The organism is Gordonia sp. (in: high G+C Gram-positive bacteria), from assembly GCF_052106715.1.
Taxonomy (GTDB): Bacteria; Actinomycetota; Actinomycetes; order Mycobacteriales; family Mycobacteriaceae; genus Gordonia.
Window position 1 is genome coordinate 57,303 of the sequence record NZ_JBQEDL010000004.1, and the last position, 106,134, is coordinate 163,436.

Annotated in this window: 101 protein-coding genes, 2 tRNA genes and 2 pseudogenes (1 of these 105 cut by a window edge); 59 read left to right on the top strand and 46 right to left on the bottom strand. The window is 66.0% G+C overall.

Going from position 1 to position 106,134, the window contains the following annotated elements; all coding sequences use genetic code 11:
* Positions 1-291, top strand: the 3' end of a protein-coding gene (locus ACTIMF_RS03240; protein WP_442348839.1) for a quinone oxidoreductase family protein. It extends 651 nt beyond the left edge of the window; only the last 291 of its 942 coding nucleotides appear in the window; its start codon lies off the left edge, out of view; it ends in the stop codon at positions 289-291.
* A gap of 7 nt (positions 292-298) precedes the next feature.
* On the opposite strand, the gene ACTIMF_RS03245 is transcribed toward ACTIMF_RS03240, so the two are convergent.
* The gene (locus ACTIMF_RS03245; RefSeq protein ID WP_442348840.1) at positions 299-1,201 is read right to left on the bottom strand and encodes a diacylglycerol/lipid kinase family protein; all 903 of its coding nucleotides are present in this window, start codon (positions 1,199-1,201) and stop codon (positions 299-301) included.
* Positions 1,198-2,799 (bottom strand): FAD-binding oxidoreductase, encoded by a 1,602-nt coding sequence (locus ACTIMF_RS03250; RefSeq protein ID WP_442348841.1) that lies wholly within the window; start codon positions 2,797-2,799, stop codon positions 1,198-1,200. The genes ACTIMF_RS03245 and ACTIMF_RS03250 overlap by 4 nt, the downstream gene beginning before the upstream one ends.
* Before the next feature lie 40 nt (positions 2,800-2,839).
* Between ACTIMF_RS03250 and ACTIMF_RS03255 the strand changes: the two genes are divergently transcribed.
* A complete protein-coding gene (locus ACTIMF_RS03255; protein WP_442348842.1) occupies positions 2,840-3,457 on the top strand; it encodes a TetR/AcrR family transcriptional regulator in 618 nt (205 codons plus the stop codon).
* Positions 3,454-5,043, top strand: a complete 1,590-nt coding sequence (locus tag ACTIMF_RS03260) for a glycerol-3-phosphate dehydrogenase/oxidase (protein WP_442348843.1) — start codon at positions 3,454-3,456, stop codon at positions 5,041-5,043. Before ACTIMF_RS03255 ends, ACTIMF_RS03260 begins: the two co-directional genes overlap by 4 nt.
* A gap of 9 nt (positions 5,044-5,052) precedes the next feature.
* Here ACTIMF_RS03260 and dinB read toward each other — a convergent pair whose 3' ends face one another.
* Positions 5,053-6,285 carry a DNA polymerase IV gene (gene dinB / locus ACTIMF_RS03265; protein WP_442348844.1) on the bottom strand — a complete coding sequence of 411 codons (1,233 nt, stop codon included), beginning with the start codon at positions 6,283-6,285 and terminating at the stop codon, positions 5,053-5,055.
* A 240-nt stretch (positions 6,286-6,525) separates the two neighbouring features.
* Between dinB and ACTIMF_RS03270 the strand changes: the two genes are divergently transcribed.
* Genes ACTIMF_RS03270 through ACTIMF_RS03290 form a run of 5 tightly spaced genes read left to right on the top strand, consistent with a single transcriptional unit; the run spans position 6,526 to position 10,286 of the window.
* The gene (locus ACTIMF_RS03270) at positions 6,526-6,741 is read left to right on the top strand and encodes a hypothetical protein (RefSeq protein WP_442348845.1); all 216 of its coding nucleotides are present in this window, start codon (positions 6,526-6,528) and stop codon (positions 6,739-6,741) included.
* The gene (locus tag ACTIMF_RS03275; protein ID WP_442348846.1) at positions 6,738-7,661 is read left to right on the top strand and encodes an ABC transporter ATP-binding protein; all 924 of its coding nucleotides are present in this window, start codon (positions 6,738-6,740) and stop codon (positions 7,659-7,661) included. Before ACTIMF_RS03270 ends, ACTIMF_RS03275 begins: the two co-directional genes overlap by 4 nt.
* Entirely contained in the window at positions 7,658-8,470 is an 813-nt protein-coding gene (locus ACTIMF_RS03280; RefSeq protein WP_442348847.1) for an ABC transporter permease, read from the top strand. The genes ACTIMF_RS03275 and ACTIMF_RS03280 overlap by 4 nt, the downstream gene beginning before the upstream one ends.
* A complete protein-coding gene (locus tag ACTIMF_RS03285; RefSeq protein WP_442348848.1) occupies positions 8,467-9,669 on the top strand; it encodes a sensor histidine kinase in 1,203 nt (400 codons plus the stop codon). The genes ACTIMF_RS03280 and ACTIMF_RS03285 overlap by 4 nt, the downstream gene beginning before the upstream one ends.
* Entirely contained in the window at positions 9,666-10,286 is a 621-nt protein-coding gene (locus ACTIMF_RS03290; RefSeq protein ID WP_442348849.1) for a response regulator, read from the top strand. The genes ACTIMF_RS03285 and ACTIMF_RS03290 overlap by 4 nt, the downstream gene beginning before the upstream one ends.
* A gap of 1 nt (position 10,287) precedes the next feature.
* On the opposite strand, the gene ACTIMF_RS03295 is transcribed toward ACTIMF_RS03290, so the two are convergent.
* Positions 10,288-10,923: a class I SAM-dependent methyltransferase gene (locus ACTIMF_RS03295; protein WP_442348850.1), complete on the bottom strand. Its 636-nt coding sequence runs from the start codon at positions 10,921-10,923 to the stop codon at positions 10,288-10,290.
* Positions 10,924-11,028: 105 nt separating this feature from the next.
* Between ACTIMF_RS03295 and ACTIMF_RS03300 the strand changes: the two genes are divergently transcribed.
* Positions 11,029-11,823 carry an LLM class F420-dependent oxidoreductase gene (locus ACTIMF_RS03300; protein WP_442348851.1) on the top strand — a complete coding sequence of 265 codons (795 nt, stop codon included), beginning with the start codon at positions 11,029-11,031 and terminating at the stop codon, positions 11,821-11,823.
* Positions 11,824-11,844: 21 nt separating this feature from the next.
* Here the strand turns inward: ACTIMF_RS03300 and ACTIMF_RS03305 are convergent, their stop codons facing one another.
* Together ACTIMF_RS03305 and ACTIMF_RS03310 are read right to left on the bottom strand one after the other, a co-directional pair.
* Complete coding sequence (locus tag ACTIMF_RS03305) at positions 11,845-12,312, bottom strand: hypothetical protein (RefSeq protein WP_442348852.1); 468 nt, start codon at positions 12,310-12,312, stop codon at positions 11,845-11,847.
* Positions 12,309-12,944: an RNA polymerase sigma factor gene (locus tag ACTIMF_RS03310; protein WP_442348853.1), complete on the bottom strand. Its 636-nt coding sequence runs from the start codon at positions 12,942-12,944 to the stop codon at positions 12,309-12,311. The genes ACTIMF_RS03305 and ACTIMF_RS03310 overlap by 4 nt, the downstream gene beginning before the upstream one ends.
* A gap of 116 nt (positions 12,945-13,060) precedes the next feature.
* Between ACTIMF_RS03310 and ACTIMF_RS03315 the strand changes: the two genes are divergently transcribed.
* Genes ACTIMF_RS03315 through ACTIMF_RS03340 form a run of 6 tightly spaced genes read left to right on the top strand, consistent with a single transcriptional unit; the run spans position 13,061 to position 15,723 of the window.
* The gene (locus tag ACTIMF_RS03315; RefSeq protein WP_442348854.1) at positions 13,061-13,579 is read left to right on the top strand and encodes an Asp23/Gls24 family envelope stress response protein; all 519 of its coding nucleotides are present in this window, start codon (positions 13,061-13,063) and stop codon (positions 13,577-13,579) included.
* On the top strand, positions 13,579-13,896 hold the full coding sequence (locus tag ACTIMF_RS03320; RefSeq protein WP_442348855.1) for a hypothetical protein: 318 nt from the start codon (positions 13,579-13,581) through the stop codon (positions 13,894-13,896). The genes ACTIMF_RS03315 and ACTIMF_RS03320 overlap by 1 nt, the downstream gene beginning before the upstream one ends.
* Positions 13,896-14,075, top strand: coding sequence for a DUF2273 domain-containing protein (locus tag ACTIMF_RS03325; RefSeq protein WP_442348856.1), 180 nt, complete (start codon positions 13,896-13,898; stop codon positions 14,073-14,075). The genes ACTIMF_RS03320 and ACTIMF_RS03325 overlap by 1 nt, the downstream gene beginning before the upstream one ends.
* Complete coding sequence (locus ACTIMF_RS03330; RefSeq protein WP_442348857.1) at positions 14,068-14,577, top strand: Asp23/Gls24 family envelope stress response protein; 510 nt, start codon at positions 14,068-14,070, stop codon at positions 14,575-14,577. The genes ACTIMF_RS03325 and ACTIMF_RS03330 overlap by 8 nt, the downstream gene beginning before the upstream one ends.
* The gene (locus ACTIMF_RS03335) at positions 14,561-15,169 is read left to right on the top strand and encodes a DUF6286 domain-containing protein (protein WP_442348858.1); all 609 of its coding nucleotides are present in this window, start codon (positions 14,561-14,563) and stop codon (positions 15,167-15,169) included. Before ACTIMF_RS03330 ends, ACTIMF_RS03335 begins: the two co-directional genes overlap by 17 nt.
* Positions 15,166-15,723 carry a hypothetical protein gene (locus ACTIMF_RS03340; protein WP_442348859.1) on the top strand — a complete coding sequence of 186 codons (558 nt, stop codon included), beginning with the start codon at positions 15,166-15,168 and terminating at the stop codon, positions 15,721-15,723. Before ACTIMF_RS03335 ends, ACTIMF_RS03340 begins: the two co-directional genes overlap by 4 nt.
* Positions 15,724-15,739: 16 nt before the next feature.
* On the opposite strand, the gene ACTIMF_RS03345 is transcribed toward ACTIMF_RS03340, so the two are convergent.
* Positions 15,740-17,152 (bottom strand): phytoene desaturase family protein, encoded by a 1,413-nt coding sequence (locus ACTIMF_RS03345; protein ID WP_442348860.1) that lies wholly within the window; start codon positions 17,150-17,152, stop codon positions 15,740-15,742.
* Between the two features lie 58 nt (positions 17,153-17,210).
* Between ACTIMF_RS03345 and ACTIMF_RS03350 the strand changes: the two genes are divergently transcribed.
* The 4 genes from ACTIMF_RS03350 (at position 17,211) to ACTIMF_RS03365 (ending at position 21,396) form a co-directional block, all read left to right on the top strand.
* Entirely contained in the window at positions 17,211-18,875 is a 1,665-nt protein-coding gene (locus tag ACTIMF_RS03350) for a TPM domain-containing protein (RefSeq protein ID WP_442348861.1), read from the top strand.
* Positions 18,876-18,965: 90 nt separating this feature from the next.
* Positions 18,966-19,403, top strand: a complete 438-nt coding sequence (locus tag ACTIMF_RS03355; protein WP_442348862.1) for a MarR family winged helix-turn-helix transcriptional regulator — start codon at positions 18,966-18,968, stop codon at positions 19,401-19,403.
* A complete protein-coding gene (locus tag ACTIMF_RS03360; RefSeq protein WP_442348863.1) occupies positions 19,403-20,671 on the top strand; it encodes an MFS transporter in 1,269 nt (422 codons plus the stop codon). Before ACTIMF_RS03355 ends, ACTIMF_RS03360 begins: the two co-directional genes overlap by 1 nt.
* Before the next feature lie 47 nt (positions 20,672-20,718).
* Positions 20,719-21,396, top strand: a complete 678-nt coding sequence (locus ACTIMF_RS03365; RefSeq protein WP_442348864.1) for an SDR family oxidoreductase — start codon at positions 20,719-20,721, stop codon at positions 21,394-21,396.
* Positions 21,397-21,418: 22 nt separating this feature from the next.
* Here ACTIMF_RS03365 and ACTIMF_RS03370 read toward each other — a convergent pair whose 3' ends face one another.
* Together ACTIMF_RS03370 and ACTIMF_RS03375 are read right to left on the bottom strand one after the other, a co-directional pair.
* Positions 21,419-21,811 (bottom strand): nuclear transport factor 2 family protein, encoded by a 393-nt coding sequence (locus tag ACTIMF_RS03370; RefSeq protein WP_442348865.1) that lies wholly within the window; start codon positions 21,809-21,811, stop codon positions 21,419-21,421.
* Between the two features lie 80 nt (positions 21,812-21,891).
* Complete coding sequence (locus tag ACTIMF_RS03375; RefSeq protein WP_442348866.1) at positions 21,892-23,079, bottom strand: acyl-CoA dehydrogenase family protein; 1,188 nt, start codon at positions 23,077-23,079, stop codon at positions 21,892-21,894.
* Positions 23,080-23,172: 93 nt separating this feature from the next.
* On the opposite strand from ACTIMF_RS03375, the gene ACTIMF_RS03380 reads away from it, so the two are divergent.
* Entirely contained in the window at positions 23,173-24,234 is a 1,062-nt protein-coding gene (locus ACTIMF_RS03380) for a DUF2804 family protein (protein ID WP_442348867.1), read from the top strand.
* 3 nt (positions 24,235-24,237) lie between these two features.
* On the opposite strand, the gene leuS is transcribed toward ACTIMF_RS03380, so the two are convergent.
* A complete protein-coding gene (gene leuS, locus ACTIMF_RS03385; RefSeq protein WP_442348868.1) occupies positions 24,238-27,141 on the bottom strand; it encodes a leucine--tRNA ligase in 2,904 nt (967 codons plus the stop codon).
* 209 nt (positions 27,142-27,350) lie between these two features.
* Here leuS and ACTIMF_RS03390 point away from each other — a divergent pair, with 209 nt between their 5' ends.
* Both ACTIMF_RS03390 and ACTIMF_RS03395 read left to right on the top strand, forming a co-directional pair.
* Positions 27,351-27,884, top strand: a complete 534-nt coding sequence (locus ACTIMF_RS03390) for an SdpI family protein (RefSeq protein ID WP_442348869.1) — start codon at positions 27,351-27,353, stop codon at positions 27,882-27,884.
* A 3-nt stretch (positions 27,885-27,887) separates the two neighbouring features.
* Positions 27,888-28,883, top strand: a complete 996-nt coding sequence (locus ACTIMF_RS03395; RefSeq protein WP_442348870.1) for a bile acid:sodium symporter family protein — start codon at positions 27,888-27,890, stop codon at positions 28,881-28,883.
* Here ACTIMF_RS03395 and ACTIMF_RS03400 read toward each other — a convergent pair.
* Together ACTIMF_RS03400 and ACTIMF_RS03405 are read right to left on the bottom strand one after the other, a co-directional pair.
* Complete coding sequence (locus tag ACTIMF_RS03400) at positions 28,859-29,488, bottom strand: DedA family protein (protein WP_442348871.1); 630 nt, start codon at positions 29,486-29,488, stop codon at positions 28,859-28,861. The genes ACTIMF_RS03395 and ACTIMF_RS03400 overlap by 25 nt on opposite strands.
* A gap of 22 nt (positions 29,489-29,510) precedes the next feature.
* Complete coding sequence (locus tag ACTIMF_RS03405) at positions 29,511-30,104, bottom strand: YqgE/AlgH family protein (RefSeq protein ID WP_442348872.1); 594 nt, start codon at positions 30,102-30,104, stop codon at positions 29,511-29,513.
* A gap of 115 nt (positions 30,105-30,219) precedes the next feature.
* On the opposite strand from ACTIMF_RS03405, the gene ACTIMF_RS03410 reads away from it, so the two are divergent.
* A complete protein-coding gene (locus ACTIMF_RS03410) occupies positions 30,220-31,518 on the top strand; it encodes an MFS transporter (protein ID WP_442348873.1) in 1,299 nt (432 codons plus the stop codon).
* 20 nt (positions 31,519-31,538) lie between these two features.
* Here the strand turns inward: ACTIMF_RS03410 and ACTIMF_RS03415 are convergent, their stop codons facing one another.
* The 3 genes from ACTIMF_RS03415 to ACTIMF_RS03425 all read right to left on the bottom strand — a co-directional run bounded on the left by ACTIMF_RS03415 (position 31,539) and on the right by ACTIMF_RS03425 (position 34,664).
* Positions 31,539-31,952 (bottom strand): hypothetical protein, encoded by a 414-nt coding sequence (locus ACTIMF_RS03415; protein WP_442348874.1) that lies wholly within the window; start codon positions 31,950-31,952, stop codon positions 31,539-31,541.
* Positions 31,953-32,021: 69 nt separating this feature from the next.
* Positions 32,022-33,113 carry an aminotransferase class V-fold PLP-dependent enzyme gene (locus ACTIMF_RS03420; protein ID WP_442348875.1) on the bottom strand — a complete coding sequence of 364 codons (1,092 nt, stop codon included), beginning with the start codon at positions 33,111-33,113 and terminating at the stop codon, positions 32,022-32,024.
* A gap of 72 nt (positions 33,114-33,185) precedes the next feature.
* Positions 33,186-34,664 carry a CCA tRNA nucleotidyltransferase gene (locus ACTIMF_RS03425; protein WP_442348876.1) on the bottom strand — a complete coding sequence of 493 codons (1,479 nt, stop codon included), beginning with the start codon at positions 34,662-34,664 and terminating at the stop codon, positions 33,186-33,188.
* Positions 34,665-34,752: 88 nt separating this feature from the next.
* On the opposite strand from ACTIMF_RS03425, the gene ACTIMF_RS03430 reads away from it, so the two are divergent.
* From ACTIMF_RS03430 to ACTIMF_RS03450, 5 genes are all read left to right on the top strand, one after another.
* Positions 34,753-35,766, top strand: coding sequence for an NUDIX hydrolase (locus ACTIMF_RS03430; RefSeq protein WP_442348877.1), 1,014 nt, complete (start codon positions 34,753-34,755; stop codon positions 35,764-35,766).
* Complete coding sequence (locus tag ACTIMF_RS03435) at positions 35,756-38,347, top strand: DUF6049 family protein (RefSeq protein WP_442348878.1); 2,592 nt, start codon at positions 35,756-35,758, stop codon at positions 38,345-38,347. The genes ACTIMF_RS03430 and ACTIMF_RS03435 overlap by 11 nt, the downstream gene beginning before the upstream one ends.
* The gene (locus tag ACTIMF_RS03440; protein ID WP_442348879.1) at positions 38,344-41,913 is read left to right on the top strand and encodes a murein biosynthesis integral membrane protein MurJ; all 3,570 of its coding nucleotides are present in this window, start codon (positions 38,344-38,346) and stop codon (positions 41,911-41,913) included. The genes ACTIMF_RS03435 and ACTIMF_RS03440 overlap by 4 nt, the downstream gene beginning before the upstream one ends.
* Entirely contained in the window at positions 41,913-42,536 is a 624-nt protein-coding gene (locus ACTIMF_RS03445; RefSeq protein WP_442348880.1) for a DNA-3-methyladenine glycosylase I, read from the top strand. Before ACTIMF_RS03440 ends, ACTIMF_RS03445 begins: the two co-directional genes overlap by 1 nt.
* Positions 42,537-42,805: 269 nt before the next feature.
* Entirely contained in the window at positions 42,806-44,152 is a 1,347-nt protein-coding gene (locus ACTIMF_RS03450) for a condensation domain-containing protein (RefSeq protein ID WP_442348881.1), read from the top strand.
* A 127-nt stretch (positions 44,153-44,279) separates the two neighbouring features.
* On the opposite strand, the gene ACTIMF_RS03455 is transcribed toward ACTIMF_RS03450, so the two are convergent.
* Positions 44,280-44,594 carry a hypothetical protein gene (locus ACTIMF_RS03455; protein WP_442348882.1) on the bottom strand — a complete coding sequence of 105 codons (315 nt, stop codon included), beginning with the start codon at positions 44,592-44,594 and terminating at the stop codon, positions 44,280-44,282.
* A gap of 57 nt (positions 44,595-44,651) precedes the next feature.
* Between ACTIMF_RS03455 and ACTIMF_RS03460 the strand changes: the two genes are divergently transcribed.
* Positions 44,652-45,338 carry a TetR/AcrR family transcriptional regulator gene (locus ACTIMF_RS03460; protein ID WP_442348883.1) on the top strand — a complete coding sequence of 229 codons (687 nt, stop codon included), beginning with the start codon at positions 44,652-44,654 and terminating at the stop codon, positions 45,336-45,338.
* Positions 45,339-45,366: 28 nt separating this feature from the next.
* Here the strand turns inward: ACTIMF_RS03460 and ACTIMF_RS03465 are convergent, their stop codons facing one another.
* The 3 genes from ACTIMF_RS03465 to ACTIMF_RS03475 all read right to left on the bottom strand — a co-directional run bounded on the left by ACTIMF_RS03465 (position 45,367) and on the right by ACTIMF_RS03475 (position 47,714).
* On the bottom strand, positions 45,367-45,876 hold the full coding sequence (locus ACTIMF_RS03465) for an SRPBCC family protein (protein WP_442348884.1): 510 nt from the start codon (positions 45,874-45,876) through the stop codon (positions 45,367-45,369).
* 70 nt (positions 45,877-45,946) lie between these two features.
* Positions 45,947-46,312, bottom strand: coding sequence for an ArsR/SmtB family transcription factor (locus tag ACTIMF_RS03470; RefSeq protein WP_442348885.1), 366 nt, complete (start codon positions 46,310-46,312; stop codon positions 45,947-45,949).
* A 94-nt stretch (positions 46,313-46,406) separates the two neighbouring features.
* A complete protein-coding gene (locus tag ACTIMF_RS03475; RefSeq protein ID WP_442348886.1) occupies positions 46,407-47,714 on the bottom strand; it encodes an MFS transporter in 1,308 nt (435 codons plus the stop codon).
* Between the two features lie 343 nt (positions 47,715-48,057).
* Between ACTIMF_RS03475 and sigM the strand changes: the two genes are divergently transcribed.
* From sigM to ACTIMF_RS03500, 5 genes are all read left to right on the top strand, one after another.
* Entirely contained in the window at positions 48,058-48,618 is a 561-nt protein-coding gene (gene sigM, locus ACTIMF_RS03480) for an RNA polymerase sigma factor SigM (RefSeq protein ID WP_442348887.1), read from the top strand.
* Positions 48,619-48,765: 147 nt separating this feature from the next.
* Positions 48,766-49,059 carry an anti-sigma factor family protein gene (locus tag ACTIMF_RS03485; RefSeq protein ID WP_442348888.1) on the top strand — a complete coding sequence of 98 codons (294 nt, stop codon included), beginning with the start codon at positions 48,766-48,768 and terminating at the stop codon, positions 49,057-49,059.
* 120 nt (positions 49,060-49,179) lie between these two features.
* Complete coding sequence (trxB, locus tag ACTIMF_RS03490) at positions 49,180-50,121, top strand: thioredoxin-disulfide reductase (RefSeq protein ID WP_442348889.1); 942 nt, start codon at positions 49,180-49,182, stop codon at positions 50,119-50,121.
* 36 nt (positions 50,122-50,157) lie between these two features.
* The gene (gene trxA, locus ACTIMF_RS03495; RefSeq protein WP_442348890.1) at positions 50,158-50,487 is read left to right on the top strand and encodes a thioredoxin; all 330 of its coding nucleotides are present in this window, start codon (positions 50,158-50,160) and stop codon (positions 50,485-50,487) included.
* 151 nt (positions 50,488-50,638) lie between these two features.
* On the top strand, positions 50,639-51,784 hold the full coding sequence (locus ACTIMF_RS03500) for an N-acetylmuramoyl-L-alanine amidase (protein ID WP_442348891.1): 1,146 nt from the start codon (positions 50,639-50,641) through the stop codon (positions 51,782-51,784).
* 175 nt (positions 51,785-51,959) lie between these two features.
* Here the strand turns inward: ACTIMF_RS03500 and ACTIMF_RS03505 are convergent, their stop codons facing one another.
* The 9 genes and pseudogenes from ACTIMF_RS03505 to rpmH all read right to left on the bottom strand — a co-directional run bounded on the left by ACTIMF_RS03505 (position 51,960) and on the right by rpmH (position 58,666).
* Positions 51,960-52,712 carry a hypothetical protein gene (locus ACTIMF_RS03505; RefSeq protein WP_442348892.1) on the bottom strand — a complete coding sequence of 251 codons (753 nt, stop codon included), beginning with the start codon at positions 52,710-52,712 and terminating at the stop codon, positions 51,960-51,962.
* Positions 52,713-52,818: 106 nt separating this feature from the next.
* On the bottom strand, positions 52,819-53,955 hold the full coding sequence (locus tag ACTIMF_RS03510) for a ParB/RepB/Spo0J family partition protein (protein WP_442348893.1): 1,137 nt from the start codon (positions 53,953-53,955) through the stop codon (positions 52,819-52,821).
* Positions 53,955-54,740 (bottom strand): ParA family protein, encoded by a 786-nt coding sequence (locus ACTIMF_RS03515; RefSeq protein ID WP_442348894.1) that lies wholly within the window; start codon positions 54,738-54,740, stop codon positions 53,955-53,957. The genes ACTIMF_RS03510 and ACTIMF_RS03515 overlap by 1 nt, the downstream gene beginning before the upstream one ends.
* Before the next feature lie 220 nt (positions 54,741-54,960).
* The gene (rsmG, locus tag ACTIMF_RS03520; RefSeq protein ID WP_442348895.1) at positions 54,961-55,677 is read right to left on the bottom strand and encodes a 16S rRNA (guanine(527)-N(7))-methyltransferase RsmG; all 717 of its coding nucleotides are present in this window, start codon (positions 55,675-55,677) and stop codon (positions 54,961-54,963) included.
* Positions 55,678-55,866: 189 nt separating this feature from the next.
* A pseudogene (locus tag ACTIMF_RS03525) lies at positions 55,867-56,403 on the bottom strand (Jag family protein); the annotation flags it as partial.
* Positions 56,404-56,455: 52 nt separating this feature from the next.
* On the bottom strand, positions 56,456-57,712 hold the full coding sequence (gene yidC, locus ACTIMF_RS03530) for a membrane protein insertase YidC (protein ID WP_442348896.1): 1,257 nt from the start codon (positions 57,710-57,712) through the stop codon (positions 56,456-56,458).
* Between the two features lie 3 nt (positions 57,713-57,715).
* Positions 57,716-58,048 carry a membrane protein insertion efficiency factor YidD gene (yidD, locus tag ACTIMF_RS03535; protein WP_442348897.1) on the bottom strand — a complete coding sequence of 111 codons (333 nt, stop codon included), beginning with the start codon at positions 58,046-58,048 and terminating at the stop codon, positions 57,716-57,718.
* Positions 58,045-58,494 (bottom strand): ribonuclease P protein component, encoded by a 450-nt coding sequence (gene rnpA, locus ACTIMF_RS03540; RefSeq protein WP_442348898.1) that lies wholly within the window; start codon positions 58,492-58,494, stop codon positions 58,045-58,047. The genes yidD and rnpA overlap by 4 nt, the downstream gene beginning before the upstream one ends.
* A 28-nt stretch (positions 58,495-58,522) precedes the next feature.
* Positions 58,523-58,666 (bottom strand): 50S ribosomal protein L34, encoded by a 144-nt coding sequence (rpmH, locus tag ACTIMF_RS03545; RefSeq protein WP_006337454.1) that lies wholly within the window; start codon positions 58,664-58,666, stop codon positions 58,523-58,525.
* A gap of 303 nt (positions 58,667-58,969) precedes the next feature.
* On the opposite strand from rpmH, the gene dnaA reads away from it, so the two are divergent.
* The 11 genes from dnaA (at position 58,970) to ACTIMF_RS03600 (ending at position 71,710) form a co-directional block, all read left to right on the top strand.
* Positions 58,970-60,496: a chromosomal replication initiator protein DnaA gene (gene dnaA / locus ACTIMF_RS03550; protein WP_442348899.1), complete on the top strand. Its 1,527-nt coding sequence runs from the start codon at positions 58,970-58,972 to the stop codon at positions 60,494-60,496.
* 531 nt (positions 60,497-61,027) lie between these two features.
* Positions 61,028-62,230, top strand: coding sequence for a DNA polymerase III subunit beta (gene dnaN, locus ACTIMF_RS03555; RefSeq protein ID WP_442348900.1), 1,203 nt, complete (start codon positions 61,028-61,030; stop codon positions 62,228-62,230).
* A gap of 13 nt (positions 62,231-62,243) precedes the next feature.
* On the top strand, positions 62,244-63,527 hold the full coding sequence (recF, locus tag ACTIMF_RS03560; RefSeq protein ID WP_442348901.1) for a DNA replication/repair protein RecF: 1,284 nt from the start codon (positions 62,244-62,246) through the stop codon (positions 63,525-63,527).
* Positions 63,520-64,068, top strand: coding sequence for a DUF721 family protein (locus ACTIMF_RS03565; protein ID WP_442348902.1), 549 nt, complete (start codon positions 63,520-63,522; stop codon positions 64,066-64,068). Before recF ends, ACTIMF_RS03565 begins: the two co-directional genes overlap by 8 nt.
* A 199-nt stretch (positions 64,069-64,267) precedes the next feature.
* Positions 64,268-66,316 carry a DNA topoisomerase (ATP-hydrolyzing) subunit B gene (gyrB, locus tag ACTIMF_RS03570; RefSeq protein ID WP_442348903.1) on the top strand — a complete coding sequence of 683 codons (2,049 nt, stop codon included), beginning with the start codon at positions 64,268-64,270 and terminating at the stop codon, positions 66,314-66,316.
* A gap of 86 nt (positions 66,317-66,402) precedes the next feature.
* Entirely contained in the window at positions 66,403-68,904 is a 2,502-nt protein-coding gene (gyrA, locus tag ACTIMF_RS03575) for a DNA gyrase subunit A (RefSeq protein WP_442348904.1), read from the top strand.
* 53 nt (positions 68,905-68,957) lie between these two features.
* Complete coding sequence (locus tag ACTIMF_RS03580) at positions 68,958-70,085, top strand: DUF3566 domain-containing protein (RefSeq protein WP_442348905.1); 1,128 nt, start codon at positions 68,958-68,960, stop codon at positions 70,083-70,085.
* Between the two features lie 190 nt (positions 70,086-70,275).
* A tRNA-Ile gene (locus ACTIMF_RS03585) sits at positions 70,276-70,349 on the top strand.
* Positions 70,350-70,381: 32 nt separating this feature from the next.
* Positions 70,382-70,454: transfer RNA gene (locus tag ACTIMF_RS03590), tRNA-Ala, on the top strand.
* A 294-nt stretch (positions 70,455-70,748) separates the two neighbouring features.
* A complete protein-coding gene (locus ACTIMF_RS03595; RefSeq protein ID WP_442348906.1) occupies positions 70,749-71,135 on the top strand; it encodes a TA system antitoxin ParD family protein in 387 nt (128 codons plus the stop codon).
* Complete coding sequence (locus ACTIMF_RS03600; RefSeq protein WP_442348907.1) at positions 71,132-71,710, top strand: AAA family ATPase; 579 nt, start codon at positions 71,132-71,134, stop codon at positions 71,708-71,710. Before ACTIMF_RS03595 ends, ACTIMF_RS03600 begins: the two co-directional genes overlap by 4 nt.
* A gap of 214 nt (positions 71,711-71,924) precedes the next feature.
* Here the strand turns inward: ACTIMF_RS03600 and ACTIMF_RS03605 are convergent, their stop codons facing one another.
* Positions 71,925-72,491, bottom strand: a complete 567-nt coding sequence (locus ACTIMF_RS03605) for a TetR/AcrR family transcriptional regulator (protein WP_442348908.1) — start codon at positions 72,489-72,491, stop codon at positions 71,925-71,927.
* Positions 72,492-72,582: 91 nt separating this feature from the next.
* On the opposite strand from ACTIMF_RS03605, the gene ACTIMF_RS03610 reads away from it, so the two are divergent.
* On the top strand, positions 72,583-73,671 hold the full coding sequence (locus ACTIMF_RS03610; RefSeq protein ID WP_442348909.1) for a saccharopine dehydrogenase NADP-binding domain-containing protein: 1,089 nt from the start codon (positions 72,583-72,585) through the stop codon (positions 73,669-73,671).
* Between the two features lie 178 nt (positions 73,672-73,849).
* Here the strand turns inward: ACTIMF_RS03610 and ACTIMF_RS03615 are convergent, their stop codons facing one another.
* Positions 73,850-74,602: a TetR/AcrR family transcriptional regulator gene (locus ACTIMF_RS03615; RefSeq protein WP_442348910.1), complete on the bottom strand. Its 753-nt coding sequence runs from the start codon at positions 74,600-74,602 to the stop codon at positions 73,850-73,852.
* Positions 74,603-74,664: 62 nt separating this feature from the next.
* Here ACTIMF_RS03615 and ACTIMF_RS03620 point away from each other — a divergent pair, with 62 nt between their 5' ends.
* Positions 74,665-75,984 carry a DUF418 domain-containing protein gene (locus tag ACTIMF_RS03620; protein ID WP_442348911.1) on the top strand — a complete coding sequence of 440 codons (1,320 nt, stop codon included), beginning with the start codon at positions 74,665-74,667 and terminating at the stop codon, positions 75,982-75,984.
* A 36-nt stretch (positions 75,985-76,020) separates the two neighbouring features.
* On the opposite strand, the pseudogene ACTIMF_RS03625 reads toward ACTIMF_RS03620, so the two are convergent.
* Positions 76,021-77,115, bottom strand: a pseudogene (locus ACTIMF_RS03625) (MFS transporter); the annotation flags it as partial.
* Positions 77,116-77,250: 135 nt separating this feature from the next.
* Here ACTIMF_RS03625 and ACTIMF_RS03630 point away from each other — a divergent pair.
* A complete protein-coding gene (locus ACTIMF_RS03630; RefSeq protein WP_442348912.1) occupies positions 77,251-77,799 on the top strand; it encodes a helix-turn-helix domain-containing protein in 549 nt (182 codons plus the stop codon).
* A gap of 56 nt (positions 77,800-77,855) precedes the next feature.
* On the opposite strand, the gene ACTIMF_RS03635 is transcribed toward ACTIMF_RS03630, so the two are convergent.
* Genes ACTIMF_RS03635 through ACTIMF_RS03645 form a run of 3 tightly spaced genes read right to left on the bottom strand, consistent with a single transcriptional unit; the run spans position 77,856 to position 80,893 of the window.
* On the bottom strand, positions 77,856-79,067 hold the full coding sequence (locus ACTIMF_RS03635; RefSeq protein WP_442348913.1) for a DUF4185 domain-containing protein: 1,212 nt from the start codon (positions 79,065-79,067) through the stop codon (positions 77,856-77,858).
* 54 nt (positions 79,068-79,121) lie between these two features.
* Entirely contained in the window at positions 79,122-80,375 is a 1,254-nt protein-coding gene (locus ACTIMF_RS03640) for an amidohydrolase (protein WP_442348914.1), read from the bottom strand.
* A 38-nt stretch (positions 80,376-80,413) separates the two neighbouring features.
* Positions 80,414-80,893, bottom strand: coding sequence for a DinB family protein (locus ACTIMF_RS03645; RefSeq protein ID WP_442348915.1), 480 nt, complete (start codon positions 80,891-80,893; stop codon positions 80,414-80,416).
* Positions 80,894-81,134: 241 nt separating this feature from the next.
* On the opposite strand from ACTIMF_RS03645, the gene ACTIMF_RS03650 reads away from it, so the two are divergent.
* The 6 genes from ACTIMF_RS03650 to ACTIMF_RS03675 all read left to right on the top strand — a co-directional run bounded on the left by ACTIMF_RS03650 (position 81,135) and on the right by ACTIMF_RS03675 (position 87,080).
* The gene (locus ACTIMF_RS03650) at positions 81,135-82,049 is read left to right on the top strand and encodes a polyphosphate polymerase domain-containing protein (RefSeq protein WP_442348916.1); all 915 of its coding nucleotides are present in this window, start codon (positions 81,135-81,137) and stop codon (positions 82,047-82,049) included.
* Between the two features lie 57 nt (positions 82,050-82,106).
* Complete coding sequence (locus ACTIMF_RS03655; RefSeq protein ID WP_442348917.1) at positions 82,107-82,784, top strand: DUF4956 domain-containing protein; 678 nt, start codon at positions 82,107-82,109, stop codon at positions 82,782-82,784.
* Positions 82,784-84,364 (top strand): CotH kinase family protein, encoded by a 1,581-nt coding sequence (locus tag ACTIMF_RS03660; RefSeq protein WP_442348918.1) that lies wholly within the window; start codon positions 82,784-82,786, stop codon positions 84,362-84,364. Before ACTIMF_RS03655 ends, ACTIMF_RS03660 begins: the two co-directional genes overlap by 1 nt.
* Before the next feature lie 47 nt (positions 84,365-84,411).
* A complete protein-coding gene (locus tag ACTIMF_RS03665; RefSeq protein WP_442348919.1) occupies positions 84,412-84,618 on the top strand; it encodes a hypothetical protein in 207 nt (68 codons plus the stop codon).
* A gap of 292 nt (positions 84,619-84,910) precedes the next feature.
* Entirely contained in the window at positions 84,911-85,951 is a 1,041-nt protein-coding gene (locus ACTIMF_RS03670; protein ID WP_442348920.1) for an NAD(P)-dependent alcohol dehydrogenase, read from the top strand.
* A 109-nt stretch (positions 85,952-86,060) separates the two neighbouring features.
* Positions 86,061-87,080 (top strand): ABC transporter substrate-binding protein, encoded by a 1,020-nt coding sequence (locus tag ACTIMF_RS03675; RefSeq protein ID WP_442348921.1) that lies wholly within the window; start codon positions 86,061-86,063, stop codon positions 87,078-87,080.
* Positions 87,081-87,083: 3 nt separating this feature from the next.
* On the opposite strand, the gene ACTIMF_RS03680 is transcribed toward ACTIMF_RS03675, so the two are convergent.
* The gene (locus ACTIMF_RS03680) at positions 87,084-89,969 is read right to left on the bottom strand and encodes an FAD-binding and (Fe-S)-binding domain-containing protein (protein ID WP_442348922.1); all 2,886 of its coding nucleotides are present in this window, start codon (positions 89,967-89,969) and stop codon (positions 87,084-87,086) included.
* Between the two features lie 272 nt (positions 89,970-90,241).
* On the opposite strand from ACTIMF_RS03680, the gene ACTIMF_RS03685 reads away from it, so the two are divergent.
* Both ACTIMF_RS03685 and ACTIMF_RS03690 read left to right on the top strand, forming a co-directional pair.
* Complete coding sequence (locus ACTIMF_RS03685; protein ID WP_442348923.1) at positions 90,242-92,296, top strand: PhoX family protein; 2,055 nt, start codon at positions 90,242-90,244, stop codon at positions 92,294-92,296.
* A 99-nt stretch (positions 92,297-92,395) separates the two neighbouring features.
* The gene (locus ACTIMF_RS03690; RefSeq protein WP_442348924.1) at positions 92,396-93,517 is read left to right on the top strand and encodes an alpha/beta hydrolase family protein; all 1,122 of its coding nucleotides are present in this window, start codon (positions 92,396-92,398) and stop codon (positions 93,515-93,517) included.
* Between the two features lie 33 nt (positions 93,518-93,550).
* Here ACTIMF_RS03690 and ACTIMF_RS03695 read toward each other — a convergent pair whose 3' ends face one another.
* Both ACTIMF_RS03695 and ACTIMF_RS03700 read right to left on the bottom strand, forming a co-directional pair.
* Positions 93,551-93,859: a DUF4190 domain-containing protein gene (locus ACTIMF_RS03695; protein WP_442348925.1), complete on the bottom strand. Its 309-nt coding sequence runs from the start codon at positions 93,857-93,859 to the stop codon at positions 93,551-93,553.
* Positions 93,860-94,422: 563 nt separating this feature from the next.
* Positions 94,423-94,593: a hypothetical protein gene (locus ACTIMF_RS03700; protein ID WP_442348926.1), complete on the bottom strand. Its 171-nt coding sequence runs from the start codon at positions 94,591-94,593 to the stop codon at positions 94,423-94,425.
* A 127-nt stretch (positions 94,594-94,720) separates the two neighbouring features.
* Between ACTIMF_RS03700 and ACTIMF_RS03705 the strand changes: the two genes are divergently transcribed.
* Entirely contained in the window at positions 94,721-95,251 is a 531-nt protein-coding gene (locus ACTIMF_RS03705) for a peptidylprolyl isomerase (RefSeq protein WP_442348927.1), read from the top strand.
* A gap of 118 nt (positions 95,252-95,369) precedes the next feature.
* On the top strand, positions 95,370-96,134 hold the full coding sequence (locus tag ACTIMF_RS03710) for a rhomboid family intramembrane serine protease (RefSeq protein WP_442348928.1): 765 nt from the start codon (positions 95,370-95,372) through the stop codon (positions 96,132-96,134).
* Between the two features lie 5 nt (positions 96,135-96,139).
* Here the strand turns inward: ACTIMF_RS03710 and ACTIMF_RS03715 are convergent, their stop codons facing one another.
* Together ACTIMF_RS03715 and crgA are read right to left on the bottom strand one after the other, a co-directional pair.
* Positions 96,140-96,571, bottom strand: coding sequence for a PH domain-containing protein (locus ACTIMF_RS03715; RefSeq protein ID WP_442348929.1), 432 nt, complete (start codon positions 96,569-96,571; stop codon positions 96,140-96,142).
* 76 nt (positions 96,572-96,647) lie between these two features.
* Complete coding sequence (gene crgA, locus ACTIMF_RS03720; protein WP_183369274.1) at positions 96,648-96,938, bottom strand: cell division protein CrgA; 291 nt, start codon at positions 96,936-96,938, stop codon at positions 96,648-96,650.
* A 55-nt stretch (positions 96,939-96,993) separates the two neighbouring features.
* Here crgA and ACTIMF_RS03725 point away from each other — a divergent pair, with 55 nt between their 5' ends.
* Entirely contained in the window at positions 96,994-97,638 is a 645-nt protein-coding gene (locus tag ACTIMF_RS03725) for an aminodeoxychorismate/anthranilate synthase component II (RefSeq protein WP_442348930.1), read from the top strand.
* 187 nt (positions 97,639-97,825) lie between these two features.
* On the opposite strand, the gene pknB is transcribed toward ACTIMF_RS03725, so the two are convergent.
* From pknB to ACTIMF_RS03760, 7 genes are all read right to left on the bottom strand, one after another.
* Positions 97,826-99,751, bottom strand: a complete 1,926-nt coding sequence (pknB, locus tag ACTIMF_RS03730) for a Stk1 family PASTA domain-containing Ser/Thr kinase (RefSeq protein WP_442348931.1) — start codon at positions 99,749-99,751, stop codon at positions 97,826-97,828.
* A gap of 11 nt (positions 99,752-99,762) precedes the next feature.
* Entirely contained in the window at positions 99,763-101,085 is a 1,323-nt protein-coding gene (locus ACTIMF_RS03735) for a serine/threonine-protein kinase (RefSeq protein ID WP_442348932.1), read from the bottom strand.
* Positions 101,082-102,584, bottom strand: a complete 1,503-nt coding sequence (locus ACTIMF_RS03740) for a peptidoglycan D,D-transpeptidase FtsI family protein (protein ID WP_442348933.1) — start codon at positions 102,582-102,584, stop codon at positions 101,082-101,084. Before ACTIMF_RS03740 ends, ACTIMF_RS03735 begins: the two co-directional genes overlap by 4 nt.
* A complete protein-coding gene (locus ACTIMF_RS03745) occupies positions 102,584-104,008 on the bottom strand; it encodes an FtsW/RodA/SpoVE family cell cycle protein (RefSeq protein ID WP_442348934.1) in 1,425 nt (474 codons plus the stop codon). Before ACTIMF_RS03745 ends, ACTIMF_RS03740 begins: the two co-directional genes overlap by 1 nt.
* Positions 104,005-105,429, bottom strand: coding sequence for a protein phosphatase 2C domain-containing protein (locus ACTIMF_RS03750; protein WP_442348935.1), 1,425 nt, complete (start codon positions 105,427-105,429; stop codon positions 104,005-104,007). Before ACTIMF_RS03750 ends, ACTIMF_RS03745 begins: the two co-directional genes overlap by 4 nt.
* Positions 105,426-105,890 (bottom strand): FHA domain-containing protein FhaB/FipA, encoded by a 465-nt coding sequence (locus ACTIMF_RS03755; protein WP_442348936.1) that lies wholly within the window; start codon positions 105,888-105,890, stop codon positions 105,426-105,428. Before ACTIMF_RS03755 ends, ACTIMF_RS03750 begins: the two co-directional genes overlap by 4 nt.
* 111 nt (positions 105,891-106,001) lie before the next feature.
* Positions 106,002-106,134 (bottom strand): FHA domain-containing protein (locus tag ACTIMF_RS03760; protein WP_442348938.1); only part of this gene is annotated, 133 nt, incomplete at its 5' end.

The following is a 106,134-nucleotide window of genomic DNA, read 5'->3' on the forward strand; positions in this document are numbered from 1 at the left end:
GCCGTGCAGGCGTCGTTGGCGCTCGTGCCGGATCGGTCTCGGATCATCACCGCGGCAACGAAGGCCGCGGCTCAGGAGAACGGGTTCGTCGCGGTCGCAGGTCTGGACCCGCAGAGCACCGCATTCCGGAACGCCATGCGATCCGAACTCATCGACCTCGTCGCGACAAAAGAACTCACCGTCCCGATAGCGCACACGTTTCCCCTTGCCGACGCCGTCGACGCGCTGCGCCTGGTCGCCAGCGGACAGGCGGGCGGGAAAGTGGTCCTCAGAGTGCAGGACTCGCACTGACCCGGCCTCAGGGCACGACGACCGGCAGCGCCGCCGGGCGGATTCGCACGCTCACAGGTGGCTGGCACAGGTAGTCGCCGTCGGCGTGAACCGGCACACCGCGTCCGAACGTCACGTCGACCCGCGACGACGCGCGCAGGATCTCCACCTCCTGCCGGGCGACGTGCGCGCCGGTCTTGGCCTGCTTCATCAGACTCGCCAAGCGGTACTTGGACCGTTCGCCGTGCAGGAGCATGATCGCGATCTCGCCGCTGTCGACCGAGGCCGACGGGACCATGCGGAGTCCGTGCCCGTAGTCGCCCGAGTTCGCGATCACCAGCAGGTGCGCACGCGCATCGCGTCGCTCGCCGTCGACTGTGAGGGTCACGTCGACCGGTTTCCACCCGCTCGCAGCCAGCACGGGTGCGACGCGGTACGCGATCGGCCCCATCCACCGAAGGCGGTTGATCAGTTCGGTGGCCACCGAATCGAGTCCCGCGTAGACGTTGCCGACCGCGACCGAGACTCCGCCGTCGGGGCGAGCCACCTCGAATACGTCGACCGACCGGGTCGCTCCGCCGGCGAGCGCAGCAGCGATCCCGACCGGGTCGAGCGGAAGCCCCAGGTGGCGGACGAGGTCGTTGCCTCGGCCCGCCGCAGCGATGCCGAGCGGGGCGGCCGCCACGGCGAGCACGCCCTCGGCCACGTCGCGCACGTGACCGTCTCCTCCGACGGCGACGGTCAGCGCACCGCTTCGAGCCGATTGTGCACCGAGCTGCGTGGCATGCTCAGACGACTGCGATTCGACGACCGTCACGTCTACGACGTCGAGCCGAGCCAGTTCCTCGGCAACCGCAGTCCACTGGCGTACGGCGTCTCCGCCACCGGAGACCGGGTTCACGACCGCCGTGATCGCTCGCGCAGAACTCACGGCAGCAGGATGCCCGGGTTGAGGACGCCATTCGGATCCAGGGCGTCCTTCACCGCGCGCAACGCTCGCACCTGCACGTCCCCGATCTCCTCGAGGTAGGTCCGCTGGTGGTCGGTACCGACCGCGTGGTGGTGGGTGATCGACGCGCCCGCCGCCCGGATAGCGGTGTTCGCCGCAGACTTCGCCGTTGCCCACTGGGTCTGCGGATCGTCCAGGGCGTTCGAGATGACCGTGAAGTACAGGGACGCACCCGTGGGATAGACGTGCGAGATATGGCACATGACGACCGCGGGCGTGCCTTGATCGCCGAGCGCTCCGGTCACCGCGGCAGTGACGTCGGCCTTGAGCCGCTCGAGGTTCGACCAGAACGTCACCGTCTCGAGCGTCTCGACGAGTGCACCCGCGTCGAGCAACGGATCCCGCATGTACGGGCCGCGGAACCGGCCTTCGCGCCAGTGCTCGCCCGGCTCGGTGCCGAGCGCGGTGCCGCCGAGTTCTGCCAGACGCGTACTCACGTACGTGTCGCGACACTCGACATCGGCCTCGTCGCCTTCGAATCCAACGATCATGAGGCAGCCGCCCACCGGCCCGGACTCAGCGGCCGCGCCTGCAGCGGACGGGTTCGCCAGGTTGAGGCCGGTCTCGGCCTCATCGGACAGGCGGAGGACTGTCGGCTTGACGGCCGACTGCGCGAGCGCGCGCATGGCGGCCGCACCCGACGAGAAGTCGGAGAAGTGCCAACCGTAGAACCGCCGCACCGTCGGCACCGGATGCACGTGGACGCGAACCGTCGTGACGACGCCGAACGCACCTTCGCTGCCCAGGAACAACTGCCGAAGGTCCGGACCGGCAGCCGACTTGGGCGCCGTGCCGATCTCGGAGATGCCGGTCGGCGTGGCGACAGTCAGTCCGACGACCATGTCGTCGAAGCGCCCGTAGCCGATCGACGACTGTCCGGCCGACCTGGTGACCGCGCAGCCGCCGATCGTCGCGCCTTCGTACGACTGCGGGAAGTGGCCGAGCTCGAACCCGCGCTCGCCGAGGAGCCGCTCGGCTTCCGGCAGCCGGGTACCGGCCGCGAACGTGGCGATCCGCGAGACCTCGTCGAGCTCCAGCAATCCAGTCAACTGCCGTAGATCGAGACTGATGACCGATCGCGCGCGGTCCGCGGCCAGGCCGCCGGTCACCGCGGTGCCACCCGCGTACGGACTCAACCCGATCCCGCGGTCGTCGCATACGGCGAGCACCGCAGCGACCTGGCCCGCGTCGGTCGGTTGGACGACCGCGTCGGGAGCGTCGCTGCCGTCGCCCGCACGGAACTTGAGCAGATCCGGCGTCGAGTAGCCGCGCAGGTGCTTGGTGCGTGCGGCGTCCGAGGTGTCGACCCGTGCACCGGTCGCTGTGATCGCGTCCAGGGTGTCGGAGTCGATCCGCACCTCGGGAACCGTCACCTCGCCAGGTGCCGGCGCCTGCTCCTCGATGCCGATCATCGTCAGTGCCTTGAGCACCGAGTCGGACAGCTTCATCTGATCATTCGGGTTCCCCCACCGGCCAGGGGTGAAGTCGACGACGTCGACGGCGGTCTCGCGCTGGGTCATGGACGACCTTCCGTAGGACTTTGCTGATACAGTCTTACACATGATGTCGCAGCGACTCAACGGGGTCGATCCCCCGGTACGGCGATCGGCGGCGAACGCCATCAGCGAGGACACGATTCTCGATGCCGCGACCGCGCTGATGACCACCATCGGTATCCGACGGACCACGATGGCCGACGTCGCACGCAGCGCAGGCGTCTCCCGCGCGACGCTGTACCGGCGCTACCCGAACGTCGAATCGTTGGCCGCGCAGGTCACCACCCGCGAGTTCACGCTTATCGCGGAGCGGATGCCGACCACCGACGAGCCAGCGAGCAGACAGGCGATGGTCTTGACGTTGGTTCATCTGGTGCGCGAAGTCCGCGCCCATCCCCTCCTGCGACGGATCGTCGAACTCGATCCGGAGTTCCTGACGCCGTATCTGCTGCATCGCACAGGGCGGACGTCTCGCAGTCAACTCGAGATGATCGAGACGATGATCGGCCGAGGCCAATCGATCGAACAGATCCGGGACGGCGATCCGCACCGTCTCGCGACAACCGTTCTCCAGATGGCGTGGTCGTTCGCACTGACCGGACCCGTGTTCACCGAACCCGGGAAGTACGACGAACTCGACGACGAATTGGCCGATCTTCTGGAAAGGTACCTCCGCCCATGACCGTGCACCCCTCCGAGATCCTGTCCTCGCACCCCGCGATCGCCCCCTCATCACTGTTGTCACCCGCCCGGCGCGCCGACGGGCTGGCCCGTCTCGCCGCGAACCCGCAGGCAGACCTCGTGGTGATCGGCGGCGGCGTGACCGGCGCGGGCGTCGCGCTCGACGCCGTGTCGCGCGGACTGTCCACGGTGTTGATCGAGAGCCGGGACCTCGCATTCGGCACCAGCCGCTGGTCGTCCAAGCTCGTGCACGGGGGGCTCCGATACTTGGCCTCCGCAGCCGTGGGGATCGCCTACGAGAGTGCCGTGGAGCGCGACGCGCTAATCGGACACATCGCGCCGCACCTGGTGCGCCCCTTGCCGCAAGTGGTTCCACTCCTCGACGACGTGTCGTTCGCCGACGCCGCCCTCACGCGCGCCGGCTTCCTGGCCGGCGACGCATTGCGAATCGCCGCCCGTACACCGTCGACCACACTCGCCCGGTCGAGCCGGATACCGGCCGCCGAGGTCGAAGCACTCGCTCCGACGGTCCGGCGGGACGGCCTGCGCGGCGGGCTCCTCAACTGGGACGGTCAACTCAACGACGACGCGCGCCTGGTCACCGGCATCGCCCGTACCGCGGCGTCGCTCGGTGCCACGGTCACGACCCACGCTCGCGCCGACCAAGTGACCGGGACCTCGGTGAGGGTCACCGACGAACTGACTGGCCAGGCCTTCGAGATCGGGGCCACGTCGGTCGTCAACGCCACCGGCGTCTGGTCGGCACAGGTGGACCCGTCGATCGCACTTCGGCCCAGCCGGGGCACCCACCTGGTGATGAGCCAGGACAGCTTCCGCGGCCTCCGCGCAGGTCTCACCGTCGCCGTTCCCGGACACTTCGGTCGTTACGTGTTCGCCCTTCCTCAACCCGATGGCCGCGTCTACGTCGGACTCACCGATGAGGAGGCTCCCGGTGAGATCCCGGACGTTCCCCGCGCCGAGGAGTCGGAGGTCGACTTCCTGCTGGACACCGTGAATCTCGCGCTCGGTACTCCGCTGACCCGCGACGATGTCCTGGAGACGTTCTCCGGTCTGCGCCCTCTTCTCGATTCCGGTGCCGGAACGACCTCGGATGTGTCCCGCAAGCACGCGGTCCTGACCCGCGCCGACGGCCTGATCACCGTGGTCGGCGGCAAGCTCACCACGTACCGACGCATGGCGCAGGACGCCGTCGACGCCGCAGTCGCGACCACCGGCCTTCAGGCCCGGCCGTGCCGCACGCGAACACTCGGACTGGTCGGCGCACCCACGTCGAGCGCACCGGCATCCGAACTCGCGAAAGTATCGGCGCCGCAACGCTTGGTCGCCAAGTACGGAACTGAGGCCCCTGCCGTTCTCGCACTCGGCGAGGCGGATGCCGACCTTGCCGAGCCGGTCGCCGACGGCACGTCCATCACCGGGGCCGAAATGGCGTTCGGCGTCCTCGCGGAAGGCGCCGTCACCCTCGACGACGTTCTCGAACGACGCACTCGGCTGTCCTTGACCCCGCTCGTTGCCGAAGCCGCCCATGCCGCGGCCAACCGTGCTCTCGCCTTCGGTGAGGCGTGACCGCCTGAATCAGTCCGGCAGCATCGGCGCGTCCGGTCCGTGGTCCCTGTGTAGTAATGCGCCGCGGGTAAGGGCGTCGCGACCGAACTTTCCCCGTAGAGAGTCGACTGCGAGGTCGAGGTCGGCAGAGTGGTGAATCTCGACTCCGCTCGATCCGCGGCTATCAAACGGGATCGCGAGCTGGACCGCCCCGTGATCCTCGAGATTGGTCAACGACAGTCCGATCAGGGTGCATCCGCGGTCGCGGACCATCGGCATCGCCTCGTCGAGGAGTCCGCGCGCCACCGCGAGCACCACGTCGGTCGAGTCGGTCGGCTCCCGTAGCGACCTCGACCGCGTGACCTGATCGAAGTCGTGGAACCGCAGGCGGAGGACGACGGTACGGGTCAGCCTGTCCGCTCCACGCAGCCGCGCACTGAGCCGGTCGACGATGGCCAGCAGGGTCGCCTCGATGTCGGACTCCGACTTGATCCTCCTGCCGAGTGCACGTTGTGCGCCGATCGAACTGCGACGTCGGCGAGTCTCGACACGCCGCGGATCACGCGCCATCGACAGCGCGAACAGGTGTCGGCCGCTGCCACTCCCGAGGAGCGAACGCATCCCGCGCTCGCCGAACTGCGCGATCTGCCCGACCGTGCTGATGCCGGCGTCGCGGAGTCGGGCCTCGGTCTTCTCGCCGACACCCCACAGGCGGCGGACCGGCAACGGGTGCAGGAAGGCGAGTTCGCCGCCCGCGGGCACCTCGAGCAGCCCGTCGGGCTTGCCCACGGCACTGGCGACCTTGGCCAGGAATTTGCTTCGCGCGACCCCGACGGTGATCGGCAGGCCGACGTCGGTCCGTACCCGTTCGCGGAGTCGGGCGGCGATCTCAACCGGTGTCCCGCTGATCTTTCGCATCCCGCCGACGTCGAGGAACGCCTCGTCGACCGAGATGCCTTCGACGAGTGGCGTCACGTCTCCGAAGACGTCGAATACGGCACGGGAGGCCTCCACGTACGCGTCGAACCGAGGCGGCATGGTGATCGCCGTCGGGCACAGTGCGCGCGCCTCGTGACCTGGCATCGGCGACCGGACTCCCGCCGCCTTGGCCTCGTAGCTGGCCGCGAGGACCACGCCGGACCCGACGAGCACCGGTCGGCCGCGCAGCGCAGGATGGTCGCGCTGCTCCACCGAAGCGTAGAACGAGTCGAGATCGGCGTGCAGGATCGACGCCTCCATGCGCTCGACCTGCTCGATCCTCATGCGCCGATCATGGCATCGCCCTACGACAGTCCTGTCCCGTTCTCCGCTCGCCCGTTCTCCACATCCCGTTCCCCACATCCCGTCATGACATCTGTCATCGCCGACCCGTGCGAAACCCACACGGACCAATGACTCGTCGCACTACCGACGCTCGGCTCACCCGACGACGCTGGAAGCATGAAAACGACAGAGAACGCACCCAGTCCCCACCGACCCGCTCCCGGATTCCGGGAGGCGTCCATGAACGACCTGTTCGTCGACTGCTGCCGTCTGGGACCCGCACCCACCCGGTCGCGAGAAGCCTTCGTCATCGCGGTCACCGTGGTCCTGCTCGCAATCATCTTCGCCATCGTCCAGGCGTCATGGATCTTCGTCGCCACGGCCTCCACGATCATCGCCGTCTACCTCGCAGGCCGATGGGCGTTCGGCGAGCGCAACCGCTGGAATGTCCGATGAGCGCCGCCATCTGGGCCCAGGACCTGCATCGTTGGTACGGGCACGGCGACGACGCGTACCACGCGGTTCGCGGTGTCGACCTCGACATCAAGCACGGCGAGGTGTTCGCACTGCTCGGGACGAACGGCGCGGGAAAGACATCGACCCTCGATCTACTCGAAGGCCTGGCCGCACCCGACGGCGGGACCGTCGAGGTGTTCGGACTCGACCCGATACGGGACCGCAGGCGAGTCCGTCCCGACCTCGGGATCATGCTGCAATCCGGTGGGCTCCCCGCCGAGCTCACTGTCACCGAGACCCTCGAGATGTGGCGCGGAACGTGCACCCACCCGACGACCGCCGACGACGTCCTGGCCAAAGTCCAACTCACTGATCGCGCCGACGTCCGCGTCGGCTCCCTGTCCGGCGGGGAGAAGCGACGCGTCGACCTCGCGTGCGCCCTGCTCGGACAGCCCCGCCTGCTGTTCCTGGACGAACCGACCACCGGACTCGACCCCGAGAACCGGCGCGCCACCTGGCAACTGCTCGAGGACTTGAAGGCGGCCGGAGTCACCATGGTCCTGACCACCCATTACCTCGATGAGGCCGAAGCACTCGCCGACCGGATCGCAATCATGCACGCCGGGGCCGTCGCCCGCGCCGGAACGCTCCGCGACATCGTCGACGGCCACCCGTCGACCATCGCGTTCGACCACCCGGGCGTCCCACTGCCCCCACTCGCGGACCTGCGCGCCGACGGCGGACGAGTCTCGCTGACCACCCACCGGCTACAAGACGACCTACTCTCCCTCCTGGCGTGGGCCGACCGTGAGCGGATCACCCTGCCCGGACTCACCGCCCGAGCCGCATCACTCGAATCGGTGTTCCTCGACCTCGCGGGCGAACCGGCTGACAACGACAAGATCGGAGCCATCGCATGACCACTGCAACACCCGCCTCCCGCCACAGCCCCCTGACATCGCTCTCGCGCGCCGAGTTCCTGCAGTTCCGTCGCAACAAGACCCTCATCGTCATGGGGGTGATCTTCCCGGTGCTCCTGCCGGTCGCGACGTACCTCCTCGTTCGTAACGGGAACGACGGACACGTCGACCGGGACGCCGTCGCCGCGACCCTCGACATGTTCGCGCTGTTCGCCCTCATGTTCGTGCAGTACTACACCGTGCTCTCGATGGTCACGACGCGTCGCGGCGAAGGGGTGCTGAAACGCCTTCGCACCGGCGAAGCCGCCGACTGGCAGATCCTCGCGGCGCCCAACGTACCCGGTGTCGCCGTTACAACTGTGTCCTCACTGTTGGTCTGCGCCATCGTCTACGCGACCGGCGCACCCGGGCCGATCAATGTGCTCGCGATGGCTATCGGACTCGTCGGCGGGGCCGTCGTCTTCGGTCTCCTCGCCCTCGCCACCAGCGGTTTCACCAAGAACGCCGAAGCTGCGCAGATCACCTCACTCCCCGTCATGGCACTCGCGATGGTCGGCATGGGAAACATCCGCTCGACGCTCCCCGACCGAGCCGCCGACTTGCTCGGCTGGACGCCCTACGCCGCCGTCTCCGACCTCATGCACCTGGGTTCGGCAGGCAAGTCCGCCACGGCGGGCGCCGACGCCCCCGCCCTCGATTTCGCGGGTACCTTCACCGAGATCGGTCGCCCAGTTGCGACACTGGTCATATGGACCGCAATCGCGATCGCCCTCGTCTACAAAGGATTCCGCTGGGACGACCGCGGATGACCACTGCTCGCCAATCCCCGCTCGACCGGTCAAAATCCCCCCTCGCTCCGCTCGACCGGTCAAAATCCCCCCTCGCTCCGCTCGACCGGTGGCAGCGCCTGTCCGAGCCGGCGAAGTACCGGGCCTACACCCGATGGACACTGGAGGGCACGGCGATCGTCGTGGGACTGACCGGGATGATCGCCGGACATCGATACCCGAGCGTCGTCGTCGCCACCGCCATCGCCACAGTGTCGGCACTCCTCGCATTCGAATCGCGACCGGAATTGACCACGCGAACGGGTGTGGTCGCCAACCGCCGACTCGCAATCGCCTCCGTCGTCGGGTTCGCGGCGGCGTGGGGATGCAGTCTGTTCGTAGCCACCGACATCGAGACCGAGACCGGACTCGGCGTCGCGTGGGTGGTCGTCGGCTTCGTGTCGTTGTCGGTATTCGCGTTCTCGCGGTGGCGGTGGCTCCTCGCGACCGTGAGTGTCGCGGTGACGGTGGCGGCATTCGGCGCACCGGGCGACTACGTCCCGCTGGGCGTCACCCTGCTCGCGGCGGCCGTCGTCTGCATCGCCATCACCCGCCTCTCGCTGTGGGCGCTGCGCATCGTCGACGGCCTCGACAAGGCTCGCGAGACGCAGGCACAACTCCACGTGGCCGAAGAACGTCTCCGCTTCTCCCGCGATCTGCATGACGTGGTCGGTCGCGGATTCTCCACGATCGCAGTCAAAAGCGAACTCGCGTCGCGTCTGTCCCGCGCGGGGGCCGCGGAGCGAGCCGCTGACGAGATGGACGAAGTGAAAGCGCTCGCTGTCGCCTCGATGGAAGAGATGCGCTCCCTCGTCCGCGGCTACCGCGGAATCAACCTGACCGTCGAGATCGCGGGTGCCCGGGCACTCCTAGACTCCGCAGGCTGCCTACTGACGATTCAGGGCGACAGCGACGCCGTCCCCGAGAAGCTCCATGAGACCGCGGCCTGGGTCGTCCGCGAGGGCACCACGAACATCGTGCGCCACTCGTCCGCGACAGCCGCCACCCTCACTTTGGGACAATCGGGTATGAGCCTGACCAACGACGGCGTGACCTCCACTGAAGGCGAGTACTCCGGTCTCCGCGGCCTCACCGAACGACTCGACCGCGTCGGCGGTCTCCTGACCACCCATACCGACGACGACCAATTCACTCTTGAGATCCGTTGGGAGACGGCGTGATTCCAGTTCTGATGGCCGACGACGAGACGCTGATCCGGTCGGCGATGGCCACGATGCTCGGCATCGAAGACGATCTGGAGGTCCTCGCCGATGTCGGGACCGGCGAGGAACTGGTCGACCTGTGGCGCAGCAGGGTCGACGGAGGGCTCCCGACCGCCGTCGCCGTCCTCGACCTGCAACTGCCGGGCATCGACGGGATCGAGACCGCACAGCAGATCCTGGCACTCTCCCCCGGCGCCGGCTGTCTGATCGTGACCAGCCACGGCCGACCGGGATATCTCAAACGCGCGCTGTCGACCGGGGTGCGCGGATTCCTGCCCAAAACGGCGTCCGCGACGACTCTCGCCACCGTCATCCGCTCGGTCCACGACGGCGGACGCTACGTCGACCCGGAACTCGCCGCCGAGGCGATCAGCACCGGCGACTCGGTGCTGACGCCACGCGAGGCCGACGTCCTCGAGTTCGCGATCGACGGCGCATCGATCGAGGAGATCGCCGACCGCGCCCACCTGTCGGCGGGCACCACCCGTAACTACCTGTCGTCGGCGATGGCGAAACTGGCGGTCGGCAACCGGTACGAGGCCGCCGTCAAAGCGCGTGAGCTGGGCTGGATCTGACTCAGCGGAGTCGGCGGGCCCGCAACACGTCATCGTCGACGTGCACGCCGTTCCCGGCGGCAACTCCGCGCGGGCGGACCTCGTTCACTTCGATCGTCCAGTCGTCGCCGAGCCGAGCTGCGACGTCGGACGGGAAGAAGTAGTCGGACGGGTCGAAACCGTGCTCCCTCATCCCCTGCGCCGCGTGCACGACGAGCAGAAACTGTCCGCCGGGTTCGACCGAGTCGAGCAGGACGTCGAGCAGTCGTTCCTGCCTGCGAGCGATGTGGAAGTAGATGGCCGACACCAAACCGAACGGCGCATCCGGGATCGGATCAGACGTGACGTCGAGCCGATGCCAGCCGATCGAACTGTCTGGGTCCGCGGCCCGAGCGCGCTCGACGGCCACCTGCGAGATATCGACGGCGGTCACCGACCACCCCTTGGCCGCTAGCCAGCGCGCGTCAGCGCCCTCGCCGCTGCCGACGTCCAGCACCGTACCCGGCTCGAGCGCCTCGACCTCGGCGACCAGTGCGGGATTCACATTCGTCGTCCAGATTCGGTCGGATTCCGAATACCGTTCGTCCCACTCCTGGGCGGTCTCCGGGTGCCTGCCGGCACCGCCCGATCCATGCGTGTGTTCGTGTTCCGTGGTCATGGTGACCACAGTGCCATCGTCATGCGCGATTGTCATCGTCAGTTGCGCATTCGGCAAGAACGGGAGAGCGTGCGCGGGTGGGCGCTGGGGTACAGAATGGGCGACATGACATCACGCGTTCGCATCGGCGTCCAGATCCAGCCCCAACACTCTCCCGACTACGCGCTCATCAGAGACGCGGTCCGTCGCGCCGAGGACATCGGCGTCGACATCGCATTCAACTGGGATCACTTCTACCCGCTGTACGGAGACCCTGACGGCGCCCACTTCGAATGCTGGACGATGCTCGGCGCCTGGGCCGAACAAACCGAGCGGATCGAGATCGGGCCATTGGTAACCTGCAACAGCTACCGAAACCCGGAGTTGCTGGCCGACATGGCCCGCACTGTCGACCACATCTCGGGCGGCCGCGTCATCCTCGGCATCGGGAGCGGCTGGTTCGAACGCGATTACACCGAGTACGGCTACGAGTTCGGGACCAAGGGATCCCGCCTGGATGCTCTCGGCGAGGCACTGCCCCGCATTGAGTCCCGGCTTGACAAGCTGAACCCGCAGCCGACCCGCAAGATCCCGGTCCTGATCGGTGGCGGCGGCGAACGAAAGACGTTGCGCCACGTCGCGACTCACGCCGACATCTGGCATTCGTTCGTCGACGTCGAAACCTACCGCCACAAGTCGGCGATCCTCGCCGAGCACTGCGCCGCCGTCGGCCGCGATCCGTCGAGCATCGAGCGCTCCGCCGAACTCAAGGGCCGTGACGACGTCGACGGCATGCTCCGGTTCGCCGACGACATCACCGCCGAAGGCGTGCGGCTCCTGACGTACGCGGTGAATGGCCCGGACTACGACCTGTCGACCGTGGAGCGCCTCGTCGCGTGGCGGGACGCGCGCAAAGGCTGACCGCTCACCGCCACGGCGGGGTCAGTCCAGCCATTCGCGCGTGTACAAGTCCTGCCAACGCACCGCGATATTGGTGCGTGCGGCAGCACTCGACCGCACGCCGATGGTCGACGTCAGAACGTCCTCGACGATGTCTCTGACCTCGTCGGACTGGGCGAGAAGGCTGTCGGTGTACCGCGCGATCAGGCCGATGCGGATGCCGTCGACCACATCGTCTGGACCGTCGACGGACGCGAACACGACCAAGCGGCCCAGCGCCCGCCGGATCCGAACCGCCATCAGTTCCTTGACGATCCGGTCGCTCACCGACACACCGCGTGCATCGGCGGCGAGCATCCGCGCCGGTCGCCGGATACGACTGAGCCCGGACGAGATCGACGAGATCAGTCGTTCCACGTCGCTGTCCGGCTCGCGGTCGTCCCGGATCGCGTCCACCAGCCACGCGTCGGTGGGGTCGTCGGTCATCTCGCCGTAACGTACGTCGTTCATGATCGACCTCCTTTCCCGGTCGTAGCCGGTCCTTCGTCGTGCCTCGTTCCGGGTTGCCATGGGGCGAGCCTCGTGACCAGGAACTTCCTCGCTCGCTGCAGATGTCCGCGCACCGACCCGGTGCTGATGCGCAAGACCTGCGAGATCTCGACGAGGGTCAGCCCTTCGACTTCCTTGAGCCACCACGCAGCCCTCGACGTGTGCGGCAAGTTTCCCAGCTCGACCCGTAATGCGTCCATCAATGCCGAGTGTTCAGCGGTGGCAGCAGGTAACGGCCCCTGGGCGACGAGTTCGGTGAACCGCTCGCCGTCGGTCGGCAGGTCGCGTCGTCGACGGTAGTAGTCGACCGACTTCCGGTGTGCGACCGCAAACATCCACGTCCGGAACGAGCTTCGGAACGCGAAGTCGGGCAGACCCTTCCACGCGTCGAGGAGCGTCTCCTGGGCCAGGTCCTCGGCTGTCGACGGCTCGTCGACCATCCGCCGCATATAGCGCAGCAAGATCGGCGACATCCGCCTGACCAGCACCTCGAATGCTTCGGCGTCGCCGACTGCGGCCGCACCTGCGAGCTCGTCGTCGGTCAAGTCCTCGAGGTTCAGGATGTCGTTGTGACCGGAATCACGTACATTCATGCGTGCAACTTCTTCGCGTCGATGCGACTGACTTTACACACGGGTCGCGTGATCCGGCTCCGGCCGGACGAGGGGTCGCGACCGGTGTGCAAAGAGAATATGACAAAGGAGTTCGTGTGTCCGAGAACAACGCCACCACCACAGCAACGCAAGAGAAGAAGGCAGCTTCGGAGGACAAGACCGTCGCTCCGTCGACGCGGGCGGCGGAGCAGGCAGCGGGCCGCGAGGTCGCGCGTCGCGACACCGGCGCCGATCGTGGCCGCACCTCGATCGCCGACATCGTCGTCGCGAAGATCGCGGGCATTGCAGCTCGCGAGATCGACGGCGTCTACGACGTCGGCGGGACCACCGAGCGCATGGTCGGCAAGGTCCGTGAAGTGATTCCGGGAACCTCCGTGAGCGCTACCCAGGGAATCAACGTCGAGGTCGGTGAGCGTCAGGCCGCCGTCGACGTGTCCATCGTCGCCGATTACGGCGTGGCGATCCATCAGCTCGCCGCGGCCATCCGCCGCAACGTGATCGCTGCGATCGAGCAGATGACCGGCCTGGAGGTCACCGAGGTCAACGTGACCGTGCACGACGTGAGCTTCGGCGAGGAGGACGAGCAGTCGGAGAGTGCGCGGAGGGTCGAGTGATGACAGCCGATAGCGGCCCGGCTGACGCGGTCGAGTTCGACTCCGTCGCAGAGCAGATCGCTGACGCGGTCCTCGCTCTGCCCGGGGTCGTCGACCTGCACAGCGGGCTGTTCGGCGAAGTCGCGACCTATTTGCCCGGCCGACGGGTATCGGGCATCGCAGTCCGCGATGAGGACGGGGAGGTCCACATCATCGCTGATCTGGCTTACGACCTGCAGGAAGTGGCCGCAAAGGTGCGCGATACCGCGGAGTCGATCACCGGACTGCCGTTCTCGGTGGTCGTCGAAGACATCGAACAGACTCGGAGGGCCGGCTGATGAATAAAGCCGTTATCGGATTGTTCGCAGGACTGCTCCTCGCCTTGGCGGCGCTCGTCGGAGGGTTCTGGGGGCTGGTGCTTGGACTCGTCTTCGGTCTGATCGGAGTGATCGTCGGCCTGCAGCTCGACGGCACTCTCGATCTCGGCGCGGTGGTCAGGAGCCGCGGCCGTGGTTGATGAGACTCTCGTCGAGGACCGCGCCGTGGAGGGCGACGCGGCCTCGGCGAGTACCCGCCCGGCAGGAGCGCTCGTCATCGCCGACCGAGTGGTCCGCAGGATCGCCGAGCGTGCGGCCCTCAACGTCGCAGGCGTCGTCCGTCAGCAGGGGACCGTCGGTGCCGTCCTGGGATCCTCGGCCACCGACCTCCTCGGGATCAGCACCGACCTTCCGCACGCCAACGTCGACGCCGCCGGCACCGCCCGTCGCCTGTCGCTCACCGTCGCACTCGAGTGGCCCAGTGCCGTGACCCGCGTCTGCCAGCAGATCCGCGAATCCGTCGCGAACGAGCTCGAGCAGTACGTCGGCGACCGCCCACTTCGAGTGGATATCACTGTGCGCCAGTTTATTCCGCGCGATGAGGTGACCCGTAGGAAGCAGGGTCTCATCGACCTGCCGAGTGTCACCGCAGAGCCAGAGAGCGCCACAGCATCGGAGGACACCCATGACCTCGACAAGTGAGGCCCCGACTACGGGGGCCCCGACTCCCGACCACCGGGCCGGTACGGCCGACACGGCGGATGGCAAGGTGTTCGCGCCGTCCGGACGGCCGGGCGCGGCCATCCTCGGCGCCGTCATCGGCATCGCACTCTTGGTCTTGTGCGGCGTCGCCATCCGCGATCTCATCTTGGAGGCCGGGTGGATCGACGGCGACCCGTGGCTCGGGCAGGCCGCCCACTGGTCCAGCGAGACGCCGTGGGCCGGCTGGATGTGGGCCGCCGCGATTGCGTGCATCGTGATCGGACTCGTGCTGCTAGCGGCGGCGCTCAAGCCGCGTCGCGCAACCCACATCCGACTCACCGACCACGACGTCCTGTGGACGCGTCGCGTCGATGTCGCCCGCCGATGCAGTGCTGCCGCCCAGGCAGTCGCGGGCGTCGACCACGCCACGACCGTCGTCACCCGCCGCAAGGCGAAGTGCACGGTCATCGCTCGAGACACCGCCGACCGAGACCGAATCCGTGAAGTCGTCGACGGGGTCGTCAGCGACGTCGAGTCGCCTAAACGAGCCGTCGTCCGCTTCTCCAATCGCACTGGTGGTGGTCGTCGATGAACCGTTTACCAGCCGCAGTGCACCGGTTCACGACCGGGCTGATCGGACTCATCCTGCTGGTCGTAGGGCTCGCAGCACTCGCATGGAATCTCGAAGTACAACCGTTCGTCGACTGGATGGAACGTATCGACACCGGTGCCGTCGGACGCTTCGCCGACGGCGGATGGTGGACGGTCGTCCTGGCCGGAATCGTGCTGCTCACTCTGTTGTGGGCCATTCCGCTCGTCGTCTCCTCGATCCGGCCCGGAAAGAGCGACGACGTCGAACTCGACGGTTCAGGCGAGACGGGAACGATGACCGTCGCGCCGAAGCTGATCGCCGCAGCCGTCGCCGACGAACTGTCCGGCGACACGATGTTCACCTCGGTGTCAGCACGCGCTCTGAACGATCGAGCACGCAGCATCATCCGCCTCGAGGTGACCGCACGCCCGGACCACTCGTATCCGGAGATCGCAGAGAAGGTCGGTGTCGTGGCCGACCACATTCGCGAGGCGGTCGAGGGTTCGGACGTCCACGTGCAGGCGTTCGTCCATCTGGAACCCCGGAAGCGTTGAGGACGTAAACGCTGAATCAACCGCGGGCCAACAGCGCGCGGGCAGCGCGGTAGCCGGACATTCCGTGCACGCCGCCGCCCGGGGCTGTCGCCGACGAGCACAGGTAGACGCCGGGAACTCCGGTGACCTGCGGCGTCGGCGACAGCACCGGGCGCGCCACGAGTTGCGCCAGACTGGCTGCGCCGCAGTTGATGTCGCCGCCGACATAGTTGGCGTCGTGCCGTTCGAGATCTGTCGCGGTACTCACTCGGACGCCGATGATCGTGTCTCGGAACCCCGGTGCGGCCCTTTCGATCTCGGCGACGATCCGATCGGACACGTCGACGGCGCACTTCGCGGGGACATGACAGTACGCCCACGCCAGATGTGTCCCGGACGGCGCCCGTGACGGGTCGACTGCGGTCGGCTCGCCGCCGAGAACCCACGGTCGCTCCGGCAGCGACCCCGCGGCGACGGCAGCCTCCGTACGCCTGATCTGAGCGACGTCGTCGGCGAGATGGAATGTCGCGGTCCGGGCCATCAGCTCTGGCCGCGCAATCCACGGAATCGGGTCGGTGAGCATGAAGTCGACCTTGCACGTTCCACCGCCATAGGCGAACCGCCGCAGAGCGCGGGCGTAACGGTTGCCGAGCCGATCGGCGAACAGCCGAGCGACCAGGTCTGGCGAGGTGTCGAACAACAGGTCACAATCCGTCGGGAGCTGGGCCAGACCGGTGACCTCGCACCCGGTCTCGATCCGTCCACCCGCAGTGCGAACCACCGAGGCCAGAGCGTCGATGATTGCCTGGGAACCGCCCTGCGCCACCGGCCATCCCGTCGTGGCGAGCATCCCGAGCATCAGCCCGGCAGCCGCGGACCCGGCAGCCGTCAGCGGCCGTTCGGCGTGCGCGGCGATCCCCGCGAACACGGTCGCGGCACGCTCGGTGGTGAACGCCCGCGCCACGACGTCGGTCGGCAACGTGGCCGCCGCACCGAATCCAGCCGTCCTCAGCACTCGGCGCCGCGGAATCGTCGGCATCGCGAGTATCTGTTCGACGAGCGTCCTCGGATCGCTCACCTCGACCAGGGCCCGCCATCTTCTCGCGTCAACCCCGAGCTCTGTTGCAGTGCGCTCTGATTCGCGGTGAACACCGATCGTGCCGGACGCCGCGACATGCGCGAGCGAGACATCGGGGACCACCCAGTTCAGCCCGTGGTCGGTCAACCGCAGATCTGTGAACGCCGGTGACGCATAGCCGATCGGGTGTACCGCGGAGCAGAGGTCCGTGCGAACGCCCGACCCGAACCACTCGTCGGTGCGTGCACCTCCCCCGATTGTGTCGGCAGCCTCCAACACGAGCACGCGCCGACCTGCGCGCGCCAACACGGCCGCCGCGGTCAGTCCGTTCGGTCCGGAACCGACGATCACTGCATCGAACTCGTCACGCACTCTTCACTCCTCTCCCAGCCTGCCTGCCCACGTCGTACCCAGACGATAGATTGGTTCCATGTCGTCTGCTTCTGCCCGACGGGGTCTGGCTCTCGTGCCGGCTCTCGCCGCTCTGCTGCTCGCCTCGACGATGCTGTGCGCACCCGCACACGCGGAGGCGCCGTTCCGCCTCCCCACCCAGGTGGTCGATCCAGCGGGCGCACTCGACCAAACGCAGAGCGCTCGCGTGTGGCAGGCGGCGTACGACGTAGACGGTGCGCATGACATCCAGTACTGGGTGGTGTACGTCAAGAACTTCGGCGGTCTCACGCCCGAGGACTGGGTGGCCAAGACCGTCGCGCAGAGCGACTTCGGAGCGCACGACGTGGTCCTCGCGGTCGCCACCGAGCCGCGCGAGTACATTCTGCAGGCACCCGTCGAGGTAGAGGGCCTCACTGCAGAAGAGACCGATCAGATCATTTCCGACGACCTCGCGCCCGCGGTGCAAGACGGTCGATTCGCCGACGCCGCAGTCGCTGTCGGCAACGATCTTGCCGACGTCGGCGGCGAGCCGGAGACGTCACGGACGTGGTGGATCGTTCTGACGGTCGTCGTGCTCGTGCTGCTCGCGGCATGCGCAGCTCTGTTGCTGTTTCGCAAGCGTCGGACAGCCGCCGACCGGCCGGACGCGTTCACCGCTGACGAACTCAGCCAGAAACCCGTCGAAGAACTCGATCCGTGGTCCCGTGAAGTGCTGACAGCTACCGACCGTGCGATCCGGACCAGCGGCGACGAGGCGATTCGTGCGCGCGATGAGTACAGTACCGCTGCCGATCCCTTCATCTCGGCCGTCGCCGATGCGCGCGCGGCGATCGCAGCGTCGTACATTCTGCGTCAACGGCTCGACGACGACCAGGTGCCCGATGCCGCCGAGCAGCGCCGCATCCTGGTGGAGATCATCACGACCTGTTCGAATGCCGACGCGATGCTCGACAACCGGAGCGCGGCACTCGACAGACTGCGCGACCTCAGCGTCGACGGCGAGCGACGCATGGATGCGTTGTCGGCTGCGATCTCCGAGGCGAGCGACCGGCTCCCGGACATCGAATCGAGCCTCGCCGAACTGGTGTCGACACCCGATGAGGTCGCCGGGAACACCGCGCTCGCACGGGATCTGCTCGAATTCGCCCGCGAATGCACCGACCAGGGACGCGACGCCGCTGCCGCCGATCAGCGGGGTTCGGTCATCGGCGCGGTGCGTTCCGCCGAAGGTGCACTCGACCAGGCCAACAGGCTTCTCGACGCCGCCGAGGACGCCGACGACACCCCCCGATCGACCGAACTCGCGGATGTGGTCGACCTGGTCAAGTCCGCGTCTACGTTCGTGCAGACACGTCGCGGGGTCGTCGGTTCGGTCGCGTTCACGCGGCTGTCCGAGGCACGCCGTCTCGCCGACATCGCCGCCGATCTCACGGAGACCGACCCGGACGCGTCCGCGGGCACTGCGGCGCGGGCCGCCGACCTCGCCCGTCAATCGCTGGAGTCGGCGGCCGCCGATGTCGCGGACTGGTGGAACTATCAGGACGCACCAGGCGATCTCGCTCCCGTGCTCGCAGGTGTCCTCGTCGACAGCGTCCTGACCGGGTCGGTGCACGACGGCGGTTACAGCCACGACGGTCGCAGTCCCGCATCGTTCGGCGGTTCATCGAGCGCGGGCCGCATCGGTGTCGGCGAACGCGTCTGACCTCCGCGCCCCCTGCGCGATACCCGATGTCTCGCATCTCATAGGCCCTGGGCTTTTATTTAGGTTTACTAAGTATTAGAGTCACTAACTGTGACTGATAGCAACCCTTCGGAACTGGCGAGCGAACTGCGCCATACGGTGACCCGCCTGTACCTCGCACTCCGGCGGAACAGCCCGGTCACCGAACTCACCGCAGCCCAGTCATCAGCATTGGTGACGCTCCTCGACCACGGCCCCATGCGCATGGGCGCTCTCGCCGACCGCGAAGGCGTTCGGATGCCTACGGCGACAAATCTCGTGGACGTACTGACGCGCGACGGCCTAGTGACTCGCGCACCCGACCCGAACGATCGACGCGCCGTCGTCATCGCACTCACCGACGAAGGACGCACCACGGTCGACCGCGTGCGGTCCCGACGCGACGACGTGCTGACTGCTGCGCTCGATCAACTGTCCGACGAACAACAGGCCGCGATCGCGGCCGCCGCCCCGGCCCTACGGGACCTTCGCGCACGATTGGAGAAGTGATGGCAGAGAACGAACACTCACTCACCGAGGCCTTCAAAGGCCAGCCTCGCACGGTGTGGGTCACCGCATTCGCCGCGGTGATCGCATTCATGGGCATCGGCCTGGTGGACCCGATCCTCAACTCGATCGCCGAAGCCCTGGATGCACCGCACGAGAAGTTGACTCTGCTGTTCGGCGTCTACATGGGCGTCCAGGTGGTCGCGATGCTGCTCACCGGTTGGGCCGCCTACCGATTCGGTCCAAAGCGGACCTTGAGCGCAGGTCTGGTCTGCATCGTGATCGCGGCCGGGGTCTCCTCGTTCGCAAGCAACATCGACCAGTTGATCGCACTGCGTGTCGTCTGGGGCCTCGGCAACGCGCTGTTCATCGCGACCGCGCTCGCGTTCATCGTCGGGCAGGCCCGCGGCAGCCAACACGGCGCGATCCTGCTCTACGAAGCAGCTCTCGGTGCGGGTCTGGCCGTCGGACCGTTGCTCGGCGCCGTCTTAGGCGAATGGAGTTGGCGCGCACCGTTCGCCGGCACCGCCGTACTGATGCTGATCGGCGCAGTTCTGTGCGCGATCCTGTTGCCTGCTGACGGACCGTCGTCTCAGCGTCAGCCGGTCAACCTGCTTGATCCGATCAAGGCATTGCGCAACAGAACTCTGCTGATCAACTCGATCGGCTCGGCGTTCTACACCGGCGCTCTGTTCACCGTGATCGCGTGGGCTCCCCTGGCGATGGGTCTTCGTCCGATCTATGCGGGGATGATCTTCTTCGGCTGGGGCCTGTTGACCGCGTTGGCGGGTGTGTTCATCGCGCCCGGCGTCGCCCGAGCGATCGGCGACCGCGGCGGCGTCATCGCCGCCATCAGCGGATACGCCGTCGTCATGGCCCTCGCCGCAATCGGTGTTTTGACCGACCAGGTGTGGTTGATCGGCCTCGCCGTCGTCGTGTCCGGTGTGCCTTCCGGCGTGCTGAACACGCTGTTCACCGGTGTCGCGATGTCGGCGACCGACTCCTCCACGCCCCGGTCCGTCGCATCGGCCGGCTACAGTTTCCTGCGCTGGATGGGCGCCGCCGTGTCCGCGATTCTCGTCGCCTACCTCGCTGAATGGTTCGGCGGCTCGGCGCCGTTCTGGTTCGCCGCGGGCTACTGCGGGATCGCCGTGCTCGCCATCGTCGGATCGAACATGATCGGAACACACGGAGACGGATCGAGCGAGGTCGTCCAGAACAAGCACACCGTCGCCGACGACGCCGCGTTGATCGGCGCGGAAGAGTTCTGAGCCGCAGAACTCTGAGCGCCACAACGGTGACCAGTACAGTCGGCTCCATGCCGACTGCACTGATCACCGGAGCCAGCCGCGGCGTGGGCGCACAGATCGCTCGCGCACTCTCACCCACGCACGACCTTCTCTTGGGCGGGCGGGGAAGCCCCGAACTCGACTCCCTGGCAACAGAATTAGACGGTGCGGCGACGTTCGGAGTCGATCTCACGGACTACGAGTCGGTGAAAGCATCCGTTGAGGCGATCAGTTCACTGGATCTGCTCGTGCACAGCGCCGGAGTCGCGAGCAGCTTGGAGCAGGTCGCCGATACACCGGTCGACGAGTGGCGCTACCTCCTCGAGGTGAACCTGATCGCCGCGGCCGAACTGACCCGGTTGCTCCTGCCCGCTCTCCGGGACGCGGGCGGTCACGTCGTCTTCATCAATTCCGGTGCGGGCATGCGCGTCAACCCGGGGTGGACGCCGTACGCCGCGAGCAAGTTCGGGTTGCACGCCCTCGCCGACGGGTTGCGCGGCGAGGAGCCGTCCATCCGTGTCACATCGATCTTCCCCGGGCGCATCGACACGGACATGCAGCGCGATATCGTCGCCCGCGAAGGCGACGACTACGACCCCGCGAGATTCCTCCGACCGGAGACGGTGGCCACCGCAGTCGCGCATGCCGTCGCCACACCGCCGGATGCGCATCCGACCGACGTCGTGCTGCGACCGACCGGCCGCTGACCTGCTCCGGCCTGACGCGGCGTCAGATCTGTTCGAGGTCCGACGGGTTCCACACCGCACGCATCGACGTGACCTTGCCGTTCTCGTCGAAGACCATGATGTCGACCGGGGTGATCTTGAACTTGGCCTCGTCAGTTCCGGTGACGAGCGTGAATTCGAAGACCGCGGTGTCGCCCGCGACCCTCGTCCAGGCCACCGTCGCGTCACGGTGCGGCATGCCGGTGATGATTCCGTAGAACTCGACCAGTTCGTCGCGTGTCGTGCGCAGGGGAGCGCCGATGGGGTCCTCGACGGTGGCGCCGTCGGCGTAGAGGTCGGCGATCTCCTCGGCGGTGCCCGAGTTGAGTGCGTCGATGTAGGCCGTCACGACGGCGTTGATCTTCTCGGACAAATCGATCTGCTGGTCAGTAGTCATAGCCACTCCCTGAATTGAAACGTGTTCTAGTTTCACGCTAGCAGGGATGACGGGTACGCGATAGCGAAAGCGAGATCAGCTCACCGGAGGTCGGCGCTGCTCTTGCCGAGTACGCGACGCGCGATGATCAGCTGCTGGATCTGCTGAGTTCCCTCGAAGATGTCGAGGATCTTGGAGTCGCGCGCCCACTTCTCGAGCAGCTGCGTCTCCGAGAACCCCTCGGTAGCTCCGATCTCGACGGCCTTGTTCGTCACGTCGGTGACGGTGCGGCCGGCTTTCGCCTTCGACATCGACGCCTCGGTGGAGTTCGGCTGCTTGTTGTCGGCCATCCACGCGGCGCGCAACGTCAGCATCCAGGACGCCTCCCAGTCGGACTCGAGACGGATGAAGTCGGCGACAGCGGCATGCTGCGCAGCTACCGGGCGGTCGTAATCGATCTCATGACCTGCTTCTTCGAGGATGCGACGCACTTCCTCGAGGGCCGCGCGGCCGAGTCCGACGGCCATCGCGGCCACGACGGGTCGGGTGTTGTCGAACGTCTGCATGACGCCGCCGAAACCCTTTTTGACGTTGATCTCCGGCGATCCGAGCAGGTTGTCGGCCCGCACCCGGGCGTTCTCGAAGCGAACCACGGCGGTGTCGGACGACTTGATGCCGAGCTTGTGCTCCAGGCGCGCGACGGTGACTCCGTCGGTCGACATCGGGACGACGAAGCTCTTGATGGCAGCGCGGCCGACGCTCTTGTCGAGAGTCGCCCAGACCACGACGTGGTCGGCGCGCGACCCGGCGGTCACGAAGATCTTCTCGCCGTTGATGACGTAGTCGTCGCCGTCGAGCACTGCGGTGGTCGAGACCGCCGCGGAGTCGGAGCCGAAATCGGGCTCGGTGATCGCCATCGCGGCCCATACGTCGGCGAAGCGCTCGAGCTGCTCGTCGTTGGCGACAGCGGCGATCGCCGCGTTGCCGAGCCCCTGATAGGGGATCGACAGCATGAGGCCGACGTCGCCCCAGCTCAGTTCGCGTGCATTGAGCACCGACCGAAGGTTCGCGCCGTTGACGGTGCCGTGATCGGCTCCTTCGGTGTCGGCGGACTTGTCGCCGCCGCGCGCCTGCTTGGCGATCTTGCCGAGCTCATCGAGTTCGGTGGGGTATTCGTGCTCGGCCTTGTCGTACTTTCGCGAGACAGGGCGGAAGATGTGCTCGGCTGCGAGACGGGCGCGCTCGACCGTGGAGTTCAGCTTCTCCGGGAGCTCAAGATTGATGGCCATGCAACGACCTTACTACTGAGTAAGGTCGTTGCCAACCGTGTCGTCCGACCTGGATACGTCGTTCAGCGACTTCAGGTTGTCACAATGGTCACCATGACGTCCGCGCCGTTTCCGCCCGATGCCACTCCGTCGCCGCCCGCACTGGTGATCGGCGGCCAGTATCAGTTCGGCACGTACGACGGCCCCATTCGGATCGTCAATCCACTCGACGCGGCGGGGGACGGCCTGCTCGCCGCGCCGCGTCGCGTCGTCCGCGATCTCGGGCTCAAGGAATGGGAGGCCTTCCAGCTCGGCGACGACACCCACTTCGTGCTCGGAGCCGTCTACAACGCGAAGTCCCTCGGGCTGCTCCAAGTGCTCGTGGTCGACAAGCATGCGGCAACGATCCGCAGGTTCGAGACGAGGCTTCCGGCGCCGATGCTCTCGGTCGCACGCGGACTGAACGCGACAACCTCGCACGGCGAGTTCTCGGGCCTGAGGATCGCAATCGGAAACGAGATACCGGACGGCATCGTGACCGTGGACGCCACCCGCGATCGCCACGGCGACGACCCATCGCTGGCGCTCCACGTGACCGGCGAATGCGGATCAGACGATGCGGCGCATCTGGTGATCGTGCATCCCTTCGCCGACAACGACGCGCTCTACTCGCACAAGGCGATGATGCCGATGCACGGCTCGCTCGTCCTCGGTGAGGATCGCCTCGGCTTCGACGACGACCGCGCCTTTCTCATCCTCGACGATCACCACGGCGACTATCCGCGACCCATGCGGTACGACTGGATCACCGCCGCGCACCGGAGTCGGGACGGCGTCGTCGAAGGCTTCAATCTCACCGACAACCAGATCCGCGACCCGGCACTCTACAACGAGAACGCCGTCTGGATCGGCACCGAACTACACCGACTTCCGCCCGTCACGTTCACCCGGCCCGATGGCCCCTGGGGCCAGTGGCATGTCCGCGACGAGCACGGCGCCGTCGACGTGACGTTCACCCCGACGGTCCACTCGACGATGCACGTCGGACCCGGCAAGGTCCTCGCCGAGTACTACGCGCCGTACGGCTGGTTCGAAGGCGTCATCCACGCCGAGCACGCGACCCTGCCCGTCGACGGACTGTTCGGCGTCGGGGAGCAAAAGCGGATCACCGTGTAGGCGCTACGGGACGACGTTCACCATGCGGCCGGGCACGTAGATGACCTTGCGCGGCTCACCGTCGAGCAGGGCTGTGATCTTCTCCTCGGCCAACGCTGCCGCGACGACGGTCGCCTCGTCGGCATCGGCCGCTACCGTGATTCGGCTGCGGACCTTGCCCTTGACCTGCACGGGGATCTCGATCGCGTCGTCGACGAGGTACTGCTCGTCCACGTCGGGGAACGGACCGTGGGCCAGCGAGTCCTCGTGGCCGAGGCGGCTCCACAGTTCCTCCGCGAGGTGCGGGGCCAGGGGAGCCAGCATCAGGACCACCCGCTCGACGGCACCTGCCGGCGCACCCTCCGGATACGACTTGGTCAGGTGATTCGTGAGCTCGATGAGTTTCGCGACCGCCGTATTGGTGCGCAGGTTCGCGTAGTCGTCTCGCACGCCCGCCGCCGTCTTGTGGACGACCTTCAACGTGTCGACACTCGGCTCGGCGTCGGTCACGCGGATCGTGCCGGACTCCTCGTCGACCACCAGGCGCCACACGCGCTGCAGGAACCGCTGCGCACCGACGACGTCCTTGGTGGCCCACGGACGCGACTGGTCGAGCGGTCCCATCGACATCTCGTAGACGCGAAGGGTGTCGGCGCCGTAGTCGCGACAGATGTCGTCGGGGGTGACAGAGTTCTTGAGCGACTTGCCCATCTTGCCGTACTCCTGCGACACCTGCTCCTCGGCGGATGCGCCGTCTCGCTGGTAGAAGAACTTCCCGTCGCGCTCGACGACGTCGTCTGCGGGCACGTAGACACCGCGCGAGTCGGTGTAGGCGAACGCCTGGATCATGCCCTGGTTGAAGAGGCGACGATACGGCTCGACGCTGCTCACGTAGCCGAGGTCGAACAGGACTTTGTGCCAGAAACGCGAGTACAGCAGGTGCAGGACGGCGTGCTCCATGCCGCCGATGTACAGGTCGAGGCCGCCCGGATCGTTCGCACCGTGCAGCTTGGGACGCGGCCCCATCCAGTAGGCCTCGTTCTCGGGCGCGCACAGGGTCTCGTCGTTGGTCGGGTCGATGTACCGCAACTGGTACCACGAGCTGCCCGCCCACTGCGGCATCACGTTGGTGTCGCGGGTGTAGGTCTGAACTCCGTCGCCGAGGTCGAGCTCGACCGACACCCAGTCCGTCGCCTTGGCGAGTGGGGGAGACGGCTCGCTCGAGGCGTCGTCCGGCTCGAACGCGACCGGCGCGTAATCGGCGACGTCCGGCAGCTCAACCGGCAGCATCGACTCGGGGAGAGCGTGGGGGGCTCCGTCGGCGTCGTACACGATCGGGAACGGCTCACCCCAGTAGCGCTGACGGGCGAAGAGCCAGTCACGCAGCTTGTACTGGATGGTGCCGGTGCCAGTGCCCTCGGCTTCGAGCCGCTGGATCATCGCGGCCTTGGCGTCGGCGACGCTCATCCCGTTCAGGAAATCGGAGTTCACGAGCGGTCCGTCGCCGGTGTAAGCGGCTTCGGTTATCCCCTCGTCGGAGCCGATCACCTCGAGCAGGGGCAGCCCGAACGCGGTGGCGAACTCGTAGTCGCGGGAGTCGTGCGCCGGTACCGCCATGATGGCTCCCGTGCCGTACCCGATGAGGACGTAGTCGGCGATGAAGATCGGGATCTGCGCACCGTTGACCGGGTTCCTCGCATACGCGCCGGTGAAGACACCGGTCTTCTCCTTGTTCTCCTGACGCTCCAGATCGCTCTTAGCGGCGATCGACGCGCGGTAGTCGGCGACGGCGGTCTTCGGGTCGGCGGCGCCGCCGGTCCACCGCGGATCGACGTCGTGCGGCCATACGTCGGCAACGATCTCGTCGACCAAGTCGTGTTCGGGAGCCAGCACCATGTAGCTCGCACCGAACAAGGTGTCCGGGCGGGTGGTGAAGACCTCGATCGGCGCTTGTGCCGCCGTCGAGAACGTGACCTGGGCACCCCGTGAGCGGCCGATCCAGTTGCGCTGCATGGTCTTGACCTTCTCCGGCCAGTCGAGCAGATCGAGGTCGTCGATGAGGCGATCGGAATAGGCGGTGATCCGCATCATCCACTGCCGCAGGTTCTTTCGGAAGACCGGGAAGTTGCCGCGCTCCGAACGGCCGTCCGCCGTCACCTCCTCGTTCGCGAGGACCGTGCCCAGACCGGGGCACCAGTTGACCAGCGAGTTGCTCAGATAGACGAGGCGGTAGCCGTCGAGCACCTCGTTGCGTTCGGCGGCCGACAACGCGGACCACGTGCGTCCGTCATCGAGAGTCCGTGCGCCGGAGTCGAATTCGTCGACGAGCTCGCCGATGCGGCGAGCCTTGCCCTGATCGGCATCGAACCACGCGCTATAGATCTGCAGGAAGATCCACTGCGTCCAGCGGTAGAACTCGACGTCGGTCGTTGCGACGCGGCGGCGCTCGTCGTGACCGAGCCCGAGCCGACGGATCTGCGCGAGATACCGCTCGATGTTCGCGTCGGTCGTGGTGCGCGGATGGGTGCCCGTCTGGACGGCGTACTGCTCGGCGGGAAGGCCGAACGAGTCGAAACCCATCGTGTGCAGGACGTTCTTGCCGCTCATCCGCTGAAAGCGAGCGAAGACGTCCGTGCCGATGAACCCGAGCGGATGCCCGACGTGCAGCCCCGATCCCGACGGATACGGGAACATGTCCTGCACGAACAGCTTGTCGTCGGCGTCGGGCTGCGGTCCGTCGAAGTCGCTGAAGTCGCCGGCGAGCGGGCCGACCGGGTTCGGTGCGTGGAAGGTCCCGTCGACGGTCCAACGCTCCTGCCAGCGCGACTCGATCTCACCGGCCGTGGCTGCGGTGTACCGATGTCCGGGACCGGACTCGGCGGGACCGTTCGACGAACGAGCGGAGGGCGAAGAATCAGCGGAAGTCACGTAACCAGGGTAAACGGGGCCGTGGTCGGGGACGAAACGCAGGTTCGATCACTAAGCCGCTCACCTCGACGGCGTTCGCTCCCCGCTAGAGGGGATCGAACGCCGACTGGGGGAGCAGACGTGGGCCAGCGGACCAAACAAGGGCGACCTACGCCACTAGCGCCCAGACGATTCCGCACCCGTCGTCGCTCCGTCGTACAGTGAGACCCGTGCAGATCCTGTCCGTCGTCTCCGCCGTTCTAACCCTCATACTCGCCGTGTTCTGGGCGGGTGTGGGAGTCAGCGGACTGACCGGCCGTCTGAAGCGCAACCGCTGGGTCGGCGTACGTTCGGACGAGACGATGCGATCGGCCGAAGCGTTCGCGCTCGGCAACAAGGTGGCCGCACCCGGATTCCTCGCGGCGGCCCTCGTCCTGCTGATCGGGGGAGGGCTGGCGTTCGGCGGTGACCTCGGCTTCCTGTTCGGCTTCGGTGCGATGATCATCGGTTTCGCGATCGCCGCCGTCGCCGCGGGTGTCGGCGTCCGGGTCGCGGCGACGGTGCCCGAACCGGAAGAGGAGACCGGCGGCTGCTCCGCCGACTGCTGCTCCGGCGGAGCCGACGAGCAGAGCGCCACCGCGTGCGAGACCGACGATCCCGCAGCCGACTGCGGAGCCGCCAGCTGCGGATCGTGCGCACTGCAGGGCATGTGCACCACTGAGCACGCCGCCGACGCAGACCAGCCGTTCCACGCCGCCCGCTGACGTATGCGCAAGCTCCTCGAGAAGTCGCCCATCGACGGGTTCATCGCGTCGATCTTCCTCGCGGTCGTCGTCGCCGCCGTCTTCCCCGCGTCCGGGACGTTCGCCGACGTCATGGACTGGGTGGTCACCGCGCTGATCGCGCTGCTGTTCTTCCTGTACGGGACCCGGCTCTCGCCCCGCGAAGCGCTCGACGGCCTCACGCACTGGCGGCTGCACACGACGATCCTCGCGTTCACGTTCCTGTTGTTCCCGCTCATCGGCCTTGCGCTGCACCCGCTGCTATCGCCGTTGATCGGCTCGGACCTCGCCGACGGCTTCCTCTACATGACTCTGGTCCCGTCTACGGTGCAGTCATCGATCGCGTTCACTTCTATCGCCCGCGGCAACGTGCCCGGCGCCATCGTCAGTGCGTCCGCGTCTAACCTCCTCGGCGTCGTTCTGACCCCGGCGCTCGTCGTCCTGCTCATGAGCTCGGACGAAGGCGTGCACATCAGCGGCGAGTCGATCCTCGAGATCGTCTTGAAGATTCTGGTGCCGTTCATCGTTGGCCAGCTCGCGCGCCCCCTCGTCGGCCCGTTCCTCACGCGGTACGCCGAACCGACCAAGTACGTCGACCGCGGATCCATCGTCATGGTGGTCTACGTCGCGTTCAGCGAAGGTGTCCAGTCCGGGCTCTGGAGCCACGTCGACACCCTCGACGTCGTCCTCGTGATCATCGTGTCGACGCTGCTCGTCGCGGTGATGCTCGCCATCACCTGGTTCGTCCCGAAACGCCTCGGATTCAACCGTGAGGACATGATCGCCGCCCAGTTCTGCGGCACCAAGAAGAGCCTGGCGACCGGGCTACCGCTCGCGAGCGTCATGTTCACCGGGTCGGTCGTCGGCTTCATGGTGCTTCCGCTGATGATCTTCCACCAGATCCAACTCATCATCTGTGCGTGGCTCGCGAACCGCTACCACCGACAGGCTGAGTCTCAGGACGACGCTGTCCCCGCGTGACGGCCTGCCTGCCACCGTCTGAAGATCAAGAACGCCACCGACAACCCGCCGACACAGATCGCGACGATCAAAGCCATCTCGGCGCCCAACGTCTCACCGACCGCGAAGGAGACGAGCAGAATCGTCGCCGACCAGGAGACGCCGCCGATCGTGCTGGCCACCGCGTACCTGCGGAACGGCATCTTGCGCGCGCCCGCGACGAGCGGGATCACACTGCGCACCCAGCCGATCCACCGCGCGGCGGCCACGGCGACGATCGCGTCGCTCGGACTCGGCGTATTGCCACGGGACCGGACGGTGCGGCGCGCGATCCGGCGTCCCAGTCTGGTGGCGCCCAGCCGCGGGCCGAAGCCGCGGCCAACCCAGTATCCGGTCCAGTCGCCCGCCATGGCCGCCAGTCCGCAGCCGATCACGAGGATCCCGATGTGCGCGGACCCGATCGACGCCAGAACGCCTGCGGCCACCAGCACGGCTTCGCTCGGTGCCACCAGACCGATGATCACCACCGAGGTCTCTAAGAACACGACGCCCATGGCGATCAGATACACGGCCCACGACGGAACCGCGTCGATCAGCGAGGTCAGCTGATCGGTAATCACATGCATGTGTCGGCCGACCGCGGAGTGATCAATTGTCTTCCGGCCGCAGTGGATACGTCGATAACAGAGGCAATGGCCACGGCTGGCGCGTGAGCACGCGCTGCCACACGTCCACGGACGGCTCGGCCAACAGATCCGTCGGCAGACCCGGTGCCACGATCCAACTGCTGTCGGCGAGCTCTTCGTCGAGCTGTCCGGGCTCCCAACCCGCGTATCCGGCAAAGATTCGAACGCCGGTGAGCACCTGCGCCATCTCGTCCGGGTCGGCGTCCAGATCGACCATCGCGACCGGACCGGTCACTTGGTGGAGCTTGGGTTCGTCGGCGACAACCACACCCGTCTTGGCAACGCCCAGACACAACGCCGACGAGGTACCGACCGGACCCCCGACGAACACGGCGCGGGGGCTCGCTGCGAGATCGGCCCACCGGGGGAGGATGTTATAGACGGCCGCATCGCTCATCCTATTCAAGACGACGCCGAGCGTGCCCTGCTCATCGTGTTCGATGACGTAGACGACGGTGCGTGCGAAGGTCGGGCCCGACAGAGCCGTCGACGCGATCAGAAGCGACCCGGGAGTCACTTCGGGTCGGTCGTCGGAGAACTCACCGTCGGACACCACCCCATCATGACATCACAGGCCGCGGCGCGCGCCCGCACGGCATCGCCTCGCGGCGACACTGTGAGGTCCGTCCTCGCCCAGAGCCTACCGGCGAGTTCGTCGGTAGGCTTGCACGGTGAAGCTCTGGACCCAGGTCAAGACACCGGACCTGCTCCGGTACCTCGGCGTCAAAGTCCTCAGCCAGATCAGCGACGGCGCATTCCAAGCCGCGCTCGCCTTCTCGATCCTGTTCAATCCCGACCGGCACACCGACCCCATCGCCGTCGCCGCCGGATTCGCCGTGCTGCTCCTGCCGTACTCGGTCCTCGGGCCGTTCGCAGGCGCACTCCTCGACCACTGGGACCGGCGTCGAGTCCTGGTCTGGATCAACGCGTTCCGAGCCCTCGCGATCATCCTCGTCGCCATCGCGATGAGTTCCGGCGTGCCCGATACCGTCGTACTGCTCGCCGCGCTGCTCGCGACCGGTTGCAGCCGATTCGTCGCATCCGGCCTGTCAGCGGGGCTCCCGCACGTCGCAGAACCGGACGTCATCATCGAGGTCAATGCCGTGTTCACAACGCTCGGCGCAGGCATGCTCGCCGTCGGTGCCGGGCTCTCCACGCTGCTACGAGCCATATTCGGCGCCGACAACGGCGGGTCGGGAGCCACCCTCCTCGCGGGCGCGGTGTTCGCCGTCGCCTCGGGTCTGCTGGCGGCGACGTTCGTACCGCGCCGGCTCGGCCCCGACCGTCCGGACGGTTCCGGGCACTCGGCGATCTACTCGGTCGGCCGTGGGCTGGCCCACGGTGTGCGAGCCGTGATCGATCATCCGAGCGTCGGTGTCGTCCTCGGCGCGATCGGCGTCCACCGACTGGTGTTCGGCATGAACACGTTGATGTTGCTGATCGTCGTCCGCAACATCGACCTCGGCGCACCGCTCGGCACCGACGTGCAAGCCATGGCCGAGATCGGCGTCGCCGTAGCGGGAGGCGCTCTGTTGGCAGCCGTCGTCACACCGTGGTCGGTCCACCACTTCGGCAGACGGCGAACAGTCGCGGTGGCTCTCATCGGCGGCGGGCTCGCCGAAGCGCTCGTCGGAACGCTCACCGCCTACACGGTGCTCGCCGGCGCGGCCCTGCTCGGGCTCGTCGGGCAGACCGTGAAACTGTGCGGCGACGTCGCCATGCAATGCGACGTGCCCGACTCATATCGCGGCCAGGTGTTCGCCGTCCAGGACGCTCTCTTCAATTCGGCGTTCGTCGCAGCCATGTTCATCGCCGCCGTCTCGATCCCCGCGGACGGCTTCTCGATCCCGCTGGTCGTCGCGGGCACTGTCGTATACCTGGCGAGCGCTCTGGTCGTCTGGCGGGCGAATCCCGCGGTCGTCGAAGGGCCAGACCCGGCGGCGGTCGAACGAGAACAGGCGCAAGTCTGACGCTGCTCCGGGGTTTGTGATCAGTCGCGGGCCGGTCGGTGCTCGTCGGCGAAACCGTCGCCGTCCGTGTCGATCAGCACGGTGTCGGCTACTCCGTCACCATCGGTGTCCAGAACCGATTCGCCAGCGGTCCTCGGCGCAGGCGACGCCGAAGGCTCCGCAGGCCGATCGACCCCGCGCTCCCACAACCCGGATCCATCGTCGGAGAAGTAGATCTCGGGCACACCGTCGTCGTCCAGGTCGAGCGCGGACCGATCGGCGACTCCGTCCGCGTCCGTGTCGGCCATCGCATCGTCGGCGATCCCGTCACCGTCGAAATCGAGCGAGACCGCGTCCATGACGCCGTCGCCGTCCAGATCCAGGTCTGCCGCGGACAGCCACGTGGACGTCGAGCCGTCACCGGCCCCGAAGACATACTCGATTACCCCGTCCATACTCAATTAGACGCAGCGACTCCGCGTCGCGTTCCACGAGACGCGGCGTGTCGCCGAAACTGACGCCGATCAGTAGCCCATCGTGCGAATCGCGGCGGCCAATGCGTCGAGCTGATCCGGCCGAACATCCAGGTGAGGGCTGATACGCAGATGAGGCTGGTCGCCCGCGAGAGGAGCGCGCCACGAATCGGCGGCCGTCACGAGGATCCCGGTCTCCAGCAGTTTGTCGCGCGCGGCCTCGAGATCCGCGACGCCCCAGCCGGGCGGCGGCGCCAACGTGACAAGCGCCGAGGGCTCGCTGTTGGGCTCGACGACCTCCCAACTGCCGACACCGCGCAGACGTTCACGGGTCGTCTCGCCGATGGCCGCGAGCTCGCGGAACACCTTCTGCTGCCCGAACTCCAGCACTTCGGCGACGGCCGTTCCCAGACCGAGCTGACCGGCGATGAACGAATCCGACGAGTCCACCTCGGTCCTGGCCAACGAATCGGCGCGGACCGCGACGAACCCGACACCGCGTGGACCGGTCAACCATTTGCGTGAGGTTCCGTAGACGATGTCCGCGCCGGTCACCGTCGGAACGTGACCGACCGACTGCGCCATGTCGACGACGACGGGGACACCGACCGCGTGCGCGACCTCCACGATCTCGGCGACCGGCTGCACCACGCCGCTCGCCGACCCGATGTGGCAGACGTGGATGAAGTCCGGCTGGTCGAACTGCAGCATGTTCTCCAGCGAATCGACATCCACATGCCCGTACACGTCGGCGTCCGGCAGCACGCGCACTGCGAAGTCACGTCGCTCGAACTCCGCGAGGTTCGGTCCGAATTCGTTCTTCGCCACCCAGACAGTCGGCGACATCGGCAACACCCACATGTTCAGCAGCGCACGCAACGACGTACGCGCACTGTCGCGGAACGACAACTCCTCCGGCGTGTGGCCGACCAGCGACGCCAGCGCGCGACGACCGGCGGCGAGTGCGTCCGCCTCATCCGCGGCGGCCACGTACGCGCCCCATTCCGATTCCCGCTCAAGGTGTTTCGTGATCGTCGCGATCACGGCGCGCGACGAACGGCCGGCCGATGCGGCGTCCAGGTGAGCGAGCGACGGCTCAGCACGCGCCGCGTGCCACTGATTCCCGAGTTCACTGCAGTACATGGGACGAATCTACCTTGCGACCCCGGTTGTGGATCGATCGATCGGGTCACTGCAGCGGTGCGGTGGAGCCGGTCAGTCGGTCGACTGCTCCGACCACCAGGACCGCAGCGCCGCCTCGGCGTCGTCGCGGGACATCGGGCCCGAATCCAGACGCAGATCCTTCAGGTAGCGCCAGGCCTTGCCGACGAGCGGGCCCGGCGGGATGTCCAGCAGTTCCATGATCGCGTTGCCGTCCAGGTCCGGACGGACCCGGTCCAGGTCTTCGGCCTCCTTCAGCACGGCGATCCGGTGCTCCAGGTCGTCGTAGGTTTCCTGGAGCCTTCGGGCGCGACGCTTGTTGCGCGTGGTGCAGTCGGCCCGCACCAGTTTGTGCAGGCGATCGAGGAGGGGCCCGGCGTCGGTCACGTACCGGCGGACCGCCGAATCGGTCCATCGGCCCTCCCCGTACCCGTGGAAGCGCAGATGCAGGAAGACCAGCTGTGCGACGTCCTCGACCACCGCCTTCGGATACTTGAGGGCCCGCATCCGCTTGCGGACCATCTTCGCCCCCACCACTTCGTGATGGTGGAAACTGACGCCGCCCGCGTCCTCGTGGCGCCGAGTCGCGGGCTTGCCGATGTCGTGCAGGAGTGCGGCCCAGCGTAAGACCAGATCCGGATCGCCGGTCTCCAGGTCGATCGCCTGCCGCAGGACCGTCAACGAATGGTGGTAGACGTCCTTGTGCTGGTGGTGTTCGTCAATCGTCAGCTTCATACCCGGGATCTCCGGCAGCACGCGGTCGGCCAGACCTGTCTCGACGAGCAAGTCGACGCCGTCGATCGGGTGTTCGCCCAGGATCATCTTGTCCAACTCCACCCGGATCCGCTCCACGGTGATCCGATCGATCTGGTCGACCATCGCACCGATCGCGTCAAACACCCGCGGTGTCAACGCGAAACCGAGTTGCGCGACGAAACGGACTCCGCGCAGCATACGCAGGGGATCATCGTTGAACGAAGTCTCCGGAGCGGCCGGCGTGTCGATGACACCGGCCAGGAGGTCCGTCAGCCCGTCGAGGGGATCACAGAACTCCTGCTGGCCGTCCGCGTGCAGTCGCACGGCCATCGCGTTGACACGGAAGTCGCGGCGGATCAGGTCGCCGTCGAGAGTGTCGCCGAAAGTGACCACCGGGTTACGACTGACGTGGTCGTAGATGTCCGACCGGAACGTGGTGATCTCCACCATCTGGTCGCCGAACTGTGCGCTCACCGTGCCGAAATCGATACCCGTGTCCCAGACCGCGCTGGCCCAACCCTTCAAGGTCTCGGCGATCACCTCGGGTCGGGCGTCCGTCGTGAAGTCGAGGTCGTTGCCGAGCCTGCCGAGCACTGCGTCCCGCACCGAGCCTCCCACCAGGTACAACTCGTGTCCGCGGTCGGCGAAACGGGCTGCGAGGGGAGTCAGTACCTCGTCGAGAGAACGCAACGTCACGGCCGCGGACGCCAGCAGACGGGTACGGCGCTCGGCGCGCTGCTCGTCGCTCATCCGGCTGCTCTGCGCGCTGTCGGTCATGGGATAGAAGACTACCGACTCGCCGACGCGGCGAGCACGGTCAGCCTGCCATGGCTAACAGACGGTGACGAGCGGCTAGCATCGGAGTGTGTCCGCCGAACCATCGCTGCACCATACGGACGTCGCCTCCGACGCTCCGGCAGCAAGCGACGGCGGAAAACCGGTCACCGGCGGCGGAACCGACCAGCCGACCCGCAACCGCCGCAATCGCCGAGGTCGCCGCAGGCGGGGACGTCGTTCGGGACGGCCCGCCGACACCGCCAAGCCCGACTCCGCCGCAGCGACACCCACGGCCACCGGCCCGTCGACGCCGAAGCCATCCGATCTCGCGAACCGGAACCGCCGCAACGACAGCGGCAACGGCAAGGGGGGTGACACCGGAAAGAACAACAACGGCGGCGGCAAAGGCAACAAGCCGTCGTCGCCGACACCGAACGGCGCGCGCCGAGGCGGTGGACGGTCCCCAGCCGATGCCGATTCGGCTCCGAAGCTGCGCACCGTCCGCGAGACCTCGGCGGGCGGGCTCGTGCTCTCGGACATCGACGCTCCCTTCGACGATCAGCGCGCCGCCCTCATCGGCCGCGTCGACCGCCGAGGCCGCACCATGTGGTCGCTGCCCAAGGGGCATATCGAGACCGGTGAGACGGCCGAACAGACCGCGATGCGCGAGGTCGCCGAGGAGACCGGCATCGAAGGGACCATCGTCGCGCCCCTCGGTAAGATCGACTACTGGTTCGTCAGCGACGGACGCCGCATCCACAAAACGGTGCATCATTATCTTCTCCGGTTCACCGGCGGTGAACTCTCGGACGAGGACTATGAGGTGAGCGAGGTCGCGTGGGTGCCGCTCACCGAACTGCCCCGCCGCCTCACGTACTCTGACGAGCGACGTCTCGCACGGATGGCCGAGTCTGTGATCGCCGATCTGCGGAGCGACCCGAGTCGGCTGGCTCAGTCGGAAGCCAGCTGTATCCGTACCGAGCCGAACGACTATGAGAAAGCCGCAGCCGCCCGCAACCAGCGCCGCAACGAGCCGCCGCCACCGGTCAGATCCCGGCGGCGCAGACGGCGACCGCGGCGACCGGCCACCGGTGACAGCTGACCGGCGCGGTCGCGGCGTCTCGGTCGCGGCGTTCGCGGCCGCAGTTCTCTTGACTCTCGGATTCGTTCTCGCCTTCGCGGGCATCGGCCCGGCGAGCACCGCGTCCGCGGCCCCCGGCGACGACCCCGACGCGAACTACGCGTCCGTCGCGCTCACCGAGGTCACGCCGTCGACCGTCACCAGCTCGTCGGGGCGGACGGTCGGGGTCCGCGGCCGCGTCACCAACACCTTCGACCGGCCGATCCACGACGTGATCGTCCGTCTCCAACGCTCGGGCCCGGTCACGTCGACCGATCTGCGCACCGTGCTCGGCGCCGACGCGTCCGTCTACGACACGGTGACTCCGTTCACGAAGGTCGCGACCACCCTCGCGCCTCACGAGAGCGTCGACTTCGACGTCGACGTCCCCCTCTCGGGCGGCGGCCTGCAGATCTCGCAGGCCGGTGTGTATCCGCTGTTGGTGAACGTCAACGGCACCCCCGACTACGGAGGCCAGGCCAGAATCGCTGATTCACGGACCATGCTCCCGGTCCTCTCGCTGCCCGCCGACCGGGGGCGGGCGCGCCAATGGGTCGATCCCGGATCGGGATCGGAGTCGACTCCGCTGCTCGGCCGCGACGGCTCGGTGGCCGCGAACGACACGAGGCCCGCCGCGTTCACCTTCGTGTGGCCGTTGGCTGCACCGCCGCAGCAGGCGGCGGGCACCCTCGGCGGCGACACTGCCGACATCCGACTCGTCGGCGACGACCTGACGTCCTCGCTCGAAGACGACGGACGACTCGGAAAGTCGCTCCAAGCCCTCGAGACCGTGGCCGGGATCGGCGACGACGGGGCGAATGAACCCGAGAATCGTGTGCACAACGCGATCTGTCTGGCCGTCGACCCCGACCTGGTGAGCACGGTGCAGTCGATGGCGTCCGGCTACTCGATCACCGAGGATCCGTCCGACCCGGACGCCGCGACTCGACCGGGCGACGGCTCGTCCACCGCCCGCAAGTGGCTGCAGCGCCTCACCCGGGTGGCGTCCAGCATGTGCGTCACCGCGCTCCCGTACGCACAGGCAGGGCTCGACTCTCTCGAGCGGATCGGCGACGACCACCTCACCGACATGGCGTTGCAGGGCGCGTACGACACTGTCGACAACATCCTCGGCGTCAAGACCGTCCGCGGCCTTACCCTTCCCGCGACCGGCACCGTGTCCCCGCGGGGACGGACGCTGCTCAACGGTCGGGACGGCTCCGACGCCGCGGCCGTCGTCGCGACAGCGGTGGATCCGGACAGTCAGGAACGCCGCGGGTCCGGTCTCGTCGGCCGCTATCGGTCCGGCGGACTGCCGATACAGACCTACGATCCCGGTGTCAGCGCAGCCCTCGGAGCCATCGGCGACCGTCCCGTCGCCCCGTCATTCGTCCCGAACTGGCAGCGGCCGTCCGTCGCGGGGGAGTCGGCGGTGAGTCGGCGTCAGACGGCGGCCGCGTCGCTGGCCTTCCCGATGCTCGACGTCGCCGCACCGACCCCGGGCGAGTCGGGGTCAAGTGAATCGGGTGCAGACGAATCGGAGTCGACTGCGTCGGACCCGGTCACCGCGGTCACCGGGCGCAGTGCATTCACGATGCCGCCGACGTACTGGTCACCTACCTCCGATGACGCGCGCTCGCTCCTGGACACCGCGCGACTCATGGTCGCCTCCGGCGCCGCCGACCCCGTCCCGCTCACCGACGTCGTCTCCGGACTCGGTAGGGCCGAACGTCCAGCCGATCTCGTCGTACCCGGGGACGTCGATCAGCTCGCCGCGTACGGCTACCCGCTGTCGTCGAAGGACCTGACGGACGTTCGACGCGATGTGGCACTGATCGGCCGTCTCGAGGACTCGTTCGCGACCGGTCACGACCAGCCATTCACGCCTGCCGAGTACGTCGACCCGCTGCGCGCGGACCTCCTCCGGACCGTCTCGACGCCGTCGACGACCAGCCGCATCGTCTCGAGCATCGAACGCCCGCAACGCCTCGCCGCGGTCGGGTCGACAGTGACCCACATGCAGCAGTCGGTGTCGTTGCTCGATCCGAGTGGGCGGTACACGCTCGCGTCCGAACGGAGTCCGCTGCTGTTGGTGGTGCGCAACGAGCTGGCTCTGCCGATCAAGGTCAGCCTGGACATCACCGCACCGTCCGAGCTCAGTGTCGGCGACGTCGGGGTCGTCGAGATACCCGCCCAGGGCACCAGACAGTTGCAGTTGCCCACGCACGCGTCGAGCTCGCAGCCGGCGACCGTCCGCATCGCCCTCGTCACGACGAACAACGTCCCGCTGAGCAGTCCGGTCGATCTTTCGATCTACGCGAACGCCTACGGGAAGGCACTGTTCTGGATCACGATCGCCGCAGGTGTCATCCTGGTACTTCTGACGGCGCGACGCCTATGGCACCGATTCCGCGGCGAACCCGACCCGGCCGACGAGGACAGGCCCGAGCCCGATGAGCACGAACGTCAGCTCGCCTCCATCGGTTACCAGCAGCGTCTGGCCGCCGAGCGCGTGACCGACACAGACGAACGCGAAGAGCCCGACCCCGGAGAGCGTGGATGACGACCGAGCACAAGAAAGTCGAGACCCCGTCCGACGAGAGCGTGATGCGCACCGGCGGTTCCATCGCCATCGGTACGCTCACCAGCCGTGTCACCGGGTTCGTCCGCACCGTCCTCGTGTTGGCGATGCTCGGCCCGGCACTGTCGTCGGCGTTCCAGGCCGCGTATGTGCTGCCGGGCATGATCTCCGAGTCGCTGCTCGGCGCCGTCCTCACCGCGATCGTCATCCCGGTCCTGGTCCGTGCCGAAGCCGAGGACGCCGACGGCGGCGCCGACTTCATCAACCGAATATTCAGCCTGACCGTCGTCGTCCTCGGTGTCGCGACGGTCGTCGCGATCGTCGCCGCTCCCGTATTGACGACGTTGAACGTCGGTGACGGCGAAGTGAATCGCGACGTCACCACGTCGCTCGCGTATCTGCTGCTCCCCGAAGTGATATTCTACGGCCTGACCGCGCTGTTCATCGCGATCTTGAATATGAAGGGCCTGTTCAAACCGGGTGCATGGGCTCCCGTGCTGAACAACGTCGTGCAGATCACGACCCTGGTCCTGTTCTTCCTCATGCCGGGCGAGATCAGCCTCAACCCGGTCACCATGTCCGACCCGAAGCTGCTCGTGCTGGGCATCGGCACCACGTTCGGCGTCGTCGCGCAGGTCGCGATCCTGCTCCCGTACCTGAAGAAGGTCGGGGTGCGGTTGAGCTGGAAATGGGGGATCGACACCCGCCTGCGGACGTTCGGCAACATGGCGGTCGCGATCATCGCCTACGTGCTGATCCTGCAGGTCGGCTTGATGGTCACCTACAACATCGCGGCGGGCGCCAGCGCAGGCGGCATCTCCGCATACGCCACCCACTGGCAGCTACTGCAGCTTCCGTACGGCGTCCTCGGGGTGACGATCCTGACCGCGATCATGCCGCGCATGTCACGCAATGCGGCGGCCGACGACACCGAGGCCGTCGTCGACGACATGTCGTTGGCGACCCGACTGACGATCGTGGCACTCGTACCCGTCGTTTCGTTCATGACGTTCTTCGGTCCCGCGACCGGTGTCGCGATCTTCAACTTCGGCGAGTTCGACGCCGACACCGCGTCCCAGGTCGGCTCGGTTCTCGCATGGGGCGCATTCACCCTCATCCCGTACGCAATGACCCTCGTCCAGTTGCGCGTGTTCTATGCCCGCGAGGACGCCTGGACGCCGACCGTGATGGTCTTGGGCATCACCGCGGTGAAGGTCGGGTCGTCGTTCCTCGGGCCGGTCCTGTTCGACGATCCCGCGATGGTGGTGCGGTGGCTGTCGCTGTCGAACGGCCTCGGTTATGCCGTCGGTGCGATCGTCGGCCACCTTCTGCTGAAGAAGCGCCTCGGCGGTCGAGCCATGAAGAACGTAACCCGACCGACGATGCTCACGATCGGCGTCTCCGCTGCGGTCGTGGCCGCCGTGTGGGGAATCTCCGAACTGACCGGCTTCGCGCGCATGTCGACGCATGCGGGCAAGATCGGTTCTCTGGTCTACCTGATCATCGCGGCCGTCGTCGCGCTCGGCGTCGTCTACCTACTCCTGGTGGCCCTGAAGATCCCGGAGATGGTGTCGATCAGCAACGCGGTGATGCGGATCGTCGGACGTTTCGTTCCGCGACTCGCCCCGCCCACCATCGACGGCGACGTGGATTCGCCCACGATGACAGTGCAGTTCCCGCGGGTCTCCGGCGAGGAGTCGTTCCCGTACGCTGGACAAGTAGACGTCCGGCGTCGCTTCGACCGAGGCACAGCCACCTGGCAGGAATACTCCGCCTTCACAGGTGGTGCGGCAGGCGAGACGGCTGTGATCCCGGTGGTTCGCAGTCGCCTCGCGGGCCCACCGCAGCGCCGCCCCGGATCGTCGCAGCCACCCCTGCGTCCCCGAGGAGCACAGCCGATGACCGGATCCGGATCGGGCGAGGAGCCACCGCGCCCGTCCACCGATCCGACGCGCGCCATGACGCCGAAGGCACAACCGGCTCAGCAGGTGCGGGGTCCTCGCCTCATCCCCGGGGCCGCCGTCGCCGGTGGCCGCTACCGTCTGCTCGAACCACAGGGCGGCGCACGCGGTCTCGCCTTCTGGCGAGCGAAGGACATCGGGCTCGACCGGGAGGTCGGCCTGACCTTCGTCGACCCCGGCCAGAAGTTCCCGCCGGTCGCTCCGGGACAGCGCGACCCCATCGAGGAGGGGCCACAGGCCGTCCTGCACCGGACTCGGAGGCTCGGGCAGCTGCACTCGGCGGGCGTCGCACGTGTCCTCGACGTGGTGCGCAGCGCGTCCGGCGGCATCGTCGTCACCGAATGGATCCCGGGTTCCAAACTCGCCGACGTGGCTGCGACCGGCCCGTCCGCGACCGGTGCGGCCCGCGCAGTGCGTGCCCTGGCGGCAGGCGCCGAGGCTGCTCATCGCGCCGGCGCGGTCCTGTCCATCGACCACCCCGATCGAATCCGAGTCAGCACAGCAGGCGATGCCGTACTCGCATTCCCGGCAATCATGCCCGACGACGACCGTCGCAGCGACGTCCGCGGTCTCGGCGCGGTCCTGTACGCATTACTGCTCGGCCGCTGGACCCTCGACGGCGAGGCCGGCAAGCGACTCGTCACGACCGCGGTGACCACCGATCCGGTCGGCGGAATGGCGATCGCCGAACCCGATCCCGCCGACCCGACTCAGCCACGGGTGCCTCGCGACGCGAAACCCGACATCCCGTTCGAGATCTCCGCCGTCGCCGCCCGCGCGCTGGAAGGCGATCGCGGGATCCGAACGGCCGCGACCATTCAGCACGTCCTCGACCAGGCGACGGTCATCGACCTGCAGACCGACATGCTGCCGAGGCTCGCGGACACCCCGGCCCCCGTGTCGGTGGCCCCGATCAGCCGAACCCGCAAGGAACGCCTGATGGGGGAGGGCGAGTCCGGGAAGCGGAACACCGCGCTGCTCGCAGGCGGCGGACTGTTCATCCTGTTCGTGATAATCGCGATCATCGTCGCCGCGACGAACCTGTTCGGCACGTCCGACGATCCCGATGCAGGCATGGACTCATTCCTGCCGGGGACCACGTCGAGCGCGCCTGCCGCGCCGCCGCCCGGCGGCGACGATAAGCCCGCCGCACCGATCGACGTACGGACGGTGTCTCTCTTGGACACGTCGCAACAGCCGCCGGACTCGTCGGCCAACCTCGAGCACATCCTGACTGGCGAAGCGCCCGGGTGGAAGACCGACAACTACCGCGGCTCACCGGATTTCGCGGGGCTCAAGGACGGTCTCGGACTGATGTTCCGGCTCGCATCGCCCGCCACCGTGAAGTCAGTGACGATCGAGACACCGACCCCCGGCTTCAACGTGGAACTGCGGACCACGGATTCGCGGAACCCGACGAGTCTGGACGCCACGACCGAGGTCGGCAACGGGTCGGTCGACGACAAGAAGACGACCCTCAACGTCGAATCACCAGGGGAGGCACAGTATTTCGTGGTGTGGATGACCTCGCTTCCGCAGAGCAACAGTGGATTCCAGGCCATCATCGATCGCGTGTCGCTGCACTGATGCCCGCAGACCCGGCATCCGGCAACACCACACCCGGCACCGTTCTCGGCGACGACGGACTGCACCGCACTCCGTGGGGCGCCACGCCGGGAATGATGCAGGACTACTACGACACCGAGTGGGGCATACCGGTGTCGGGGGAGTTTGCACACTTCGAGCGCCTGTGCCTCGAGGGATTCCAGGCAGGCCTGTCGTGGGCGACGATTCTGCGTAAGCGCGACGCCTTCCGAGAGGTGTTCGCCGATTTCGACGTCGACGCCGTATCCACGTTCGGGCCCGACGATGTCGAACGCCTCATGGGCGACGCCCGGATCGTCCGCAACCGCGCCAAGATCGAAGCCACCATCACCAACGCGCAGGCGACCATCGCCCTGCGCGAGGCAGGCGGGCTCGAGGCCTTCCTCTGGTCGTTCAAACCCACCGACACCCCACGACCGCAGACCATGGCCGACGTTCCGACCACGTCGCCCGAATCAGTAGCGCTGTCGAAGGCACTCCGGAAGAAGGGCTTCCGATTCGTCGGTCCGACGACGATGTTCGCTCTCATGGAAGCGCTGGGCATCGTCGACACCCATGTGGTGGGCTCGCACCGCCGCGGTGCGTCCGGAATCTGGGCCGACTAGCCGTTCCCGGCATGGCCCGTCGACGGTGCGATGAATGGTCTATTTCCAACAGGCGAACACATTCGCAATTCCCGTTCGGCCGAAATGGGCGATTTATGCGTCGAGCGACTCGGAGCCGTCAATGTGTATTTTCTCACTACGGGTTAGTCTGTTGAACCGATAGGCAATCGACCAACATTATGGAAATGAAGTCGGGGTTTGCTGAACATTGGAAATGCCTACCTGGGAACTGGATCACCTGGTCTCCAGACAAGGCGACGCGCGACGCTATGAGAAAGGCTCCTGACCTGGGCGTAGACACGTCCTTCATCCAGGCGGACCACCTCCGAAGCGGCATAGACGGCGAAGCGTGCACCCGCCGTCTGGTATTCACCACCTTTACAATCTATGACCATTTCGATGCCAGCGTCCTCGCGTCCGTATTCAATGAATTCGTCCGCGCGCATGAATCGTTCCACACCGCATTCGACATCTCAGGCGATATGCGGCCCGCGGGGCGGACATTGCGACCCGAGCAGATCGAATTGGCCGTCACCGCGACCTCGGACGACTACCCGGGCATCACCGTCAAAGACCATCTGATGGCTCATGTGCCGGGCCTCGAGGACTGGGCGGCATTCGAGTTCGCGGCGACCGGTATCGAGAACGCGCACAAGGACGCGGACTCGCCGCGCTTCGACGTGATCATTGCGGTGGACCACATGTTCACCGACGGTGTCTCGCAGGCCGTGAGCTTCTTCGAGATCGTGTCCCGCTACTCCGCTGCGCGCGAAGGAGTCGAATTCGTCGGCCTACCGGTGCGTCCGTATCCGGAGTTCTGCGCGGAGCAGCGTACCGCCGCAGCGGAGCTGACTCCGGAGCACCCCGCGGTAAGGCACTGGCGCGAGGTGGTCCAACGCGCAGGCGGGATGCCGACGTTCCCACTACCGCTCGGGCTCGCACCCGACGAGTCGGCGCCGGGCCGGATTCTGGTGCACTCGTCGTTCGTCGACTCGGAGACGGCCGGCCGGTTCGCGACCGCGTCCAAGCAGGCGGGTGCCAACACGGGCAGTGCACTGCTCGCAGTACTCGGCCAAGTGCACTACGAGTTGACGGGCGACGAGCTCTTCACGATGCTCGTCCCCCGCGCCGATCGATCCGCGCCCGGCGACGCGATGGCCGTCGGCTGGTACGTGACGCTGGTCCCCGTGCAATTCGATGCCCGAGGTTCGTTCGAGGAAGTCGCCGCCGCTGCGCACGCTGCGATGCGAGATGCCCGCCGACTCGAGAGCGTGCCGGTGTTCCCGGTGATCGATCTACTCGCGGATGATCCGTCGTTTCCCGTCGACCACGGATTCGCGGCGCCGATGCTGTCGTATGTCGACGTCTCGCGCGTTCCCGGCGCGGAACTCGCACGACAACACGACTTCTCCGTGTACGCCAATGCCACGCCCTCACGCGAGGTCTTCATGTGGATAAACAAGGACGAGTCGGGGCTCGACTTCAACGCCACCCACCCGGATACCGAAGTGGCCGCCGCATCCGTCGACACCGTCTTCAGATCGTTGCGCGACAAGATCGTCGACGTCGCCACCTGGAATGTCGATTCCCCGTTGGCTGCGGTGCCTGCGGGATGATGCCGCCTACGTTCCGACGGCCTTCGTGAGTCCGTATGTCGGACGGTGCATCTCGCGCTGGAACAATCGGAAGAAGCAATCCCAGACGTTATCTCGGTGACGTGCGCCGATACGACGCAGGCGTCAGTCAGCGGTGTACCGAACTCCGGATGCGCTCGACGGCGGCGTCGAGTTCGGGAACGACGAACAACCACTCGGAGCCGTCGCCGAGCGTAAGGCAGAGTCGCTCGCGTCGTCCGCCGCTCAAGAGCTTCCCGGTGCCCGGCACCGTCCCCACACCGGCAACGAACGTGAACGCGACGGAGAACCGTGCGCCCTGTGCGCGCCGCGCCTTCGGTTCGAATACCACATGGGTCTTGGTCACCTGTAGTTCGCCCGGAACCGCGATGCGGTCCATCGATCGCGCGGCCTTCCAGCGGGCCGACGGCTGCTCGTCGTTCATGGACTCGAGAATAGGTCAGCGGTCCGGCGGCCCACGGTCCGCCTACGATGATGATCGATGACGAACACTTCAGGGGGACGGACGTACGGGGGACTGACCGCGCAAGATCGGCACCTGCAACGTCGCACATCGCTGATCGACGCGGGATTGAACCTGTTCGGCACCCTCGGCTACCCGAACGTGTCGGTGAAGCGGATCTGCGCCGAGGCCGGTCTGACTCAACGCTACTTCTACGAATCGTTCGACGACCGCGCGGCGCTGCTCGGCGCGGTGTACGAATCGTGCGTCGACGCCGCACGCGATGCGACGCTCACCGCCGCTTCGACCGTCTTCGACAGCCTCGAAGTACCGGACGGGCCGATTCCGGAAGAGCTGATCCCGCGGTTGGCCGAGGAGGCACTGCGTGGCTTCATCACTGTCCTCGCACAGGACCCTCGACGTGCCCGCGTCATCTTGATCGAAGTGGTCGGGGTCAGCCCCGAACTCGAGGAGCTTCGCCTCCGCGCAATTCACGGCTGGGCCGACCTCATTCTCGGCTTCGCCAGCCGCGGGCACGAGCCGACACCCACTCAGCGTCTCGCCGCCATCGGGCTGGTCGGTGCGCTGACCCAGTTACTCGTCGACTGGCAGACCGCTGTACAGGAACCGATTGAGGAGGGGTACGACCTCGAACTGTTCGGCATCGATGCCATTCACCAGGTGGTCACCGCCATGTTCGTGGCGACCCACCGACGACTGTTCTAGCGCCGACCACGTTCGACGACGAGGCTTCCTAACGCTCCAGTTCGGCTTTCAGGCCATCGAGCGTCCGCCGGATGTTGTCTCGCTGAAACTCCGCGAAGCCGGGCTTTCGTGTGGCGATGCGGTCGAAGATCGCCGCAACGACATCGGGCCAGCCCCGGTCGTCGGTCCACGTCTCGGTGACGCGGCACCCGCCGGCAACCGGCTCGAAGGTATACGCCCATGACGCGATGGGGACCTTGAGGAACGGCCTGCGGAAGCCGTATTCACTCACTCGGAACGCGAACCGTCGACCACGGTCGGCCGCGGTCACTTCGCACCGCGTTCGCCAGCGGACACCGCCCCGCGCATTCGACCCGACGAACGTCATGCCGACGTAAGCGTCGTCCGCATGCTCCGCGCCCGGAGACTCGTCGATCACGGCGCCGGTGTTCTCCGGGCTCCACCGAGGCATCTGCGTGACGTCGCTGACGTGCTCGTACGCGGTTGAGGGATCGACGGCGATGAGCACATCGTCGGACACTTCCTTCATGCGGGCCATGGTGACATGATACGTCTCGGCCGAGAAGCGGCCGGCGACGTACTCGATGACCGTCGGCGTCGGTCCGGAGTCAGTCGGCCGGCTTCCGTGGCGCCGGCCCGGCTGCTCCTTGGCTTCGCGCTGCACGATCTGCTGTGACGATCTGGTCGAGCAGGCCGGGAAAGACCTTCTCCACATCATCACGACGCAGACGCGTCATCCTGCCGTTGCCGACGTCGCGCTGCCAGACCAGTCCCGCGGTCCGCAGCACCTTGAAATGGTGAGTGCGGGTGGATTGTGCCCACGGCACACCGAACACGCTGCAGAACTGCTCGGTGTCATCGGGTTGTTCGGCGAGCTGGACGATGACACTGCGTCGGTTCTCGTCAGAGAGTGCGTGCAGAATCTTCGACAGGTCGAACTCGTCGACATCTGGATGCCCATCCTTGTCCGCCATGAGGACCGCATCCCTCTCTGTAACGCCAGCACCTACGGCATCCATGGTATCGCTGCGGTTGACGTGGACGTCGGTCAGCGCGGTGGCACAGTCCTCACGCCTTCCGCGGGTCTCGGTTCTTCACCCCGCGGACCAGCACAATAGCGAGTGTCACTGCAGCGAGGAGTCCGATGAGGCAGAGCACTGTGGTGCCGAATGCACTCTGGTAGGTGTCGGGATGACCCGGCTGGCCTGCAGCCGTCTGTTCTGCAGCCGCCCCCGTGAGGTGCTGTCTGACGATCCTCGACAGGAGAACGGCATACGCGGCGACAAAGAGCGCCTCGCTGCCGATCCGGAAGAAGTTCAGCAGGCCCGCCGCTGTTCCGGCTCGTTCGGCGGGGACGACGGCGAGCGCGTGGCCGTCGACGAGGCCGATCGGCAGGCCGAAGCCGAGGCCGACCAGGAACATCGGGACGATGACCCAGATGATGGAACGGGTCTCTGAGAGCAGCAGGAGGCCGGCGTTGCCGAGCAGGAGCGCGCCGAGGCTGGCGCACACGACCGATCCGACGGTCACCGCGCGGACGGTGTTCATCAGTTTGGCAACGGCAGTCGGAGCGAGCAGCACCGGAATGGTCATCGCGAGCATCGTCAGGCCGGCGGTACCCGGACTCATCGACGTGATGCCGCTCAGCGCGGACGGAAGATAGGTCAGCAAGGTGACGAAGCCTATCGATCCCGCGACGGGTACCAGGCACATCGCGAGGAACTCCCGGTTGCGCAGAAGCGACAGTTGCAGGATCGGCGTGCGTTCGCCGTCCGGAGCGGTGATGTCTCTGCCCGGCAGTACGCGTGAGCCGAGCGCTGTGAGGGCAAGGACGGTTGCCTGGACGAGAAAGACTCCGCGCCATCCGACGCCGGCGACGAGTAGTCCTGAGACGGTCGGGCCCAGTGCGAGGCCCAGACCGTTGATGGTTCCGAACAGGGCGAAAGCCTGTGTGCGGGCGGATCCTTCGAAGGCGCTCGAGAGCATCGAGCTGGCGCCGACGAGGATGGCTGCTGCGCCGACACCTGCCACGACGCGGGCCGCATCGAGGAGCGCAAGGGCGGGCGAGACCGAACTGATGATGCTCCCGACGGCGAACAGGGCTGCTCCGATGGCGAACGTGCGGCGGTAGCCGATGCGGTCGCTGAGCGATCCCCATGCGAGGACGCCGAGCGCGAAGGAGACGTTGAACCCGTTGACCACCCACTGCAGTGCGGTGGGCTGCGCGCCGAGACTGCCGGAGATTTTCGGCAAGGCGATGGCGGTGCCTGCGATCGTCATCGGTGTGACGAACTGAGCGATGAGCACGATCGGTAGCGTCCAACGACTTGGCGCAGGCGTCGCTTCGGCGGTGGCGGCGTGCGAGGTGGCAGTCACGAGGATTCTCACTTTCTAGTAGGTATTATTGATATAGTAGCTACTAGGGTTCGCGTGTCTAGAACACCAGGTCTACCCGCGCCGGGGTCGCGGTGTGACGCACCCCGTTCCGGGCCGACTGCCCGCCGAGCCGCTGCGTCCGAGCCGAAGAGTCGTCGAGTCGTCGAGGCAATCTGGCCCGGACCACTGGTTCACTCCCCGATCCTCGACACCACCCACCGCATTGTGTGAAATGCCTTCGTTATCCACAGAATTCGGTGGAGTTCTCCACAGCGCGCTGACTTTATCCACAAGTACGTAGAAACCGGCATTTTTCTCCGACGGCGGGCCTAGATTCATCGACATGCATCGGGGGATCACAGATTCCCGCGGCGACGACCAGTTGCTCCGGGACCACATCAACGGCGACCACACAGCCTTCGAAGTCCTGTTCAAACGCCACGAGAACAAGCTGTGGGCGGTGGCTCTACGGACCACCGGCAACATGGACGACGCCGAAGACGCCCTTCAGGACGCACTCGAGTCGGTGAACAAGACGGCGGCCCGCTTCCGGTTCGACAGCACGGTGTCCAGTTGGCTTCACCGCATCGTCCTCAATGCGGCGCTCGACCGTCTCCGACGCAACAAGTCGCACGCGACCTCACCGCTCATGGAGGAGGACGACTCGCTCGTCGATCCACTCGATCGCATCGACGATGTCGATCTGTCACTCTCGATCGGGCATGCGCTCGACGTGCTTCCTCCCGATCAACGCACAGTGATCATCCTGCTGCACATCTACGACCTCGGGGTCGCCGAGACCGCAGCTGCACTCGGTATCCCACCCGGCACCGTCAAGAGTCGGGCCAATCGCGGCCGAGAGAAGCTAGCGCTCGTTCTCGGTCACCTCCGAACGGAACGGTGAGTTCGGACTCTGAACCCGCCGTCCTTGATCCGACCTATCCTCGTCCCGCCACGCCCGAACTAGTCACAACGGAACCGAAACGGGTTCCTGCGCGTCTAATCAGTGATGGAATCGAAGTACCAACCACGCGGAGGCGGACGCAGTCAGATGGAGCACAACGAGGTCGACGGGCAGGACGGAGTCGACAGGCACGACGGGGGACATCCGAGCCCCCCGTACTCGACTGAGGTTCTCATCGACTTCCATTCCGGGCAGCTCGACCCCGCAACCGCCGACCGGGTGCGTGCTGCGATCGCCGACGATCCCGACGCCCAACGCATCCTCGCGGCTCTCGACGCTACGAACGCCGACCTCGAGTTGATACGGGACGAAGAGCTTCCGATTCCTCCCGCCGTCCGTGAACGGATGCTCAATGTGATCCGTGGTTTCCAGCCAGACTGATCGACCCGTACCTCGGTCTGCGCCACCTCCGAACGGGCTGCGGGAACACCAGCCCATATCCTTGTGTTGGACCTAGCGGCCCGCGAGAAGCGGCGGGCGCACTTGCGACACGGAGGATTGATGAGCGACACCGAAAACCAGATCCACGAGCTGATCATCGTCGGATCCGGCCCCGCCGGCTACACGGCCGCGATTTATGCGGCCCGCGCCGAACTGTCGCCCGTCGTCTTCGAAGGCATCTCCTTCGGCGGCGCTCTGATGACCACCACCGAAGTCGAGAACTTCCCCGGCTTCCAGAAGGGCATTCAGGGCCCCGAGCTGATGGACGAGATGCGCGAACAGGCGATCCGCTTCGGAGCCGACCTCCGAATCGAAGAGGTCGACGCGATGCGTTTGGACGGCGATGTGAAAGAGGTGGAGGTCGGCGGCGAGATCTACCGGGCTCGCGCAGTGATCCTCGCGATGGGGGCTGCGGCACGCTACCTCGGCGTCCCGGGGGAGCAGGAGCTCCTCGGCCGCGGTGTCTCGTCGTGTGCGACGTGTGACGGCTTCTTCTTCAAGGAACAGGACATCGCCGTGATCGGCGGCGGCGACTCGGCGATGGAAGAGGCCACCTTCCTCACCAAGTTCGCGCGGAAGGTCAGCTTGATCCATCGTCGCGACGAGTTCCGATCGTCGAAGATCATGCTCGAGCGGGCCCGCGACAACGACAAGATCGACTTCATCACCAACTCGACCGTCGCTGCGGTAAAGGGGGAGAACTCGGTCAGCCAACTGGAGCTCACCGACACCGTCACCGGCGAGACCCGCACCCTGGAAGCGACCGGCATGTTCGTCGCCATCGGACACGATCCGCGCAGCGAACTCGTGCGCGGCCAGGTCGACCTCGACGAGGACGGCTACGTGAAGGTCGACGGCCGATCGACGTACACCAACATTCCGGGTGTGTTCGCATGCGGCGACCTCGTCGACCACACCTATCGCCAAGCGGTCACCGCGGCCGGTAGCGGATGTTCGGCAGCGATCGATGCCGAACGCTGGCTCGCCGAGCACGTCGGCTGAACTAGTTTCTTTCACACCTCGAACAAGGAGTTAAAAATGGCTGGAAGCACTGTCGACGTCACCGACGCGACATTCAAGTCCGACGTCCTCGAATCCGACAAGCCCGTACTCGTCGACTTCTGGGCCACCTGGTGCGGTCCGTGCAAGATGGTCGCCCCGGTTCTCGACGAGATCGCCCGAGACAACGCGGAGACGATTACGGTCGCCAAGGTCGACGTCGACGCGAACCCGGCCATCGCACGTGACTTCCAGATCATGTCGATCCCCACCATGATCTTGTTCGAGAACGGCAAACCGACGAAGACGATCCAGGGCGCGAAGCCGAAGGCCGCGATCCTGCGAGAGCTAGAACCCGTTCTCAAGTGACCCATGCGCTTGGGCACATAACAGTTGGTCTCGATGCACGTCTTCGTTTGTCGGCATCGACAGGGACCTGAGAGAATGTAGCGGTGCAGTGACGGCCGCCGGCCACCCGGTCGGCGGCCGTCACACTTTATGCGAGAGAGTGGGGTTCTCCATGCCGGTACTGCGACTCGGCGATCACGGCTCGGCGGTTGCCGAGATTCGGGCCATCCTTGCCACACGAGGACTGTTGCCTTCGGCGCCGACCGCCACACCCGGTGACGAGCGGAGCCCGTGGTCCCCACCCGAAGCAGTGTTCGACGCGGAATGCGACCGCGCGGTTCGCGCATTCCAGCAAGAGCGTGGCCTCATCGTCGACGGCCTCGTCGGCAACGCCACGTACACCGCGTTGCGCGAGGCGTCCTACCAGCTCGGCAGTCGCGTCCTTCTGTACCGATTGTCGGCGCCGATGACGGGGGACGACGTCGCAACCCTGCAGTCTCGGTTGCAGAACCTCGGCTATTACCACGGCATGGTCGACGGACAGTTCGGCGAAGTGACGCACAATTCTGTCGGCCTCTACCAGACTGAGTACGGCTTGAGCTCCGACGGCATCTGCGGACCGGAGACCATCCGCTCGCTCAATCGTCTCGGTACGCGCATCACGGGCGGATCACCCCACGCCATCCGTGAGGAAGAGCTGGTGCGCCGGTCAGGTCCACGGCTGTCCGGCAAGCGCATCCTGATCGATCCCGGTTCCGACTCCGAAGCCGACGCGAGTGTCCTGTGGGATCTGGCGTCACGACTCGAGGGCCGCATGTCGGCCGCCGGGATGGAGACATTCCTATCGCACGATGGTCGGTCCACACCGGACGACGAAGAGCGTGCTCGTGTCGCCAACCTCGCGGACGTGGATCTGATGATCTCGCTCCGCGCCGGCAACTACCCGAACGAGCGCGCCAACGGCGTCGCCTCGTTCTACTTCGGCAACACGCACGGATCGTTCTCGACGATCGGGCGCAACCTCGCCAGCTTCATCCAGCGCGAGCTCGTCGCCCGCACTGACTTTCTCGACTGCCGCACGCACGAGCGCACGTGGAACATCTTGCGGACCACGCGCATGCCTGTCGTCGTCATCGAAACGGGATACATCACGAACCCGCACGACGCCGCTATCCTCGACGACGCTCGGCAGCGCGACACGATTGCCGAGGCCGTCCTCGTCGCAGTGAAGCGCCTCTACCTTCTCGGCGAGAACGATCGCCCGACTGGCACATACACGTTCGCCGATCTCCTGGCTGCGGAGCGCATCACGCCCTGAGTTACATCGATGTTGTTTCCCGTGAAACATAGAACGGCCCGGTTCCCGCCGGGCCGTTCTCATCTCTGCGACACCGAGAGCTCTCGCGCTCCGGCCGCACGTGATGTGAACGTTTCCCGCGAACCATGCCGAGCACGAACGCGAGGGATACCGACCCCCGGCCTCCGGCCTCAAGTCATCCGACGGGACTCGGCGTGCTCCCCGACAGGTCTACCGCAGCCTCGACGACGAGCTTCTCCAACGCTCGCTCGACCGCCGACTTCCATCGGAGCCCCTCATCGAGTTCCAACCGTAGACGTGGGAGATAGAGATCCGCGGCGACGGTCTCGAAGCCCGAGTCGATCAGGAACTGCGTTGGCATGACGCACTCGAGGCAGGCATCGCTGTCCATCCCGTTGCCGAGCATGAGGCCGACGAGGTCTCGCTCGAGGGGTTCACGTGAACCACTGAAGCCAAAAGCCTCGATTGCTCGGACCCCACGATGGACGACGTCGGCGACCACCGCATCCATGAGTGCCACAGCCACTTCTTCGAATCCGGGCACGGTGGTGACAGTCGAGAGTAGGACGGCGTCAGCACCAACGGGGGCAGTCGGAAAGCGGCTCGCCCGGGGCACTCGAACCGGGGGAGCGTAGAAGGCCGTCCCGACAACGCTGCCGGTGCTCGATTCTATGGCGACCTGTGCGCAGGTTCCCCACTCGAGGAGCAGTCCCGAGATCCACGCTTCCTTATCGAACTCGCTCTCGTAGTCGACTGACGTCCGTCCAGGATCGGTCAGCCCGCTGTCGAACGATTCGCTCTCATACGGACCCGTCTGATCCGCGGTGGCGTCGTCTGCTCGATCCATCTCCCAGAAGACACAGCGGCGGGTGTGCGACGGCAGAGTCTGAAACTTCTCGAGCTCCAGGGGTACCACCCGCACACTCATTCTTGCTCCCGTGTCGCGCCCCGTCGAGGGCGATAGTGTCTATAAGTCACTGTGACGTTTCAAGGCCGTAGCTCCGGGCCATCGCTGGTAAAACGGATAATTCGGACTACTTTGCGTTGTCTGTCTGCTCCGCGATGACAGTCACGATTCGTTCGAGATCATCTACCGAACCGAACTCAATGACTACCTTGCCCTTCCGCTTGCTGAGGCTCACGGTCACTTTCGTGTCGAGACGGTCAGAGAGACGGTCCGCGACGTCTTGCAGCCCGGGCATCTGCATCTGCTGGCGGCGGCGCGGAGCCGCGGTAGGTGTGTCACCGTCGTCGCGGTTAGCAAGGGTGACAGCCTCCTCTGTGGCGCGCACCGACAGGCCCTCGGCGACGATCCGCGCGGCGAGTTCTTCCTGTGCCTGGCTACCAGTCTCAAGCGCGAGGAGTGCTCGCGCGTGTCCAGCAGACAGGACTCCGGCGGCGACGCGGCGCTGCACAGGAATAGGCAGGCGCAGCAGTCTGATCATGTTGGAGATGACAGGTCGCGACCGACCGAGGCGACTCGCGAGTTCTTCGTGTGTCACGTCGAACTCGTCGAGCAGCTGTTGGTATGCCGCCGCTTCTTCAAGCGGATTCAACTGGGCGCGGTGGATGTTCTCAAGCAGCGCGTCCCGGAGCATGGCGCCGTCGGGGGTCTCCCGAACAATTGCGGGCAGCGCCGCGACACCCACGTTGGTGCCTGCACGCCAGCGGCGCTCGCCCATGATCAGTTGATAGCGGATCCCGTCGACCGTGGGGGAGGGGAGTTCCCGAACCACGATGGGCTGCATCAAGCCGAATTCGCGGATCGAGTGCTCGAGCTCGGCGAGCGCATCTTCGTCGAAGACGGTGCGCGGCTGGTGCGGGTTCGGCTCGATCTCCGACGGCGGGATCTCGCGGTAGACGGCGCCGACGTCGTCTCGATTGATCTCGCTGGGCACAGTCTGTGCTTCGTCCGAGCCCCTGGATTCGATTGATTCACGTGAAACATAGGCATCGGTCTCGTCCGGACGGGACGGAATCAGCTCGGTGTCGACCTTCGCTCCGGCCGCTGCAGAGGGCTGGGCGCCGCCGCCAATGACGACGTCTGCCGCAGCAGATCCCATCCGACGGGTATTCGTGCCCTGACTCTCCTCGGTGGGACCGGTCGGAATCAGTGCTGCCAGACCGCGACCGAGACCTCCACGCCGCTGCGAGTCCCGTTGCTGCGCCATTACGCCAGACCGCCTTCCACCGCTGCGCGCTGCGCGAGCTCGCGCGCCGCGTCGAGGTAACTCATGGACCCACGTGAACCCGGGTCGTATTCGATGATCGTCATGCCGAAGCCTGGGGCTTCGGATACCTTCACGCTGCGGGGGATGATCGCCGACAGCACCGTGTCGCCGAAGTGGCCGCGGACCTCTGCGGCCACTTGATCGGCCAGCTTCGTCCTGCCGTCGTACATCGTCAGAAGGATCGTCGACACGTGCAGGCCCTTGTTCAAATGCGCCTGCACCAGTTCGATGTTGCGCAGAAGTTGTCCGACGCCCTCAAGTGCGTAGTACTCGCATTGGATCGGAATCAAGACTTCCTGTGCCGCGACCATCGCGTTGACCGTGAGCAGACCGAGCGACGGCGGGCAGTCGATGAGTACATAATCGATGCCGTACTCGACGAGCAGATCCTCATCTAGCGCGTTCCGCAGGCGACTCTCGCGGGCCACGAGGGAGACGAGTTCGATCTCCGCACCGGCCAAATCGAGTGTCGACGGCACACAGTACAGACGCTCGCTGAACGGCGACTTCTGGATCGCTTGCCTCAGCGGGACCTCATCGAGAAGCATCTCGTACACGGACGCGATTCCCGGTTGTCGGTGATCGATACCCAACGCAGTGCTCGCGTTGCCCTGCGGATCGAGATCGATCACAAGAACACCGAGTCCATGGATCGCGAGACCGGCTGCGAGGTTGACCGCAGAGGTCGTCTTACCCACACCGCCCTTCTGGTTGGCCACCGTCATGATCCGCGGACGCTTCGGGCGGGGAAGGGTGCCGGCGCCGCCGGGTGTCAGTAGCTGACTGGCCCGTTCAGCCGCGGCCGCGATCGGAGTATCTGCGTAGGGTCCTTCGGGTGTTGTAGGCGGAGTTTCACGTGAAACTTCAGATTCGTTCTCGGGCACCCCGGAGCTCCTTACGTCGTTGCGTCCATTGTGCGCCCTGCGCCGAAATGACACCAATCCTCTAACGACCTCTCTTGGCTCGACGTGCGGCTCGACGTGCAGCCGCCGCATCCTTATCCGTCCCGACTCTCGATCCGATCAGGAGAGTTGTCGGCTCATCTAGGATATCGACCCCGCACTGAGTGATCGACAGATCGACGATCCCAACCTTCTTCACGGCAGTGCGGTCACGATCGATCTCTTCGGCGACGGACCGTCCCTTCAGCGCGACGAGGCGCCCGCCGACTCGGATCAGGGGAGCGGACCATCCCGCGAGGCGTTCGAGAGGAGCGACCGCACGCGAGGTGACGACGTCTGCCGTACCGACGGTGGCAAGCACTGCCTTCTCTTCGGCGCGACCTCGTGTCACTGTGACGTTTTCGAGTCCCAGCTCGGATACCGCCTCCTCAAGGAAGCTGGTTCGTCTCAGGAGCGGTTCGATGAGGGTGACGGACGCGTCCGGCTTCGCGATGGCGAGCGGAATCCCCGGCAAGCCGGCGCCGCTGCCGATATCGAACACCGCGGAACCGCCATCGATCACTTCGCTGAGAACGCCGCAATTGAGAATGTGGCGAGTCCATAGCCGCGGGACCTCACTCGGTCCGATGAGCCCGCGAAGAACTCCTTGTTCTGCCAACAGTTCTGCGTAGGTGATCGCCATATCGAGCCGATCCCCGAACACGGCTTCCGCGACAGCTGGGGTCGGCTCACACTCGACGCTTCGTTCTTCCTCAGTCATCTATCCTCAGTCCATTGAGTTTCACGTGAAACCCCGAGTCGGCCGTGCCGTGGTATTCCACGTGAAACACATCAAATTACACTCATGTGATTTCCCGCCCCGAGACGAGAGAAGTGCCCGCCCGGCGGGCGGGGCTTCCGCGCAGTAGATCGGGGAGGGGGGGCCGCACGCCGTTATGACCCCCCCACCCCGCGTGGGGTGGGCGCCCGCGCGCGCGCGGGTCACCCCGTCCACCGCGGCGACCGCGTCATGGACGATCTTTCGCTCGAACGGCGTCATCGGATCAAGCGACTCACGCTCGCCACTGTCACGGACTCTCTCGGACACCTCGGCTCCGAGACGGGCCAACCGTTCACGGCGGTCAGCACGCCAACGGCCGACGTCCAGCATCAAGCGACTACGGTCGCCGGTCGCCTGCTGAACGGCGAGACGCGTCAGCTCCTGAAGAGCGTCGAGCACTTCGCCGTCTCGACCGACGAGCTTCGACAGGTCCTTGCCGCCGTCGATGCTCACGATCGCTCGATCGCCGTCCACATCGAGATCGATGTCGCCGTCGAAATCGAGTACATCGAGCAACTGCTCGAGGTAGTCGCCCGCGATCTCACCCTCTTCGATCAAACGGTCATCGTCGTCCGCGATCTCGGGCTCGGGAGTGATTTCCTCGGCCACATCTGTGGTCACGTCCTCGTCGGCGTCGACGGAGGTCTGCACAGCGTCACCTGTCATGATTCGTACCTCTTGTATCTTCTGCGAATGGTCGTTGCGTCAGGGAACGGCGTCAGCGCTTGCGACCTTGCCTGTTCTTCTTGTTCCGCTTGTTTCCCGACTGTCGGGCACCACCGGGCCTGCTCGGACGTTGCCCTGGAGCAGGCTTCTTCGGCGGTGCGGCCGGACGTGTCGCAGCCGCGGAGTCGCTGGTCTCCGCCGAATCCTCTTCCTGTGAACCCTTTGCCTGAGCGGTGCCCGACTTCTGCCCGGAACCCTTCTTCCGGTTTCCGGCACCCTTCTTCAGGGAGGTCTTGGGCGCGGCGTCCGAGATGTCCTCGTCGTCGACGGCGGTGTCAGCGTCTGCGACCGCGGTGGCGCCGCGCTTGGTGCTGCCGGGTTTCGCTCCCGGTTTGGGAGCGTTCGCTCTGAGTCGCTCTTCCTTCTCGGCCTTCGCCGCTTCCTCTTCCTTCTCAATCCGACCGAACACGATGTGCTGCTGGCCGTACGTCCAGAGGTTGTTACTCACCCAGTACAAGAGGATGGCGACGGGGAAGAACGGGCCGGTCACGAGGATGCCCAGGGGGAACACGTACAACGCCAGCTTGTTCATGATGCGGGTCTGCGGGTTGTCTGACGCTGCCGCCGTCTGACGGCCTACCGATGCACGCGAGTTCATGTGGGTGGCGATCGAGGCGACGATCATCAACGGGACGACGACCACACCGATCTGCCACCGGGTGAAGTCGATGGCATTACCTGGTTCGACGAACGCTTTGAACTGCTCGACCGGCTCGGTGATGAATGACGACAATGGAACGCCGAACAGGCGCGCATCAAGGAAGTTCTGCACCTGATCCGCGCTGAAGGCGTAGTTGCCGATTGATCGCGTCTGGTCGGCGGTCATCGCCTCGCTCGTGCCGCCGATCGGCATGGCGGTGCCGGTGCCCATTCGGTTGAACGAGCGCAGCACATGGAACAGACCGATGAACACGGGGATCTGCATGAACATCGGAAGGCAACCGAGGAGGGGATTGAACCCGTGCTCCTTCTGGAGCTTCTGCATCTCCTCGGTCATCTTGACCCGGTCGTTGGCGTACTTCTTACGGATCGCCTGCATCTGCGGGTTGATTTCCTGCATCTGCTTCGTCGTGCGGATCTGCTTGACGAACGGCTTGTACAGGATCGCGCGCAACGTGAACACGAGGAACACCACGGACAGCGCCCATGCGACGCCTGAACCACCCGGGGAGTCCGGCATGACCTTGTCGAACAGCCAGTGCCAGACCCACATGATCCAGGACACCGGGTAGTAGATGAAATTGAGCACGGCTCACTGACCCCTATCTGAAGTTGGCGCGCTGGCGCCGCTTTCCAAAGTCTGCTGCTTGCCGACTGTCGCGGCGAGCCACTGTCGCGGACCGTCCTCGGGCACCGGATCGTATCCGGGTCGGTGCCAGGGTCCACATTTGAGAAGTCGCCACACCGACAGCACCGAACCCCACAGGAATCCGTGTCTGCTCAATGCTTCGACGGCGTACGCACTGCATGTCGGTTCAAACCGGCACGTCGGCATCCGGGTCGGAGAGATCCACGTCCGATACAACTCGATCACGAAGACGAGGACCTGACGCGGAAACAGATGAATGCGACGGCCGATGCTCATCGAGCCCCCTCGTCGACGAACCGGGCGGCTCGCGCATGATCGGGCGTCACGTGCGCGAACGCCGCCGTGGCCTTCCGGTGGGCGAAGCCCTCCCGCAGTTGACCGGCCAACTCGTTCGACGAGCACCGCACGATCGACGGGTAGGCCCGGAGCACCACGAATGTCTCGGCGACCGGCAACTCGTCGCGGACCTCGGCGAAGGCATGACGCAGCCGCCGTGCGACCCGGTGACGGGTGACGGCGTCTCCTACCTTCTTCGACACGATGAGGCCGAGCCACGGACCGCCGACTGAAGCGACGCCGGGCCGAACGCCGGACTGATCGGGCCAAGTGGCGCCCACCGGGGCCAGGTGAATCACCAGATCACGCGCCGAAACCCGCACACCTTTAGCCAGTGTGCGGGTGAAATCGGATCTCCGCGAGATCCGCCTGGAGGCGGCGGTCACCGATCGCTGCGATCGGATACGCGCCGGCTCAGGCGGTCAGCTTGGCGCGGCCCTTGGAACGGCGACCGTTCACAATTGCGCGGCCGGCGCGAGTACGCATGCGCAGACGGAAGCCGTGCACGCGGGCACGACGACGGTTGTTCGGCTGGAAAGTACGCTTCCCCTTAGCCACTGGGTGCTCCTTGAGTCGATACTGCAGGTGGTCCTCTGCCCGGCAGTGGGTACCGGTCTCATCTCACGACGAGATGACCTGCACACACGCTTAGGCGACCTTTCGACAGTACTGGACCACTACGCCGCGATCAAACCCGCTGCGACCTGCTCAGATCGCAGTCGATGAATTACACATATGAAATTTGTTCACAGCCTTCTCCACAGATGTGGATAACTGTGTGGACAACTCGCGCTGGCGAGGCATTTCGTGGCAACCTCTTAGGACGCAAGGTTGTGGATCGTTTGTAGAAGGGGGCACCGGATGGCGAGCGATCGCGAGTCGTTCAGCGACGTCTGGAAGCAGGTCGTCACTGAACTCACCGGCGAATCCGCTACGCCGAGTGGACAACCGCTGTCGCGACAGCAGAAGGCATGGTTGTCGCTGGTCCAGCCCTTGACCCTGACCGAGGGTTTCGCGTTGCTCGCAGTACCGACGCCGCTGGTCCAAGAGCAGATCGAGCGAAATCTCCGCGAAGTGATCCGGACCGCGCTCAGCGCGAACCTCGAGCAGACCGTCGACATCGCTGTCCGCGTCGCCGAACCCGAGGAGATCGCTGGCGCGCCCGCCGAGTCCGCCCTGACCCCGACGCCGACGCGACCCAGTCTCGACACCGACACGACGCAGGCGGCGGCTGCGTCAGCGAACGAATTCTCGGCGCTCAATTACTCCGAGGTGCCTCAAGCTCCGCAGGCGGGGCGCCGAGAGTGGTCGAAATACTTCGACGAGCGCGACGTCACGACTCCCGCCGAGGCCAGCACGACGTCGTTGCACCCGCGGTACACGTTCGATTCGTTCGTCATCGGCGCATCGAACCGGTTCGCCCACGCATCAGCGGTCGCCGTCGCCGAGAATCCGGCGCGCGCCTACAACCCGCTGTTCATCTGGGGCGAGTCCGGACTCGGCAAGACCCACCTGCTGCACGCGGCGGGCCACTACGCTCAGCGTCTCTACCCGGGGATGCGGGTCAAGTATGTCTCGACCGAAGAGTTCACGAACGACTTCATCAACTCGCTGCGTGACGACCGCCGGGTGGCGTTCAAGCGCCGGTACCGCGACATCGACATGCTGCTGATCGACGACATCCAGTTCTTGGAGGGCAAGGAAGGCATCCAGGAGGAGTTCTTCCACACCTTCAACACGCTCCACAATGCGAACAAGCAGATCGTCGTGTCCTCCGACCGGCCGCCGAAACAGCTCGCGACCCTCGAAGACCGTCTCCGCACTCGATTCGAGTGGGGCCTGATCACCGACGTCCAGCCGCCCGACTTGGAGACCCGCATCGCGATCCTTCGCAAGAAGGCTCAGATGGACAAGCTGGCCGCGCCGGACGACGTCCTGGAACTCATCGCGTCGAAGATCGAGCGCAACATCCGTGAACTCGAGGGCGCACTGATCCGCGTCACCGCGTTCGCGTCTCTGCAGAACGCCGAACTCGACCGGTCCCTCGCGGAGGTGGTCCTCAAGGCGCTCATCCCGGACGACAGCGCAATCGAGATCAGTGCGGCGAGCATCCTCGCGATCACCGCCGAGTACTTCGACATCTCCGTTGAGGATCTCCGTGGCCCCAGCAAGATGCGACCGGTGACGCAGGCGCGCCAGATCTCTATGTACCTGTGCCGTGAACTCACCGATCTGTCGCTGCCGAAGATCGGTGAGGCATTCGACCGCGACCACACGACGGTGATGTACGCGGTCAAGAAGATCAACAAGGAGATGCCCGAGCGCCGCAAGGTGTACGACCACGTCCAGGAGTTGACGGCACGGATCAAGCAGCGAGCCAACCGCTGACTCTCCTCGCGTGGCGTCCCGACGGCGACTCCAGTGCGGACGCGAGCGCGACACGATGGCACTCACGTCGTGTCGCCCCCGGCGTGTCGCAACAGCAAAAGCCCAGGTGCGTGTGCGGCGAGCCTGTGGACAAGTTGGTGACCAACCGGCCCAGAACTGTGCACAGGAGTTGTACACACTGTGGATAACTACACCGGTCCACAACCGACCCCAGTTATCCACAGGCACGGTCCATCGTCGGTCCCCAGGATCTTCACCGACTTGACCTGTACGAATGCGTGTAGTCCACAGATTCCACAGCGCCTACTTCTATTGAATATTTCTCTCTAGAGATCTTCTTCTAAAAGTAGTTCTGTGCATACACAGCCGATGAGCACGTGACGTCACCCGTGTGACCCCTCGAATCTCGCAGGCTGTTGCGATACACCACGGTCCTCGCTCTAGAGTGGAACTCGGTGACACGGCCGTGTCACCGGAGTCGAGCGCGTCGCAGCGCACGTCCGAAAGCCAGCAGAAGGGCAATCACCGCAGATGAAGTTCCGTGTCGTGCGTGACGAGTTCGCCGATGCCGTCGCATGGGTTGCCAGGAGCCTGCCGTCGCGTCCGCCGGTCCCGGTTCTCGGATGTGTCGTCCTGACCGCGGGAGACCACGGTCTTCAGGTCTCCGGTTTCGACTACGAGGTCTCCGCCACCGAGACCATCTCCGCAGAGGTGTCCGAGGACGGGACGGTACTGGTCTCCGGCCGTCTCCTCGCCGACATCACCAAGGCGCTCCCGCACAAGCCCGTCGATGTGAGCATCGACGGCAGCCGTATCGCGATCACTTGTGGCAGCTCACGGTTCTCGCTGCCGACCATGCCGGTCGAGGACTACCCGGACCTGCCGGACGTCCCCCAGACCACGGGCAGCGTCCCGGCGGATCTGTTCTCCCAGGCGGTCTCGCAGGTCGCTGTCGCCGCGGGCCGCGACGACACCCTGCCGATGCTGACCGGTGTTCGCGTCGAGATCGAGGGCGACAAGGTGGTCCTCGCGGCAACCGATCGTTTCCGTCTTGCCGTCCGCGAGTTGCAGTGGAACCCGTCGGAGGCTGGAACATCGGGTGCGGCGCTCGTGCCGGCCAAGACATTGTCCGAGGCCGCGAAATCGGCGGGCTCGGACGGCACCGGCAGCGTCGACCTGGCGTTCGGTTCCGCGCACGCGATCGGCTCGGACGGCATCCTGGGCATCACGAACAACGCGAAGAAGACCACGACGCGACTGCTCGACGCCGAGTTCCCGAAGTTCCGTCAGCTGTTCCCGGCCGGTCACACGTCGGTTGCCACGATCGACAGTGCTCCGCTGATCGAGGCGATCAAGCGTGTCGCCCTGGTCGCCGAACGCGGCGCCCAAGTCCGACTCGACTTCGGCCGCGACTCGGTGATGCTGACCGCGGGCGGCGACGAGGCAGGTAAGGCCGAGGAAGAGCTTCCGGTCGCCTTTTACGGCGAGCCGATCATCATTGCGTTCAACCCGACCTATCTCCTCGACGGTCTGGCCGCGATCGGTTCGGAGACAGTCGAATTCGGGTTCACCAACCCCGAGCCCGACGGTAGCGGTCAACGCCGCGCCGCGATCCGTCCGGCCGTGCTGCGTCCGTCCTCGGGCAACGAGCCGGTCGCCGACGAGGCAGGTCTGTACGCCGCTCCCGATAGTGAGTTCAGCTACCTGCTGATGCCTGTGCGTCTACCGGGCTGATCTGCGCCGAGACGTGTTCGTTCGAGATCTGACGCTGCGCGACTACCGCTCCTGGCCGAGCGCAGAGTTCACGTTGGCTCCGGAGACGACGATCTTCGTGGGCCGCAACGGATTCGGTAAGACGAATCTGCTCGAATCGCTCTTCTACGTCGCGACGCTGCGCTCGCATCGGGTGTCCACGGACGCCCCTCTCGTACGGTCGGGCTCCGACGTCGCGAAGGTGTCGGCCACGGTGGAGAACGACGGTCGAGAGCTCACCGTCGACCTGGCGATAGCGGCGTCAGGTGCTAACAAGGCGGCGATCAACACCCGACCGGTACGTCGTACCCGCGAGGTCCTCGGCATCCTTCGGGCCGTGTTGTTCGCGCCGGAGGATCTGGCGCTGGTTCGCGGTGATCCGAGCGAGCGCCGACGGTTCGTCGACGAGCTCGTCGCCCAGACTCGGCCGATGGCCGCCGGGGCGAAGACCGACTACGACCGCGTGCTGCGGCAGCGGTCGGCGCTTCTGAAGACCGCAGGCGCTGCCATGCGGCGCGGCGAGACCGACTCGGTCATCCACACCTTGGACGTCTGGGACTCCCAGCTCGCGGAGTTCGGCGCCCAGGTCACGGCCGCACGCCTGGCGATCGTTCGACAACTCGCGCCGCTGGTCAGCATGGCGTACGAGTCGATCGCGCCGCATTCGCGGCCCGCAACGATCACCTACCGGTCGGCCGCCGGACCAGATGTCGACGCGTCCGAGGGCGGCGACGCATCGATCGATACGATCCGCGACGTCCTCGCCGTGAGGCTCGTCGAACTTCGCGACAAGGAGATCGAACGAGGGGTGAGCCTCGTCGGCCCACACCGCGACGACCTCGAACTGATCCTCGGCGACGAGCCCGCAAAGGGATTCGCCAGCCACGGAGAGTCGTGGTCGTTCGCGCTCTCCTTGCGCCTGGCCAGCGTCGACCTTCTCCGGGCGGACGGCGTGGATCCGGTGATCATGCTCGACGATGTCTTCGCCGAACTCGATGTACGACGTCGCGAGAAACTCGCCGCGTTTACCGAGGGCGCCGAGCAGCTGCTCGTGACCGCCGCCGTCGCCGACGACATCCCGGCTCGTGTCGGCGGACGCCGCATCTCGATCGGTGTCGTTGAGGACGATGGTCCGCGTAGGTCGGTGGTGATGGGGGATGAGGCGGTCTCGGGGGTCTCGACTTCGCTCGACCAGCAGGAAGGCGACTTCGACCAGCAGAACGAGCCCGACCAGCAGGAAGGCGACTTCGAGCAGCGAAGCAGGGGGAGCGATGACTGACGAGACACCGGATCCACTGGCCGGGCGCAGCGGGTACGAGATGGCGCGCAAGGCGCTCGAGGAGGCACGAGCCGAAGCGCGGGCGGCTGGGAAGTCGGTCGGCATGGGGCGGTCAGCGCCTATCCGTTCGCGCCGACGCGGTGGCGATCGTTCGCGTCGTTCCTGGTCGGGGGCCGGTCCCGATCCCCGTGACCCTCAGCCATTGGGAAAGCTGACAGGCCGGTTGGCGAAAGACCACGGGTGGGAGCCGAAGATCTCCGAGGGCGCGTTGTTCGCGCTGTGGCCGTCGATCGTCGGCGAGGACATCGCTGCTCACGCCGAGCCGGAGAAACTCAACGAGGGCGTCCTGTACATCAGGGCCGAGTCGACCGCGTGGGCTACCCAGTTGCGCTACATGCAAGGACAGATTCTGGGGAAGATCGCGACGTCGGTCGGCAACAATGTGGTGACGCGCCTGCGCATCTTCGGCCCGCAGGCGCCGTCGTGGCGCAAGGGACCCCGGCATGTCTCGGGACGCGGTCCGCGCGACACCTACGGGTAACCGATCCGAGGGCACCGTCGTCCGGGCCGTCATTTCGCGCGAGAGCGTGATGAATCGAGCGTCGATGCCAACGGAGACGATGGAATCGAAAAAAATCGCGCTGTGGAGACGTTAGGCCGTGGCGCGCCGTCATCTAGTTCGCCTGAGGCAGTACACTGGTGAGTAACCTGCCCTCTAGACGAACAGGAGCGGACCCTCCGTGGCCGAAAGCAGTAGCAAAAAGCCGAAGAAGTCCGGTGAATACGGTGCCGACTCCATCTCCATCCTGGAGGGTCTGGAAGCGGTTCGCAAGCGTCCCGGCATGTATATCGGCTCCACCGGCGAACGAGGTCTCCACCACCTGATCTGGGAAGTCGTCGACAATTCGGTCGACGAGGCGATGGCGGGACACGCATCGCGAGTGGACGTCACGATGCTCGCCGACGGTGGGGTCAAAGTCGTGGACGACGGTCGTGGAATGCCGGTCGGCATGCACGCGACGGGCGTGCCAGCCGTCGAGGTCATCATGACCCAGCTTCACGCCGGCGGTAAGTTCGACTCCGATTCGTACGCGGTGTCTGGCGGCCTGCACGGTGTCGGCATCTCTGTTGTGAACGCACTGTCCACGCGCGTCGACTTGGACATCAAGAACGACGGAGCCTACTGGCACCAGAGCTACCTGTATGCGAAGCCGGGTGCTCTCGAGAAGGGCGATAAGACCAGCGAGACGGGCACGTCCGTCACCTTCTGGCCGGATGCGGGCATCTTCGAGACGGTGAAGTTCGACGCCGAGACCGTTGCCCGTCGACTGCAGGAGATGGCCTTCCTCAACAAGGGCCTCACCATCACGCTGACCGACGAGCGGATCACCGAGGCCGACGCCGAGGCCGAGATCGAAGCAGACGACGACAGCGCTGAGTTCGCGGAGTCGATCAAGACGGCCGAGGAGAAGGCCGAGAAGATCGCCAAGGTCAAGACTCGGACCTACCACTACGCGGACGGAATCGTCGACTACGTCCGCCACCTGAACAAGCGCAGCAAGTCGCCGATCCACCGAACCGTCATCGGTTTCACCGCGAAGGGCACCGGCCACGAGGTCGAGATCGCGATGCAGTGGAACGAGGGCTACTCCGAGTCGGTCCACACGTTCGCGAACACGATCAACACCACCGAGGGCGGGACCCATGAGGAGGGTTTCCGCTCCGCGCTCACCAGTACGGTCAACCGGTACGCCGCAGACAAGAAGCTGATCAAGGAGAAGGACGGCAAGCTCGAGGGCACCGACATCCGCGAAGGTCTCGCCGCTGTGATCTCGGTGAAGGTCTCCGATCCGCAGTTCGAGGGTCAGACCAAGACCAAGCTCGGTAACACCGAAGTTCGCAGCTTCGTCCAGAAGGCGTGCAACGAGCACCTCTCGCATTGGTTCGAGGCCAACCCGGCTGAAGCGAAGACCATCATCCGCAAAGCGTCCGACTCGCAGCAGGCACGCATGGCGGCCCGACGCGCCAAGGATCTGGTCCGCCGTAAGACGGCGACCGACATCGGCGGACTCCCCGGCAAGCTCGCCGACTGCCGCAGCAAGGACCCGGAGAAGTGCGAGGTCTACATCGTGGAGGGCGACTCGGCAGGTGGCTCCGCTAAGTCCGGTCGCGACTCGATGTACCAGGCGATCCTGCCGCTGCGAGGCAAGATCATCAACGTCGAGAAGGCTCGCATCGACCGCGTCCTCAAGAACGCCGAAGTGCAGTCGATCATCACCGCGTTCGGCACCGGCATCCATGACGAGTTCGACATCTCCAAGCTGCGGTACCACAAGATCGTCCTGATGGCCGACGCCGACGTCGACGGTCAGCACATCGCGACGCTGCTGCTGACGTTGCTGTTCCGCTTCATGCGTCCGCTCATCGAACAGGGTCACGTGTTCCTCGCGCAGCCGCCGCTCTACAAGCTGAAGTGGCAGAAGGGCGCAGCCCCGGACTTCGCATACAGCGATCGCGAGCGCGACGCTCTGCTCAAGGCAGGCCTCGAGGCGAACAAGAAGATCAACATGGCCGACGGTATCCAGCGCTACAAGGGTCTCGGCGAAATGAACGCCAGCGAGCTGTGGGAGACCACGATGGACCCGGACGTCCGCGTCCTCAAGCGGGTCACCCTCGACGACGCCGCGGCCGCCGACGAACTGTTCTCGATCCTCATGGGCGAGGACGTCTCGGCACGTCGTAGTTTCATCGCGCGTAACGCCAAGGACGTCCGCTTCCTCGACGTGTAGGCCTCTGCCGACTGACTGAACTCTCCGACAGACGCTGACCGCCGTGCCGGTCGAGCCGGTGTCGAGACCCATAAGAAAGTGATGCAATGAGCGACGAATCCGACCTGTCACCGTTGAACAGCGACGGTGCCGGCGACCGAATCGATCCTGTCGACCTCGGTCAGGAGATGCAGAACTCCTACATCGACTATGCGATGAGCGTGATCGTCGGTCGCGCCCTCCCGGAGGTGCGCGACGGACTCAAGCCGGTGCACCGCCGTCTCCTGTACGCGTCGTTCGATGCGGGTTTCCGACCGGAGCGCGGGTACGTGAAGTCGGCCCGCCCGGTCTCGGAGACGATGGGTAACTACCACCCGCACGGTGACAGCTCGATCTACGACGCCTTGGTGCGCCTCGCGCAGCCGTGGTCGATGCGCTATCCGCTGATCGACGGCCAGGGCAACTTCGGCTCGCGAGGCAACGACGGCGCGGCCGCCATGCGTTACACGGAGGCCCGTCTCACGCCGCTGGCGATGGAGATGCTCCGCGACATCACCGAGGAGACCGTCGACTTCATCCCGAACTACGACGGCAAGACCGAGGAGCCGACGGTTCTCCCGTCGCGTATCCCGAACCTGCTGATCAACGGTTCGGGTGGTATCGCGGTCGGTATGGCGACGAACATTCCGCCACACAACCTGCGCGAAGTGGCCGACGCGGTGTTCTGGGCGCTGGAGCACCCGGACGCCGAAGAAGAGGAACTGCTCAACGCGTGCATGGAATGCGTGAAGGGGCCGGACTTCCCGACGGCGTCGCTCATCGTCGGCACCCAGGGCATCAAGGACGCGTACATGACGGGCCGCGGCAGCATCCGCATGCGCAGCGTCGTCGACATCGAGGAGAACAAGGGCACCACCACACTGGTGGTGACCGAGCTCCCGTTCCAGGTGAACCCGGACAACCTGATCGGGTCCATCGCCGAGCAGGTCAACGACGGCAGGCTCAAGGGCATCAGCAAGATCGACGACGAGTCGTCCGACCGTGCCGGTCTGCGCATCGTCGTGACCCTCCGACGTGACGCGGTCGCGAAGGTGGTGCTGAACAACCTCTACAAGCACAGCCAGTTGCAGACCAACTTCGGCGTCAACATGCTCTCGATTGTCGACGGCGTGCCTCGCACGCTGCGCTTGGATCAGATGATCCGCTACTACGTCGCTCACCAGATCGACGTCATCGTGCGTCGTACTCGGTACCGGCTGCGTAAGGCCGAGGAGCGAGCCCACATCCTGCGTGGTCTGGTCAAGGCGCTCGACGCGCTCGACGAGGTGATCGCGTTGATCCGCGCGTCGGCCAACACCGACGCCGCGCGCACCGGATTGATGGATCTGCTCGACATCGACGAGCTGCAGGCGGACGCGATCTTGGCGATGCAACTGCGTCGCCTCTCGGCGCTGGAGCGTCAGAAGATCATCGACGAACTCGACGAGATCGAACGTGAGATCGCCGACCTGAAGGACATTCTGGAGCGTCCGGAACGCCAGCGAGCTATCGTCCGCGACGAGCTCAAAGACGTCGTCGACAAGTACGGGGACGACCGTCGCACCAAGATCATCGCGGCCGAAGGCGATGTGGCGGACGAGGATCTGATCGCCCGTGAGGACGTCGTCGTCACGATCACCGAGACCGGCTACGCCAAGCGCACCCGCACCGACCTCTACCGCAGCCAGAAGCGCGGCGGCAAGGGCGTGCAGGGTGCCGGCCTCAAGCAAGACGACATCGTCGCGCACTTCTTCGTCTCGAGCACGCACGACTGGCTGCTGTTCTTCACGACGAAGGGCCGCGTCTACCGAGCGAAGGCGTACGAACTGCCCGAGGCGAACCGGACCGCGCGCGGGCAGCATGTGGCGAACCTGATGGCGTTCCAGCCGGAGGAGAAGATCGCGCAGGTCATTCGGATCTCCGGGTACGACGATGCGCCGTACCTCGTGCTCGCCACCCGTAACGGTCTGGTCAAGAAGTCGCGTCTGGACGCATTCGACTCGAACCGCTCCGGTGGTATCGCGGCGATCAACCTGCGCGGCGAGGACGAACTCGTCGGCGCGCAACTGTGTTCAGGCGACGACGATCTGCTGCTTGTGTCGAAGAAGGGGCAGTCGATCCGCTTCACGGCGGACGACGAGACATTGCGCCCGATGGGCCGTCAGACGTCCGGTGTGCAGGGCATGCGGTTTAACAACGAGGACGAGTTGCTCTCGCTCAGCGTCGTACAGCCGGACACGTTCCTGCTCGTCGCCACGTCGGGCGGATACGCCAAGCGCACGGAGATCGGCGAGTACACGGCGCAGGGCCGCGGCGGCAAGGGTGTGCTGACCATTCAGCACGATCCCAAGCGCGGCGACCTAGTGGGTGCGATCATCGTCGATCTGGACTCCGAGGTGTACGCGATCACGTCGAGCGGCGGCGTGATCCGCACGCTCGCGAAGCAGGTTCGCAAGGCGGGACGTCAGACGAAGGGCGTTCGACTGATGAACCTGTCCGACGGAGACAGCCTGTTGGCGATCGCACGCAACGCCGATGAGCCCGAAGAGGGCGCGGCAGACGAAGAATGACGGCCGACAGCGTTTAGGGTGGGTGTCATCACCCGTCCAGTGAGGATTTGCTTGTGAGCACACCTGACGACCAGAACGTCGAACGCGGCCAGGTCGTTCCGCCGTGGAAGCGCGGCGAGAAGACTTCGTCGACCGGCAAGACGGCCGGCGAGATCGCCAAGGCCGCAGGCGTCGACACCGGCAGCAGACCTGCTGCCGGTCCGCCGCCCCGCGGAGTCGTATCGAGTACACCGTCTGCCCCGGCGAAGGGCGGTCCGGCGCAGCCTTCGGCACCGTCGTCTGCACCGGCGCCGTCTTCTCCGTCGAATGCGCAAGCTCCGTCGGAACCGTCGTCGTCCGGGCAGGGTTCGTCGGGACAGGGTTCGGCCGGGCAGGACAGGGCGGGTTCGTCCGGCCCGAACCCGGCGGTCCAGAACCAGTCAGTCCAGAACCAGCCCGCAAAGAATCAGCCGGGCGCGAACCAGCCTGGCCCCCCGCAGGGCCCGGCTCGGCCGAGCGCTCAAGGGTCGGCGCCCGCTGGTAGTCGTCCGCAGTCGAGCAGCGCCGCACTCGCCGCCGCTGCGGGCAATAATGCAGCCGGGGCCACGCCGTCGAGTTCTCAGCAAGGGGGCCCGCAGCAGCAGAAGCCGGCGCCGGGCGGACCGACGGAGTCGAAGCCGTTCGTCGAGTCGGACACGAGGAACATCCCGCGAAACGAGTTGGCGAACCGGGACGAGCTCCCCGACCTCGATGCCATCCACCATGTGGAGGCCTCGAAAGAGGCGAAGGCTGCGGCACGGGCGCAGAGCCAGACCATTCCGTCGCGGTCAGGGGTCGGTGCGCCGTTGCGGGCCGCCGTCCAGATCCGTCGCGTAGACCCGTGGTCGGTGTTCAAGGTGACCGGCGTTCTGGCGATCGTGGGTTTCTTCATCTGGATGATCGCTGTGGCTGTCCTGTACGGCGTTCTCGGCGGCATGGGCGTGTGGGATCAGATCAACAGCTCGTTCGGCACCCTCGTCGAAGGCGAGGGGCAGAGCACCGGCGACCTGATCGGTACAGGCATGGTGTTCGGCTTCTCCGCGGTGTTCGGCATCATCGGTGCGATTCTCCTGACGGGCCTGGCGACGATCTCGGCGTACATCTACAACGTGTGCGCCGATATGGTCGGCGGCTTCGAGGTGACGCTCGCCGATCTCGACTGACCCCGTCCGGCCGCTCGGCCGAGCGTATCTGCCTCGTTGGTCGAGCGTTCCTTGGTCCTGCTGGTCGAGCGGAGTCGAGACCGTGCGCCGTCCGCGGGTCGAGCGTGCTGGTCGAGCGGAGTCGAGACCCCTGTTGACCACCCGTTTTGTTTGTTCACGTCGCGTCGGGTAACGTTCCATCTCGGTTCACGGGCCTATAGCTCAGGCGGTTAGAGCGCTTCGCTGATAACGAAGAGGTCGGAGGTTCAAGTCCTCCTAGGCCCACTACGACCACCCGCCCGACTCGTCGGGCACCCGGGGCCTTAGCTCAGTTGGTAGAGCGCCGCCTTTGCAAGGCGGATGTCAGGAGTTCGAATCTCCTAGGCTCCACAAGCAAGAGATAGAAGAAGGATAGATCGGAAGAGGTCCTCAGCGGTTCGCCGCGAGGGCCTCTTGTGTTGTGCGGCCGCAGCCCTACCTTTCGGCTCGCAGCGTCAGTTCTCCTGCCGCACGTTCAATGTGTCTTAGCAGCCTCAGCGCAGGCTGCTAAGACGCATCGAGAGGGCTATTGAGTATGCGAGGTTGCGGTGGGGGAGGCGAGGCTGCGGTGCCCCGCCCGCGCTCCGTCGACCCTGGGAGCCCGAACACGCTATGCTGTCCGTAGCAGATTGCTACAGGAGGTTGATGATGACGATCGGCGACAAGGTGACTCGCTTCTCAGGAACGCTCGTCGACGCAGCTGCCGATGCCGGCCAGCGCCGTAACCGATCGGCACGCCAGCAGCTCGAGCACTGGGTGAGAATCGGTCAGTCAGTTTCCGAGCAGACCAGCAACGCCCGTCGCCGGGTGGAACAGGCACTTGCCGGAGAGCTGGCATCTGAGGACCTCACCGAGCAGGAATCTATCGTCTTCAACGCAGAAGTCGAGGCCGGTATTGCAGAGAGCCTGCCGACTGTCGATTTCGGTGCCCAGCGTGCTGCCCGCGGACTGTCGTCGGTCGCGCTCGATGACGACGGCAACATCGTCGAGTACTTCCCCGACGGGACTACCCGCGTGATGGGCCGTGCGTGAGCGCACGTCTTGACCTCATCGTCGGATGTAACGGGGCAGGTAAAAGCTCGCTCATCGAACACCACGTGCAGCCGATGCTTCCCCGATCGGTGTTCGTCAACGCAGACGTGATCGCTCGCGCACGCTGGCCCGAATCACCCGAACGGCACTCGTACGAGGCCGCGACAATCGCCGCCACCACCCGCAACGCGTTGATCGAATCCGGTCGATCGTTCATCGCCGAGACCGTGTTCTCGCACGAATCGAAACTCGACCTGATCGACACCGCCCACCAGCACGGATTCTTCGTGTCCTTGTACGTCGTGATGATCCCGGAATCCCTCGCCGTGTCCCGTGTGGCCTCCCGCGTCGCCGATGGCGGCCACGCAGTACCCGAGGACAAGATCCGCGGCCGCTACCGACGGGTATGGCCTCTGGCTGCAACCGCGATCACCCGATGCGAACGCGCCTTCATCTACGACAACTCAGCTTTGACGATCCGCCAGGTGGCACAGTTCGACTCTGGACTACTCATGACATGCGCGGACTGGCCCGATTGGGCGCCGCAAGCGCTCGCCCCACTCGTATGCGAGTGACTGACGCGCCCCAGCAGCTAAGCGAACATGCGGGGTCACGCGGACAGTCTCACCCGAGTGCGTAGCGGATAGCAGCAAGAACCAAGCTTCGGGTCAAAGATGCGCCGAACGTTGGCGTGCCAGATTCTGAGATCACGTGCGAGTGAAAGTAGATCCGGAGCCTCTCAAGCGATCACTCGCGTCGGCCCGACACCACGGATCTGCTTGTGAAGGTTTAGTTGTTCGCAGTGGTGAGAACCGCGTGGAGCGCCGCTTCGGCGCTGTCGAAGCACCTGTGGAAAGTGCCTTCTCCGCGGGTCCAACGTGCAAACGCCTCCTCGGAGACGAGCGAGGCCACGCGTGCGGCAAAGTGCGCCTCGGCTGGCGCGGCTCCGCGTTGTTCCAGGGCACTCTGCAGCGCGGTGGTGACCTCGGCCAACTTGCTGCGCTCGCGTTCCGTGAGTTCCGCACTGGACTCGATGAGCGCTCTGCGCCGTCCGGTATCGGTGACGGTCGCGCTGACTTCCGCACCGACCTCGCGCAGGGCGGACAGCGCCGTCGGCAGCGGTGGAAGTCCGGGAGTCGTGGCGAGAGCGGCCTCGGCCACGGCGGGCGGCAGCCGCTCGGAGCCGGCGAAGAGTATCTCCCGTTTGTCCGCGAAGTACCGGTGGAATGTTCGGCGGGTCAAGCCCGCCCGCTCGGCAATCTGTGTCACCGTCACGGCGTCATAACCGTGCTCCGTGAACAGGTCCAGTGCCGCCATGCGGAGGCGTTCCGCAGCTCCAGCGTCCCAACGTGCCATGCCGGCATCCTACCCACGCGATGTCTCATAGTGACATCACAGTGCTACTCTAGTGATGACACAGTGAGACATTTCAAGGAGTGGACGAGACATGAAACAAGGTGAAATCTGGATTCTGGGCGCCACCGGCCGGGTCGGCCAGGCGGTCGCTCGACAAATCGTGGCATCCGGAGCGATTCCAGTGTTGGTGGGACGCGACGCCGACCGACTTCGTGAAGCCGCAGCCGACCTCGGGTTGGAGGCCGACTCGCAGACTGTGGTAGCCTCCGGTCCCGACGCCATGGCGGCCGAGATCACCCAGCAGCGGCCCGCCGTGGTCATCAACACCATCGGGAACTATGCCGAGAGCTCCGTCTTGCTCGCACGCGCGTGCATGCCGGGCGGCCACTATGTCGACCAGGCCAACGACCCGATAGCCTTTCAACGCCTGTTTGCCCTGCACGACGAGGCGGTCGCCGCCGGAAGCACCCTGGTGACCGGCGCGGGGTTTGGCGTTGTCGGAACCGAGGCGGTCGTGGCTCGCCTGAGCGAGGACCGTCCCGTGCCGAGCCGGGTCCGCGTGGACGCTGTCGCCTCGACCGCTGTTGACGAAGGGTTGCTCGGCGCTGCGCTCGTCACCAGCATCGTGGACGGCCTCGCGATGGGTGGCCGCCGCTTCGAAGGCGGCCGGTTGATAAAAACCCGTCTTGGCGGAGAGGTTTATCAACTGACCTTGCCCGACGGCGAGCGGCTACCATCGGTCGAGGTCCCTTCCGGTGAACTCATCGCCGCGCAGCGGGTGAGCGGGGCCCCCTCGGTGTCGGCGACCTCCGGCCTCGTTCCCGCCTCGCTTGCCGTCCGTGCGACTCTGCCGCTGCTGGCGGCGATCCTGCAGGTCCGGGCCGTGCGAACCTTCGTAATCAAACGGATGTCCGGGCTGACAGCGAAAGCCGCTCCCCGCCCTCGCCCCCACACCTGGGGTCACGCCGTGATCGCCTGGTCCGACGGCACTGCCCGCGAAGGCTGGCTGCGGGCCGACGACGCCATGGACTTCACCGCCGCCGTAGGCGCGCAGACCGCTCTCCAACTAGCCGCAGGCAAGGCAAGGGCCGGTGCGCACACCCCGTCCGCCGCTCTCGGCGCGGACCTCGCCATCACAGCAGGTGGCGATTTCGTTGACGTCAGCCGCGATAGCCACTGAAACACCTGGTCGGCGGACGTGACGCGTGTCGCCCACTGCGTTGACGTCGGGTCTGGAACATCAGGTTCTCGGTGCGATCGCGCAACGGGTGGCCGCGGACGTACGAAGACGGGGCTGGCGATCACATCGCGGCGTTCGCCTGACTCACACCTTCAGCTGGGACGCTCGGCGGGCTGGGCTACGTGATCTCAAGCCGGGCCGCGACGCCGTCGAGCAGAATCTCGAGCCCAGCATCGAAGTCGGCGCGGGCGGTGGCCTCCGTGGAGGCGCCGGTGTCGGCGAAGACGTCCGAGTCCAGAAGCGCGGACACCTGCGGCAATTGGTCCGATTCGATCAGTTCACGCATCGCGCGCCCGTAGCGGGCCTCGCTCGCCGCCTGCTCCTCGTTGGCGGGACGTCCCGCCGCGAGGTCCTGCGTCAGCAAGATGGACTGTCGCACATGGCCACTCAGCAGCATGACGATCCGCAGCCGTTCGTCCCAGCCCAGGTTGCCGACGTCGAGTGAGGCGAGGGCGCGGTCGAGCCACGCCATCTGATTCGGACCGGTCGGCGCCGACTCGGTCGGCACGTGCGCCAGCCATGGCCGCCGACGGTACAACTCCCACAGGGCGGTCACCGTGTCCCGCAGGTCCGCACGCCAGGCTCCGGCCGAGCCGACGGACGGCGGTCGCGGCGTGCATGCTGCGTCGGCCATCAGCTGCACGAGTTCTTGCTTGGAACCCACATGGCGGTACAGCGACATCGCGGTGACCCTGAGTTCGGCGGCGACGCGGGGCAGAGTCGCGGCATCCAGGCCGCCTGCATCGGCCAGCCGTACGGCGGTGCCCACGACGGTGTCGATGTCCAGATTGGACGGTCGACCCAACCTCGACGAAGGCGGGGCGACCCGCCACATCCGGCGCAGGGCAGCCGGGAGATCGCCGGAGCTCATGCGTCGAAGCCTATCCCACGCAGTTAGTAGACTAAATATAGTTTATTGCCTATAGTAACTGCATGCGTCATACCCCCACCGCGTCTGCACCTTTGCGGGCCGCACGTATCCACGACGTGGACGCGTTGCGCGGCTTCGCACTCCTGGGAATCTTCGTCGTCAACATCACGTTCATGGCGTCGGCGTACCCCGGCAACCTCGTCGAAGATCCTTCGTTCGGATCGGCCTCCGACGGCGCCGCACGATTCGTGGTCTCGGCACTCTTCTCAATGAAGTTCTATCTGCTGTTCTCCTTTCTCTTCGGATACAGCTTCACGTTGCAGATGCAAGCAGCCGATCGCGCGGGCGCGCGCTTCACGTCGCGCATGCTGCGCCGCACGCTCGGCCTGTTCGTGCTCGGCGTCGCGAACATCGTCTTGCTCTACAGCGGTGACATCCTCACCACGTACGCCTTCGCGTGTCTGATCCTGTTGGGGCTGTACAAGACCCGCGACGTCGTGGCTCTCCGCGTGGCCGGAGGAATCTACGCTCTGGTGCTCCTCATGATGGGTGCGAGCGGTCTCTTAGTGGATCGCTCGGCCTTCCTCCCCGACCACGCGGAGGCGCTGGCGAACGCGGCCGAGCAGAATCGGGCGATGCTCGGTTCGTACGGCGAGATCGTCGGACAGCATCTGGACGGGGTGCCGCTGCTTATCGCGCAGGCGGCAACCATGCAGGGACCTACAGCACTCGCGATGTTCCTGGTCGGAATGGTCGCGGGGCGCAGGCGTCTGCTGGCGGACCTGACCGGCTCGGAGCCGACCCTGCGGCGCATTCAGCTGGTCGGGTTCCCGGTCGGCCTCGCGGGCGCCGTCGGTTATGCCCTGTTGGGTGGCGACACCGCCACCGCGGCAGTCACTCTCAGCCTGGTGACGGCACCGCTGCTCAGTGCGGCGTACGCCGCGACGCTATTGCGTGCGATGCACCACCCACGATTCGGATGGCTGCGGCGGAGCCTGGCCCCGGCAGGTCGGATCGCGCTGACCAACTATCTGCTGCAGTCAGTGATCGGACTGCTGTTGTTCACCGGCATCGGGTTCGGTCTCGCCGGGACACTCTCGCCGCCCGCACTACTGGCACTTGCCTTCGCTGTGTTCGTCTGTCAGCTCGCAGCGAGCGCGTGGTGGACGCGGCGTCACCGCTACGGCCCCGCCGAGTGGCTCCTTCGAGTCTTTACGAACTGGCGGCTCTCTCCCGTCGTCGATAGCGGCGCGGCCGGCGTCGTGTCCGACGCTGATGGTGTGCGGGCGTCCGGCCGCCCACCCGCACGCGACGAGTACGGCCATGAGTGCCATCAGTGCGGCGATCGGCACCCGCCAGCCGCCGGAGACACTGTGGAGTAGTCCGATGGCGATGGGGCCGCACGCGGCGATCAGGTATCCGGCGGACTGGGCCATGGTCGACAGGTGTGCGACGGTTGCGGTGTCTTGCGCCCGAAGGTTCATCACGGCCAGTGCGAACGATAGCTGCCCGCCCTGCCCGAGTCCGAGCAGAACGGCCCAGCACAGCGCGAAGCGGGGTCCGCTGACGAGTACTCCGGCCAGGCCAAGCGCCGAGACGGCAACGACTGCGATCGCGAGTAGGCGCTGATCGCGTAGTCGGGTGGCGAGGATGGGAACAGCTAGCGCAGTAGCGATGCTCGCCAGACTGAGGACGGTGAGAGTCAGGCCAGCAGCCTCGGCGCTGAGCCCGCGATCGCGATATAGCGTCGGCAGCCAGGCGATGAGCGAGTACGCCAGGAGCGATTGCAGTCCCATGAAACCGGTGACCGCCCACGCGGTCGGCGACCGCAGGAGTAGGCGGCCCGACGACGGCGCAGTCGCGGTCGCGTGCGGCGACGTCGCCGGGATTCGGCGGTGACGGACGGCCACGGCCGCCAAGGTCAGGACTGCCAGGGTCGTCGGCACCGCCCAGGCCAGCAGCGTCGCCCGCCACGAGTGGAACACGTGATCGGCCAACGGCACCGTCGCTCCGGATGCCAGTCCTGCTGACGCGCTGACCAGGGCGGTGAACAGTCCGGTCATGATGCCGATGCGATGGGCGAAGTACTGTCGGACGAACACCGGGCCGAGCACATTGGCTATTGCGATACCGATGCCCGCGATGAGGGTTCCGGCGAACAGGCACGCCCACGAGTCGATTCCGCGTGCGGCCGTGCCTCCGGCGACCAGAAGGAGACTGGTCAAGAGCACGGTCGGCACGGACCAGTGGCGAAGCGCACGAGGTGCCAAGGGGCCGAACAGCCCGAGGCAGACCACCGGCCCCGTCGTGAGCAGACCGGCACTGACTGGACCCAGACTGTATGCGGTCCGGATGTCGGAGATGACCGCAGACGAGCTGCCGAACACCAGACGGAGGTTGACCGCCAGCAGGATCACCGCTGCGACGGCCAGCGGAGCGCCCACCACCGACAGGTGCTGAGGTCGGCCGACGTTCTCTGGCTGCCTTCCGTTGAGCTGTGCCTGCACTCGCATAACGTCCTTCTCGTCATTTGCCGGGGCGGCCGTCCACCGCCCGCGTTGGAGTCGACGATGGCACTCATCCCCATTCGGTGCAACCTCTTAGGCAACTCAGTTTGCCTCATAGGTAAAGACGGTAGGGTGTTGACCATGCCAGACAGGGAGCGACGCGACGACAGGTGGATCGGTCGGCGGGTGGGGCAGTACCGCAAGCAGCGTCAGTGGACGCTCGCCGACCTGGCCACCAAGGTAGATCTGTCGACGACGCAGCTCTCGCGAATCGAGTCGGGTACTCGGCAGCCGTCTGTCGGCACCCTCATTGAGATCGCGCACGCTTTCGGCGTGTCACTCAGTCAACTCGTCGACGAGCAGTTCGAGTCGAGCTACCACGTCAGTCGCGCCGGCGAGCGGGTCTACAACGCCAGCGCAAACGGTCTTCTCGCTTCGCTGAGCGGCGCGTATCCGGGCTTGCAGGCGATTCACCTGACCATCGCCCGTGGCAGTGACGACACTCCGGGTGCGCATCACGATGGCGAGGAGTGGCTGTACGTTCTTGTCGGTAGCGTCAACGCGCGAATCGGTTCAGATGTCATCACGCTTGGTGTCGGCGACGCAGTCCACTTCCCCTCACGTGTGCCGCATCAGGTATCCAACTCGGGGTCGGAATCGGCCGAAGTCATCCTCGTCTCGACAACCTAATACACCGAGGAGGAAATATGCAGGTGATACCCGAGAGTTGATGGTCGAGGTTCGGCTCACCCTCCGAGCGCGTCACGCAATCGGTCGAGAGCGGCGCGAGCCTCCGCGACTTCCTGCGGAGCCGCGGTGTCGTCGGCCGCTGCGTCCAGCGCAGCAGTCCAATGGGAGAGACGTTGCGCGAGAGCGGAATCCGCGGAGCGGGCGCGGCTTGGCGAACTGAGTGTCGTGGCGAACTGCATGACCCGGTAAGGCCAGTGGGTTCTGGTGTTCCATTGCGAGACCGACAGTCCGATCCCGTTCGGTACGTCCAGGCGTGATCCGGGAACGATGTAGCCGCCGTACGCCTGAGCCACTCGGCCCGCCGGGTGATCTTCGCTCGACCAATCCATGATCGTGGCGATCGGTGTGGTCTTGGTGCGCTGGTGCAGATCGTCCAACGGCCCGTCGAGTACGCGGTAGGAGAGTCCGCGGTCCGAGATGCAGTAGCCGCCGAGGACCCACCCGACGCGAGCGCCGTCGGCGAGCCGACGGAACGTCGTCTCGCGCCAAGACTCGCCCTCGGGTGTGATGACCGTGGGTTCGGCGCCCCAGCCCCACTGGCCGTCGCGCAGACCCCAGCAGACATACGCCCCGCGGTCGCCGATTCCCGCGGGTGGAACGGCGCGCAGGATCATGCCCGAACCCGACTGAAACGCTGTGGAGATCACGTAGACCCAACCGTCGTCGGGGTTGTAATCCCAGGCCCACGACTGCGCGAGCCCGTCGTGCAAGTCGGCGGCGAACGTGGCACCCGGGCCCATGTGCCCCCAGGTGACGCCGTTGTCCGACGACCGCCAGATCTCCGTCCACTTCACGGCGGGAAAGCCCTGGATCACCATGACGTGCAAGAAGAGGTCGTCTCCTACGCGCAATATGTCGCTCGGGATGACGGTGGAGAAGCCGCCGTGCCGCCAGGGCGGACGGTCGTGGATGTACGGCCACAGTTGGCGGGCATATGTCGGGTCCGGTCCGCCCGCACGCTTCCATTGAATGCGCCCGTTCTCGTCGCACGCGCCGATGAGGATCACCGGGGAGCGCCAGTCCGAGGATCCGGCGCGCGCCTCCCGGTAGGTGTCGCCGAAGACCGCGACGATATCGCCGTTCGGCGCCTGCACCATGGTGCCGAGGTCGGCTGCGCCGACTCCGAACTGCATGGACAGGTGCGGGCCGGTCAGGTCGCCGACCTTCATACCTCCGCTGTCGGGCTGCCCGTGACTCTTGAACCGCATGGCGACTCCTCCCTATTGGCCGTACTTTCCGCCGGTTCCGTCAGAGCCGGGTCGTCAGAGCCACGCGAGCGCGGCGACGACGAGGGCCTGCGTACCGGTGTCGAGGGTGGGTTGGACGACGGGCGCGAAACTAGCCGAGTGATTGACCGGGACGTCGGCGGAGACGCGGCCGGCGTCCTCGGCTGCCTGGTACACCTCGGGATCGATGCCGCCGATGCCCCAATACGTGTACGGCACCCCGAGGGCGTCCGGGATGTCGCTGAAGTCTTCACTCGCCGTCTGCAGCGGCAGCGGACGCGCGTTGTCACCGAAGTACGCGTCGAACGCCTCGGTGACCTTCGCCGTCGCCTCCGCGTCGTTGACGGTCGCCGGGAACCGGTCGAACAACTCGAAATCCGGATCCTTCGGGCAGCCGGACGCCTGGCACTCAGCGACGACGATCCGCGAGATAGCGGCGAGTACCTTGTCGCGGACGGAAGAACTGTATGTGCGGATGTTCAGTTCGATCACCGCCTCGTCGGGGATGATGTTGCTCTTGCTGCCCGCGGTGAGACGTCCGACCGTCAGAACGGCGGGTTCCGCAGGCGCGACCTCGCGGGAGACGACGGTCTGCAATCGGACGACGATCATCGCCGCGAGGACGACGGGGTCGACCGTGGCCTGGGGCATCGAGCCGTGGCCACCGCGGCCGTGCACGGTGATGCGCATACTGTCGGCGGCGGACAGCACGGGGCCGGACCTGGTCCCGACGTGTCCGGCAGGTGCCGGAAGGACGTGCTGAGCGAGGGCGACGTCGACGTCCCCGACGAGGTCGGTGAGCCGATCGTCGAGCATGGAGCGCGCACCGTCGCCGGTCTCCTCTGCCGGTTGGAACACCAGGACCGCGGTGCCGCTCCAGTTGTCGACTCCGTCGGACAGGAGTTGTGTTGCACCGAGGAGACAGGTGACGTGGACGTCGTGACCGAAGGCGTGCATCACGGGAATCTCGCCGCCGTCGCCTACAACGGTTTCGGTACTGGCATAGGGGAGGTCGGTGGCCTCGCGGACGGGCAGCGCATCCATGTCGGCGCGGAACAGGACGGTCGGACCCGCACCGTTGTGCAGCACGCCGACGACGCCGGTGCCCCCGACGCCGGCGTGCACGTCGAACGAGGTGTTCTCGAGTCGTTGCACGATCGTTTCAGCGGTGTCGTGCTCGTGATGCGACAGCTCCGGCCTGCTGTGCAGGTTCCGGTAGAGCTCTTCTTGCCACTCTCGTATGTCGGAGATCCCGTTCAGGACGGCGGACAGTTCAGCTGTTGTGCCCATGCCGCCAGTGTGTCACTGGTGATGGGATCCGAGCGCGTCTAACGCCCAGACTCTGCGGCCAGGATCTGCTCGACGAGGATGTCCGCGTGACCGGCGTGCCGCGCCAACTCCTCCACCATGTGGACGAGCACGAATCGCACGCTGACCGGTTCGTTGCGCGAGTTGCGCACTACGTCCGATAAATCGTACTGCGATGCGATGGAGCGGGAGTGCTCGCTTGCCGCACGGAATTCAGCGACGACGTCCTCAACGCGCTCGTGCTCGGACACGGCGAAACTCGCCTCGCCGGGGGAGGCGGGCCCGTCGCATTCGCACTCGTCGCGACCGGCGAGAAACCGCTGGAACCAGAATCGCTCAGCGGCGGCTGCATGCTTGAGGAGGCCGATCGGAGTCGTCGCAGATGGTACGAGACTGCGCCGCACCTCAGTGACAGGCAGTCGCTGAACGGTCGCGATCAGGGATTCGCGATTGCGGTCGATCGCATCATCGATGATTTGTCGTTCGGACCCTGAGATCACTCGCTCCACGTGTCCTCCTCGTCGTAGCTCCGCCCAACCTAGCCAGCGAACGACACCGCACGCTGAAACTCGCCTGGACTGCCGGCCGGAGCCCGGACGCATTCACCAGCGCCCGACGAACGCAAGACTGTCGCCGACACTCACAGGCGACTGGCAGGTTCGTCCCCGCCGGCGAGCAGGTTCAACGGATTGCATAAAGCGGTTCAGCAATTCGTAATCTGATGTTTAGGACAACGACTCAATGTCACGTTTCCGGTTCCGACGAGCCGTGCACGAGGGCCCCGGAAAGACGGGGAGCTACGGCGTCGACGAGCACGCGGCACCCGGATACCTCGCTACGGCCAGCCGACTCCACTCGTTCAATAGGTACGAGATCAAGTATTTCATCGACGAACGGGACGTCCCCGCGTTGCGCGAAGCGCTCGCCACACAGATGGACACCGACCCGCACTCGCCGACCGGCGGCTACCCGGTGACCTCGCTGTACTACGACACGCAATCGCTTCGCTTCTACTGGGAGAAGATCGAGGGTCTCAAGTTTCGCCGAAAGCTCCGGATGCGTCTGTATGGTGCGCCGTCCGAGTGCACCGCTGACACACCGGTTCAGGTGGAGATCAAGCAGCGAGTCAACCGAGTCACGCAGAAGCGGCGAATCGCCCTGCCGTACGGGGACGCGTGCCGGTGGCTGCACGACGGAGAGGGACTCGACTGGACTCCGCAGCAGCGAGCGTTCTCCGAGGAGGTCACGATGCTCGTCGGCGACCTCGACCTGCGCCCGATCGTGACGACCGGCTATCTGCGGGAAGCATTCATCGGCAGGGGCGCCGACGTCGGTCTGCGAGTGACGATCGACCACAAGGTCCACGGGAGGGACCGAGACCTCGCTTTCGCGTCAGGCGGCGAGAACCGGTTCATCATTCCGCCGCATCTGGCGATCGTCGAACTGAAGGCCAATGAGCGGGTGCCCTACTGGGCGACCGATCTGACGGCCCGACTGAATATGTCGGTGATCCGCGTGTCCAAGTACTGCCAGTCCGTTGAGGTATTCGGGATGGCGCCACGGTCCATTCTCGGCCCACCCGAGCTGATCGCGCACGGCGGCGAGTCCGCCGTCGTGCCCGATGGGCTCCTCGAGGACAGCGTGCCCGTGTCCTGATCCACCGCTGCGTACTGACGGCCGACGCAGAACAATCAACCACACACCGAGGTAATCGTGAACTTTGACTTCCAAGACCTGAGTGGCACTTTCAGCACTATCGACATCGTCGTGGCGCTCGCCCTGTCGTTCGTCCTCTCCGCGACGATCGGGTGGGTCTACCGTTTCACCCACAAGAACGTGTCGTACAGCCAGTCGTACGTGCAGACGCTCGTACTGGTCGGCATGGTGATCGCTCTCATCATGCTCGTGGTCGGCTCGAACATCGCCCGAGCGTTCGCGCTCGTCGGCGCCCTGTCGGTCGTCCGATTCCGTAACGCGATCAAGGAGACCCGAGACGTCGGATTCATCTTCCTGGTGATGGCGGTCGGTATGACTACCGGCACACGCTTCTACGTGTTGGCGATCGCGGCGACGGTGACCATCTGCCTGGTGCTCATCGTGATGAGCAAGATGAACTGGTACAAGCTCGACGTCCAGCGACAGGTCGTCAAGGTCCAGGTCCCTCCGGAGCAGGCGTACGCCGCACGCGTCGAGGACGTGCTGATCGAGTTCTGTTCCGAGCACGAGCTGGTGTCCACCGAATCGGTGCGGGCAGGAGCGCTCAATGAGCTGTACTTCACCGCGCAACTCAAGAAGGGGCGTAAGTCGGGGGATCTCGTGTCGGCGCTGAACGACGTCAACTCCGGGCAACGTGTCACCGTTCTCACCGGTTACGACCAGACAGATCTGTGATGGCGTCGCGCGACGTGTCCACCCCGCGCCGCCGACTCCGCCATCGGATCCCCACGCGGATCCGTCGGCACTGGAAGTGGCCCTTGGCACTCGTCGTCTTCGCCGCCGTCGTGATCGTGACGATGGGGACCATGACGGTCCGACCTCTGATCAGCGGGGACGAGCGGGTGATCAGCTCGGACGTGACCGACGACATCGTGGGCACCGTCGACCTGTTCGACGACTCCGTCGATCACGAATTCTCGCTGAAGATCTCCGACGCGGAGTACGGCGATATGATGGAGGCATACGCGAAGGACGGCGAAAAGAAGTGGATCTCCGCCGACGCAACGATCGACGGGACTGTCGTCGACGATGTCGGTGTACGCCTGAAGGGCAACTCGACGCTGATGAGTCTTCGCAGCGGAGGCCGTAAGGGCCCCGGTGGGATGGGGATGCCGTCTGGAGCCGAGCCGTCTGCCGAGACGCGCCAGAACCGACCCCAGATGCCGGGACGGGGAGCACCGGAACAGGGACAACAAGTACAGGGACAACAAGTACAGGGACAACAAATACAGGGACGAGGCATGCCGATGCCCGGAGGCCCGGGCGGACTCACCACCTTGTCGGCCGACGATCCCGCGTCGCTCCCGCTGCTGATCAGCTTCGACAAGAACGCGCAGGGCCGGGCGTATCAGGGCATGACGCAGTTGTCGGTACGCCCTGGATCGCCGGTTCTGAACGAGGCGATGGCACTTTCGCTGACCGAAGCGACCGGACAGCCAACCCAGCGCTACACGTACACCGTGTACTCGGTAAACGACAGCAGAACCACCACGCGTCTGCTGTTGGAGCACCCGGACGCCGGCTACGCGGACTCGCTGACCGACTCGGACGGCTATCTGTTCAAGGCGGACGCATCGTCGCGATTCGAATACGTCGACGACGACCAGTCCTCCTATTCGGACCAGTTCAAGCAGATCAACTCGGACGGCAATGGGAACCTCGAACCAATCATCAAGTTCCTGAAGTGGATGAAGTCGGCCGACGATGCCGAGTTCGACAAGCACTTGGCCGACTGGGTGGACGTCGACTCGTTCGCCGAGTATCTGGCCACCCAGAACCTGCTGTCGAATATGGACGACATGTCGGGGCCGGGGCAGAACTATTACCTCTGGTACGACTTGGAGTCCAAGAAGCTGTCGGTGATCTCCTGGGATCTGAACCTCGCCATGCAGGGCGCCGCGGACGCAGGACCGCACGACGCGATCGAGATGGGCGGTCCCGGCGGCGGCCGCAATGGCGGCGGACCGCCTGGCGGCGACAAGCCCGGCGGCATGCGTGGCGGCAATGAATTGAAGACGCGCTTCACGGCGTCGGAGGAGTTCACGTCGACCTACGACGACGCGTACTGGAGGTTGTACGACGGGACATACGGGAACTCGACGGCGGCTGACACGTTGGATCACCTCGCATCGACGATCCCGGCAAGTGAGGAGACGACGGCCGAGAAGCTCGCGACGGAGGTGAACACGATGCGCACTTGGATCACCCAGCGTCGCGATGCGCTCGCGCATATCCGAAATGGCGACGCCTCGTAACTGATTCTGTATGCATGCGCAGTGAGCAGCGCTGTTACGGTCTAGCGATGCGACCGCCCCGCGCCGCCGATGACGCCTCGACCTGGCCCGATGATGGGACCGTCACGGCAGCCTCGGCTCTCGAGTTCGCTGTGGCAATCCGGTCCGGTCGGCTCATCTCCCGCCGAGCCGTCGAAGAGCACATCGCGGCCTCGACCGTCGTAGACTTCCGCTCGGTACCCAGGTCGTCGGCGCACCGGGCAACGACCACGTGACGATCGCCGCGGCGCTGGAAATCGAACAGCACCTCGGCGGCTGGGTCCCGCCATCGGCCTGACGTAGCTGGCTCAGTCGCGAGGACTCGCGCATCAGGTGCACCGCTGCGTATTCCTCGATCGCTCCACTATGCGCTGTGATGTTCGCGTCAGCGCATGCGTGCTCATGCATGAGTACGATCGATAAGGGACGTCGCCACCGCCGCGAGACTTCGCTTGCACGCCCGATCATCTCCCGAAGTCCGACGCCGACGCCCCCCACAGACTCCACCAGTTTGATTCAGGAGAGAATTTGCTGACTGTAAAGGCTTACGCCGCAACGTCCGCCACCGAGCCGCTCGTCCCGACCACCATCGAACGTCGTGACGTCGGAGCGACCGACGTCCTGATCGCCATCCGGTACTCGGGCATCTGCCACTCGGACATCCACACCGTTCGCGAAGAATGGTCCTCCGTCACTTACCCGCAGGTCGTCGGTCACGAGATCGTCGGCGAGGTCGCCGAGATCGGCTCCGACGTGACCGAGTTCGCCGTCGGCGACCGCGTCGGAGTCGGCTGCATGGTCAACTCGTGCCGCGAATGCGAGAACTGTAAAGCAGGTATGGAGCAGTACTGCCTCAACGGGAACATCGGCACGTACGCTGCCGTCGACCGAGACGGCACCATCACCCAGGGCGGCTACTCGACGCACGTCGTGGTCGACAAGGACTTCGTCCTGCGCGTCCCCGAATCGATCCCGTACGAGGCGGCCGCACCGCTGCTCTGCGCCGGAATCACCACGTATTCGCCTCTCGCACACTGGAATGCCGGACCAGGCAAGCGCGTCGCCGTCGTCGGTATGGGCGGTCTCGGCCACATGGCCGTCAAAATCGCGGCCGCGATGGGCGCTGAGGTGACCGTGCTGTCGCAGACCCTGTCCAAGAAGGACGACGGTCTCGCGTTCGGTGCCAAGGACTACTACGCGACCAGCGACCCGGAGACGCTCAAGTCCCTGCGCAACTCGTTCGACCTCGTCATCAACACGGTGAGCGCCGCACTCGACTTCGATGACTACGTCAAGCTGCTGCGGCTCGACGGTGTGTGGGTGAACGTCGGTGCGCCGCCCGAGCCGGTCGCGATGCGTGTGTTCTCGCTATTCGCCAACCGGCGGTCGTTCGCGGGTTCGAGCATCGGCGGCATCAAGGAGACCCAGGAGATGCTCGACTTCTGCGCCGAGCACGGCATCGCACCGGAGACCGAGCTCATCGCGGCCGAGAAGATCAACGACGCCTACGAGCGGGTCCTCGCCAGCGACGTCCGCTACCGCTTCGTCATCGATACGGCGACGCTGTAGTCACCCCTGCGATGATCGCGCCGGATAAACGACCGTAGCCATGGGGGGAGCCACCCCTTGCTAGCGTGAGGCTTCCCAAAGTAATTAGCTTCGAGAAAGTAGCTCCCCCATGGCTTACGCCGGACGTTTCCGCCGTTTGGTGGCGATCCTGATGATTGCGGGGCTGGCCGTGGCAGTTCCCGCTTGCGCCTCTGACGACACCGATTCCGGAACCGGGAACACTGACGTCGCGCTGGACGGCGAACGGTTCGGCACCGCGGACGCCGACACCGCGAAGCTGGGCACGGATGCTCAACCGGGTGTGTTTCCGCGTACGATCACGCACGCGGCGGGCACCACGCAACTGGAGAAGGCGCCCGCGCGCATCGTCGTCCTGGACACGGGCGAGCTCGACGAGGTACTCGCTCTCGGCGTCACGCCGGTCGGCATGGTCACCACCGAAGGCGCCGAACCGACACCGTCGTACCTGGTCGACAAGGTGAAGGGCGTCGAGACGGTCGGCACCATCCAGAACGTCAACATCGAGAAGATCGCGACGCTCAAACCCGATCTGATCCTCGGCAGCCAGCTGCGCGTGGACAAACTGTACGACCAGCTCAGTCAGGTGGCTCCGACCGTCCTGTCGATCCGCCCCGGGTTTCCGTGGAAAGAGAACTTCCTTCTCACCGCGGATGCGCTCGGTAAGGAGAAGGAAGCCGTCGACGTTCTGAACCAGTACTCCGACAACGCGAAGGCGCTCAAGGACAAGGTCGATCCCGCGACCACGATATCCCTCGTCCGCTTCATGCCTGGCAAGCTGCGGCTGTACGCGAACAAGTCGTTCGCGGGCGTCGTCCTCAAAGATGCAGGCCTAGCACGTCCCAAGATCCAGGACGTCAACGAACTCGCCGTCGAGATCTCGCGCGAGAACATCGGCAAGGCCGACGGTGACTACATCTTCTACTCCAGTTACGGCGAACCCTCCGCCACCGGAGAGTCGGATGTCGTCTCCGGCCCCGCGTGGAAGCAGTTGTCCGGAGTCCGAGACAACCGATCGTTCCGCGTCGACGACGGTGTCTGGTTCCTGGGCCTGGGCCCGATCGGAGCCGAACTCATGGTGACACAGCTCGGAGAGTTCCTGGGCAAGTAGGAGTCAGTCGTCCGGCTCGGGTGACGGGTCGAGCATCTGAGCGAGATGCGTCGAGGTCTCGCCGGTCAGCTGCCGGACCTGCATCTGACAGCTGAAGCCGTCGGTGAGGACCGGTGCACCGTTGTGCTCGCGCAGAGCTGGGGCGAGCGCTTGCTCAGCCACGGTCATGCTTGTCTGGTAGTGATCGGCCTCGAACCCGAAATTCCCTGCGACGCCGCAACATCCGGTCGCTTCGTGAATATGTGACACGCCGACCGCTTTCAATGCCCGTTGCTGTGTGGGGGCGCCGAACACGGAGTACTCGTGGCAGTGCGTCTGCACGACGACGTCGTCGGGGACCTCATGGGCGGGCTGCCATCCGGCGGCGGCCTGGACGCTGACCTGCTCGGCGAAGCTCCGGATCCGTTTAGCGACGCGCGCGGCGGCCTCGGTGGGCACGAGCTCGGGCAGGTCCTTGCGCATGGTGGCCGCACAACTCGGCTCGGTGACGACGATCGGGCGGTCGGTGCCGTCGTCGAGTGCTGCGGCGGCCCGCCGCAGCCGTTTCTTGGCCTGACCGAGCTGACCGGTCGAGATCCAGGTGAGGCCGCAACACACGTCGGTACGCGTCTGTGCGCAGTGCCCCGCGTCTTCGACGACGCGCCGCGCCGCGCCTGCGACGTCAGGGCGGAAGCCCTTGGTGAACGAGTCGATCATTAACACGACATCGGCGTCGGCCGCGGGCGCGGGACGCGCGAGGATTTTCGTCAGCGCGCGTCGCGACGCGAACGACGGCAGGTCGCGTTCGGTGGTCAGACCGCCGGCCTTCAACGCTGCCGCGCGGAGCGGGGACTTCAACGCCGCGTTCACCAACGGTGCGGTCCGTGACGTGATCACCAGCCAACGGGGCAGCCAGCCGAGCGAATAGTGGGCGGCCGGTCGGCGTCGCCCCCGGTAGTAGTGGTCGAAGAACTCCGACTTGTAGGTCGCCATGTCGACGCCCGTCGGACAGTCCGATGCGCATGCCTTGCACGAGAGACAGAGGTCGAGGACCTCGCGCACGTCGTCGGACCGCCACCCGTCCTCGACGGTCGCAGCGCCGCGGATCATCTCCTGCAGTGCCCGGGCACGCCCGCGCGTCGAATCCTTCTCGTCGCCGGTGGCGCGGAAGCTCGGACACATCACGCCGCCACTGTGCGATCGGCACCGTCCGACGCCGATGCACGACTGCACCGCGTCGACGAACCCCTGACCCGGTTGTGCGTCGGGCGTACCGAGCTCGAAGCTCGTCTGCCATGGGAGGACGGGCACTCCGGCCAACGCGAGGTCGGCGACCGGTTGGACGGGGGACACCATGATCCCCGGATTGAGCAGGCCGTCCGGGTCGAATACCGTTTTGAAACGGGCGAATGCCGACATCATCTCCGGCGAGTACATGATCGGCAGCAGACCCGAGCGCGCTCGCCCGTCACCGTGCTCGCCCGACAGTGTCCCGCCGTGGCGGACGACGAGCCGGGCCGCGGCGTCGAGGAACTGGGTCATCACCGCACGGCCCTCGGCGGTGACTTGGTCGAATGTGATGCGGATGTGCATGCAGCCCGCACCGAAATGGCCGTACATGACACCGATCAGATCGTGCTCGGCGAGCAGTTCGGTGAAGTCGGCCAGGTAGTCGGCGAGGTTCTCCGGTGCCACCGCGGAGTCTTCCCAGCCGGGCCATGACGTGACGGAGCCGCCGTCGGGCAGCGGCAGTCGGGACGACAGGCCCGCACCGTCCTCGCGGACTCGCCACAGTCCCTTGCGAACCACCGGATCGGTGATGACCGCGCCGTCGAGCACCCGCCGGTTGCCGCGCAGGGCGGTGAGCAGACGGTCGGCGGACGCGGACACCTGTTCGGGGCTGTTGCCGTCGAGCTCGACATACAGCCATGCGTGGCCGGGCGGCAGCGCGGCCACCGAGTCAGCTCCCCGTCGGGCGCGCATCGTGTCGACGATCAGTTCGTCGATGCCTTCGACCGCGGACGGCGACCACTTCAGAATGTCGGGTACATCGCGGGCGGCGTCGACGACGTTCTCGTACCCGAGGATCAACAGCAGCGCCGATGGCGGCACATCGACAATCGAAACGGTCGCGGCGACGACCACCGCGCAGGTGCCTTCGCTGCCGACCAGCGCCCGAGCGACGTCGAATCCGTTCTCCGGCAACAGATGTGACAAGTGATATCCGGATACCTGGCGGGGGATGCGACCGAGCTCGGTGCGCAGCGCAGCCATGTGGTCGCGCGTGAGGTCGGCGAGCTCAGCGGTCAGCTGTGCCGCCCGCGCGACGGCCGAGGCATCGGTGGGGTCGGTCGCCTGCACACCCGATCGGGTGGCGGTGGCGCGTGTGCCGTCCGCGAGCACGAGGTCGAGGGCGACAACGTGGTCGGTGGTCCGGCCGTAGCGCACCGAATGGTTGCCGCACGCGTCGTTGGCGACCGATCCGCCGACGGTCGCCCGCGACTTCGACGATGGATCGGGCGCGAAGGTCATCGCACCATCGGTGTGCCGCTCGACCGCGTAGGCCAACTGCGCGAGGACGACTCCGGGCTGCACCGTCGCGGTGTGCGCGTCGTCGTCGATGTCGAGAATCCCGTTCATGTGCCGCGAAAGGTCGAGGACGAGTCCTTCGCCGACTGCGTTGCCCGCCATCGAGGTGCCGCCGCCGCGTACCGACACGGTCACGTTCTCGGTGTGGCACCACGCCAGCGTCGCGCTGACTTCGTCTGCGGTGCGCGGGAATCCGACTCCAGCGGGCGGGACGCGGTAGTTGGAGGCGTCGTAGCTGTAGGTACCGCGTCGGCCGGTGGACGTGTCGACGTCGATCGGGCACGTGGCGAACCGTGTTCCGGTGGCGGAATGTCGGTGCACGACGTGCTCCTCTCGTCGATGTATCTGACGTCAGCCTTCCATGAAGGCGGTCGGTCGGGCCGGACATCGGCGTGTCCTGGTCCAACTCTCACCTATACCGCCGACACCGCCCGTTCTACAGGTCGACTACTCGGATGGGTGAGACTTCTGCCCGCAGCAGCCTGTTCGTCTCGCGTTCACCCCGACGACGACGAACCGTGGGTAAGTCTCCCTATCGTCTGCGGCGTATCCGCTCAGCCCGCGGATGAGAAACCTAGACCGAAGGCGACTACATGCGTATCCCGTTGCAGCTATTCACCATTGGTGGAGACGACGTGGGCCGCTCGGCCCGCGCACGCGTCACCTGCCGTTATAAGTGCGGTGAGGCGTGCTGGCACGAGCCGGGCAACACCAGCGACAACGAGTACTTCCGTGATGTCGCGCGGACGGCGCTCTCGCGCCGGACGGTCCTGCGGGGGAGCGCGGGCGCCGTGCTCGCCGTAGGGGCCACCTCGCTCCTTGCAGCGTGCGGTGACGATGGAGCCAGCTCGAGCGGCGCGCCGTCGTCAACCGGGTCGGGAAGCGGCCCCGTCGACGGCATGAAGTTCGACATCGTTGCACCCAATACCGACGACGCTCTGCGCATTCCCAACGGCTACGACCAGAAGGTGGTCATCCGCTGGGGCGACCCGGTCCTGCCGGGCGCGCCCGACTTCGACTTCGAGCACCAGACAGCGGATGCGCAGTCGAAGCAGTTCGGCTTCAACAACGACTTCGCGGGTCTCATCCCGATCGCAGGCCAGGACGGCAGCTTCTATCTCGTCGTGAACCAGGAGTACACGACCGAGGAGTTCATGTTCCGCGGCTACAAGGAGAAGGAACCGACGCAGGAGCAGGCGCGCATCTCGATGGCCGCGCACGGCATCACCGTCCTCGAGGTGAAGGCATCTGACAAGGACGGCTCGCTGACGCCCGTCGTCGGACCGCGTAATCGTCGTATCACCGCGAGTACGCCGTTCCGGCTGACCGGTCCCGCCGCAGGCACCGAGCTCGTGAAGACCACCGCCGACCGAGCGGGCAACACGATCGCAGGCACCATCGCCAACTGCTCGGGCGGCATCACGCCGTGGGGCACCATGCTCTCGGGCGAGGAGAACTACAACAACTATTTCTCCAACGCGAGCAAGGTGACCGACAAAGCGGCGGAAGCGCACCTCAAGCGCTACGGCTTCGAGGACGACGCCGACTATCACCAGTGGGGAAAGTACGAGACGCGCTTCGACCTGGCGAAGGACCCCAACGAGGCCAACCGCTTCGGCTACGTCGTCGAGGTCGACCCGACCGACCCGAACAGCACACCGCTCAAGCAATCAGCGCTGGGGCGCCTCAAGCACGAGTCGGCCACCATCCATGTGGTCAAGGACGGACCGAACGCCGGCACCGTGGTCGCCTACACGGGCGACGACGAGAAGTTCGAGTACATCTACAAGTTCGTGTCGAGCCGCAAGATCAAGGAGGGCGACAAGCGGCACAACATGGGGATCCTCACCGAGGGAACCCTGTACGTCGCATCGTTCTCCAGCGACAAGCCGGTCACGACCGATGGCGCCGCGGGCAGCGGGAAATGGCACAAGCTGATGACCGTCGCGGCCGACGGTTCGGCGCAGTCGCACATCAAGGGGATGACGGCGGCCGAGGTCGCCGTGTTCACGCGGGAGGCGGCCGACAAGGCAGGCGCGACCAAGATGGACCGTCCCGAGGACATCGAGCCGCATCCGGTCACCGGCAAGGTGTACTGCGCGCTCACGAACAACGACGACCGCGGCGTCGACGGCGAAGAGGGGCCGACGGCCGCCAACCCGCGTAACGAGAACAAGAACGGTCAGATCCTCGAGATGACTGACGACCACGCTGGCGAGTCGTTCACCTGGGATCTTCTGCTCGTTGCCGGCGATCCGAAGGCCGCCGACACGTACTACGGCGGCTTCGACAAGACGAAGGTCAGCCCGATCTCGTGCCCGGACAACGTCGCGTTCGATCCGCACGGCAACCTGTGGATCTCCACTGACGGCAATGCCCTCAAAAGCAACGACGGCCTGTTCGCGGTAGCGCTCGAAGGGGATCGCCGCGGCGAGACCAAGCAGTTCCTCACGGTTCCGCGGGGTGCGGAGACCTGCGGGCCGATCATCGACGACAAGCGTGTCATCGTCTGCGTCCAGCATCCCGGCGAGGAGGACGACTACTCGGCCGACCGCCCGTACTCGCACTGGCCCGACGGAGGCAATTCCCAGCCGCGTCCGTCCGTCGTCGCGGTCTGGCGCAAGGGCGGCGGCGCCGTCGGCATGTGACCTACAAGCCGCGCACCTCTTCTCGGACAACACGTTCCCGGCGAAATCGTCGGTACGACGGCGTACTGTCATCTCCACGGTCTACGAGAGGGGTGCGCGGTGTTTCCGGTACGACGGCTTCTCATCGGAATAGCGGCGTCTGCGCTACTTGTCGCTCCGGCGGTGTCGCCGCCGATCACAATGGCCGAGAGCAACAGTCACGGCTCCCTCATCTCGATGACGGTGCGACCCGACGGCTGGCGTGGGCTGTCGAACGGTCGTGCCGTCGACTACTGGACGCAGGACCCACAGGGTCGTCCGGTCCGGACGAGCGGCGCCGTCTTCGTGCCGACCGGACGAGCACCCGCGGGCGGCTGGCCGATCGTCGCGTACACACACGGCACGTCGGGCTACGGAACCGGTTGCGGTGGACAGAGCTTCGCCGATGCGGAAGCCAATCGCTACATCACGAGGTTGGTCGGGAACGGGTACGCCGTCGTCGCACCAGACTATGTGGGGCTCGGACACGACGACGTCGGTGTCCACCCGTACCTGAACACGCGAAGCGAATCGTCGGCGACCATCGACCTGGTCACGGCCGCGCGGACGCTCGATAATTCACTGTCGAAGAAGTGGGCGGTGACCGGCGACTCGCAGGGCGGACAGGCCGCGCTCGCCACGGCCCACCGGCAGAAGTCTTACGGCCCCGAAACGGACTTCCGTGGGGCGGTCGCGATCGACCCCGAGTCGGACGTCGAGAAGATCATGCCATTCCTCGGCCCGTACGTCCCGACGCTGCCGGCACCGATCGACGGCTCCTACGGATTCCTCCTCGCGACGCTGGCCGGCCTTCGACAGGCCGATCCGGGCGCGCACGTGAACTCGTACCTCACCCCGTACGGCAAGCACCTCGTCGACCAAGTCGGAAAGACGTGCGACGGTCCTGAACTTCCCGCGGACCTCGCCTTCGGATCGCTGCTGTCGCGACCGTTGACCACTCCGCAGATGACGTCGGCGCTCCACCGCTACATGGCGGTCCCGGTCAGCGGCTACGACGAGCCGATCCTACTGCTCCTGAACACGCTCGACACGACCGTGCCGTCACCGCTGCACGCGAAACTCGCGGCCGACTTCGCCCTGAACCGCGTGCCGTTCACCACCGTCGTCGGCAACGGCTCGCACACCGATATGAACGCCGCCCAGTGGCACGCGTTCGACCGCTTCTTCGCGCGCCGCCTCTAGCGCTGCCGACCGCGTCGGGGCTCGGAGCGCCGCTCAGATGAGAATCCACAGGTAGGCGATGATGCCGAGGACCAGGAAGACGATCCAGAGCCAGCCGACGATGATCGCGGCACTCGCGAACTCGCGGCCGACGCCACCGTCGGCGTCGATCTCGTTGCGCGAGCGGTATCCGAGCCAGATGCCGAACGGCGACGTGATACCCAGTCCGGACAGGACCAGGGCGACGATCGCGACGACGTTGACGGTGTCGTTCGACGCGGCGGAAGATCGGCGAGACATGGCCGAGCGCGGAGACGCGGAGGAGGTGGCCACAGGGTTCTCCTTGGCGGCTGGGTCCGTCACGGAAGGACGGGACGTCTGTGAACTGTTCGACGGCCGATTGCCGGTCGGCGTAGTGCCGGCCGCGGAACCACCGACGGGAGGTCGACTCTGGCCCGACCGGTTGGGCGTTTGTCCCGACGGCGGCTGGGGGCGCCCCGACAGCGGACTCGGATCGGGAACGGCCGAATAGGCGAGTCGCCGAGGCTCGGAGCTCGAAGCGTCCGACGGCGCGTCGTTCGGCCGCCGCGGCGGCATGGAAGGCGTAGCCGGTGGACGCGGAGGCTGGCGCGGCGTGTGCCGGGGAGGCGTCGGCCCCGAGCCCGAAGCAGGTGCTCTCGGAGTCGGGGGTCGCGAGGCAGCGGGCCCGGAAACCGGGGGACCCGACTGTGGGGGACCTGACGGGCCAGGTCGCGACGAGAACGGTCCGGACGCAGGCGGCCCGGATGCCGGAGAACCCGACGGCCGGGGCGTCTCACCGGTGTTAGGAGCCGACGGCGGCGAGGGCCGCGGGACAGCACGGTGCGACGGCACCGGCCCACTGTTCGCGGGCGGTGTGCTGGGGCGTGGATCGTCGGTCGTCACGCCTACAAACTACCTGCTTGGACGTCATCGGCATCGGACGATGGCGCGTCGACCCGTGGAATGATCGGCGAGACGGGCGGGTGCTCGGTGCGCGCACGCCGCAACACGATGACGCCGGCGGTCAGCAGGAACACGAGAACCGCACCCGCGGCGACGAGAAGTTTTTGGCGCATCCTTCCAGGTTGCCAGGTGAAACCGGGACACGCCAGGTCCCGGGGACGTGGCGGTTAGCACGATTTCCCTCGCTCCGCTCGCCCCGTTACGAGCAGCAGCGGCGCGATGTCGTACAGACGTGGTTGTATGGAGAGCGTGAGTGAGCAGAACAAGACCGCGACCCTGCACACCAATCGCGGCGACATCGTCATCGAACTCTTTCCGAACCACGCTCCGAAGACCGTGGCGAACTTCGTCGGACTCGCCGACGGCTCGAAGGAGTACTCCACTACCAACGCCAAGGGCGAGTCCAGCGGCCCGTTCTACGACGGCGCGATCTTCCACCGCGTGATCTCGGGCTTCATGCTCCAGGGCGGCGACCCGACGGGCACCGGCCGCGGCGGACCGGGCTACAAGTTCGAGGACGAGTTCCACCCCGAGCTGCAGTTCGATCGTCCGTACCTGCTCGCGATGGCCAACGCCGGACCGGGCACCAACGGCTCGCAGTTCTTCATCACCGTCGGTCCGACCCCGCACCTGAACCGTCGCCACACGATCTTCGGTGAGGTCAAGGACGCTGCGTCGCAGGCCGTCGTCGACGCCATCGGCGCCACCAAGACCGGGCCGGGCGACCGTCCGGTCGAGGACGTCGTCATCGAGAGCGTCGAGCTCTCCTGAAACAACTCGGGAGCACCTGTTGAACCAGGTCTGCTACCGGCATCCCGACCGCCCCACCGCGCTCTCCTGCACGCGGTGCGGGCGGTCGGCGTGTCCGGAGTGCCTACGTCCTGCATCGGTGGGACAACACTGCGTCGACTGTGTCGCGCAGGCGAACGCCGCCCAGCGTGGGACGGCTCCGACCGTCGCGCGGCGAGACTCCAAGCCCGTCGTCACGTACACGTTGATCGCGATCAACGTCCTCGTCTTCGGCGCCGTCATGCTGCAGGCAGGCGGCACGGGTACCCGGGATCTCCTGTCGTCGACGATCTACACCAACGGCGTGCTGGTCAACGGCGGGGGATTCGACAACCAGTACTGGCGTCTGTTGACGTCGGGCTTCCTGCACCAGAGCGTGCCGCACCTGGCGCTCAACATGTTTTCGCTGTACATCATCGGTGCCGACCTCGAGCGCGTGCTCGGACGCGCCCGCTATCTTGCGATCTATCTGGTCGGGCTCCTCGGCGGAAGTGCTGCCATCATGGCCTTGCAGCAGGAGCCGACGCTGACCGCGGGCGCGTCGGGCGCCATCTACGGTCTGATGGGCGCCCTGTTCGTCATTCTCGTGAGACTCAAGGCGCCGCTCACCACGGTCATCGTGATCATCGTGGTGAACATCTTGTTCTCGGTGACCGTCCCGAACGTCTCGATACTCGGTCACCTCGGCGGACTCGTGTTCGGCGCCGCGTCCGCAGCAGTCGTCGTCTGGTTACCGACGGCGATTCTGCCTCCGATCAAACGCACGCAGGCCGCTGTCGACCGGATCGGTTGGTACGGATTGATCGTGCTCGCCGTGGTCGCTCTGGCCATCGGTGCGGGCATCGGGCTCGGCGCGAGCGTATAGCGGTGCTAACGCTCCTCGACCCGGAATCCGGCGTCGGCGAGTTCGTCGGCGACGGCGCGGGGGTCCGCCCCGAGGTCCCACCGCCCGAAGACCAACAACCGATCGTCGGGCAGGTCGATCATCAGTTGGCGGCTGTGCGCCGCCAGCCTGCGGGTACGTAGCGTCGACACGCGCTCCACGTCGTCGAGCGTCAATACGATGCGCCCCGTCAACGTCCGAACGGTAAGCGTCGGCCCAGCACTCAGAGCCAGACGCGGTCGGCGGATCAGCATGACGACACCGGCGACGAGCACACCGACCGCTGCGACGGCCAGGAACACCGTGGCCGCCGGGTCTGCATACGACGCGGCCGCGGCTGCCGCCAAGGCGACGCCGCCGACGACGAGAGCGATACCGGCGGTGACCGGCGACGACCATTCCTTCTGCACAGTTCTCACAGAGTTATCCCCAGGAGTTATGCACAGTGGGGATGAATTACACACATGTGATTTCCCCACTGTGGAGAAACTCCGGTCAGCGCCAACCCATCGTCATGAGCAGTCCGACCACCATGATTCCGAACCCGATGAGCATGTTCCACGGGCCCAGCTCGGACATCCAGTGCAGGAACTTGCCCTCGGCTCCGAAGGTGTCCTGCGTGGCGCCCAAGTAGTAGACGAGCAGCCATAGCAGGCCGATAAGCATCAGGCCGAACATGACGGACTGGTAGAGGACGCCCGACGGGCCCGCTTTGACCTTCACCGGGGTGCGGCTCGCACTGTTGACCGTGTAGTCGGTCTTCTTCCGGACTTTTGACTTCGGCATACCCTCCACGGTATCCCAGCTGCACCGCCAGCAGCCAAAACGATAACCTTTAGCGGTGCGCATCCTCGTCATCGACAACTACGACAGCTTCGTCTACAACCTGGTCCAGTACCTCGGCCAGCTCGGTGTCGAGGCCGTCGTCTGGCGCAACGACGACGATCAGCTCGACGACCTGGAAGCCGTCGTCGCCGATTTCGACGGGATCTTGTTGAGCCCGGGTCCCGGGACGCCCGACCGCGCTGGCGCCACCGAGCCGATCATCCCGATCGCCGGTGCTGCGGGCACCCCGCTGCTCGGCGTGTGCCTCGGCCACCAGGCGATCGGCGAGGTGTTCGGCGCGACCGTCGGGCGCGCTCCGGAACTGCTGCACGGCAAGACCTCGCTCGTCCACCACAACGGAGCAGGCGTGCTCGCGGGACTGTCCGACCCGTTCGTCGCCACTCGATACCATTCGCTGACCGTGGACCCGGCGACGATTCCCGACGAGTTGATCGTCACCGGAACCACCGACACCGGCGTCGTCATGGCGTTCGAGCACCGCGACCTGCCGATCTCGGGCGTCCAATTCCACCCCGAGAGCGTCCTCACCGAGGGCGGTCACCGCATGCTCGCCAACTGGCTCCGGGTGTGCGGCCTTCAGGTCCCGGAAGAGCGCATCGCTCAGCTAGAGAGCGAGATGGCGAAGGCGCTCGGCGCGTAAGGCCAGCGTCCGCCGGTCGCTGGTTGAGCGAAGTCGAGACCCCTACGCATGTGACGGCGTTTCGTGCCTACCCGTTGGTCGAGCGGAGTCGAGATCCCGCCACAAACGATCTCGACTCCGCTCGATCAGCGTGGTCGGAAACCCGCTCGATCAGCGTGGTCGGAAACCCGCTCGATCAGCCAGCAGATCAGAACAGCGATTCCTTACCGACGACCACCGACACCGACTCGCTCTTACGGAGCTTGCTGCCGGCGGCCGGGCGTTGGGACATGACGCGGCCGTCGTCGCGGTTGCCGAGCGGAACCTTGCGCTCGGTGATGTTGATCGTGTTGGGATCCCAACCGGCGGAGACGAGCGCGGCCTGCGCCTGATCGGGCGTCTTACCGCGCAGGTCGGGCACCGTGAACTGGTTGCCGCGCGAGACTACTACCTGGACGGTTGTGCCGACCCGGACCGAGGTGCCTGCGTCGGGCGACGTGCTGACCACCTGGCCTTCCGGGAGTTCGGAGTCGGCTTGTACGGTCACCACTTCCAACTGCATCTGCTCGAGCGCCGTGGTCACCTCGCCCTCGTTCTGGCCGACCAGATCGGGGATCGTGACCTCGCTCGGCCCGGTGCCGATGTACAGGACGACGGTGCTGGTGACGGCCACGGTCGAGTTCGTCTGGGGGGTGGTCCGGACGATCTTGCCTTCGAGTGCCGTCGTCGACTCAACCTTCTCGGTCTTGATGGTCTTGAAGCCTCGCGTCTGGAGCAGCTTGCGTGCGTCCTTCTCCGTCTTACCTCGGAGATCGGGCACAGCGGTCCGCTGTGGTCCGGACGAAATGTAGAGCGTGACCTCCGAACCCTCGGGGGTCGGAACGTCGTCCCCGGGGACAGTCCTGGTCGCGAGGCCTTCGGTGATCTCCGAGCTCGACTCGCGTTGCTCCTTGACGGTGAACCCGGTCTGCTGCAAGTTGGCCTTCGCGGCCTCGGCGGTCAGCCCTGCGACCTTCGGAACGGCGACTGTCGGCTGCTCGTCCCCACTACTCCACGGAGCCCACGCGAGGAGGCCCCCGACGAGGGCGGCGATCAGCAGCAGAGCCACCACCATGATGAACGGCTTACGACGATGCAGTGGTGTCGAATCGTCCTCCATCACCTCCGACAGTCGGTGGCTGTTGCGGCGGGACGGGGCCTGCTCGTTACGAGCGGAGTTCTGCGTCGACTCGATGAGGTCGGTCTGCTCCTGGTCGGTCAGCAGCATCGGCGCCGACGGCTTGCCGCCGGCCAGGACCTTGATCAGGTCGGATCGGAAGTCGGCCGCCGTCTGGTAGCGGTTGGCGGGGTTCTTGCTCATCGCCTGCATGACGATGGAGTCCAGTTCGGGCGACAGCTCGGGCCGGACCGTCGACGGACGTCGCGGGTCCTCGTGCACGTGCTGGTGGGCGACGGCGATCGGCGAGTCGCCGGTGAACGGAGGCTCGCCGGTGACGAGCTCGAAGAGCACGCAGCCCATCGAATAGATGTCGCTGCGAGGGTCGACCTTGATGCCGCGGGCCTGTTCGGGCGACAGGTACTGAGCGGTGCCCATCACGGCGGACGTCTGCGTCATGGTCGCCGACGTGTCGTCCATGGCGCGCGCGATGCCGAAGTCCATCACCTTGACCGCACCGGTGCGGTCGATCATCACGTTGGCCGGCTTCATATCGCGGTGGACGATGTTCGCGCGGTGGGAGAAATCCATCGCGGCGGCGACATCGGCCATCCATGTCATCGCCTGCTTGGGTGCGATCACACCCGAGTCGGTGGCGCGCAGGATGTCGCGGAGCGTATCGCCGTCGACGTACTCCATCACGATGAACGGCAGCGGGCCTTCGCCGGTGTCGGCTTCTCCGGTGTCGAAGACCTGGACGATCGACGGGTGGGTCAGCTTGGCCGCATTCTGGGCCTCGCGCCGGAAACGCAGATAGAACGACGGATCGCGAGCCAGATCGGCGCGCAGCACTTTGATCGCGACGTCCCGATGCAGCAGGAGGTCACGCGCGTATTGGACTTCGGACATGCCGCCGAAGCCGAGCGTCTCACCGAGCTCGTAGCGCTCGGAGAGGTAGTGCGGATCGAAGTCGCTCACATCTTCTCGCCTCATCTAGTGGGGATCGTGACACCGGGTAACACTTCGATGCCGTCGCTCTGCGACGGTGTCGTCTCTTCGTCCGTGGGCGTGGTCGTGTCCTCGGTCGGCGTGGTCGTGTCCTCGTCTGTCGTCGACGTCTCCTCCTCGGTCGACGTCGGTGTCGTCTCCTCCTCGGTGGTCTGGGTCTCCTGCGGCTGTTGCGTCTGCGTGACGGTGACCGGAGTCGAGTTCCGGGGTTCGACCGGATCCTTCGGACTGCTGGTGATCCACCACGCGACCAGGCCGATCGCTGCCAGGAGCAAGAGGACGGCAACAGCGGTCAAGACCTTGTGCGTGGTGCTCCACCCGCTGTCGTTGTCCGGCGTCGGTGCAGGTGACGGGGACGTCATGGGTCGCGACACCGGCGCGGGTGTCGGCGAGGTCATCGCTCGGGTGGCACTCGGGGCGGCGACGGGGGCGGCCACCCCGCCCGCAGTCCGCGGACGCGGCGGACGGTGCCCGGCCCGGACAGCGGCGACGGCATCGGCGAACTCGCCGCCCGTCGCGTACCGCTGCGCGGGATCCTTCGACAGCGTGATGTCGATGAGCTCGCGTACCGGAGCGGGAATCGACGACGGCAGCGGCGGCGGAGTGTCCTGGATGTGCTTCATCGCGACGGTGATCGCACCGTCGCCGAGGAACGGACGACGTCCGGTGAGCGCTTCGTATCCGACGACGCCGAGCGCGTACACGTCCGACGCGGCCGTCGCCTCGCCGCCCATCGCCTGTTCGGGCGAGATGTACTGGGCGGTGCCCATCACCCTGCCGGTCTGGGTCACCGGGGCCGAGTCGACGGCCTTGGCGATGCCGAAGTCGGTGATCTTCACCTGTCCGGTCGGCGTGATCAGGATGTTGCCGGGCTTCACGTCGCGGTGCACGAGGCCGGCCGTGTGCGCGGCCTGCAGGGCGCGTCCGGTCTGCTCGAGCATGTCGAGGGTGTGCGATAGCGCCAACTGGCCCATCCGGCTGATCACGGAGTTGAGCGGCTCGCCGTCGACGAGTTCCATGACGAGGTAGGCCAGCGGGTCGCCGCCGTTGCGGTCGGGTGTCTCGCCGTAGTCGAAGACGTTCGCGATGCCCGGGTCGTTCAGGCGAGCCGTCGTCTGCGCTTCCGTGCGGAAACGCGCGAGGAACTCGGAGTCGCTCGAGTACTCGGCCTTGAGGACTTTGACGGCGACGCGACGTCCGAGACGGGTGTCGAGCGCCTCCCACACCTGTCCCATGCCGCCGGTCGCGATCAACCGGACCAGGCGGTACCGGTCGGCGATGATGGTCCCGTTCTGCAGGCTCATCGGCCACCTCCCGTATATGCGTTCATCACTGCACGTCCAATCGGGGCGGCAACCGTGCCGCCGTAAGAGTTCTGTCCCTGAGCGCCGTTCTCGAGCATTACTGCCACCGCGATGCGTTTGTTGGTGCCCGGCGAGAACGCGATGTACCAGGCGTACGGCGTCTCCCCGCCTTCGGCACTGTCCGAGTGTTCGGCGGTACCGGTCTTCGACGCGATACCCGGCTGCGAGCCCGCCGTGTTCTGCTCCGACTTGATCATCATGTCGGTGAGGGTGTTGGCCTGATCGGCGGTCAACGGACGGTTGAGGGTCGTCGGCGACGTCGTCGCGATGGTCCGCAGGTCGGCCGTTTGCAACTTGTCGACGAGGTACGGCCGCATCCGCGCGCCACCGTTGGCGACGGTCGCCGCGATCACCGCGTTTTCCAACACGGTGAGCCGCACGTCGCGCTGACCGATCGCCGACTGGCCGAGCGCGGCGAGGTCGTTGTCGATGTCGCCGACTGAGCTCTTCGCGACCGGCATCGGGACGCCCGCCGGGTCTTCGCCGACGCCGAACGTCTTCGCAGTGGACGTGAATTGCTCGGGCTTGTCGCCGGGGACCTTCTCGGTGAGTAGTTGCGCGAACGCGGTGTTGCACGAGTACTCGAACGCCTGCGTCAGCGTGACGGTGCCGTTCGACGATCCGGGACACGTCGACCCGGAGTCGTTCGAGAGGTAGGTGCCGCTGTCAGGCAGCTGCCAGCGCGACGAGGGGGTGAGTCGGGTGTCGGCACCGAGCCCGGCGTTCAACGCGGTTGCCGTCGAGACCACCTTGAACGTAGAACCGGGCGGGTACAGGGCGGAGATCGCTCGGTTGACCAGCGGTGAGTCGGCCGAGTCGTCGGTCATCGACGTCCACGCCTTCTCTGCCTCGGCGAAGTCCTGAGTGGCGATCGCGTTCGGGTCGTAGCTGGGCGAGGAGGCCATCGCCAGGATCTTGCCGGTGCCGGGTTCGATGGCGACGACCGATCCTCGACACGGTCCGTCGCAGTCGGCGTTCGCCAGCTCCCGGTAGGCGGTGCGCTGGAGTCGTGGGTCGACGGTCGTGACGACGTTGCCGCCACGTGGGTCACGTCCGGAGAACATGTCCATGAACCGCTGGGTGAACAACCGGTCGTCGTTGCCGTTGAGCACTGAGTCCTCGGCGGCCTCGATGCCGCGGTCGGCGCGGTACACGAACGAGAAGTAGCCGGTGACCGGGGCGAAGGCCCGCGGATCGGTCGGGTACTTGCGGAGGTACTTGAACTTGTTGTCGGTGGCCACCGACTCGGCGATCACCGTGCCGTCGGAGGCGACGATGACACCGCGCTGACGGGAGTACTCGTCGAGCAGTACCCGCGAGTTGCGGGAGTCGCTGCGCAGGGCGTCGGCCTTGAACACCTGCAGGTAGGTGGCATTGGCGAGCAGGGCGATCACCAGGACGATCGCGGCGATCGCGACGCGTTGGATGGGTTTGTTCATCAGCGCTGCACCACCTGGGTGGCCATCGCGTCGACGCTGCGCTTGGGTTTGCGTTTGGGAGCGTCGGGTTCGCGGGCCGCGTTGGAGATGCGGATGAGCAGGGCGAGCAGCAGATAGTTGGCGAGCAGCGACGAACCGCCGTAGGCGATGAACGGCGTCGTCAGACCCGTCAGCGGAATCAGCTTCGAGACGCCGCCGAACACGACGAACAGCTGGAACACGATGGTGAACGAGAGGCCGGCCGCGAGCAGCTTGCCGAAGCTGTCGCGGACGGCGATCGCGGTGCGGAGACCGCGGATCACCAGGATCAGGTAGATGAGGACGATCGCGGTGATGCCGACCAGCCCGACCTCCTCGCCGAAGCTGGTCAGGATGAAGTCGGTGTTCGCGAACGGGACGATGTTGGGGCGTCCGGACCCGAGGCCGGTCCCGAACATGCCGCCGGTGGCGAACCCGAACATGCTCTGCGCCACCTGATACCCGTACGTGTCGTATTGCTCGAACGGGTCGCGCCATACGGCGACGCGCATCTGGAGATGGAAGAAGAGTTGGTAGGCGATGACAGCGGCCAGCGCGAACAGCGTGATCCCGAGCATCAGCCAACTCGCGCGCCCGGTGGCGACGTACAGCATGGTCAGCACCGTCACGAAGATCAGCAGCGACGTGCCGAGATCGGATTCGAAGGCGAGCACGCCGACGGCGATCGCCCATGCCGCGATCAGCGGCCCGAGGTCGCGGGCGCGCGGGAAGTCGATGCCGGCGAACTGTTTGCCCGCCGTGGTGAACAGGTCACGGCGGGACACGAGGAATGACGCGGTGAAGATGATGATGAGGATCTTCGAGAACTCGCCGGGCTGAATGTTGAAGAAGCCCGCGCGGATCCAGATCTTGGAGCCGTTGATCTCCGACATCGACGACGGCAAGATCGCCGGGATCGCGAGGAACACCAGCCCGCCCAGGCCCAGCGTGTACGCGTAGCGCGCCAGCGCACGGTGGTCGCGCAGCAGCGCCACCAGGAGCGCGAACAGCACGATGCCGATGAACATCCAGAGCAGCTGCTGGTCGGCGTTGTGTGTGCGCTCGGTCTCTTTGAGGAGTTCGTCGGCGCGCGCCGAACCGAGGTCGAGGCGATGGATCATCACCAGGCCGAGACCGTTGAGGGTCGCGACGGCGGGCAGCAGTAGCGGATCGGCGTACGGAGCGAAGTAGCGCACCACCAGGTGCGCCGCCGCGCACATGGCCGCGAACGCGGCGACGAACTTGGCGACTTCCCAGGTCAACGGATCGCCTTGGGCCAGTTCGACGATGATCAAGGCGACGGTGACGATCGCCACGGCGAAGCCGAGCAGCACCACCTCTGTGGTGCGGCCCGTGTTGGCCGGTCGTGTCGTCGGGGGTGCGTGCCCAGCGGGAGTCGACGTCATCCGGCCTCCCGGCAGAGGGGCTGGCCGTCGGCGTCGGTCGTGGGTGCCGGCGCCTGTGTGGTGGTGGTCGGCTTGTTATCGCCCGGCTTGTCGTCCTTGGGCTTGTCGGTGTCGCCAGGTTTCGGCGCGGGAGCGGGAGGAGCGCACAGCGGTAGGAACTGGAGTTCGTTCTCGATCCGTTCCTGCGTTGCCTGCAGTGAGAGGTTCTTGATGCTCTGCGACTCGACGGTGTTGCGGCTGATCTCGGTGAGATCGTCGACCAGCATGGGGGAGCAGTCGGTGTCGGCGTCGACGAAGCTGACGGAGGGCTCCTCGGCAGACGCGTCGTCGACGCAGGCCCGTTGATTGGGCGATTCGACGGTGAAGAACAGGAGTTTGTCGGGTGTGCCGTGGTGGATCTCCACGGCGCCGTCGTCGTTCACGGTGACGAAGTTGCTGTTCATCGCTTGCGAGCGGACGACGAAGAAGGCGGCCACGAGCGCGGCGATCACCACCAGTACGCCGATGATGGCAAGCGGCCAGCCCCAGCCGCGTTTCCGTTCGGATTCGTCGGCGTCCGCAGTGATGGTGGGTCGAGCTGTCGCCGGCGCAGGCGGACGCAGGGCGGCCGCACGGCCCGCGGCGGTCGTCGGGTCGGGAACGTACCCGTCCTGGTCGTCGTCCCCGGCAGCGCCGCCGAGGATGGGACGCGATTCGCCGTACTGGTCGTCGACGACGTCGGCGACGACGACGGTCACGTTGTCGGGTCCGCCGCTGCGCAGTGCCAGCTCGATGAGACGGTCAGCGCATTCGCGATGGTCGTCGATGCCGCCGAGCGTGTCGGCGAGGGTCTCTTCGCTGACGACGTCCGAGAGACCATCACTGCACAGGAGGTAGCGGTCGCCTGCCCGCGCCTCGCGCATGATGAGAGTCGGCTCCACTTCCTGCCCGGTGAGGGCGCGCATGATGAGCGACCGTTGCGGGTGTGAGTGGGCCTGTTCGGCGGTGATGCGACCTTCGTCGACGAGACTCTGAACAAAGGTGTCATCGCGCGTGATCTGGGTGAGGTCGCCGTCGCGATGCAGGTAGCCGCGGGAGTCGCCGACGTGGCACAGGCCGAGCCGACTGCCTGCGAAGAGGATCGCGGTGAGCGTTGTGCCCATGCCCTCGAGTTCGGGCGTCTGCTCCACCTGGTGGGCGATCGCCGCATTGCCGACAGCGGTGGCGCGACCGAGGGCGTCGAGGAGGTCGCCGCCGGGTTCGTCGTCGTCGAGTCCGCGCAGAGCTTGGATCACCAGTTGGCTCGCGACCTCGCCTGCCGCGTGGCCGCCCATGCCGTCCGCGAGCGCCAACAGGCGTGCACCCGCATAGACGGAGTCTTCGTTGTTCGACCGCACGAGCCCGCGGTCGCTTCGCGCTATGTAGCGCAGGACGAGTGTCACGGGCGTAGCTCAATCACGGTCTTGCCGACCCGGATCGGGGTGTTGATCGGGGCGCGGACGGCGGTGGTCACTTTGGCGCGGTCGAGATATGTGCCGTTGGTGGAGCCGAGGTCTTCGACGTACCAGTCGTCGCCGCGTGGCGACAGTCGGGCGTGGCGTTCGGACGCATAATCGTCGGTGAGGACGAGCGTCGAGTCGTCGGCGCGACCGATGAGGACGGGCTGCGCGCCGAGGGTGATGCGGGTGTTCGCGAGGGCGCCGGCGGTGACGACCAGATACTTGGCCGATCCGCGAGAGCGTGAGGTGCGTGCGCGGCGATCGGATCGGCTCGAGCCGATCGGGATCCGACCGCTGGTGGCAGCCGAGAGGTCGCTGCGCATGGTGCGAATGATGGCGTAGACGAACAGCCACAACAAGATGAGGAACCCGAAACGGGTCACCTGCAACAGGATGCCCTGCACCTGCGTGTCACCTCCCTCACGAAGAACATCGACATCCGGGCGGTCGCCTGGATGCAGTCAACTGCCGGGGGATGCGTTGATCCCCCGACAGCATCTTAATGCGGGTCCCGCCTACTGGAAGCGGACGGTGATGTCGGAATGTCCCACACGGATCCGATCGCCGTTGGCGAGTTCCCACGCGCTGACCTGAAGGTCGTTCACGGTGGTGCCGTTCGTCGAGTTCAGATCGGTCAGCATCGCTGTC

What these genes read in the sequence shown, in the direction of transcription:
- ACTIMF_RS03250 (WP_442348841.1), bottom strand. Translation starts at nt 2,799, where the DNA reads ATGACCCAGCGCGAGACCGCCGTCGACGTCGTCGACTTCACCCCTGGC.
- ACTIMF_RS03255 (WP_442348842.1), top strand. Translation starts at nt 2,840, where the DNA reads ATGATGTCGCAGCGACTCAACGGGGTCGATCCCCCGGTACGGCGATCG.
- ACTIMF_RS03260 (WP_442348843.1), top strand. Translation starts at nt 3,454, where the DNA reads ATGACCGTGCACCCCTCCGAGATCCTGTCCTCGCACCCCGCGATCGCC.
- dinB (WP_442348844.1), bottom strand. Translation starts at nt 6,285, where the DNA reads ATGAGGATCGAGCAGGTCGAGCGCATGGAGGCGTCGATCCTGCACGCC.
- ACTIMF_RS03270 (WP_442348845.1), top strand. Translation starts at nt 6,526, where the DNA reads ATGAACGACCTGTTCGTCGACTGCTGCCGTCTGGGACCCGCACCCACC.
- ACTIMF_RS03275 (WP_442348846.1), top strand. Translation starts at nt 6,738, where the DNA reads ATGAGCGCCGCCATCTGGGCCCAGGACCTGCATCGTTGGTACGGGCAC.
- ACTIMF_RS03280 (WP_442348847.1), top strand. Translation starts at nt 7,658, where the DNA reads ATGACCACTGCAACACCCGCCTCCCGCCACAGCCCCCTGACATCGCTC.
- ACTIMF_RS03285 (WP_442348848.1), top strand. Translation starts at nt 8,467, where the DNA reads ATGACCACTGCTCGCCAATCCCCGCTCGACCGGTCAAAATCCCCCCTC.
- ACTIMF_RS03295 (WP_442348850.1), bottom strand. Translation starts at nt 10,923, where the DNA reads ATGACCACGGAACACGAACACACGCATGGATCGGGCGGTGCCGGCAGG.
- ACTIMF_RS03300 (WP_442348851.1), top strand. Translation starts at nt 11,029, where the DNA reads ATGACATCACGCGTTCGCATCGGCGTCCAGATCCAGCCCCAACACTCT.
- ACTIMF_RS03305 (WP_442348852.1), bottom strand. Translation starts at nt 12,312, where the DNA reads ATGAACGACGTACGTTACGGCGAGATGACCGACGACCCCACCGACGCG.
- ACTIMF_RS03310 (WP_442348853.1), bottom strand. Translation starts at nt 12,944, where the DNA reads ATGAATGTACGTGATTCCGGTCACAACGACATCCTGAACCTCGAGGAC.
- ACTIMF_RS03320 (WP_442348855.1), top strand. Translation starts at nt 13,579, where the DNA reads ATGACAGCCGATAGCGGCCCGGCTGACGCGGTCGAGTTCGACTCCGTC.
- ACTIMF_RS03325 (WP_442348856.1), top strand. Translation starts at nt 13,896, where the DNA reads ATGAATAAAGCCGTTATCGGATTGTTCGCAGGACTGCTCCTCGCCTTG.
- ACTIMF_RS03335 (WP_442348858.1), top strand. Translation starts at nt 14,561, where the DNA reads ATGACCTCGACAAGTGAGGCCCCGACTACGGGGGCCCCGACTCCCGAC.
- ACTIMF_RS03340 (WP_442348859.1), top strand. Translation starts at nt 15,166, where the DNA reads ATGAACCGTTTACCAGCCGCAGTGCACCGGTTCACGACCGGGCTGATC.
- ACTIMF_RS03350 (WP_442348861.1), top strand. Translation starts at nt 17,211, where the DNA reads ATGTCGTCTGCTTCTGCCCGACGGGGTCTGGCTCTCGTGCCGGCTCTC.
- ACTIMF_RS03360 (WP_442348863.1), top strand. Translation starts at nt 19,403, where the DNA reads ATGGCAGAGAACGAACACTCACTCACCGAGGCCTTCAAAGGCCAGCCT.
- ACTIMF_RS03365 (WP_442348864.1), top strand. Translation starts at nt 20,719, where the DNA reads ATGCCGACTGCACTGATCACCGGAGCCAGCCGCGGCGTGGGCGCACAG.
- ACTIMF_RS03370 (WP_442348865.1), bottom strand. Translation starts at nt 21,811, where the DNA reads ATGACTACTGACCAGCAGATCGATTTGTCCGAGAAGATCAACGCCGTC.
- ACTIMF_RS03375 (WP_442348866.1), bottom strand. Translation starts at nt 23,079, where the DNA reads ATGGCCATCAATCTTGAGCTCCCGGAGAAGCTGAACTCCACGGTCGAG.
- ACTIMF_RS03380 (WP_442348867.1), top strand. Translation starts at nt 23,173, where the DNA reads ATGACGTCCGCGCCGTTTCCGCCCGATGCCACTCCGTCGCCGCCCGCA.
- ACTIMF_RS03395 (WP_442348870.1), top strand. Translation starts at nt 27,888, where the DNA reads ATGCGCAAGCTCCTCGAGAAGTCGCCCATCGACGGGTTCATCGCGTCG.
- ACTIMF_RS03400 (WP_442348871.1), bottom strand. Translation starts at nt 29,488, where the DNA reads ATGCATGTGATTACCGATCAGCTGACCTCGCTGATCGACGCGGTTCCG.
- ACTIMF_RS03415 (WP_442348874.1), bottom strand. Translation starts at nt 31,952, where the DNA reads ATGGACGGGGTAATCGAGTATGTCTTCGGGGCCGGTGACGGCTCGACG.
- ACTIMF_RS03420 (WP_442348875.1), bottom strand. Translation starts at nt 33,113, where the DNA reads ATGTACTGCAGTGAACTCGGGAATCAGTGGCACGCGGCGCGTGCTGAG.
- ACTIMF_RS03425 (WP_442348876.1), bottom strand. Translation starts at nt 34,664, where the DNA reads ATGACCGACAGCGCGCAGAGCAGCCGGATGAGCGACGAGCAGCGCGCC.
- ACTIMF_RS03440 (WP_442348879.1), top strand. Translation starts at nt 38,344, where the DNA reads ATGACGACCGAGCACAAGAAAGTCGAGACCCCGTCCGACGAGAGCGTG.
- ACTIMF_RS03445 (WP_442348880.1), top strand. Translation starts at nt 41,913, where the DNA reads ATGCCCGCAGACCCGGCATCCGGCAACACCACACCCGGCACCGTTCTC.
- ACTIMF_RS03450 (WP_442348881.1), top strand. Translation starts at nt 42,806, where the DNA reads ATGAGAAAGGCTCCTGACCTGGGCGTAGACACGTCCTTCATCCAGGCG.
- ACTIMF_RS03455 (WP_442348882.1), bottom strand. Translation starts at nt 44,594, where the DNA reads ATGAACGACGAGCAGCCGTCGGCCCGCTGGAAGGCCGCGCGATCGATG.
- ACTIMF_RS03460 (WP_442348883.1), top strand. Translation starts at nt 44,652, where the DNA reads ATGACGAACACTTCAGGGGGACGGACGTACGGGGGACTGACCGCGCAA.
- ACTIMF_RS03465 (WP_442348884.1), bottom strand. Translation starts at nt 45,876, where the DNA reads ATGGCCCGCATGAAGGAAGTGTCCGACGATGTGCTCATCGCCGTCGAT.
- ACTIMF_RS03470 (WP_442348885.1), bottom strand. Translation starts at nt 46,312, where the DNA reads ATGGCGGACAAGGATGGGCATCCAGATGTCGACGAGTTCGACCTGTCG.
- sigM (WP_442348887.1), top strand. Translation starts at nt 48,058, where the DNA reads ATGCATCGGGGGATCACAGATTCCCGCGGCGACGACCAGTTGCTCCGG.
- ACTIMF_RS03485 (WP_442348888.1), top strand. Translation starts at nt 48,766, where the DNA reads ATGGAGCACAACGAGGTCGACGGGCAGGACGGAGTCGACAGGCACGAC.
- trxB (WP_442348889.1), top strand. Translation starts at nt 49,180, where the DNA reads ATGAGCGACACCGAAAACCAGATCCACGAGCTGATCATCGTCGGATCC.
- trxA (WP_442348890.1), top strand. Translation starts at nt 50,158, where the DNA reads ATGGCTGGAAGCACTGTCGACGTCACCGACGCGACATTCAAGTCCGAC.
- ACTIMF_RS03500 (WP_442348891.1), top strand. Translation starts at nt 50,639, where the DNA reads ATGCCGGTACTGCGACTCGGCGATCACGGCTCGGCGGTTGCCGAGATT.
- ACTIMF_RS03505 (WP_442348892.1), bottom strand. Translation starts at nt 52,712, where the DNA reads ATGAGTGTGCGGGTGGTACCCCTGGAGCTCGAGAAGTTTCAGACTCTG.
- ACTIMF_RS03510 (WP_442348893.1), bottom strand. Translation starts at nt 53,955, where the DNA reads ATGGCGCAGCAACGGGACTCGCAGCGGCGTGGAGGTCTCGGTCGCGGT.
- ACTIMF_RS03515 (WP_442348894.1), bottom strand. Translation starts at nt 54,740, where the DNA reads ATGACGGTGGCCAACCAGAAGGGCGGTGTGGGTAAGACGACCTCTGCG.
- rsmG (WP_442348895.1), bottom strand. Translation starts at nt 55,677, where the DNA reads ATGACTGAGGAAGAACGAAGCGTCGAGTGTGAGCCGACCCCAGCTGTC.
- yidD (WP_442348897.1), bottom strand. Translation starts at nt 58,048, where the DNA reads ATGAGCATCGGCCGTCGCATTCATCTGTTTCCGCGTCAGGTCCTCGTC.
- dnaA (WP_442348899.1), top strand. Translation starts at nt 58,970, where the DNA reads ATGGCGAGCGATCGCGAGTCGTTCAGCGACGTCTGGAAGCAGGTCGTC.
- dnaN (WP_442348900.1), top strand. Translation starts at nt 61,028, where the DNA reads ATGAAGTTCCGTGTCGTGCGTGACGAGTTCGCCGATGCCGTCGCATGG.
- ACTIMF_RS03565 (WP_442348902.1), top strand. Translation starts at nt 63,520, where the DNA reads ATGACTGACGAGACACCGGATCCACTGGCCGGGCGCAGCGGGTACGAG.
- gyrA (WP_442348904.1), top strand. Translation starts at nt 66,403, where the DNA reads ATGAGCGACGAATCCGACCTGTCACCGTTGAACAGCGACGGTGCCGGC.
- ACTIMF_RS03595 (WP_442348906.1), top strand. Translation starts at nt 70,749, where the DNA reads ATGATGACGATCGGCGACAAGGTGACTCGCTTCTCAGGAACGCTCGTC.
- ACTIMF_RS03605 (WP_442348908.1), bottom strand. Translation starts at nt 72,491, where the DNA reads ATGGCACGTTGGGACGCTGGAGCTGCGGAACGCCTCCGCATGGCGGCA.
- ACTIMF_RS03610 (WP_442348909.1), top strand. Translation starts at nt 72,583, where the DNA reads ATGAAACAAGGTGAAATCTGGATTCTGGGCGCCACCGGCCGGGTCGGC.
- ACTIMF_RS03615 (WP_442348910.1), bottom strand. Translation starts at nt 74,602, where the DNA reads ATGAGCTCCGGCGATCTCCCGGCTGCCCTGCGCCGGATGTGGCGGGTC.
- ACTIMF_RS03620 (WP_442348911.1), top strand. Translation starts at nt 74,665, where the DNA reads ATGCGTCATACCCCCACCGCGTCTGCACCTTTGCGGGCCGCACGTATC.
- ACTIMF_RS03630 (WP_442348912.1), top strand. Translation starts at nt 77,251, where the DNA reads ATGCCAGACAGGGAGCGACGCGACGACAGGTGGATCGGTCGGCGGGTG.
- ACTIMF_RS03635 (WP_442348913.1), bottom strand. Translation starts at nt 79,067, where the DNA reads ATGCGGTTCAAGAGTCACGGGCAGCCCGACAGCGGAGGTATGAAGGTC.
- ACTIMF_RS03640 (WP_442348914.1), bottom strand. Translation starts at nt 80,375, where the DNA reads ATGGGCACAACAGCTGAACTGTCCGCCGTCCTGAACGGGATCTCCGAC.
- ACTIMF_RS03650 (WP_442348916.1), top strand. Translation starts at nt 81,135, where the DNA reads ATGTCACGTTTCCGGTTCCGACGAGCCGTGCACGAGGGCCCCGGAAAG.
- ACTIMF_RS03660 (WP_442348918.1), top strand. Translation starts at nt 82,784, where the DNA reads ATGGCGTCGCGCGACGTGTCCACCCCGCGCCGCCGACTCCGCCATCGG.
- ACTIMF_RS03665 (WP_442348919.1), top strand. Translation starts at nt 84,412, where the DNA reads ATGCGACCGCCCCGCGCCGCCGATGACGCCTCGACCTGGCCCGATGAT.
- ACTIMF_RS03675 (WP_442348921.1), top strand. Translation starts at nt 86,061, where the DNA reads ATGGCTTACGCCGGACGTTTCCGCCGTTTGGTGGCGATCCTGATGATT.
- ACTIMF_RS03685 (WP_442348923.1), top strand. Translation starts at nt 90,242, where the DNA reads ATGCGTATCCCGTTGCAGCTATTCACCATTGGTGGAGACGACGTGGGC.
- ACTIMF_RS03700 (WP_442348926.1), bottom strand. Translation starts at nt 94,593, where the DNA reads ATGCGCCAAAAACTTCTCGTCGCCGCGGGTGCGGTTCTCGTGTTCCTG.
- ACTIMF_RS03705 (WP_442348927.1), top strand. Translation starts at nt 94,721, where the DNA reads ATGGAGAGCGTGAGTGAGCAGAACAAGACCGCGACCCTGCACACCAAT.
- crgA (WP_183369274.1), bottom strand. Translation starts at nt 96,938, where the DNA reads ATGCCGAAGTCAAAAGTCCGGAAGAAGACCGACTACACGGTCAACAGT.
- ACTIMF_RS03735 (WP_442348932.1), bottom strand. Translation starts at nt 101,085, where the DNA reads ATGAGCCTGCAGAACGGGACCATCATCGCCGACCGGTACCGCCTGGTC.
- ACTIMF_RS03740 (WP_442348933.1), bottom strand. Translation starts at nt 102,584, where the DNA reads ATGAACAAACCCATCCAACGCGTCGCGATCGCCGCGATCGTCCTGGTG.
- ACTIMF_RS03745 (WP_442348934.1), bottom strand. Translation starts at nt 104,008, where the DNA reads ATGACGTCGACTCCCGCTGGGCACGCACCCCCGACGACACGACCGGCC.